Below are 115343 nucleotides of genomic sequence, written 5' to 3' on the forward strand. Positions count from 1 at the left end.
GCGGCTACTCATCGAGGGCCGAGCGCTGTTGCCACAGCGCTCACCATGAGCCCGGATACATTAGCGCAAGCCAGCTTTACCGAAAACAGCCAAAGAGGTTGCAGGAGATGGGCTGACCATACATTTTTTATACGTCACCGCCAGCCTTCATTGAAACAGCGCCGGGACTATTTGAAGACCAGCGCCCCAGGCACATCAACATCCCAAAGCACTCCAGGGTCCTCCACCGTCACCTCCACCACCTTCGCCGAGGCAAACAACGACTTGGCTCCACGATCCCCGGACAACGCCATCAACGCCTTGCCGAACGTCCGCCCGAATCCCACGGGATGCCCAAACTCGCCCCCCTGCACCGGCACACTGATGGTGTCGACTGCAACGCCGTCAACAATCCGCTCGATGCTCGATGGCAAGATAAACGGCATATCCCCCAACACCACCAGCCAGCCCTCAAGCGCCGGACAAACAGCCACGGCCGCCGCCAGGCTGTCCCCCATTCCGGTCGACGCCAGCAGCAGTACTTCACAGCCATACGCTCGCGCCAGTCGCGCCACCTCAGGGCGATCCGGGGTAGTCACCAGCACCCGCCTTCCGACACGTGCAGGCACATTGCGCAGCGCTTGCTCGATCACCGGCCGGACAACACCGTCGCGCCCCTGGCACAGCGCCAACAGCTTGTCCTGATCGGCACCCGCCACCTGACGGTAACGACTGCCCTGTCCGGCCGCGAGAATGATTGCGCCCACCATCAGGCTTCAGCCTGCCGTCGGCCAAACCGGGGACCACTGCATCCGGACGCGTCACGGATTGCCCAGAGCAACGACACCTCCTCGACGACATCCTGTTGAGGATCTTGACCATTGAGCTTCAGGGTAATCATGGGCACGCCTGCCTATCGGAAGGGTTATGGGATAGAGCAATCCACCGCAGCACTGCAACGGTTCGGTACGCGCAGATTGACTCTGGCTAACGGGCACTCTTGCGAAGCCGTGGCTTCGCCAGCAGGCCAGGTTAGCCCGACATCAGCCAAAAAAGCCCCGCTTTGGCATGCGTATGTAGGAGCGAGCGTGCTCGCGATGGACGCTAACGATAACGCGTACCTTCTGATTGAACGCGTTGCTCTTGAATACATCGCGAGCGTGCTCGCTCCTACATAGGTCGGCGTTCGGCTTGAAGCTTGAAGCCTGCCTCAATACTGATTGGGTTCCATTTCCAGTTCGACGTTGAAGCGCTCGGCGATGTCTTTCTGAATGCGTCGGGCCAGGCCGAGCAATTCAAGCCCGGTGGCGGTGCCATAGTTGACCAGCACCAGCGACTGCAAGCGATGCACACCCGCATCCCCCTCGCGAAAGCCCTTCCAGCCCGCTTGCTCGATCAGCCAGCCGGCCGCCAGTTTGACCCGACCGTCGGCTTGCGGATAACCGATCAGGCCCGGATGGGCGAGTCGAAGCTCGGCGGCAAGCGCGGCCGGGACCAACGGGTTCTTGAAGAAGCTGCCGGCATTGCCCAATACCGCGGGATCAGGCAGCTTTTCATTGCGAATGCTGCAGATCGCCTGGCTGACATCCGTCGCGGTCGGGTGTTCGATCCCTTGCTCGGTCAGCCGCTGACGCACCGGACCGTATTCCAGGTGCAAATGCTCGACGCGATCCAGGGCAAAGCGCACCCGCAAAATCAGCCAGCGGCCAACCTGCTGCTTGAACAGGCTGTCCCGGTAGGCAAAGTTGCAGTCGGCCAGGGTGAAATCCCGCAACTCGCCAGTCTGGCGATCCAGTGCGGTCAAACCGGCAAACACGTCCTTGATCTCCACACCGTAGGCGCCAATGTTCTGCATCGGCGCCGCACCGACCGTCCCGGGAATCAGGCTGAGATTCTCAAGGCCCGACAACCCCTGTGCCAGGGTCCACTGCACGAATGGGTGCCAGGTTTCACCCGCCTCGGCCTCGATCACTACCCGACGGCCATCGTCGCTCACTTGACGAATGCCCCGGGTGGCCATGCGCAGCACCAACGCCGGGATATCCGCCGTCAGCAACAGGTTACTGCCACCGCCGATGACCAACAGCGGTATCGCCTGCGCGTGCGAATACGCCAGCGCTTCGCGCACATCGGCATCGCTGTGCGCTTGCGCGAACAGCTGCGCACGAACATCCACGCCAAAGCTGTTGAACGGCTTGAGCGAAACCTGCGGCTGCAGGTGCAAAGTCATAAGCGTCCCTTCAATTCAATCACCAGCAAATCGCAGGCTTGCTCGATCAGGTCCAGCACCTGCTCGAAGCCTTGCTCGCCGTCGTAATAAGGATCCGGCACGTCGTCCACGCTCGACTCATAACGGCGCAGGAACAGATCCAGCTCCGCCCTGCCCTTTGCCGGCTGCAAGGCCTTGAGGTTGCGCAGGTTGCTGCTGTCCATGGCCAGGATCAGGTCGTAGCTGGAGAAATCCGCGCGCGTCACCAGCCGGGCGCGCTGCACGGACAGGTCATAGCCACGGCGCAAGGCTGCTGCCTGGCTTCGCTTGTCCGGCGCCTTGCCGACATGCCAGTCACCCGTGCCCGCGGAAGCCACTTCGACCTGATCGGCCAGCCCCGTTGCACGCAGTTTGTGCCGCAGCACACCCTCGGCCGTGGGCGAACGACAGATGTTGCCCAGGCAGACAAACAAAACCCGCATCAGGCCTCCAGCAGGCGACGAACGCGCTCGAGGTCTTCAAGCGTGTCGACCCCCGGCGGTGGGGCAATCAATGCATCGGCGACATGGATCCGCACGCCGTGCCACAGGGCGCGCAACTGCTCCAGGCACTCGGTGTCTTCCAGCCAGCACGGACCCCAACTGACGAAGTCGTGCAGGAAACCGGCGCGGTAGGCATAGATACCGATATGACGGCGGTACGGTACACCGGCCGGCAAGTGGTCCTGGCTCTTGGCAAAGGCGTCACGCGCCCATGGCAAGGTCGCACGACTGAACGTCAGCGCCAGGCCGTCCAGGTCGCTGACGACCTTGACCACGTTAGGGTTGAACAGGGTTTCGGCGTCTTCAATCGGTTCGGCGAGGGTGGCCATGCGGGCCTCGGTGTGGGCCGCCAGATTGGCGGCGACCTGATCGATCACACTCGGCGGAATCAGCGGCTCGTCACCCTGCACGTTGACCACAATGGCGTCCGGCGCAAGCCCCAACAGGGTGGCGACTTCGGCCAGGCGATCGGTGCCGGAGTTGTGATCGACCCGGGTCATCACCACTTCGGCGCCAAAGGCCTTGCAGGCCTCTTCGATGCGCACATCATCAGTGGCCACCACGACACGCTCGGCACCGCTTTTGCTGGCCTGTTCCCAGACATGCTGGACCATCGGCTTGCCGGCGATCATTTGCAGCGGCTTGCCCGGCAAGCGGGTGGACGCAAAACGCGACGGAATCACCACAGTGAAAGCCGTACTCATTTGTCCAGGCGCTCTTCGGTCGTCAGGGTACGGGCTTCGCTTTCGAGCATCACCGGGATGCCATCACGGATCGGGAAAGCCAGGCCGGCACCTTTGCTGATCAGCTCGGTTTTGTCGGCGCTGAGCTTGAGCGGGCCTTTGCAGACCGGGCAAGCAAGGATATCGAGCAGTTTGGTGTCCATGAAAACTCCCTGGATAAAGCGTGTTAAGGCAAAAGACGTGCGGGTAATAGCCGCATCAGCTGCGTATCGAACCAGGCCACGAAAGCCGGTGATGGCACCGCATCCACCGCCAGGTACCACCAGTCTTGTGCCGCGAAGGACCGGCATTTCACCGCATCCTTTTCAGTCATGACCAATGGCAGCGGCGGCATGAAATTCAACGTCGCCGCGCTGTACTCGGCGTGGTCGGCAAAAGCATGCGCTACAGGCTGCCAGTGTAGCGTTTCAAGGGTATTGAAGAAACGTTGCGGATTACCGATACCCGCCACGGCGTGCAATGCCTGCCCCGCCGGAAAATGCTCAAGGCCGCGACGTTCGCCCGTCAGCAGGTTGACCAGCGCAGTCGGTTGCAGGCGGAAGGCAAAACCCTCGTCGCGATCCGTCTCGGCACCATTGAACAGCACCGCATCGACGCTTTGCAGGCGCTCGATCGGCTCGCGCAGTGGTCCTGCCGGCAGGCAACGCTTGTTGCCCAGCCCACGCGCCGCATCAATCAGCACCAGCTCAAGGTCACGCGCCAGGCGGTAATGCTGCATCCCGTCATCCGACAGGATCAGGTCCAACGGTTCGGCCGCCAGCAACGCCTGAACGGCTCGACTGCGATCGGGGTCGATCATCAAGGGAACGCCGGTGCGCTGAACGATCAACAGGGGTTCATCACCCGCCACCGCCGCGCTCTGCTCTGGCTCGACCCGCCACGGCAGTTGCGGCGGCGTGGCCCCGTAACCGCGACTGACCACGCCCACCCGCAGGCCGGCCCGTTGGCAGTGCTCGATCATCCACAGAATCAAGGGCGTCTTGCCCGTGCCGCCAACGGTAATGTTGCCGACCACGATCAAGGGAATCGGTGGCTGGTAAATCTCACCCTCACCCGCCAGGAACCGCTCACGCTTGGCTGTAACCACGCGCCGGTACAGCCACTCCAGTGGCGCCAAGAGCTTGAGTGCCGGATGGCCGGCGTACCACGCCGCGAGCAAACGATCGGAGATGGCCATCAGGGAGTCGGCGCCGCCTCAACGGTGGTCATGCGCAAATGCGTGAACCCCAGCTTGCCGGCGGCATCCATGGCGGTGATGACCGCCTGGTGCTGCGCCTTGCCATCGGCGCTGATGGACAGCGGCAGCGTGGTGTCGCCATTGGATTCTTTCTTCAAGGCGTCGATCAGACTGGCCAGATCATTCTTGGGCAACAACTGATTGTTGACCGAGAACGCACCTTCGGCGCTGATGGCGACATCCAGCTGCTTGGCCTGCTGGTCTTCGGCGGGGGAACCACTGACCGCTTCCGGCAAGTCGACACGCAACTGGGTTTCCCGGGTAAAGGTGGTGGTCACGACGAAAAACAGCAGCAGGATAAACACCACATCGATCAGCGACGCGAGGTTGATGTCGACATTTTCCCGTGGCTTGCGACGGAATTTCACGCTTTGCCCTCGGCCAGGTCGACATCCCGATCACCCTGCAGCACTTCCACCAGTTTGATGGCTTCCTGCTCCATGCCGACGACGAGCTCATCGATGCGCCGTTGCAGGAAACGGTGGAAGAACACCGCCGGGATACCCACCATCAGGCCCGCGGCCGTGGTGATCAAGGCCTTGGAAATACCACCGGCCAGCACCGAGGCATTGGCAGTCATGCCACCGCCCATGAACGAGCTGAAAATGTCGATCATGCCCAGCACCGTACCCAGCAACCCCAGCAACGGCGCCATGGCGGCGATGGTGCCCAAGGCGTTGATGTAGCGCTCCAGCTCGTGGATCACCCGGGCGGCGGCTTCCTCGATGCATTCCTTCATGATCTCGCGACCATGACGGGAGTTGGCCAGGCCCGCCGCGAGGATCTCTCCCAGCGGCGAGTTGGCGCGCAATTCCTTGAGTTTGTCCTTGTTGAGTTTCTTGTCCTTGATCCAGACCCAGACCTGCCCGAGCAGATGCTCCGGGGTCACACGGCTGGCACGCAGGGTCCACAGGCGCTCGGCGACGATGCCCAATGCCGCGATGGAGCTCAAAATGATCGGCAGCATCATCCAGCCGCCGGATTTGACCAATTCCCACACAGTGACAGTCCCCTCGAAAAAGTGCGCCACTTTACCATACACACTCGACATAGAGGCTCGGCTCACCGACGACCGTGATATCCCCGCCTCCTTCAAGGCGAATGGCTGACGGGCGGCGCCGCGCGCCAGAAGCGTGGTTGCTGGCGCATGGATTCAGCCGGCCCGAACGTCCCGAGACGCACACGCACGGCCCCTTGCTCCACACTGTCGAGGACCTGCACCCCCAACCTGCGGTAACGCGCCACCACTTGGGGATGGGGGTGACCAAAATTGTTGTTGTGACCGCGGGAAATCAGCGCGGCCTTGGGGGCCAGCGCCTCCACAAAGGCTTGCGAAGACGAACTGCGGCTGCCGTGATGGGGGGCCAGCAGCCAATCAGTGGAGACGGCCAACGGGCTCTTGAGCAAGGCCCGTTCGGCATGGGCATCAATGTCGCCCGTCAGCAGAAAACGTTCGCCACCGGCCTCGACCAGCAAGACACAGGAGCGTTGATTGCTGTCACCGGCCCGGTCCCATTGCCACAGCACAAAGCGCACGCCATCCCACTCCCAGTGCTCGCCACTGACGCAAGCCCTGGCCCGCAGCACTTTCGGCAAGCCCTGGAGCTCTCCGCCGATAACCTGTGTTACCGGCAGCCCCCTGTAGACCGAACGCGCGCCCCCAGCGTGATCGGCATGGGCGTGGCTGATCAACATCAGGTCCAGCCGGCGAACCCCCAGCTTGCGCAAGGCCGGCAGGACCACCTGCTCACCCAGATCGAGGTCGCCGAAACCTGGACCTGCGTCATAGAGCAATGTGTGATGACGGGTGCGCACCACCATGGCCAAACCCTGACCGACATCCAGTTGCCAGATTTCAGCCATGCCTTCCGGCACCGTGCTTCGCGGCGGGAACACCAGCACCAGCAGCATCGGCCAGCCCAGCCACCGCAGCGGCACGCCACTGGGCAACAACAGCAAAACGGCGCCAAGGGCCCCCACGCCCCAGGCCCAGGGTGAAATGGCCGGAGCCTGCCATGCCGGCACCTTCCCCGCCGCCAAGGCCAGGCCCTTGAACAATACGTCCAGCAGGCCACCCGCCAGCCATAACAAGCCTTCGCCAACATAAGGCAACGGCAACAGCAGTGTTCCCAGCAACGCCGGGGGCAACACCAGCAGACTGATCCAGGGCACGGCCAGCAGATTGATCAGCGGTCCGGTCAGGCTGACGGGAAGCCCCAGTATCAACAACGCCGGGAACAGGCCGATGGCTATCAACCACTGCGCTCGCGTCCAGGTCTGCCACCAACGCCACGCACCTAGTCGACCGCCAAAGGTGAAGATCAACACCGCCACGGCCACAAACGACAGCCAGAATCCCGGCCGCAAGCTCGCCAGCGGATCCAGCAACAGCACCGCGTTCAGCGCCAGCAGCAACGGCCACCAGGCCCCCAGATGACGAAAACGCAGGCGCCACAACAACACCAGCCCGATCATCACACACGCCCTGCGCACCGGCACCTGGAACCCGGCCAGCACCCCGTAGCCCAGCGCCGCCGTAAACGCCAGACCGCACGCCCACGGCAGCCACGCCAGGCGTCGGGGCCACAGCCCGTAACGCGCCAGCCCGGCAACCAGCAGGTACACCATGCCAGCCAACAAGCCGATATGCTGCCCGGAGATCACCAGCAAGTGCACGGTGCCGGTGTCCTGCAATACGCGCCAGTCATCGCGACTCAATCCGGATCCATCGCCCAGCACCAGCGCCGTCAGCGCAGCCGCGCGCCCCTGGGCGTCCACCGCCAGCAGGCGCTGGCGAATGGCATCACGCCAGGCCCCTTGCGCCGGCCTGAGCAATTGCCCGTCCTTGACCGTTCCCGTGGCACCGATGCGTTGCGCCAACAACCAGGCCTCGTAATCAAAGGCATGGGGATTGAGCAGACCTGCCGGGCGCTTCAACTTCACCGCCAGGCGCCAGCGCTCGCCACTGTTGACCGGCGGGCCGCCGTACCAGGCCAGTCGCATCAGGCTGGGCAACGGCGTACGTCGCGCCTGGCCATCGGCCAATTCGAAACGCACTACGCCCGGGGTTTCTTGCGGCAAGCCGACCACCCGCCCCTCGACCCAGCGGGTTTGACCGTCAAGGTCGGGTGTCAGGCGGTCAGTCAGTGCCCAATGGGCGCTGGCGCATGCCCAGGTGAAACCCAGCAGAAAAAACGCCAGTGCATAGGTGCGAAACGGCAGCAGCATCAGGGCCAGCACCGGTAACGACAGCAACAGCCCGACCGGCGGTAGCACCGGTAAAAAAACCAGGGTCAACAGACCCATCGCGAGCGCCAACATCCCTGTGCGCATAAGCCCGTCCTTGAGAGTTCCCTCTCTTGGATTAGCCGAGTCACAGAGGCCCGCGTTTATTAATTGTCACAAAGTCTGAATTGGCGCTCAGTAGAATCCGGGCATACTTGCCGCTTGATCTGACCGAGAAGCCCTATGCCCCGGCGCTTATTCAAACGCTACATGCCAGACCCGACCAGCATCAAGGAACACAAATCCTTACGCTTTCTCGGCACACTGCTGCATGATCCCAACCTCTGGCACCTCAATCGGCATTCGGTTGCCCGGGCCATGGCCGTGGGTCTGTTCGCCGCCTTTTTGCCGATTCCCATGCAGATGCTAGTGGCGGCCGCCCTTGCGATCTCGGTGCGCGGCAATATTCCGATTGCGGTGAGCCTGGTCTGGCTGACCAATCCGATCACCATGCCCGTGGTGTTTTTCTGCACCTATCAGACCGGCGCCTGGCTGATGAATGTACCGGCGCGCAGCCTGCCGGACGAACTGACCTGGGAATGGATCAGCGGCGAACTGGCGAGCCTTTGGCAGCCGTTCCTGCTGGGATCGGTGGTGGCGGGCCTGGTGCTGGGTGCCCTGGCCTACTGCATGACCATGACCTACTGGCGCTGGTGGGTCAGCCGGCAATGGACGCGGCGTAAGAAAAGTCGGCTGTAGCAGCTGCAAGCTGCAAGCTGCAAGCTGCAAGCTGCAAGCCAAATCAACAGCTTGAGGCTTGTAGCTTGCAACTTGAAGCTTACGTCCTCATCCCCCGCCCGCTGACCAGCAGCCGCGCACAGCCGACGTACAGCACCACGGTGGCAACCAGCATGAAGGTGATGGCGATGCTGATCCTGATGTCCGAGACGCCCAGGATACCGTAGCGGAAAGCGTTGACCATGTGCAGCACCGGGTTGGCCAACGACACCGTCTGCCAGAACGGCGGCAACAGGCTGATCGAGTAGAACACCCCGCCCAGGTAAGTCAGCGGCGTCAACACGAAGGTCGGGATAATCGAGATATCGTCGAAGTTGCGCGCAAAGACCGCGTTGATAAACCCCAGCAACGAGAAGATCGTCGCCGTCAGCACCACCACCAGGATAGTCACCCCCAGGTGATGCACCTGAAGGTCAGTGAAGAACAGCGACAGCAAGGTCACGATGATCCCGACCATCAACCCGCGCAGCACACCGCCCAGGGTGTAGCCGATCAGGATGGTGTGGGGCGAAACCGGTGACACCATCAGTTCTTCGATGGAGCGCTGGAACTTGCTGCCGAAGAAACTCGACACCACGTTGCCGTAGGAGTTGGTGATCACCGACATCATGATCAGGCCCGGCACGATGTACTCCATATAGGTGAAGCCACCCATATCGCCGATCTGCCGACCAATGAGGTTACCGAAGATCACGAAGTACAAGACCATGGTAATAGCCGGCGGCAGCAGCGTCTGCGGCCAGATCCGGGTAAAGCGCCGGACCTCGCGGTAAACGATGGTGTTGAGTGCGACGAGGTTGGGTTGCAGTTCGGAACTCATACGGCCACCTTCGCCAGGTTTTTCTCCACCAGGGACACGAACAGCTCCTCGAGGCGATTGGTTTTGTTACGCAGGCTCAGCACTTCGATGTTCTGCGTGGCCAGTTGACCGAACAGCGCCGTGATGCCAGCGGCCTTATCGACCTGGACTTCCAGGGTATGGCTGTCCAGCAGGCGGCTCGGGTAGCCGATCAGCTGCGGCGCGACCTTCATGTCGTGCTTGAGGTCCAGCAGGAAGGTTTCGACATGCAGTTGGCCGAGCAGGTTACGCATGCTGGTGTTTTCGACGATCGTGCCGTGGTCGATGATGCCGATGTTGCGGCACAGCTGTTCAGCCTCCTCCAGATAATGGGTGGTGAGGATGATGGTGATGCCTTTCTGGTTCAGCTCGGTCAGGAAGCTCCACATCGAGCGACGCAATTCGATGTCCACGCCGGCGGTCGGTTCGTCGAGGATCAGCAGGCGTGGCTCGTGTACCAGCGCCCGGGCAATCATCAGGCGACGCTTCATGCCGCCCGACAGCGAGCGCGACGGCACATCGCGCTTGTCCCACAGACCGAGTTGGGTCAGGTACTGCTCGGCACGTTCCTTGGCAACCCTGGACGGAATGCCGTAGTAACCCGCCTGGGTCACCACGATATCGAAGGTCTTTTCGAACTGGTTGAAGTTGAATTCCTGTGGCACCACCCCGATGCTGCGCTTGAGCGCGGCCGGGTTGCGGTCCAGGTCGTGGCCAAAGATATTCACCGTGCCGCTGGTCTTGTTCACCAGGGTTGAAAGAATGCCGATGGTCGTGGATTTGCCGGCGCCATTGGGGCCGAGCAAGGCGAAAAAGTCACCTTCGACGACATCCAGATCGATACCACTCAGGGCCTGGAAACCGTTGCCGTAGGTTTTGGTTAGCTGCCGGATGGACAGAGCAGAACTCATATCGGATTTACGCACCAAGAAGGGGAAGTAAGGAACAAGTAAGGGCGGCGGCGAGCAAGACAACCGCGACGCATGAGCGCAATGGTGCTTGGCGGCGCCGCACAAGTACAGTCACCTGTGTTGATAGTCAGTATTAAGTCAACGCAGTCATGACCGCTTTTTGATAGGCCGGGCGCGGCTTCAAACGCTGGTACCAGGCGTGCAGGTGCGGTTGCGGTGCACGCTCGATCGGCATTTCGAACCAGGCATAAATGAAGCTGCCCAAGGGAATGTCGCCCATGCCGATGTCATCACCGGACAGATAAGGCTGGTCGGCCAGTGCCCGGTCGGCCATCGACAGCAAGCCATCGCAGGTAGCGATGGCGGCCTTGATCGCGATCCAGTCCTGTTGTTCGGCCGGCGTGCGCAACACGCCCCAGAACACCGTGCGAAACGGGTCGGCAAAGCTGGACGTGGTCCAGTCCATCCACTTTTCCGCTGTCGCGCGGGCCTGCAGGTCGGCCGGATACCAGGACGAACCACTGGCATGACGGGCCATGAGGTAGCGTACGATGGTGTTCGACTCCCACAACACGAAGCCGTCATCCTCAATGACCGGTATGCGACCATTGGGGTTCATCGCCCGATATTCCGGGGTATCGACCACACCGAAGGCGCCGCCTGCGTCCACGGCCTGATAATTCAGGCCAAGCTCCTCGGCCGCCCACAACGCCTTCCTGACATTCGATGAATTCTTCCGTCCCCAGATCTTCAGCATGACCGCCCCTCAATGGATGAATGCCGAGGGAGTCTACGCCGGATCAGGCCCGGCTCAAATCGCTCTGCATATCACCCAGCAAGGCTGGCGACTGATCGCCGAACAAATGCGGATAGCACTGCTCAAGGTGCTTGAAAAAGAAATCCTCGGGCACATCGACAAACTGGCCATGGTCGACCAGGTACTCCATCGACTGCAGTCCCTGGCGATTGAAGGGGTGAAACACGCTATCGTTGCGCCCATCGAACTCCAGCGGTGGCACATCGAACAATTCGCAGAGCCTGGCATTGAACGCCGGCGTAGCCTTGACCCAGCGCCCCTGCAGATACAGTTCGGTATAACCGTGCATGGCGAACACATCGCTCCTGAGTAGCTCGATCAGGCGCGGCGTCGACAAGTGATTGCGGACGTCCGCCAGGCCGATGCGTGCGGGGATGCCGCAATGCCGGGCACAGCCTGCCAATAGCGTGGCCTTGGGCACGCAGTAGCTTTCGCCGGTCGCCAGCGCATAGCTGCCACGCAAGGTCGCCGGATCACGACTGAAGGTATAGGGGTTGTAGCGCACCGCCTCGCGCACCGCGCCATACAGGTTGATTGCCTGCTCGATCGGGTCACGGCTGCTGCCACGGTGTTTTTCGGCGAACTCCACCACCGCAGGGTGGTCACTATCGATGAAGCGGCCGGGACTCAGATACTCGTGCATGAGAACAATCTCCTGGAGAAGCCCCGAGTCTAGCGACACCTTCAGCACAGAGATAACGACATTTCGGCCAAACATCAGCGTTTGTTGCGTGCTCTTCCAAGGTTTTCGTCGGCCCCGGCAACGCTGCCACCCACCCTGTTTCCTGCCTGTTCAAACACACCGCGCGCACTGCCCCCTTTTACAGATGCCGTCTACGCTCTGGAGGTGGTTTTGCCCTTGGTTTCACGGAGGATTGACTATGTTGCTGTTGTGGATACTGGTACTGGTGTTCGGGATTGCCTGGCTGGCTCACCGCCGCACCGCGCCCCTGCCCGCCCTGGGCATCATTGCGGTCTACCTGGTGGCGATGAGCGTCTTGAGTCGCGCACCCGGCTGGTTGCTATTGATATTCTGGATCATGCTCGCGGTCGTGGCCGCTCCCCTGCTGCTGCCAGACCTGCGCCGCAAGTTGTTCAGTGCGCCGCTGTTCAGCTGGTTCCAGAAAACCCTGCCACCGATGTCACAAACCGAACGCGACGCGATCGATGCCGGCACGGTCTGGTGGGATGGTGAGCTGTTCAGCGGTCGCCCGGACTGGAACAAACTGCTGGCCTACCCCAAGGCGCAGTTGAGCGAAGAAGAGCAAGCCTTCATCGATGGTCCGACTGAAGCGTTGTGCGCGATGGTCAGCGACTGGCGCATCGGCCAGACCATGGACCTGCCGACCGAGGCCTGGGCGCACATCAAGCAGAACGGTTTTTTTGCCCTGATCATTCCCAAAGAGTATGGCGGCAAGGGATTTTCGGCCTTCGCCAACTCGCAAGTGGCGATGAAGCTGGCCACCCGCAGTGGCGACCTGGCGTCCACCGTGATGGTCCCCAACTCCCTTGGCCCGGCCGAACTGCTCCTGCACTACGGCACCGAAGCACAACGAAACCACTACCTGCCCCGACTGGCGCGCGGCGATGACATCCCCTGTTTCGCGCTGACCGGCCCCCTGGCTGGCTCCGACGCAGGCTCGATGCCCGACACCGGGGTGGTCTGCAAAGGCCAATGGCAAGGCCAGGAAACCCTGGGCCTGCGGTTGAACTGGGAAAAGCGCTACATCACCCTGGGACCGGTCGCCACCCTGCTCGGCCTGGCATTCAAGGCCTATGACCCGGACCATCTGCTGGGCGACCAGGAAGACCTGGGCATCAGCCTCGCGCTGGTCCCCACCGATATCGCCGGCGTGGAAATCGGCCGCCGTCATCTGCCCCTCGGCGCCTCCTTCATGAACGGCCCGAACTCAGGCAAGGACGTGTTCGTACCGCTGGATTTCATCATCGGCGGCCAGGAAATGCTCGGCAAGGGCTGGATGATGCTGATGAACTGCCTGTCGGTCGGGCGTTCGATTTCGCTGCCGGCCGTCGGCACCGGTGCCGCCAAGTTCACCAGCCTGGTGACGGGCCAGTACGCGCAGGTCCGCGAGCAGTTCAACGTCCCGCTCGCGGCCTTCGAAGGCATTCAGGAAGCCATGGCGCGTATCGGTGGTAACGCCTGGATGATGGACGCGGCGCGCATGCTCACGGCCACCGCGCTGGACCTTGGAGAAAAGCCATCGGTGCTGTCGGCAGTCCTCAAGTACCACCTCACCGAGCGCGGGCGCGAATGCATCAGCCATGCGATGGATGTCCACGGTGGCAAGGCGATCATCATGGGCCCCAACAACTACCTGGGTCGCAGCTGGAACGGCGCGCCAATCTTCATCACTGTCGAAGGCGCGAACATTCTATCGCGCAACCTGATGATCTTCGGCCAAGGCGCGATCCGCAGCCATCCATTCGTACTCCAGGAAATGGCCCTCGCCAGCCGCGAAGACAAGGACCAGGCGCTCAAGGAGTTCGATGGCCTGTTGCTCAGGCACATCGGATTTGCCTTGGGTAACGCCGCCAGCACCCTGATGCTCAACCTCGGTGTTGGCCACTTCGAACGCGCTCCGGGAGACAGGCTCAGCCAGCGCTACTGCCGAGCCCTCAACCGTCAGGCCGCGGCCTTCGCCCTGCTGGCCGACCTGAGCATGATGCTGCTGGGGGGTGAACTGAAACGTCGCGAACGCCTGTCGGCCCGCCTGGGCGATGTACTGAGCAACCTGTACCTGGCCTCCGCTGCGCTCAAGCGTTATCACGACCTCGATTCGCCGCAGCACATGACGCCCCTGTTTACCTGGGCCATGGAGGAAAGCCTGGGACAGTCCGAGCGCGCGCTCGATGAATTGCTGAGCAACTTCCCGAGCAAGGTATTGGGCTGCCTGCTACGGGTCATCGTGTTTCCGTTCGGGCGGCGCCACAAGGGCCCGTCGGACACTCTCGCGGCCGAGGTGGCGGCGGTGATCGGTCGCGCCAAAGGCGATCCGACCCTCGAAGAACTGCTGGGCGGTTGCTACCGTCCACAATCGCTCGAGGACCCGGTCGGCGCCCTGCAACAGGCCTGCGACCTGTTGAGCGCTGTACAGCCGCTGCAGAAAAAGCTGCACAACGCACTCAGGAGCGGGCAGTTCAAACCGGCTGCCGGAGAGCCCCTCATCGATGCCGCGCTGGAAGCCGGCGTGCTGCAACTGATAGAGGCGCAAAGCCTGCGCGAGGCCGAAGTGGCGCGGCGTAAAGTGATCGATGTCGATGACTTTTCCAAGGAGCAGCTGGAGCTGGCAGAGGGCAAGATCCGATAAAGCAACGGCACGCCCAGCGGTTCAATGATGAAATGCGGGCGTCGGAGCTATATACTCCGGCGCCCGTTTTGCTTTAGTTCTAGAGGACTCCCGTTATGCTCGACCAAACTCTCGTCCAGCTCGACCTCCTGCGCAGTATTCTGGTCGCTGTCGGTGAAGCCGAGCAGGTTCCGGAAGAAAGCCACGCGCTGTTTCTGGAGCGCTTCGACGAACTGCGCGCCTCGTTGCCGATCGATCCGATCGAAAGCCAGTACCTGGGCCAGGACCTGCTGTGCCAGGTGATCCAACGCTACCCGCAAATTGCCCACCTGGTACCACGGGACCTGCTGTGGTACTTCGCCGGCGACTGCCTGCACTACATGCCAGACGATGAAATCGACCTGTACCAGGCCCTCGAAGAACGTCGTTATGAAGCCGAGCAGAACGATGAGCCGTTTGACTGGAACCAGGAAAAGCAACTGCTGGCCCTGTCGAACCAGGACAGCAAGCACTGATCTGCGCTCAGTGACGCAACAGGCCCGTACGGTTCGACCGGCGGGCCTTTTTTGTGGGCATGAATCCTGGCCGTCAGTACAGCCCGTCACTCTCAGGCAACTCGTACTGCGCCTCGAGTTTGCCTGAACCACCGGACTTGCCCGGGTTGCTCAGGGTCGGCTCCTTCTCCAGGCATTCCACCAGATAGTCGATCAATACCCGCAGCTTGGGCGGCAGGTAGCGCGTCGGCGAATGCAGCAACCAGGCGCCGCCATGATAGGAGGCCAGAAAGGTCCAGTCCGGCAGTACCTGCACGATCAAGCCCTGTTCCAGGGCATGGCGCGCCGTGAAATACGGCAGGCTGCCAATGCCGATGTGCTGCAGCACGGCCCCCAGGCGCACGCCGGTGTGATTGGCCGCATATCGGCCACGCACGCCGACGGTAACGGCTTTGCTGCCCTTCTTGAACTTCCACCGCGCATCGCTTGGGGTTTCGCCCAAGTAAACGCAACTGTGATTGAGCAAGTCATGGGGATGGGTGGGCGTGCCGTGCTCCGCCAGGTACTGCGGTGTCGCGCACAGCATGTGGTCGATGGTCAGCAGTTGCCGCCCCACCAGCCCCGCGGGCGGGCGATCGGTAATGCGAATGGCCAGGTCGACATGATCGTCGATCAGGTCAACCTGGCGATCCTCCAGCAGCAGTTCTACATCGACCTTGGGGTAACGGCGAAGAAATTCCGGCATGTGGGGATGAATCACGAATCGTCCCACCGCCTTCGGCACGCTGACCCGCACCAGCCCTTCGGCCTCCTGGGTGAACTGACCACTGATTTCCATCACCGAACGGGCGGCGCTGACCATCTCCTGACACCGCTTGAACACTTCTTCACCGCCATCGCTCAGGCGCAATTTGCGCGTGGTGCGTTGAAGCAACCGGGTGGCCAGGGCCTTCTCCAGACGCGAGATACTGCGGCTTACCGCTGACGGTGACGAGCCCATCTGCCGAGCGGCCTCGGAGAAGCTGCCGGTCTCGACGACCTTGACGAAAGTCGCCATTTCACCCAGCAACGGCAGCGGTAGATTTATGCTCACAGCGCAACAGTCCTTTGATGTTTAAACGGATTATCACGCAATTCAGCGGTACATATAATAAAAAATAGAAATTTTAGTAAGGCCGTGGAATATGACGCTTCGCCTCTTTTTCCATAGTGATGACCTCAAGGCCAATGTGGAAGTCCTGGAATGTACGCCCTGCGAAAACGAGTTTGCCGTCGTGCTGCAGGCGACGCTGTTTCATCCCCAGGGTGGCGGCCAACCCTGTGATACCGGCTGGATTGGTGACAGTCAGGTCGTGCGCGTGACCCAGGAAGTAGATCGGATTGTGCATTACGTCGACCAGCCGGTTGCCCCGGGAATGACCCGGATACAGGTCGACGAACAGCGTCGACAACTCAATACCCGCCTGCATTCGGCCGGGCACTTGATTGGTCACTGCGCCGAATCCCTGGGCTGGATTCCCGTCAAGGCCCACCACTGGCCTGGCGAGGGTCGCGTGACGTTCATGCCGGGCCAGACGCCACAGGAGCTCAACGTCGAGACGCTCCAGAACACCCTGGCCCAGTGGATTGCCAATGATCTGCCGCGCTTGACCTCGCTACGCGAAGGCGCGCGGGAAATCGGCTTCGGTGAACTGCCCGCCTACGGCTGTGGCGGTACCCATGTACGGCGCCTGCGGGAATTAGGCACGGTCACTATCGACTCCCTTTCGCAAAAGAAAGGCGCGCTTTCAGTTCGCTACGACGTGAGCTGAGTCATTCGGCGATGACGCTGCGCTCAAGCCAGCGTCATTGCCTGAAGCTGGTGGGCCTGCACTCGCAGGCTTGATGACTCTCTGCTAGATGGACCTAAGACATGATGCTTGACGTCGGATGTCTCGATGAGACCTGCCTACAAAAACTGGTCAACGAAGAAGTGCTCGCCATCCGGCTCAAGCATTTTCTCCCCGGACCGCTCGCCCGCAAGATCGGCAACAAGATTCTCGCGCCCGGTTTCGAGGGCTACATCAATGCTCCCAGTATCGGACGCATCGGCATGGCGTTCTACGAAGCGCAAAACCAGCCACCACTGATCGAAGACTATTTCGAGCGTGCCAGTGCCAACACCGCCGAACTGCGTGCCCGTTGCGCGCCCTACTCCTCCCCCGTCGACACCCTGCGCTGCCTGCTCGACGAGGCATGGCCAGCCGGGGCGCACCTGGAAACCCTGTACGGTCGCAAGATGTACGCCGGCCTGTCCCGAGTGGTCAAGCCCGGGGTGTGCTTCCTGGCTCACCACGACATTTTCGCCAAGGACGCACCCGATAGTTTTCAGGCCCGCAGCCTGGAGGCGCAATTTGCCTGCAACCTCTACCTGAATATGCCCACCGAAGGTGGCGCCCTGCAGATCTGGGACCACGACATCTCACCCGAGCGGTTCGATGAAATGCGCGGCGACAGCTATGGCATCGACCCGGCCCTGCTCGGCCCGCCCACCCTGGAGATCGTTCCGCAGCCCGGCGACTTCATCATGTTCAATTCACGCCGCATGCACGCGGTGACACCGGGACTGGCCGATCCACGATTGAGCCTGTCGTTTTTTGTCGGCTATCGCGGCAATGCCTCCCCCCTTACTTTCTGGAGTTGAAATGTTTTCGAATTATCTAGGCGAATTCCTGGCGCTGGCGACCATTCATTTTCTGGCCGTCGTCGCACCGGGACCTGATTTTGCGGTCACTATCCGCCAGAGTGTGCGGTTCGGGCGCGTGGTCGGGATCTGCACGGCGTTGGGTATTGGCGCCGGCATTTCGGTGCATGTGCTGTACACCTTGCTGGGAGTGGGCGCATTGATGCACACCACGCCCTGGTTACTGACAGTGGCCAAGGTGGTGGGGGGCGCCTACATTCTGTACCTCGGCGTGAGCCTGCTGCGCAGCAAACCCAAGTCGACGATCGAAGGCGAGAACACGCAAGAGCCATCGCTGGAACAGCAGACCCTGTTCAAGGCTTTCACCACAGGCTTTCTGACCAACGCCACCAACCCCAAGGCAACGCTGTTCTTCCTGGCGATATTCACTACCCTCATCAGCGCCACGACCCCCTTGCAGGTGCAGGCGCTTTACGGGCTGTGGATGTGCTTCGTCAACGCCCTGTGGTTCGTGATTGTGGCGTTGTTCTTTTCAAGCAGCCGGGTGCGGGAGTTGTTCATGCGCATGGGCCACTGGTTCGAACGGACCATGGGCGTGATCCTGATCCTGTTTGCCGGGCGCTTGATGCTCTCGCTGTGAATCCACGGGCCGGAGAGCAACGGGCAGTTGCTCTCCGGCCTGACAGCGCGGCCTGTTACTTGAGGTTACCGCTGAGGAACTGCTGCAGACGCTCGCTCTTCGGATTGCCCAGCACCTCTTCTGGCGCGCCCTGTTCCTCGACCCGCCCCTGATGCAGGAACAGCACCTGGTTGGACACTTTGCGCGCGAAGCTCATTTCGTGGGTAACCATGATCATCGTCCGGCCTTCTTCGGCCAGCCCCTGAATCACTTTGAGCACTTCGCCGACCAGTTCCGGGTCCAGGGCCGAGGTCGGCTCGTCAAACAGCATGATTTCCGGCTCCATGGCCAGCGCACGGGCAATGGCCACGCGCTGCTGCTGGCCACCAGAGAGGAACGCAGGGTACTGGTCCGCTACCCGGGCGGGCAGGCCGACCTTGTCCAGATAACGGCGAGCACGCTCTTCAGCGTCCTTTTTACTCACGCCCAGCACCCGGCGCGGGGCCATGGTGATGTTTTCCAGCACGGTCATGTGTCCCCACAGATTGAAATGCTGGAACACCATCGCCAGGCGCGTACGCAGTCGTTGCAACTCGGCATCGTCCGCCACGCGCATGCCGTGGTGATCCTTGACCATGCGAATCGACTTGCCGTCCATGCTCATGGCGCCGTCGTTGGGGGTTTCGAGAAAATTGATGCAGCGCAGGAAGGTACTCTTGCCCGAACCGCTGGCGCCGATCAGGCTGATCACATCACCGGTATTGGCCTTCAGCGAAACGCCTTTGAGTACTTCGTGGCTGCCGTAACTCTTGTGCAGGTCTTCAATCGTCAATTTGTACATGTGCGCAAGCATCCTCAACGGGAAGTCTTAGTGAGCCGGGCCGAGAAAGGCCAGCCAGCGGCGTTCAGCCAGTCGGAACAGGCCGACGAGCGCAAAGGTGACCGCCAGGTAAATCAACGCGGCGATGCCGAACGACTGGAAGGTCAGGAAGGTCGCGGAGTTGGCGTCGCGGGCGACTTTCAGAATGTCCGGGATGGTCGCGGTAAAGGCCACGGTGGTCGAGTGCAACATCAGGATCACTTCGTTGCTGTAGTACGGCAGCGAACGACGCAGGGCAGATGGCATGATCACGTAGGCATACAGCTTCCAGCCGGTCAGGCCATAGGCCTTGGCGGCTTCGACTTCGCCGTGGGCCATGCTGCGGATCGCCCCGGCGAAAATCTCCGTGGTGTAGGCACAGGTGTTCAAGGCAAACGCCAGGATGGTGCAGTTCATCGCATCGCGAAAGAACGCATCCAGCAGCGGCTGCTCACGGATCGCGGCCAGGCTGTAGATCCCGGTGTAGCAGATCAGCAGCTGGATATAGAGCGGCGTACCCCGGAACAGGTAGGTGTAGAACTGCACCGGCAGACGCACGTAGAACCTGGAGGAAACCCGGGCGATAGACAGCGGGATCGACACCAGGAAACCGATCAGGATCGAGGCGCTGAGCAGCCACAGGGTCATGGCCAGGCCGGTGATGTGGTAACCGTCGCTATAGAAGAACGGCTTCCAGTATTCCTGCATGAGTTCAATCATCGTACAGCCTCCCGGGAGCCTGCCGCGTAGTGCCGTTCAAGCCAGCGCAGGACAACGTTCGACGCGCTGGTGATCACCAGGTAGATCAGCGCCGCCAACACCAGAAAAAAGAACAGCTGATAGGTGCTTTTACCGGCGTCCTGGGCCGCCTTGACCAGATCGGCCAGGCCGATGATCGACACCAGCGCGGTGGCCTTGAGGATCACCATCCAGTTGTTGCCGATACCCGGCAGGGCAAAGCGCATCATTTGCGGGAACACCACGAAGCGAAAACGCTGGGCGCGGCTTAAACCATAGGCGGTGGCCGCCTCCATCTGCCCACGGGGTACGGCGAGGATCGCGCCACGAAAGGTCTCGGTGAAATAGGCGCCATAGATGAAGCCCAGGGTGATGATCCCAGCACCAAAGGGATTGATCTCGATGTACTCCCAGTCCATGACCACCGTGAAGCTGGTGAGCCAGGTTTGCAGGCTGTAGAAAATCAGCAGCATCAGCACCAGGTCCGGCACGCCGCGAATCAGCGTGGTGTAGAGCTGGGCCGGAATCCGCAACAACTTGACGCTGGAGAGCTTGGCGCTGGCACCGATCAGGCCGAGCACAACGCTCAGCAACAGCGACAGTATCGATAACTTGACGGTCATCCAGGTGCCTTCCAGCAACAGAGGGCCAAAACCCTGCAAGCTGAATGCGGAAAGCCCGAGTGTCTGTAGCACAGCTTCGAACATAATTGAGGACCTATAGCGATAAAAAAACGCCCGTCCGGGGACGGGCGCGAGGCGTTATTTGCCGCTGTAGAGATTCAGATCACCGAAGTGTTTCTTCTGGATCGAGGCGTAGGTACCGTCATCGTGCAGCGCCTTGATGCCTTTATCGATAAGGGCCTTGAGCTCGGTATTGCCCTTGGCGATACCCACTGCGGTCTTGGCCGGCAACAGTTCGCTGTCGACCGGCGGGCTGACCTCGAAACCCACGCCTTGAGGCGACTTCAAGAAACCCAGTTCGGCTTGCAGCATGTCCTGGATCGAGGCGTCGAGGCGACCGGAAATCAGGTCCGCGTAGACCTGGTCCTGGTTGGCGTAGGCCTGGGTCTTCACCCCGGCCTTGTCCAGTATTTTCTTGGCGTAGGCCTCTTGAATAGTGCCCTGCTCGTAACCGACAGTCTTGCCCTTCAGGGAATCCGGGTCGGTGCTGAGGCTGGCGCCTTTCTTGAACACCAGCGCGGTCGGGCCGGAGAACAGCTCACTGGAGAAGTCGATAACCTTCTCGCGGGCGGGTGTCACGGTCATCGAGGAGATCACACCGTCGAACTTGTTGGCCTTCAGACCCGGAATCGTGCCGTCGAAATCGCTCTCGACCCATTTGCACTTGACCTTCAGCTCGGCGCAGATTGCATTGCCCAGATCGATATCGAAGCCTACCAGGCTGCCATCGGCAGCTTTGGATTCAAACGGCGCGTAGGACGGATCGACACCAAAACGCAGTTCCTTGTATTCCTTGGCCGTTGCCAGGCCTGCAGCCATGCACAACGTCAGCGCAGAGAGGGTCAGCAATGTTTTTTTCATTATTATTCAACTCCTGAAAACCACTAGGGCGCTTGTGCGCGCGGGTACTACTCCCGGAATGCACGCAACGCCTCCGACCCCGAACCCATCTCAAGCACATGCTTTAAGCAGTCCTGTACGTCGATGCCTGCCGGCAACTCCTACGCACAGACACTTACTTGTACGTACAAGCATATGCAATCAATCAGCCAACTCATCAACCATTGGCTGACTCACTCCGCACAAAACAAGATCAGAGGCTCTGGAATAAGGGTCTCAAGCGTCGAAAAGCGGTTTTCGAGAAGCACGGCAGCGCGTTCGCGACTGTTACCTCCATCGTGTTTCGCACCGAGTCAGTGCATTCGGTAACAACCAGAGGCACTGCACGGCGTGTAGAAATACCCCGCAATGGGCTAGCTCCGCGGCTGAAAAAGACTTACGACGCGCCAACCGATTCCGCTCGATGTACGAAATTTTTGAGCAGTGGAATAAAAAAGCGTGCCCGAAAATCCCTGAACTAAGCTGTCCACTTTGCGTAGGAGACCCAGAAACCGTGGCAACACCTCTCCCCAAGTCCCTGCTTTCAGAAGTGTTCCTGATTATTTAACGAAAGCTTTTCTTTGCAATATGGCGGTTTGCCTTGTTTGAACTACTTTCAAACAAGGAGAACGTCTTGCTGGTGCAAGTTGCATACGTTTTGTTCAGTGATCAATTAGCGGATTGGCATAAGGAACTACCACACTATGATCCTGGCCCGTTTGTTCCTGGCTTGCCCCCTGACTGCCGTCGGCTTGACCGGGCGTGCGAACCAGGCCTCCCGGCTCCCGTCTCCAGAAATATTTCTCACTCTCACCCCGTTTACCGAAGTCACTTCACCGGTCGGCCCGACCCGTGTCCGGGGCTCGGCTATGCACAGCACCCAGGAAAATCTACGTATTCAGCGAGGATGCACTTAATGAACTATCGTACCCTGCCCGCTTTCAAGCGAGTTTTCCATGGCCTGCTGTGGGTGGGCCTTAGTGTGGATGCCGCCCAGGCTGCGCCGAGCAATTGTGCGCAACTGGCCAACTTACCCGCCGTGTATGAAGTCGGCCAAGGGCTGCAGAGTGAGCTGCGCATGCCCGTCCCGGTGACGCAATTGGCGGTGGGCGACCCGAAAGTCGCCGACGTGCAAACCAGCAGCAGTAGCGCATTTATCCTCACGGGTATCGCCCCGGGGGCCACCAGCCTGATGGTCTGGACCGCCTGCTCCTCCACACCACGCCAAAGCATGATATTCGTCAAGGGCAAGGCGACCGCCGCACTGACCAGTGTGGCGACGGGACCTACCGACGACTCAATGTTGCCCAGCCAGGTCCAGACCGACATCCGCTTCGTTGAAGTCAGCCGCACCAAACTCAAGGAAGCCTCGGCCTCGATTTTCGGAGAACGCGGCAACTTCCTGTTCGGCTCGCCAAGAACCGTGCCCACCATCAACGGCATCGTCCAGCCCAGGCTGCCATTCAACAACGATTCGTTCAACCTCTCCTATCTCGGTGGCAAAACCCTGGTGATGATCAACGCCCTGGAAGGCAGCGGTTTCGCCTACACCCTGGCGCGGCCCAGCCTGGTCGCCTTGAGCGGACAGAGCGCAAGCTTTCTCGCCGGCGGTGAAGTGCCGATCCCAGTGCCCAGTTCGGGCAGCGACAACGTGTCCATCGAGTACAAGGAGTTCGGTATCCGCCTGACCCTGACCCCCACCATCATCGGGCGTGATCGCATCTCCCTGAAAGTGGCACCGGAAGTCAGTGAACTGGACTTCAGCAACGCCGTGCAGATCGCCGGGACCGCAGTGCCGGCGCTCACCATACGACGCACCGACACCAGCATCTCGCTGGCCGATGGCGAAAGCTTCGTCATCAGCGGCTTGATCAGCAGTCGCAACTCCTCTCAAGTGAACAAGTTTCCAGGACTGGGCGACATTCCGGTGCTCGGCGCGTTCTTCCGTGACAACGCCATCAACCGCGAAGAGCGCGAGCTGCTGATGATCGTTACGCCACACCTGGTCCAGCCGCTGGCCGCCAACGCGAAGCTGCCTTCGTTGCCAGGCGAGCAACTGCGCAACTACGATCCGAATTTCTACCGTATGTTCTTCCTGGAAAACGGCGACTTCGACAAACGCACCGGGTTATCGCAATGAGCCGGTGCCTGAATCGGTCTTTTCTCACCCTTCCCCGTCATGACAGTGACCTTGAGCGCCTGGCCGGCGAGCCGTATTACCGCTGGCCGAGCACTCAAGGGGGCATCGCCAGAGGACACTCGATGAAAGCAGTCATTGCACTAACGGCGAGCTTGATGCTCGCAGGGTGCGCCTCAAACGGCTTCTCTTCGAAACCCGCCAGTTGCGCCAAGCCCACCTCGGACCAGGAGTTGTCGCTGAATCTGGCCGAAGAGATGGCCAACGATGGCCGCCTGTATGCCAGCCTGGCGAACCTGGACGGGTTGCCGGATGACCTGGTCCAGGTTCGCCTGCGCAAGGCGCGGGTACTGCGCATGCTCGGCCGTAGCGAGGCCGGGCCGCTGTATCAGAGCCTGATCGGCACCTGCCTGACTGCTGAAGGAGAACATGGCCTGGGGCAACTGGCGGCTGCCCGCGGTGATTACGCAGTCGCCACAGCGCACCTTGAGCGCGCGGCGAAAATGGCCCCCACCGACGAGAAGATCCGCAATGACCTGGGGGTCGTCTACCTCAACCAACGGCGGATCGAGGAAGCACGCTTCGAGTTCATGACCGCCCTGGAGCTCAAGCAGGAAGATTCACCGGCAGCTTTGAACATGGTCACGCTGCTGATCTATCAGGATAAATGGAAGCAGGCCGCAGAACTCGCGACTCGCGCCAGCCTGACCTCCAGCCAGGTCTCGGAGGCTCACGCTCGCGCGGAAAAGCTCAAGGCCTCGGGTAAATCGACGGAACCCGCGCCCAATCGCGTAGCAGAGGCGGTCGGCGCCTCTACGGCGGCGATCAAGTAGACCCTACGAGGAACTGACATGAAGACCAAACGGTTGGCTCTGATGTGCATCACCTGCCTGTCCACGAGCGCCTGGGCGATTGATCCGGGCCCCTCATCCGTCCCGCAGCAAGGCACGGAACAATGGTTGCAACTGCAGATTCGTGGTGTATTGGCGTCCCCTAAACTGCAAGCCGCCTCGGCCACCGAACGTGACCTGGCCATGCAGCGCTGGCTCGATAGCTACACGTACAAGATTCCGGAGTTCTATGACCAGGATATGGCGGGAGACATTACCAGTGACTGAGTCACGCCAGAGGCACATCAGCCTCTGACGTCAGTCAATACAAGCGTATTCCAATGTTGTCCGGCCAACAGGCCGGGGCAACTTTTTGTGCTGGCTGAGCTTTACACCTTCAAGCTTCTTTCTCAGGAAAGTGCAATGGGAAGGGGTGCAACGCCCGGCCAGCGAGATGACTCGCTGACGTTTGAATTGTTGGTCGTTGATCAGGTCGAAAAAGGCGCGAAGCTCATAACGATAGCGGGTGAAATCCGAACACACCAAACCTCTATCGGCACTCGCAAGCCGCTCTCACTGATGCACGAGCAGCGCTAAAGACAAGAGTGCTCAGACCTGGATCCTTTGTTCGAGGTCTTGCGTGAGCACCGTGGCGAGTTCGCAGGAAGCGGGCCTGCCACCCGTGCTTGCGCCAGCCATCATCGCTTTCGCTGTCACCCCAACCAGCTGAAGACAAGCCTGCGGCAAGTGATCGCGACAGGCCCGGAGAATGCTGCGAGAGGCAATCACCCTTTACAACCTGGAGCGACCGCGCACGCCCTCAGCATACAAAACGCCCGATGCGGTGCATCGGGCGTCAAGGTGCAATGGCCGTAAGCTTGTTTCAGGACTGAAAGGGTAATGTGGGTCAGGTGCAGGGCCACAACGGCGACGGAATTGAATGCTCCCCTCGCCTGCTCCACCCCATGTTCCGATAGCACACCCCTCAAACAGCCACCAACGCCTGCCTCACATTTTCCCGAACGCCCTGAACACTCCGATCATGGCCGGCCCGATGGCGACCAGAAAGAAGCTTGGCCACAAGCAGAAGATCAGTGGGAAGATCAGCTTGGTGCCGATTTTCGCGCCCATCTCTTCGGCCGCCTGTGTACGACGGTCACGGAACTCGTCGGCATAGATGCGCAGAGTGTCAGCCACACTGGTACCAAAGCGAATACTCTGTGCCAACAGACTGACCAGGCCCTGGACATCCTCGAGCCCGGTACGCTCGGCCAGTTGTTTCAGCGCCTCGGTACTGGTCACCCCGGCACGGATTTGCGCGTTGACCAACGCCAGTTCCTCCGCCAGCTCAATCTGACTGACCGCCATCTCCTCGGCCACCCGTTCAATGGTTGTAGGCAGGGCCAGGCCCGATTCCACACACACCACCATCAGGTCCAGGGCATCCGGAAACGCAGCCCGCAAACGGGCTTGTCGCATCTGTTTGCGCTTGTTGACATAAAATGCCGGCACCAGCCATCCAATACCCGCCACCAAGAGCACCAGCAGCATACCCAGGGCCAGGGAGAGCCCGCTGATCAGCGGTAACACCAGCAGCGCAACACCGATCAGCACCAACGGCAGCAGCAAGCGCGCCGCCCAGTACATCTGCACCGCCGAAGTCGAGCGGTAGCCGGCATGTATCAACAGCATCTGGGTCGCGGAGGCCTTGGTCGATTCGGCCGAGCCAAAGCGTTGCCCCACCCGCTCCAGCAACAGTTGCAGGTTGCCCGGTGCCTCCTGCCCGGACACCACACCACCACGCTTGATCAGCGCCAGACGACGCTGCACCGGGTCTTGCAGACCGAGCAACAACAACGCCACGGTGACCACCGCCAGAATCGTACTGGCACCGATGGCACCAACGAACAACAGGCGCGCCAACTCCTCGTTACCCGTCACCCGACTGAACAACCCGAGCAAATAATCCATGATCTGTACCTCCCGGTAGCGACCGGCGCCTAAACCTGAATCCGGATGATTTTGCGTATCCAGAAAATCCCGATCAACATGGCGCAGAACGCGCCCATGATCAGCTTGTGGCCTATGGGGTCATTGAACAGCACCGGCATGTAGCTGGGACTTGTGAGCACAATCGCGATCGCCAGCACGAAGGGAATGGCCACCAGCACCCAGGCCGACATGCGCCCTTCGGCCGACAAGGTCTTGACCTTGCGCTGGAAGCGGAATCGCCCGCGGATCAGCCGGCTCAAACGCTCCAGCACTTCCGTCAGATTGCCGCCGGTTTCGCGATGGATGAGTATCGAGGTCACCAACATCATCACCGTCATGCTCGGCATACGCTCCAGCAGGCCGAGCATGGCCCGGCGCACATCATTGCCATAGTTGATGTCGGAAAAGGTCAGGCCGAACTCATGCGCCACCGGCCCCTTGTGTTCATCACCCACCAGCCGCAAGGTTTCATTGAACGGGTGCCCGGCGCGCAAGGCCCGGCACATGGCGTCCAGGGCATCGGGCAGGCCCTCCTCGAACGCCGCGAAACGCTTGCCACGGTCACGGGAAATCTTCAGCAGGGGCAGCCAGAACACCCCGAAGCAGACTGCCAATGCCATCCACCAGACCGAAGAGATCATCCACACCAGAATACCTGCGCCCCCCCCCAGCAACAGCCCGAACAGCAGCACCCGATAGGCCCGGTACTCGTGCCCGGACTGCTCGATCATCTGGGTGATGGACTCCATGAAGGGCAACTGCTCGAGCCAGGCCTCCATGGGCGACAAGCGTGTGAGGTACTTTTGCCGCAGCACCGTCTGCATGTTCGGCAGCTGGTTGACCTTCTCCAGTTCATGCAAACGGCCACGGATGCGCTTGCGCATCTTGCCGGCCTCGCCGAACACCGGCACCACCACCCCCTGGGACAGGAGGAACACGGCAATAAACACCATGCCGAGAAAGACCAGAATGAATTCACCGGGAATCTGGTTCATGACTGCCGTTCCTCCATCCATTCAGGCCTGAACATCGTCAGTGGCAGTTCGATACCGCGCTTGGCCAAGACATCGCGAAATGACGGGATCATGCCGCTGGGCCGGTACTCGCCAAGCACTTCGCCGTTTTCGCCCATGCCCTGACGGGCAAAGGAGAATATTTCGGTCATGGTAATGATCTCGCCTTCCATGCCGTTGATCTCTTGCACACTGACCAGCCGCCGCTTGCCGTCCTCCTGGCGCTCCAACTGGATCACCACATCAATGGCCGACGCAATCTGCTGACGCATGGCCTTGATCGGGAACGTGGCCCCCGTCATCGACACCATGTTCTCGATACGCCCCAATGCATCGCGCGCGGTATTGGCGTGGATCGTGGTCAACGAGCCATCGTGACCGGTGTTCATCGCCGTCAGCATGTCCAGCGCCTCGGCTCCCCGCACCTCGCCGATGACAATGCGGTCCGGGCGCATCCGCAGACTGTTGCGCACCAGTTCCCGTTGGCTCACCTCGCCCCGCCCTTCGATGTTCGAGGGACGGGTTTCCAGGCGTACCACGTGGGGCTGTTGCAGTTGCAGTTCGGCCGAGTCCTCGATCGTGACAATGCGCTCGTTCAGTGGAATGAAACTGGAGAGCACGTTGAGCATCGTGGTCTTGCCGCTGCCGGTCCCTCCGGAGATCAGCACGTTCAAGCGCCCACGGACAATCGCCTTGAGCAGCAAGGCAATGGCCGGGGTCAAAGTCCCGACCTGGATCAGGCTGTCCGTATTGAGCAGGTCCACGGCAAAGCGGCGAATCGACATGCTCGGACCGTCGATGGCCAGCGGCGGGATGATCGCGTTGACCCGCGAACCGTCCTTGAGCCGGGCGTCCACCAACGGCGAGGACTCATCGATACGCCGGCCCAGGCTGGAAACGATCCGGTCGATGATATTCAGCAAATGCTGATCGTCGCGAAAACGCACGTCAGTGCGCTGCAGCTTGCCGAAGCGTTCGACATAGACCGAGGCATGGCCATTGACCAGGATGTCCGACACACTGTGATCGGCCAGCAACGGCTCCAGCGGGCCAAGTCCCAGCACCTCGTCGGTGATCTGCTTGATGATCAACTGGCGGCTGGCGGAGCTTACCGGCGCGGAATGTTCATCGAGCAGGCGCTGGCAAATCTCGCGGATCTGGCGTGCGGCATCGGCCTGTTCAAGAGTATCCAGTAACGACAGGTCCATGACCTTGAGCAGTTGCTGATAGATCTTTTCCCGCCACTCGGCCTCCACCGTGGTGACCTGGCTTCGGGTCTCATAAACAATGTCCGGAGCTGCACGCTCCCACGCCATCAGTTCTGCAGCCGGGTCTTCCAGGTTTTCGTCCTGTTGCCCATGCAGCGAGGTGACCGGTTTGCCGGACTGTTTGCGCAAGCGATTACGAATGTCGTTGAGCATGATTCATCCCCTGAAAAGACGGTGGAAGGCGCGATTGAGCAAGCCCCGCTTGTTGCTTATCTGGACACCGACCAACTCGTCTGTCATCTGATTCAGCGCAACAGTGATCGGTGACCGTGGTGCACACAAACCCAATGGCACGCCAGTGTTCTGGCTCTGGCTGACCGCGTTGAAATCGTTAGGCAGTTTCAACAGATTCGCGCAGCGCAGCGCCTCGCCAATGTCCTTGACGCTGACGGCGGCGGACTTGTCAAAGCGATTGACCACCACCTGCAGGTTTTCGCCTCGTACCCCCAGGTCATCGCGCAGTATCCGCACCAGGGAACTGGCATCGCGCAAGTGGCTGACACTCTGCTGTGCCACCACAAACACACGATCCGCCTGCTCCAGTACTGAGCTGGTGAGGTGATCAATTTGCCGTGGCAGGTCGACCACCACCCAGTCATAACTGGTGCGCGCCAACTGCAACAGCGCATCGAGCTGGTCGGTATGGGCATCCTGCGGCAGGCATAGCTCGCCCGCCCGGCCACCCAGCACATGCAGGGTCGGGCTGAAGTGACTGCAGAACCCGCGAAGCGCCACCGCATCCAGGCCCTTGATCTGCTGCAACACCTCCAGGTGACTGTGCGACTGCTGCACATCCAGATAATGGGTCACGCTGCCAAATTGCAGGTCCAGGTCCAGCAGCAAGGTAGTGCCACCCCTGGTGCTGAGTTGCTGGGCCAGGTTGCAGGCCAGCAAGGTTGTGCCGGACCCGCCTTTGGCGCCCATTATCGCGACCAGTTTGCCCTCGCCCTCGTTGCCATCCCGAATCTCCATCACCAAGCGGTTCAGGGCCGCGACCAGTTCAGTCTCGACCAGCGGCTCCGGCAACACATCACGGGCGCCGGCCTGCATCGCCAAGCGCATTCCATCCTGCTCACTCAATGAGCCACACACCAGCATCGGCGGACGCTCATGGGCCGGGCGCTGTAGCAGCGCCGACAATTCCTCACGCCACAAATGGCTGACACGCACCAGCAACAGGTCGGGTAGGCGCTCCAGGCCATAGAGCGGGTCGACGTGGCCGTTGCTCACCAGCCGCGTGCTCACCTCAAGGCCGGGCAGACGCTGGCAGACGCTTTGCAGGTCACGCAACGACACGGCATCACGACTGCTGATCAGCAGGCGCAGCCCGGATTTGCCGGTCGCAGTGGAGAGCGGGATGTCCTTGGTACTCAGCATGGTGTGATCTCCCCTGAATCGGAGTGACGCCCGAGACTTTCGCGTGGCAAGGTCGCCCGGACCACGGGCAAGGTAATGGGCACGCCAAACCCGGGAATGAACAGATTGAACACGTAATTCTGCAAGCTCACCTGGACATAGCGAATGGCGCGAAAACCATTGACGCCGGTGGTATCGGAGGGATTGGCCACTTGAGCACCGTTCGCGTCCAGGTAGCTCAGGGTCAGGTTGGTGGTGTTCAGATTGCCGATCAGCTGGCTCGTGCCACTGTCGCTCGCCGCATTGAAGATCGCCCGCCGCAAGATGATCTCCTGCTGCTCAGGGGTAACAGCACACACCGCCGCCAGGCGCGTACCACGGCGCACGGCTTCATCGAGCGCATTGACCGTGAAGTACAGGCGACCCATTTCCACCACCGCGAACAGCAGCGTGAAGACCAGCAGGCCAACGAAAGCGAACTCAACGACATAGGTACCGCGCATCTGTTTGCGGTTCATCACAGTGCCCTCATGACGGTCGTGGCGACCAGCGGGATGCTCAGCGAAAACGCGTTGCCAAAGAAACCAGGCATCGACCCGACACAATTGCCAGCACCAATCACCGGACAAAAGTTGTAGGTGATGGTGACCCGCACATGGTCGGTACCCACGGCTGCGACAACCACATTGGCTGTCGTCAGCCCTGACAAGACCGCGGTCCCGGTCTGAACGGGCACGCCATACACCGCGACATTTTTCGTCTGGGTCGTCAGCGTACCGCCCAGCACCACGGCTCCGGCGGTCGAATTCCAGGCCTGGCCGGCAACAAAGCGGTCGGCATCACGGCTGGCCTGCAGCAGTACGTTGTACTGGTAGAGCATGCGACCGAACTCGCCGAGGGCCAGCAACAACAGCAGCAACAAAGGCAGGACTAGGGTGAACTCCACCAAGGCCAGGCCTTGCTGGTTCTGCGGTCGCTTGAAAGCGTGAAGTGCCATGACGCCTCCTAGGAATCAGTGCTCGGAGTACCGCTGCCGTTGAGGTAGGTTTTATACAGCTGGATGATCTGCGGACCGGAATCGGTCGACGGGTTAGGGCCAGCAACGTTGTCACCTTCACACTCTTGTACGAACTGTCCGAAGATCTCCGAGTCCTTCCCGCCGGCATCGAGTGGCTGCACCACGAAATAGCAGCCAAAGCCCAGGACGGGAATCGAGCTGGATCCCCCGTCTTTCCCGGTGCAGTTGCCAATCACGATTTTCAGCATTCGGCGCTCGAAGACCCCGCCGCTCTGACAGCCGCTGCCGCTGCCTGCCACACAGGCAGCAGTACTTGCGCGCCAGTCGTTGTAGTCCAGTATCCCGTTGCCGCCGGCGGAGAGGCTGCCATTGCTTGAGGTGACCGGTTGCCCCTGGTACTCCACCCTCGGCGGAGTGACGGCGTCGTTGTACTTCATTCCGGGTGTGCTGGAGCTGGTCACCAGGTCCGGTGGATAGTCCGAAGCGCTGACCGGTCCGTTGTAGATGCCAAAGCGGGTATTCATGCCCTGGGAGGTAGGGCCGACCTTGTTGCCCGGTGCCGTCTGGACATTGTCCCCGACATCGCGGCATATCGAGCCGCCTCCGGCCAGGTCCTCCCTGACCGTGCTGCCACCGGAACCGAAATCGAGCAGTTGGAAGTTGCCTGGGCCAATGGGTGAGCTATTGCCCGCAGCCGTCTTCAACACTTCCAGATCACCAAAGCGGTAACCCCAGAACATCCCCGCACTCGGGTCGTATTGCGTCGAGTCGCCGCACACCATCAATGGAGCGAGATCACAGGGGCTGGTAGGACTGGGGCCGGCGGTAGCAATCGCCGCTACGGCTTTATCTCCCACCCCCCCAGCACCCAATGCCTGGACAGCGCCCCAGAAAAAGCCTGTCAGCTGATAGTTCGGTACCGATACCCGAACATACTTGGCATCCGTCGGCCCTGGATAGGTAAACGGCCCATAGACACTGGCGGCCAATTCCACCACCGCAAAGGCGCCAGGATCACCGTCGACCGCCGCCTCCAACTCGTCGTTACCCACCGCAATGGCATTTTGCGTCAGCGTATTGAGCGCGGCGGTACGGGTCGTACTGGCGACATTGGTCCCGCCCGTCACTTGACTCAGGGTTTTGGCACCACTCAATGCAGCCGCATCCACGGCGTTCTGCAGGCGGGTCTTGTTCAGCAGCATGTGACCACCATCCAGCGCCAGGGCGGCCATCATGGTAATTGCCACCAGCGAAATCGCCATCAAGACGCTCACCGCGCCTTTCTGGCGCCTTGCCGTCGCCGTAAGCGACCGCTGAGTCTGGAGATTCATCATCAAGCCCTCGTTTACCGGTAGTGATCCGCCTCGGTGCGCCCTTAGTCAGATGCCCGGGCGCGCCCTGCGCTGTATCAACGTACGATGACGACCTTGGATTCAATTCCGCGGATAATGGTGACGTCTACTGGATGACTACGGCGCGTCACGGCTTTTGGCGCCGCCGCAACAGGAGGAGTGACCTGGGCCACGGCCGGCAACGGCGGAGTTGTAGCGGCGACTTTTTTATCGAGGTTCAGCGGGTTGCGCAGTGCCAGTTGCAACTTCCCTCCGGTCTGCGCCGTGACCAGAGTCTCGGCCTCGGTAGCCGACATCTCGAGCGTGACCGCACGCACCACGACCGGCTGGGTCTTGTCAGTCCCCGCGGTCTGATCCACCGCCAGCACCCGCAGGTTTTCGAGGATGGTCTTGGCAGGTGTGGTGCCGCCCGCATCCGCGTTTTTGGTCGCCAGCACATCGACCCGGTTACCCGGCAACAGGAACCCGCCCACCCCCACCACATCGTCCACCCGTACCGACACGGCACGCTTGTCAGGGGCAATCAACGACGCCAGGGTGCTGCCGCCCAAGTGCTCACTGACCCGTGCACCGCGCACGATGTCGCCGCGCAGGATGTCGAACGTGGCAATCTTGCCCAGCACCTTGTCGGTGGAGTCGAAGGCATCATCCGGTACCGTATCTATCGGCATGCGTACGGTCGAAATGTGCTGGGCTTCGACCAACTGCCCAAAAGGTATCTCCACCGTGGCGACCACCACACTTCGCAGATGATCGTCCGGGCTGGCATTGAGGCGCTTGCTCAGCCAGCTGTCGGCCATCCATGCGGCACCGAGGCCCAAGACCAGGGAAACGCCAATCAGGCTAAGAGTACGAGAGCTCATGTCTGTATCTCCTTATCAAAGAAAGTCGAGCTGGACGAAGTAGTTGTGCCAGGCCCACTCCAACTCTTGCGGGGACAGTGCTCCGGAACCGCCCATGTAGCGCTGGCGATCGAGCGCCATGTTCAGGAGGTCGCGGGGATGGCAAGGCACCAGGGGCATGCCTTCGCTTGCATACAGCCGCTGCAGCACATAGCGCAGCAGCAATGGATCATGACGAATGCCTAGGCGCTCGCTTTCCTGCTGCCAGATCCGTTCGTATTCCTCAGGCTTCAGGTAACCGAACTGCAGCTTGTAGCCAATGCGCCGCAGGAACGCCTCGTCGGCCAGCTCCAGGGGATTGAGGTTGGTGGAAAACACCAGGATCAGGTCAAAGGGCAGCTCGCAATGGCGCCCGCCGCCGAGGTTGATGAAATCGCGTTTTTCCTCCATCGGTACGATCCAGCGATTGAGCAGTTCGGCCGGCGCCATGCGCTGGCGTCCCATGTCGTCGATGATGAACAGGCCGTTACTGGCCTTGAGTTGCAAGGCGGCCTGATACTGGCGAGTGAAGGGGTCATAGCGCACATCCAGCTGCTCCATGCTCAACTCACCGCCAGTGATGACAATCGGACGCTTGCAGCACAGCAGTCGGCGATCGATGCCTTCGTTGAGCATCAGGTTGCCCTGTTGGCCTTTGTCATCCAGGCGTTGATGCACCTGGGGGTCATAGATCTCGATCACCGCCTCATTGATCGCAATGGCGTGAGGCACCCAGATCGCCTCGGCGAACAGGCGAATCAAGCGACTGCTGACATAGGTCTTGCCGGTACCTGCGGGACCATAAATCATGATCGCCCGCCCGGAGTTCATGGCCACGCCCAACTGATCGAGCATCCGGTCCGTGAGCACTACCCCCGCGAGGGCGGCGCGCATATCGTCGGCATTGATGCGACCGTGGTGAATGGTCTGCAACTTCAGTAGCGAGCGGTAGGAACTGACCGGGAAAGGAGCGGCACCGATGTAACCGCTACGGGACAAGGCATCGCGAGCGGCGCTGCGACCACGGTCGGTCAAGCCATAACGCAGCGATTGCCCACCCGTCTGGCCCAGCACCTCGACACGGCCGTCCTTGCGCAGAAAACCCAGGATCTCCTCCATGACGGCGCCGGTCAGCGCCAGGCGCTCCACCAACCGGGACATGTCCAGCACACCGGCGTCATACAAGTGCTTGCACACCAGTTCACCGAGAAAACTCTCTGCCAGGCCCGTGTCACGGATTGTGCAAGGCTGAGGTGCCAGGCGCTGTACCGCATCCCGTTCGCTGGGGTAGGCATCACTATCGACGATGACGTGCATGACTAAACTCCCAGTCCGCTGGCAAAGAGTTGCCAGTGAACGCTGTTCAAGGTTCCGAGCAAAATGGCGACGGAATAAGGAAAAGGTCTGCCCGCCACTTCATTCGAGGCCGGCGCCATATAGGCCTGTGCTTTGAGCATCAACCAGTAGCGGCCCAGGGTCTGTAACAACTGACCGCGAACCAGCACAATCAGGAAACCACAGACTCCGCCGGCTATCAGGCTGAACAAGGCAGCCCACAAGGCGTAGTGGACCGGTAAAAAGCTGCCGACCATGGCCATCAACTTGACGTCGCCGGCGGCCATGCCGCCCAGGGCGTACATGGGTAGAAACAGTGCAAAACAGATCAGCATACTCAACAGGCTGTAGCCCAATCCGCTTACACCGCCTGAATAGGTCTGACCGGCCAACCCCAGGGCAAGCCCCACCAGAATCAGCAGGTTGGGAATACGGTGGCGACGCAGGTCGCTCACCACCGCGATGCCCAGCAGCCCGATCAGCAACACAGTAGAAACCAGCAGTTCTGTGGACATCTCGTCTCTCCCGACCGGGAAGTTTCGTTAGCACGCTAAGTTGCTATTCATGACCTGCATACTGCCCGCCGCCGCGTACTCCACAGATCAGGCCATCCGCACCTTTGGTGAACTTCAGCAATAAAGCGCTAACGGTTTGCGGCATCATTTTGCATTCCTCGGACTCGTGGCTATACCAAGTCCGTAGGAAGAGAAAGTGCGAAGTCCATTGGGTTATCCGGCGGTGCTATTAGCGAAACGTTGCACCGGTTACTCCATGGACTTCGTCTTGCAGCCCCAACGTGCGAGATAGTTATTAGCACGCAACGTTGCCATTAGCGGCTTGACACAGCTCCGTGATCTGGGTTTCAACCGCTTCGCCTAAAAGAACGAACGCCGCGGCAACCAATACCGTAATCAACCCACCCGCCACCGCGTATTCCACAATGGTCAGGCCGTCCTCGTCCTTGGCAAACTTCAGAGCTGACATTTTCATTGTTTGCAGAGTCATGTTGTATTCCTCGGATTCGTAACTACATCGCTCAGAAAATCCATGGGCAGAGGTCGCGCGAAGTCCAGTGAGTTATTCAGTTGTGGACTTCGCAGCGCCTTCCCCCAACATGCGTGGTTGTTATTAGCACGCAACGTTACCGTTAACAGCCTGGCACAGCGCCGTGATCTGTGTTTCCACCGCTTCGCCCAAAAGAACGAACGCAGCGGCAACCAATACCGTAATCAACCCACCCGCCACCGCGTATTCCACAATGGTCAGACCATCTTCGTCTTTGGCGAATTTCAGTACCGAAGCCTTGATTGTTTGCAGAGTCATTTTGCCCACCTCATTTTCTCGAATGTTGTTCTTTCGGGGGACAGCACGTTTTGCACTGCCTGTTGCTACCCTAGTCAGGTCCCAGCCAAGCCGTTAGGAGTCTTTTGCACTTCGTTAGGACTTTTTTGCAGGCACTGCCAAATGCCGTGCACGCCGCTTACGAACGGACAGGGAGAATGGAAAAGGAGGAAAAGAATGGTTCGCGAATGTCACTGCCACTGATTCGCAAGCGACCAGCGGCGGATGCCGGGCGCAGCCAAAGTACGTAGCATCCGCCACCCGGCACTGGCGTTACGCCAACACACCGACACATAGCACCCATAGAACTAAATACTGATTCTCTTATCAGGATTTAGTCTGCGAAGTGATAACACATTGTCAATACTACTGAGCGTAGGGAGACGAACCTCAGAGCGAGAAATATGACGTCCAACGCGAGCAAGCGACCATCTCTGTTATGGTTCGATCTGACCCATGATCGGTCCACCCATGAACTCATCAACCAGTTCGTGGGGACTTGCGACTGCCGGCCGGCCAAAGACTCGATGTTTTCCATCGGGGAACAGGCCGACATGATCTGCATGCACTTCGATCGCCCCGATACGGCTGGCCTGCGGTTGTTGCTGGAAATCAAGCACACCCAGCCCAAGATTCCGATCACCATGTTCACCGTGCAGCACTCCGAAGAGCTGGCCGTATGGGCCATGCGCTCCAGTGTCTGGGAATACATGGTGCTGCCCCTCACCAGTACCGAGAAGAACCGTTACCTGAAGGCCCTGCTGCAGCTCTGTGAGTTGCGTCGCAACGGCCAGGGCAAGACGTCGCAGATTGACCATGCTCCGACGTTGCCTGGCAGCATCCGGCTGACGTCAGAACACCAGAAACACCAGGCACTGAACAACATACTGCTGTACATCGACCAGCATTTTACCGAGAACATAGACCAGAGGGACTTGGCAAAGCGCTTCGGCATGACCGCATTCCGCTTCAGCCGCCTGTTCAAGGAGGCCAACGGGCTTGGCTTCATGGATTATGTCTTGAACAAGCGCATGAACTACGCCAAGGATTTGCTCGACAACAGCCAGATGCCCATCACCACCATCGGCTATGAAGCCGGGTTCAAGGACCCATCCTACTTCGCGCGCGCCTTCAAGCAGTTCGCCAACTGCACACCCAGCGAATACCGCCAGGCACACCAGCTTAAGGTGCCGTGTGCAATAGAACCGACGCTCGATGCTGAAACCGCTCAAATACTCGACCAACTGATACACAGCCTTGGCAGCTGAACCGCCGCCAGCCTTCTGGCCACACAAAAAACGCGCACACAAAAACGCCGCTCAATGAGCGGCGTTTTTGTTGAATATGGAGCGGGAAACGAGACTCGAACTCGCGACCCCGACCTTGGCAAGGTCGTGCTCTACCAACTGAGCTATTCCCGCAATGGCGTCCCCTAGGGGACTCGAACCCCTGTTACCGCCGTGAAAGGGCGGTGTCCTAGGCCACTAGACGAAGGGGACAACGCTAACCGGAACATGGTTCCGGTGTCCAACAAAAACGCCGCTCAGGCAGCGGCGTTTTCGTTAAATATGGAGCGGGAAACGAGACTCGAACTCGCGACCCCGACCTTGGCAAGGTCGTGCTCTACCAACTGAGCTATTCCCGCAATGGCGTCCCCTAGGGGACTCGAACCCCTGTTACCGCCGTGAAAGGGCGGTGTCCTAGGCCACTAGACGAAGGGGACACGCTACCCGGAACACATGGTGTGTGTTCCAGTGTCCAGATCCGCATCCGAAGATTTGGCCCTGGTTTCACTCAGCACCGCCCGAAAGCACTGCTGTTTAAAATTGGAGCGGGAAACGAGACTCGAACTCGCGACCCCGACCTTGGCAAGGTCGTGCTCTACCAACTGAGCTATTCCCGCAATGGCGTCCCCTAGGGGACTCGAACCCCTGTTACCGCCGTGAAAGGGCGGTGTCCTAGGCCACTAGACGAAGGGGACACAGCTACAACTTCACTCCCTACCGCGTTGCGTTGTTCGCTTTCCGCTGTAAGTGGCGCGCATTCTATGGATGGATTGAGGGGTCGTCAACCCCCCGATATAAATTTATTTAAATCAATGACTTCGCGGCCCTTTCAGGGGCGATTCGGGCTTTTCGTCCGACCGGGCTTTGACGCCTATATTCTGTCACCCGCCAAGGCGCTATAGTCCTTTCCATAACGATACTGGCGATATGCATCCATCCTTGCGTTGCCTTTGCACGTAGCGCGATCGGCCGTTCCAGCCCGTCGCGGTGCCCTATCCGCCCCCAGGCTTAGCCACTACACTCGTACGCAAACCCAATAAAGAGGTCTTCACGGTGACACCACTCATGATCACCCTGCTAGTAATAGTCGGGATCGCACTATTGATCGCCATTGGCTACATGAACCATGTGGTGGAAAACAATAAACTGGAAAAGGCCCGCACCAAGGTCGAACTCAACGACCGCCTGCGCCGTTGTGGCGAAATTACCGAGACCTTCCCCGGGCAACTGATGACCCCGGCGCTCAAACTGCTGTTGACCCGGCTGGAGCTCAATGTCTGCCAGCGCATGCTGAACCTGGATAAATCCAGCACCAGCCTGAAAGCCCGTATCGATGAATTGACGGCCTTGGTCGCACAAGGCGAATCCATCCCGGTCAATAACCCGCCAGCGCCGATCCAGACCGAAGCCAAGGCCAAGGACGTACGCTTTCTGCTCGAGGCCCTGCATGGCCAGGTGACGCGGGCGGCCCACGATGGCTTCCTGCCGACCAACGAAGCCAAAGGCTGGATCCGCGAAATTCGCCATATTCTGGTGCTGCTGCACATCGAGTTCTTCAATAACCTCGGCCAGCACGCCTTGCAACAGGAACAACCCGGCCAGGCCCGCCTTGCGTTCGAGCGCGGCGTACAGTACTTGCGCAAACAACCGGATCCTCAGGTTTACAGCGAACAGCTGCAGTACCTGGAGAAGCTCCTGGCCCGCGCCAACTCCATGGTGCTGACCAACATCGCACCGGTTGAAGGCGAGGTGAACGAATTGACCGAGGGCCTCAAGGAAGTCGAGGCCGATGCGGACTGGAAGAAGAAGGCCATTTACGACTGATTGCGCCGCACCGCGAACAACCCCCTGCATTACCTGCGCCTGAAGGGATTCACCGACAGGCGCATGGGATCTTGAGCCTCTCCCCCCGCGCTATAACCTGAAATGCCCCACCATCCCCTTCAGCTCACCCCCCAACTGCGCCAGTTCGATGCTTGACGCGGCATTGCCTTGCATGGCCACCGAGGACTGATCGGCACTGGCCCGAATGCTGGTCACGCTGCGGTTGATCTCTTCAGCCACCGAACTCTGTTGCTCGGCGGCCGCCGCAATCTGCTGGTTCATCTGCTGGATCAGCGATACCGCCGCGGCGATGCTGCCCAGCGCGCTTTCGGTCTGCAACGCATCACTGACCGCGAGCTTGACCAGCTCGCCGCTACTCTGGATCTGCAGCACCGACGCCTGCGCGGCCGCGCGCAAGGCACTCACCAGTTGCTCGATTTCCTCGGTCGATTGCTGGGTGCGCTTGGCCAATGCCCGAACTTCATCCGCCACCACGGCAAAGCCCCTGCCCTGCTCCCCCGCCCGCGCCGCTTCGATCGCTGCGTTGAGCGCCAGCAGGTTGGTTTGCTCGGCGACGCTCTTGATGACACCGAGCACGGTGCCAATGTTCTGGATTTGTGCACTGAGGCTCTCGATGCTGGCGCTGGCCGAACCCGCCGAGTCGGCCAGCTGTTCGATCCGCTGCATGCTCTGGCGGACCACCTGCTGACCGGTTTCGACCTTGCCATCGGCCGTTTGCGCCGCCAGTGCCGCCTCCTCGGCGTTACGCGCCACGTCGTGTACGGTGGCCGTCATCTGGTTCATCGCGGTGGCGACTTGATCGGTCTCTTCCTTCTGGCTGCTGACTTCAAGATTGGTCTGCTCGGTCACGGCTGACAACGACTGCGCGGAGCTCGCCAGTTGCTCGATGCCCGCCTGCAACCCGCTGACGATCTGGCTCAACCCGGCCCCCATGGTCTGCATCGCCTGCATCAACTGGCCGATTTCATCACGACGCGTCACCTGCACCGTGGCGCTCAGGTCGCCCGCGGCGATTTGCTCGGCCACGCGAATCACGCTGCGCAGAGGCGCAACGATCAGTCGGGTAATGAACCACGCGGCAATCACCCCAACCAACAATGCCAATGCCGAAGACGCAATGATCAGCAGCGCGTTGTTCTTGAGCTCCACCTGCATCGCCTGGTCCTGCCCGCGATAGGCTTGATCGACCCGCTGCACGACTTCATCCGCGCGCTGATGCAACCGCTGATACACCTGCCTCTCCTGGGCCAGCAAGCCGGTGTACTCGGTGAGCTTCTCGCTGAAACTGGCGATATGTCCGGCCACTTCACTGAGCACCGTCTGATAACCCCCATCCTTGACCGCGCCCTTCAGCGTTTGCGCCTGGGCCAGCGCCTGGTCGGCCTGCTCGATCCTGCCCTGCCCGGCACCGTCCTCGCTGGCCTTGCGACTCTGGTCGAGGCGTAGCCGCGCTTCGTTCATCGCCTGCAGCATCAGCTTCGACACCTGGCTGACCTGATTGGCCTGCTCGATAAACCCGGCGCCGTCCTTACCCGCGGTCTCCTTGAGTGTATAGGCGCCATCATCGGCAAGCCCTGCCTGCAACACATCAAGGTTATTGGCCACGCTGGAGACCGACCAACTGGCCATTTCCAGCGCCAGGTCCTTGGCCGAGGCCAGCTCGACAAATTCGTCGAAAGCCTTGCGGTAGGCACCCAGGGATTGCTCGACCTCATTCATCAGCGCCGTATTGGCCGCTGACTGAGCCTTGAGCTGGCCTGCAAGAACGATCAGCGCATCGACACCTTCATGCAAGGCATCGACAGTTTTCGAGTCGCCGTGCAAGGCGTACTCCTGCTCCAGCAGACGGACCTGGAGCAAGCCGCTGTTGAGCGACGACATCTGCTTGAGGCCATCGAAGCGTTGACTGATGGTGTGCAAGGACCAGACACCGATGGCAGCCACCAGCGTCGTCAACAGCAAAACCTGCATAAACCCCAGACCCAGTTTCTTTGCCATACCCAGGTTGGCAAAACGTCCTTGCACGCCCGAAATCATTGCTCGCAACCCCCGTCAGTGGCCAATGGCGACGCGGCCATTGTCTGTTGACGCAGAGTCGCAACGGCCCCCCCCCAAGCACAAGTCTCTGGCGCCGCAATAATGGCAAAAAGCTACGTACTGGTCGCTTTCAGAACGCTTGAGGTCGATCTGGTAATGCGCAGGCCCGAAAGAAAGCCAGTGCCCGTGAGTCGCCGGCATAGGCCACATTGATGCGCAACCAATCACTGGCCCGGCCAGCCGGGCTGTACGCGGTCGTGGACGACAGCGAGACCCCCAAACGCTCGGCGAGCGTACGTACCCGGGCCGGGTCACACGCCTTGGGTCGTGCCCAGAGGTACAGGCCGCCGGCGGGTTTGCCGAAGACCTCCCACTCGACCTCTTCCAGCGCCTGCAACGCGGCGCTCATGTCGCGTTTCAGGCGCTGACGCTGACGCTGCACCAGCTTGCGGTAAGCGCCATTAGCCAGCAGACAAGCCAGCACCGACTCACAAAACCGCGAAACACCCAGGCTGCTGATCATCTTGACCTGTGCCAGGCGCGCGATCCTTTCAGCGCTGGCCACCACGTAACCAACCCGCAACGAACTGCTGAGTGTTTTCGAAAAACTACCGACGTACACCACTCGCCCACCGGTATCCAGCGCGGCAAGACAGGTGCCCGTGCGCTCCTGAAAGTCAGCATAAACGTCGTCCTCGACAATGATCAGCCCATGACGCCCGGCCATTTCCAGCACCCGCTGCGCCACGTCGCGAGTCAGGCAACTGCCCGTCGGGTTGTGAAACTGACTGTTGATGAACAGGGCCCGTGGCGCGTGCCCATCCAGCAACCGTTCCAGCACTTGGGTATCAGGCCCGCACGGGGTTCGCGGAACCTCCAGCAAGCGAACACCCCATAACCTGAGTTGCTCGAACAGATTCGAATAACCGGGACTTTCCACCACGACACAATCACCGGGCTTGAGCAGGACCCGGATAATCAGATCGAGCCCTTGGGTAGCGCCTGCGGTCGTCAGCACCTGTTGCTCCTCGACAGCGATTGCCTGCTGCTTCAGACGTTTGACGATCTGTTGGCGCAAGGCTGGCAAGCCATGGGAGGTGCTGTAATTGAACAGTCCGGCCATGTCGGTGCCGGCCACCTGGCGAATGGCATAACGGAGGTCATCGCTCTCCCGCCAGCTTTCGGGCATGCCACCGCGCCCGAGCGGCAAGCTGTCCAAGGGGCCCTCACCTGCCGTACCACTGCCTGCGAGGCCCAACTCGGCAGCGCTACCGTGGGACACGGGCCGAGGCGCCGCGACAAAAAATGCCGAACCTTGACGCGAGGCGAGCACGCCCTGGGCAACCATGCGCTCATACGCCTCAACAACACTGGACTGGCTGAGCAGGTTATCCCGGGCCAGCTTCCGGATAGACGGCAAACGCGTTCCAGGTTCAACGCGACTATGGCGAATCCAGCCCACGAGGGCGTCAACGATTTGCTGTACCACGGGCACCAGCGCCTGGCGATCGATTCTCAACTCCATGAGAGCCCCACTCCAACTGTTTGATGGCATGTCCGAAAAACAGTTAAGCACAGGGCCCCTCACGTCGATGTGCGACAACGCCGCCAACACATGAGCTTCTAACTCTTTGAAACACAAACCGCAGCCACATTGCGAACACCGCCCCTTGTAGGAGCGAGCATGCTCGCGATGAACTCAAGAGCAATGCGTTTAATCAGAAAGTACGCATTATCGTTAACGTCCATCGCGAGCTTGCTCGCTCCTACAAGGGACGGTGATCTCGTCCAACCCTCAGAACGCCGTTACACCACCATCGACCGCCAGTGAATGGCCGGTGGTAAACGCTGCACCGTCGCTGCACAGGTACAACACTGCACTGGCGATTTCCTCCACCGTGCCAATGCGCCCTACCGGGTGCATGGCGGCGGCGAAGTCAGCCTTCTTCGGATCGGCTTCATAGGCGCGGCGGAACATATCAGTGTCGATCACCGCGGGGCACACCGCGTTCACCCGGATTTTTTTCTTCGCGTACTCGATGGCGGCTGATTTGGTCAGGCCGATCACCGCATGCTTGGAAGCCGCGTAGATACTCATTTTCGGCGCAGCCCCAAGACCAGCCACCGAAGCAGTGTTGACGATGCCCCCGCCCCCTTGGGCGAGCATCAGTGGCAGTTGGTACTTCATGCACAACCAGACGCCCTTGACGTTGACGCCCATGATTGCATCGAACTCATCGAGGGTGCCCTCCGCCAGCCTGCCCTTTTCGATCTCGATCCCGGCATTGTTGAAGGCATAATCGAGGCGGCCATAAGTGTTCACTGCCTGGGCCATCAGGTTTTGCACGTCACTTTCCAGGGTCACGTTGCAGCGCACGAACACCGCCTCACCACCGGCCGCACGGATCAGCTCGACGGTGCCTTCACCGCCCGCCACATCGAGGTCCGCGACGACTACTTTCAATCCCTCGGCGGCAAATGCCTGGGCGGTCGCACGGCCAATACCGGCCGCCGCACCTGTCACCAACGCTACCTGGCCGGAAAATCTCATGCTCATTGTTATGTCCTCGAAAGATGGGCGTGATCGCGCGGCCCCAGTCTAGCCACCCCGCCCCGTAACGCGGCACCACTATCAGAAGGCCGGTTGATTGCTCATGAGTGACAGTGATGAACCTCCGCGCCTGACTATCACTCCACTGGATCGACCTGTATTCGCTGCGTCGGCAAACCTTGCGACAACGGCCACGAGGGTCTATCAATCAGACTTCATCCACCCTTGAGTGCCCGCCATGACTGCCCAGACCAACCGTCAATTCCTGCTCGCCAAACGCCCGGTGGGGGCCGCGACCCGCGAGACCTTTACCTATCAGCAAGTTCCGGTCGGGGAACCGGCGGCCGGTCAGATCCTGGTCAAGAACGAATACCTGTCGCTGGACCCGGCCATGCGTGGCTGGATGAACGAAGGCAAATCCTACATCCCGCCCGTGGGCATCGGCGAGGTCATGCGTGCCTTGGGTGTGGGCCAGGTCATCGCCTCCAACCACCCGGGCTTTGCCGTGGGTGACTATGTGAACGGCGCGCTGGGTGTGCAGGACTACTTCGTCGGCGAGCCCCGTGGTTTCTACAAGGTCGATCCGAAACTGGCGCCCTTGCCGCGCTATTTGTCGGCGTTGGGCATGACCGGCATGACGGCCTACTTCGCCCTGCTGGACGTTGGCGCACCGAGGGCCGGGGATACCGTGGTGCTGTCGGGTGCCGCCGGTGCCGTTGGCAGCATTGCCGGGCAGATTGCCAAGCTCAAAGGCTGCCGCGTGGTGGGTATCGCCGGTGGTGCGGACAAGTGTAAGTTCCTGATCGACGAACTGGGCTTTGACGGTGCCATCGACTACAAGAACGAAGACGTGCTCGCCGGCCTCAAGCGCGAATGCCCGAAAGGCGTGGACGTGTATTTCGACAACGTTGGCGGCGACATCCTCGACGCGGTACTCAGCCGCTTGAACCTCAAGGCCCGCGTAGTGATCTGTGGCGCCATCAGTCAGTACAACAACAAAGAAGCGGTCAAGGGCCCGGCCAACTACCTGTCGCTGTTGGTCAACCGTGCGCGCATGGAAGGCTTCGTGGTGATGGACTACGCCGCGCAGTTCGCGGCCGCCGGGCAGGAAATGGCCGGCTGGATGACCAAGGGGCAGCTCAAGAGCAAGGAAGATATCGTCGACGGGCTGGAGACGTTCCCGGAAACGCTGATGAAATTGTTCAGCGGAGAGAACTTTGGCAAGTTGGTGCTGAAGGTTTAACGCGCTACCTGGCGACGGCAAGATCCTGTGGGAAGGCGCGTGCTCACTCCCACAGGATCTTCAGTGCTTGATCAGGCCAGTTCGGCGACGACCGCCGCCAATGCCTTGGCCGGATCGGCCGCCTGGCTGATCGGACGGCCGATCACCAGATAATCGGAACCGGCGTCCAGCGCCTGACGCGGGGTCAGGATGCGGCGCTGGTCGTCCTGGGCGCTGCCCGCCGGACGAATCCCCGGGGTCACCAGTTGCAGCGACGGGTGAGCCGACTTCAGGGCCTGGGCTTCCAGCGCCGAGCACACCAGGCCGTCCATCCCGGCCTTTTCCGCCAAAGCGGCCAGGCGCAGCACCTGCTCTTGTGGCTCGATGTCCAGGCCGATCCCGGCCAGGTCTTCACGCTCCATGCTGGTCAGCACGGTCACACCGATCAGCAACGGCTTTGGACCGCTGCGCTGGTCCAGCACTTCACGGCAGGCCGCCATCATGCGCAGGCCGCCGGAGCAGTGGACGTTGACCATCCACACGCCCATTTCCGCAGCCGCCTTGACGGCCATGGCCGTGGTGTTGGGAATGTCGTGGAACTTGAGGTCCAGAAACACTTCAAAACCCTTGTCGCGCAGGGTCCCGACGATTTCCGAAGCACAGCTGGTAAACAGCTCTTTACCGACTTTGACCCGGCACAGTTTCGGGTCCAACTGGTCGGCCAGCTTCAGTGCGGCGTCACGGGTAGGGAAATCCAGGGCGACGATGATAGGAGTCTGGCAGGCGGACATGAGTGGGCTCTCAGGCAAGTCGAAATCGGCGCGCATTGTAGCGGAACACGAGCCCGTCCGGGACCCGATGATCAGTAAATCATCATCAACGGCGTCATTGGGTGGATAAAAACCCGGCATACACGCCATTTGCGTCGGGCCCGGCATGGGGGGCCCGACAGCAAAAATCGGTTATTCGCGCTTTTCTTCAACCCGCCCCTGACTCTTGCTCCAGTCGATCAACAGACTGTAGGCCACCGCCAACAGGGTCGGGCCGACAAACAGGCCGATAAAACCGAAGGCTATCAAGCCGCCGAACACCCCGAGCAGAACGATCACCAGCGGCAGGTTGCCACCACGGCTGATCAGGTACGGTTTGAGCACATTGTCGACACCGCTGATGATGAACGTGCCCCAGATACCGAGGAACACCGCCATACCATAATCGCCCTTCCACACCAGCCAGGCCGTGGCGGGAATCCACACCAACGGCGGCCCCATGGGAATCAGGCTGAGCAGGAACGTGACGATGCCCAGCACCAGCGCCCCCGGCACACCGGCAATCAGGAAGCCGATCAAGGCCAGGACGGCTTGGGCGGCGGCCGTGCCGATGACCCCGTTGACCACCCGCTGCACGGTACCGGCCACCAGCGAGATGTAGTAGCCGGCACGATCACCGATCAGGCGTTCCAGCAGGCGATGGACGAACATCGCCAGGCGTGGACCATCCCGATAGAAAAAGAACACGAAGACGATGCTCAAGGCCAGTTCAAGGATACCGCCACCGATCTGCGCACTGCGCGCCAGCAACCAGTTGCCGACCTGCCCCAGGTAGGGCTTGACCGACAGCATCAGCGCCGCACCCTGCTGGTCGATGCTGTTCCAGATCCCCACCAGCCGTTCGCCGACCAGGGGCACACCGCCCAGCCACGCCGGCGCTTCGGGCAAGCCATCGACCTGCACATCCTTGAACAGCGCGGTTGCGTCGCGCACATGGTCCACCAGGTTGAACCCCAGCCACACCAGCGGCACCGCCACCAGCACCATCCAGCCCAGCGTCAGCACGCCCGCCGCGAGGGATTCACGACCATTGAGCCAGCGGGTCAGAAGACGCATCAGCGGCCAACTGGCGAACGCCAGCACCGCGCCCCAGAACAGCGCCGACCAGAAGGGCGCCATCACCCAGAAGCTGGCACCGAACAACACCAAAAGCAGGATCTGCACCAATAGCCGATCATTATTGAGCATGAAGAATCTCGAACAGGGTCAATCGACAAGGAGGCAGGCGAACGGCCGACAGCGCGCTCGCCTGCCACAAGCTTAACGCAGAAGCTCAAGCCGCAGGCCTGGCGTTTCCACTGTGCCAAGTTCCAGGCGCGCGGTACGCACGCCCTGATCGACCAGCGCCTGGCGCCAGGCTTCGGCATTAGCCCCGGACAAGCTGATGCGTAACGTGGTGTCCAGATTCAGCCCACGGGACAACAAGGTCAACCAGGCCGTTTGTGGGTCGCCGTTCAGGCGTGGCAGATCCAGCACTCCCGTGTCCTTGAGTTGACGCAACAAGGTGGCGGAGGTCGGCAACAGGTCGCCCAATGGCGCACTGGCTTCGAACTGCTCGACATGCAGGTACGCCCGGCGATTGCCACGGGTGATGCTGTAGAGTGCCACCAGCGAATTGTCCTGGGGCGGCGCCAGACGCAACAGCAGGTAAGCCTGTGCGTTATCGACGCCGTAGAGCTTGGCGTTGCCAAAGACCTCATTGGCCCACAGGCTGCTTTCGCCACAATCACGGGCCTGGCACCAGAACAACAACTCGGCGCCCTGCTTCTGCAAGGCTTCGCGGGCTGCGGTAAAGGCCGAGAGGGACGAATGCTCCGGCGGCAGTTCGTAGGTCACCGAGGTCATGTGCCCACGGGCATTGACCTGCCCGTCGAAACGCAACTGGCCACTGATTTTGCGGATCGAACCCATTGGGTAAATCCGCTCGAGCTCAGCCGCCGGTCGGTAGTCGACAATCTGCGCATCCACCATCCGGGGCACCCCTGGTAGATCCTGGCTGCCGGGAACATCGGCGGCGACCACCAGCGCACTGAAACACCCTGCCGCAAGCCAGCAGGCAACACTCATGCTTTTCAAACTGGAAGGCACTCTCATCGGATCAGCATGGCCTGGGCGCCCTTGATGACGCTGGCGTCGTCAACGCGTTGCGGCACCAGCAAACCACGCTGCACGGCCGGGCGTTGCGCCATCGCCGCCATCCAGCGCTGCAGGGCGGACAAGCCTTCGACCGGGACCCCGGACCATTCATGGCCACGGACCCACGGGTAGGTCGCGATATCGGCAATGCTGTAGGCGTCGGCCAGGAATTCGACGGACTCCAGGCGGGTGTCGAGCACTTCATACAAGCGCCGGGTTTCATGCTGATAGCGGTCGATGGCGCCCTGCAGTTTTTCCGGAAAGTAGCGAAAAAACACATTGGCCTGGCCCTGCATCGGACCGATGCCGCCCATTTGAAACATCAGCCACTGGATCACCACCGAGCGCCCTTTCGGGTCCTTGGGCAGCAGTTGCCCACTCAGTTCAGCCAGATAGATGAGAATCGCGCCGGATTCGAACACGGCGAAATCCCCATTGGCGCGGTCGACAATCGCCGGAATCCGGCCATTGGGATTGATCTTGAGAAACTCGGGTGCCTTTTGTTCCTTCTTGTCGAAACTCAAGGCATGCACCGTGTAGGGCATGTCGAGTTCTTCGAGCACGATAGAGACCTTGTGGCCATTAGGGGTCGCAGCGGTGTAGAGATCTATCATGGTTGTCTCCCATTTCAACCCGCCCAGCCTCGACAGTTGCCCCGCGCAAGTCAAGGAATGGCGAAAAACCGATTGAAACAGTCTGCAACAAGGGTGGCGCCGGCCTCGTCATTCAGGTGCAAATGATGGCCACCCGGCAGCTGTTCTCGGCTAAAGGGTAGACGTTCCAGCAACGGAGCATGCCTGGCCAGCATCCCGTCAGCCGCCACCACCAGGTGCGCGGGGCATTGGATGCGTTGAACGAAGGACATGGCCTGTTCATCCGACAGGCGCAGCGGGGACGCCAGCGTCAGGCGGCTGTCGGTGCGCCAGGTGTAACCGCCGGGAACGGGCATCAACCCCCGTTGCGCCAGCAGTTCGGCCGCTTCGCGACTGACCGCCACCAGGCCTTTCATGCGCACTTCCACGGCCCGCTCCAGGGTGCTGTAGACCGGTTTGCTCTTGTGTTGCAGGTCCAGTTGCGCCTGCAGCGCCATGCCCATGCGTTCGGCGGCATTGTCGTGGGGGGTGGTGGGTGGAATCACCCCATCGATCAACGCCAGGTGCGTCACGCGCTCAGGCAACGCACCGGCCAGCACCACCGAGACTATCGCCCCCAGGGAGTGACCCAGCAGCGCAAAACGCTTCCAGCCCAGTTGTTCGGCAACCTGCAGCACATCGTGCGCGTAATCCCACAGGGCATAACCGGCGCCCAATGGCCGATGCCCGGAATGCCCATGACCGGCCATGTCCAGGGCAACAATCCGCAAGCCCTCAAGCTTGGGCGCCAGCCGTGCAAAGCTGTTGGCGTTGTCCAGCCAGCCGTGCAGGGCAATCACCGGCAGACCGTCTTCGGGCCCGAACAGATGGGCCGCCAACTCGATATGCGGCAGGCTCAGGCGAACCTCTTCGACGCTGCTCACGCGCAGCTCCGCTCGCTGCGGCCTTCCCAGCGGGTGAACAGGTCCTTGAGCAGCGCGGCCGTGTCCTGTGGGCGCTCCAGCGGAAACATATGACCACCGGGCATGGTCAGCGACTCACCTTGAGGCAGGCGTCCGACGGAGCTTGCGTGATGGCGCATGACCACCTTGCTCTGGCGGCCACGCACCACGGCCAGCGGCACTTTCAACTGGCGGGTGCGCCCCGGGCTGGTATGCGGCACGCCACGGTAGATACTGATCTCGGTGGCCGGATCAAAGCGCAACCGCAGACGATCACCGACCTTGTGCAGGCCGTGCTGCAGATAGGCGTCAAAGCATTCCGGGTCAAAGCCGCGAAACAGGGTCTTGCCAGCGAAGTAGCGACGCGCCGACTCCAGGTCGGCAAACTCTTCGCGGCGCCCCAGGGTACGCCCCGCCGGGGTCAGTCGATCGATAAAGCCAAAGCGCTTGGCCGCGCGAATGACCCACTGATCCGTGCGGGTCAGCACAGGGGAATCGAGCATCACCACGCCGCGATACAACTGCGGGCAACGCAGGGCGGCGTGCAGGTGCAGCACCCCGCCGAAGGAGTGCCCGACACCCCACACAGGCCCGGCTTGCTGTTCCAGGTGATGAATCAGCTCATCCACCAGGTTGTACCAGTTGTCGTCCGCCGGAAACCTGGGGTCATGGGCATGCTGCTGCAGATGCGCGACCTGATACTCCGGCGCCAGCGCGGCAAACAACTTGCCGTAAGTGCCTGAAGGAAAGCCATTGGCATGGGTGAAAAAAATCTGCTGCGGCATAACGGCGTGTCCATAAACAAAATCAGGTGTTGATTGTCCGCAAGACGCGATCCTGCGGCAATGACTGTAACTGCCATGAATGATGACAGTCAGGCCAATTGCACGGTGGACTCTGTGGCGAGGGAGCTTGCTCCCTCGTCACATGGAATGCTGATGTATCTCAACGAGCTGGTGGCGCCTCACCCAGCGGCACCACCGCCATGGTCAGGCGCGACACGCAACTGACCTTGCCTTCATCGCCGCTCAAGCGAATGTCCCAGACATGGGTGGTACGGCCGATGTGGATCGCCCTGGCGACCGCCGTCACCCTTCCGCTGCGCAGGCCGCGCAAGTGGTTGGCGTTGATTTCCAGGCCCACGCAGTAGTACTTGCTGGGGTCCAGGCACAGGAAACTGGCCATCGAGCCCACGGTTTCAGCCAGGACCACCGAGGCGCCGCCGTGCAACAAGCCAAAGGGCTGATGGGTACGGTGATCGACGGCCATGCTGGCGGTCAGTGACTCGTCATCAAAGGCTTCGAAGCGTATATCCAGCACTTCGCCAATGGTGTTCTTCTGAGTCTCGTTCAAGTGTTCAATGTTGGGAAGGGTCCGCCACAGGCTCATCACTACGTCCTTTGTTGTTGGTGTTGTCGCGGTCAATCCTGCCACAGGACCGCCTCGCTGCGCGCACTCCACTCTTCAAACCGGGCGCCATAAGCCGCTTCGATCACGTTGCGCTTGATCTTCAGGGTCGGGGTCAGGAAGCCGTTTTCCACCGCCCAGTTATCCTTGACCACCACCAGCTGGCGCAGGCGCTCATGCTTATCGAGGGCACCATTGACCTCCTGCAACAAGCTTTCCAGGCTTGACTGCAACGCCGCACGCGCGGCACTGGCGGCGTCCTGCAAGCCCACCGCCGACAGCACGCACAACCCCAGTGGCGCACTCAGTCCATCACCGACCACACAGACCTGCTCGATGCGCGAATGCACCGCCAGGCGGTTTTCGATCGGTGCCGGCGCCACGTACTTGCCCTTGCTGGTCTTGAAGATCTCCTTGAGCCGCCCGGTCAGGCGCAGATAGCCCTCGGCGTCCTGCTCGCCCTTGTCGCCGGTGCGCAGGAAGCCGTCCTCCGTGAGGGTCTCGGCGGTCTTCTGCGGCTCCTTGAAATAACCCAGCATGGTCGCGCCGCTGCGCACCAGTACCTCGCCGGATTCATCGATGCGAACGTCCACCTCCGGGCAAGGCTTGCCGATCCAGCCGGGTCGGTTCTGGCCCGGCAGGGAAATATGGGAGTACCCGCAGCTTTCGGTCATGCCGTAGACCTCCAGCACGTCCAGCCCAAGGCGCTTGTACCAGTGCAGCAAGGCCAGCGGCACCGGCGCGGCACCCGACAGGGCAATGCGCAAGGCATCCAGGCCAAGTCCGGCGAGCACCTTGTGCCCGATCCGCTTGCCGATGATTGGCAGGCCCAGGAGAAAATCCAGGCGCTTGGCCGGTATCTTGCTGTACACCCCCATCTGGAACCGGGTCCAGATGCGCGGCACACCAAACAATGCGGTGGGCCGTGCGCGCTGCAAGTCGGCAAGGAAGGTGTCGAGGCTTTCGGCAAAGAACACCGTTTGCCCGGTATAGATGGACGCCAGCTCGACAAACATCCGCTCGGCGACATGGCACAGGGGCAAGTACGACAACAATCGGTCCGACTCATTCAGGTTGAACAGCTGCGTGCCATGAGTGGTCGCAAACCCCAGGGTGCCAAAGCTGTGCATCACCCCCTTGGGCAGGCCGGTGGTGCCGGAGGTATAGATGATAGTCGCCAGCTCATCGGCACCTGGCGTCGGGTTGTCCTGGATCGGTGAGCTGCGCTGCAGATCCGCCCAACTGTAGTCGAACGCCCCCGCGGGACACAGCGGCAGGCTGATGGTGGGAAGCTCGGCCTTGACGCCCCTGGACATGCCCGGCCAGTCGTCGAGCTTGCCAATGAACGCCAGTGCCGCTTCCGAGTGCTCGAGCACCTGGGCCACCGAGTCGGCCGTCAGGTTGGGGTACAGCGGAACGGAAACATGCCCGGCCATCCAGATCGCCAGGTCGGCAATGATCCAGTGCGCGCAGTTTTTCGAAATCAGGGCAATGTGACTGCCCCTGGGCAATTCGCGGGCGCGTAGCCAGTGGGCGGCACACCGCGCCTGGTGCCCGACGTCAGCCCAGGTCAGGGTTTCCACCTGTCCGCCGCCCACGGGCTGCACCAGGAAGCGCTGATGAGGATGGCGAGCTTCACGCTCGTAGAACACTTGCAGCGGCAAACGAAAAGCGGCGGACATAGAAGACGCTCCTTTTTGTTCGAGATGGCGGCAAGCGTAGACCAACCAAGCGGTTGCTTGGTTATCTATTTGCAAAAAAGATCAATGCGAAATCTGCCCTGCCTGTCGATACCGTTTTGCCCGCGAAACAGATACGACAAGACATCAGGCTCACCACAGCGAAGCGTTCGCGGGCAAGTCTTGCTCGAACAAAAGCAGACTTACGGGTAATGCCAGTCAGTCAAGGAGACGAGGCGCATGTGTAGGAGCGAGCTAGCTCGCGATGGACGTTAACGATAACGCGTGCTTTCTGATTGAACGCGTTGCTCTTGAGTTCATCGCGAGCGCTCGAGCGTCGACCGGCTGCTCCTACAAGGGGCGGCTCTCGCTTAACTGGCCAGCAGGCTTACGGGTGCTTGACGCTGTTGAGCGTCATCGCCCCCGCCAGTGGGTAATCGGCTTCAAGCTCGGCCAGGCTGGCGGTGTGCATCGGTTGCGGTGCACGCAAGTGGCCGTGCTGCAACAAGCCGATCAGGTTGCCCACCAACGGCTGATGGCTGACCAGCAGGATGTTGTCCGCATAGTCGAGGTGGCCGGCGACCGCCAACGGATTATTGTCCGACGTCAGCCAGGGCACGGTGAGAATCTGCGGCTCGAACCCCAATGCCTCGCGCACCAGTTGCGCCGTCTGCTGGGCGCGGACATAGGGGCTGGCGATGATGGCGTGCAGCGGCTGGCCGATCAGGTGCGCGGCACTACGCAGCACCTCTTCGCGACCCAGCGCAGTCAGCTCCCGTTCGGCATCGCTGCGGGCGTAGGGCTCGGCCTGGCCGTGACGCAACACCCAGAGCTTCATAGCTTCGGCTCCTCGTCCCGGGTCGGGTGCGGCGCCGGAGCCACAGCATGCGGGGCCTCGCCTTCAGGCGTGCGCGGGGTTGGCCAATCGGCGAACGGCCAGGGTTTCTGGTCGCTATGGAAGCTGCCGAAGCGGCCGATCTGCGCCAGGAACTGGCTGAGGCTGTCACCGAAGTTCATCAGGCTGGCACTCGGGGCACCGTAGATCAGCCGATAGATCAACTGCACCAGCACCACGGCGCCGAGGATAAACTGCGCCACCTGCCAGACCAGCACATAGACCAGCATCCACAGCACACGCAACAGGATGGATTCGTACTTGGCTTCTGCTTTTGGATCGCTCATGTCTTGCTCCCAGTCCCTGTAAATTGAGTGCTCAGTTGAAACCGCTGGTGGAGATAAAGTCGACATCGGTTTTCGGTTCGCCGCGCATCAGCAGTTCAATCACCTGCTCCAGCGTGCGCCCTTCAAATAGAATGGCATGCAGCCCCGCGACCAACGGCATATAGACCCCTACTTCCTGGGCCTTGGCCTTGAGCACCTTGAGGGTATTGACGCCCTCGGCGACTTCACCCAGGCGGGTCACCGCCTCTTCCAGGCTCAAGCCCTGACCGAGGGCAAAACCGACCTGATAGTTACGGCTCTTGGGCGACGAACAGGTCACGATCAGATCGCCCACCCCGGCCAGCCCCAGGAAGGTCATCGGGTTGGCACCCTGGTTCACGGCAAAGCGCGTCATTTCCGCCAGCGCGCGCGTGATCAGCATGCTCTTGGTATTTTCGCCCATGCCCAGCGCGACCGCCATGCCGGCAATGATGGCGTAAACGTTTTTCAGCGCCCCGCCCAGTTCGACACCAAAGCGGTCGGCGCTGGCGTAGACGCGGAAGGTACGACCGTGCAGCGCCGCCTGTACACGCTGGCAAAGCGCTTCGTCTTCACTGGCAACCACCGTGGCCGTCAGCGCATGCTCGGCCACTTCACGTGCCAGGTTAGGCCCGGACAACACGCCAATCCGCGCTTGTGGAGCGATCTCCTGAAGGATCTCGCTCATCAGCTTGAAGGTGTGGGCTTCGATGCCCTTGGTCAGGCTCACCAGCAGCTTGCCACTCAGTCGCTCGGCATGAGGGGCGAGCACCGCGCGCAGGGCACTGGACGGCAGCGCGACGAAGCACAGGTCGCACTCGGTCAGGGTGGCCAGCAAATCGGTGACCGGCTCCACGGCCGGATGCACCTTGATACCCTTGAGGTAGCGAGGGTTTTCGCGATTGACACGAATGGCCTCCGCCTGCTCGGGATCTCGCATCCATTGCCGCACCTGGTGACCGTTTTCGGCCAGCAGATTAGCCACAGCGGTACCAAAACTTCCGCCTCCCAGGACCGCAATCGGGCGCTGTTCAGTCATATTCAATCCATTCATCCAAACCAGTGGCGATGTCCGCATTATACGGAGCGGTCCACCATCGGCCAGCCCCTGCGACAATTACCAGCATTTGTAGGAAGGTTGAGAATAAAACCCAGGAAAACGCCAGCATCGTGACTGGAAAACCCAACCGGCTCGGTTAACATGCGCGACATCTAAACGCTATCAAGGCTGCACCGTGTCTGTTGGCCCCACTCACCTACGCCCCTCGCTGGCACTGGCACTGATCTTCAGCGACGTGCTGCTGGCCGATGACCTGTTCCTCGACAATGCGCAGCTGCCGCAAGTGCTGACCGCCACTCGCCTCAAACAGTCGCCGGCCGCCGTACCGGGCAGCATGACCGTGCTCGACAGCGAACTGATCAAGACCAGCGGGGCCCGGGACATCAGCGAACTGCTCAGGCTGGTACCGGGGATGATGGTCGGCAATATCAGCGGCAACCAGGCGGTGGTGAACTACCACGGTAGCAATGCCGATGGCGCACGACGCATGCAAGTGCTGATCGACGGCCGCTCGGTGTACCGCGCAGGCCTGGCGACGGTGGACTGGAGCGACATTCCGGTAGCCATGGAGGACATCGAGCGCATCGAAGTCTTCCGTGGGCCGAACACGGTCAGCTACGGTGCCAATGCGCTGATGGCGGTGGTCAACATCATCACCCGCGCCCCATCGGCCAGTCATGGCACGCGACTGAAGGTCACCCGGGGTGAGCGCGGCATCGACGACTGGTACGCCAGCCAGGGCACCGGCTGGGAAACCGGCGACCTGCGCCTGTCGCTGTCCGGCCAGCAGGATGACGGTTTCGATTCGGACCGCCAGGGTGACGATTACCGCGACAGTCGACGCCTGAACCGCTTCAACCTGGCCGTCAGTCAAACCCTCGACGAGCAACAGAGCATTGACTGGCAGCTCAACGCCAAAGATGGCAGCAACCAGCGGCCCTATACCTACCGCCCGGTATTTTCCGGGATTACCGCTGCCGGCAATAACTCCGACGTAACCGCCAAGGACTACGCCGGCTCATTGCGCTGGAATTTGGACATCAACCCCGATCACAGCCTGTATATTCAGGGCTCGGCACAGCACTGGGATCGCCAGCAAACCTGGCGAGCCTGCGACGCCGAGGTGTCGTTCAGTCCGCAGCTCACTGCCCTCTGGCAGCTCAACCCCAACTACGCCGAACAACTGGCGCGGCACATGCAAAGCTATACCGGTCCAGGCGCACCCAGCGGCACGCCAGCGGAACAGGCACTGGGCAATCAAGTGCTTGAGCAGTGGAAAGCGGGCGCCAGTCAGACCGTCTGCGGCGACATAGACCAAAGCTCCCGGGAATCGCGTTACGACCTTGAGCTGCAGGACACCCTGAGCCTGTCCGATAGCCTGCGACTGGTCAGCGGCATGAACTATCGTTACGACCGGGCCGACTCCGAGACGTACTTCAATGGCACCCTCGATGACACGACCTGGCGAGGGTTCGGCCAGCTGGAGTGGCGTGCCACTGAACACTGGCTGCTTCAGGGCGGCGCCATGTACGAAAACTCCCGGCTGATCGGTGACTCCCTGACCCCTCGGGTGGCGATCAATTACCTGATCAATCCACGCCATGGCCTGCGCGCGGTGTACTCCGAAGCCGTCCGCTCCCCGGACATGTTCGAGAACAACGTCAACTGGAGCTATCAGGTGACCGCGCTCAACCCCGGAGCCTATGGCCGGAGCAGCGCCCGATACTTCGTCAAGACCCGCGGCCCCGGCGACCTCGAACAGGAACACATGCGCTCACGAGAACTGGGCTATAACGGCTTTTTCGTGGACTGGGGACTGAACGCCGATATAAAGCTGTTCCACGATGAAATCACCGGCATGATCAGTGAACCGCTGCGCAACAACCAATACATCGCCAGCAACGCCAACTCCGCACGCTTCAGCGGCACGGAGGCCCAGCTGGACTGGCACCTGGGCGTTGCCGACCGGTTGCGCCTGACGTATGCCTATGTCGACGCCCAGGCCAGCAACCCCCAGGATGAACAACTGACTGCGCGCAACAGTGGTTCGGCCGGCTGGCTGCGCAACTGGGGCAACGACTGGAACAGCGCACTGTTCTACTACGGTGATGACGCGCTCAACGGCTACCGCTTCGAGCGCGTCGACACACGGATTGCCAAACGCCTCAGCCTGGGCAAGGCCAGCCTGGAACTGGCCGGTGTCCTCCAGCAACGCCTCGACAATCAACCGACCACTGTTGCCGACAACAACTATGACTCACGCCAGGTGCTCTATTTCAGCGCCGAGCTGGTGTTCTGACATGGCCGACATTCGCAACCGGTTCCGTCTCTTGAGCAGCCTTCGCCCCTGGGCCATCCTGCTGTTTTCCTGCCTGATAGCCCTGCCCGTGCGGGCGGCCGATGTGCTGTTGACCGCCGCCGACGACACGCCTGGCATGCAAGCCTTCACCCATGCCCTGGCCGGGCAGCGGCCCAAGGACCAGGTGCGCTTTGTCCCGCTGAGCGAACTGCCCCCACCGTCGCGCATCCCCAGCAGTACACGCCTTATTCTGCTGGACCTGGCCGCCCTGGACTGGCGCCTGCAAGACAGCCAGGGACCGCCGACACTGGTGTTGCGCGTCAGCCGCCTGCAGGCCAATCAACGTGTGGGCGACACCCGACCGCTGCACCTGAGCCTGCTCTGGAGCGACCCACCCTTGAGCCGACAGCTGCGCCTGACCCGTAACCTGTTGCCGCAAGCCAGGCGCGTGGGCGTGCTGTATGGAAAAAACAGCGAATTCCTGCTCAAGGAACTGCATCAGGCAGCCCACCAACTGTCGCTGGAAATCGTCAGCGAGCGCTGGGACAACACCAATGACAGCAGGCCCCTGCAGACATTGCTCAGCAACAGCGATGTATTGCTGGGGCTCGACGACCCGGACCTGTATAACCCGAAAACGGCCAAGAACCTGCTGCTCAGCAGCTATGGCCAACAGCTTGCCCTGATCGGCCCCAACGCCGGCTTCGTCAAGGCCGGCAGCCTGGCCAGCACCTACAGCGACCAGAGCGACTGGCTGGCGGTCCTTGGCGACTTGCTTGACCGGGCACCGGTCAGTTGGCCGCGCAGCCTCTACCCGAATCGCTTCAAGGTCGCCAACAATCCGCAAGTCACACGCTCCCTGGGGATCGGACAGATAGACCCCACTGAGGTTGCAACGCAGCTGGCCGAAGGAGAACACCTTCCATGACGTTCCGTCGCCATTGGGGCATCAATACCCGCACCCAGGTCATCAGCCTTGGCCCGGCGCTGCTGCTGACCCTGCTGCTGATCAGCTTCTTTACCTTCGTACGGATCCAGGACCTGCGCCAGGAGCTCAACCACACCGGGCAACTGATCGCCAACCAACTGGCCCCGGCCACCGAGTACGGGGTGATTTCCGGCAACCGGGAAGTACTCGAAAGCCTGATGAAAGCGACCCTGGCCACCCCTCACGTACGCTTTTTGCAAGTACAGGACAGCGCCAACAATGTGCTGGTGTACGTCGAGCAACCCGATGCCAGCAAAGGGCGCCCACAACAGGTCGAGGTGTTCCAGGCCCCGGTGCGTTTGCAACGGATCCGGCTCAACAATGACTTCCTGCAAGGCTCGCCCCCCACCCCGGGCACTTCCGAAGATTATCTGGGGCGGGTGATTGTCGGCATGTCCAACGATGCCTTCAGCCAGCGGCAAAAGGAGATCGTGTTCAAGGCCGGGATCCTGGCGCTGTTTGCCCTGCTCTTCACTTTTCTACTGGCACGCCGTCTGGCCGCCAGCCTATCGGAGCCAATCAGCGCCATGGGCAACGCCGTCAAGGCGATCCAGCAAGGCGACTACCAGAGGCCACTGCCGATCGTCGACGACGCCGAACTGGGCAGCCTGTCACGCCATATCAACAACCTTGCCGATGGCCTGGAGCAGGCCAGCCGCGAACAGCATCAGGCCATGGCGCAACTGATCCAGACGCGCGAAGAAGCGGAAAAGGCCAACAGCGCCAAGTCCGACTTCCTGGCAATGATGAGCCATGAGTTGCGCACCCCCATGAACGGCGTGCTGGGCATGTTGCAGCTGCTGGAGACCACCGAGATGACGGCAGAGCAAACCGAGTACGCCGCACTGGCATCGGAGTCCACCGAACACCTGCTCAAGGTCATCAACGACATCCTCGACTTCTCACGCATCGAGCGCTCGGCACTGGAGCTGGAACACATCCCGTTCAACCTCGCCGAGCTGATCGGCAGCTGCGCCCAGGCCTTCGCCCACAGCGCCGCTCAGCGCGGCTTGAGCCTTGAACTGAAGTTTCCCGACGGCATGCAGGCCTTGCAGGTCGCAGGCGATCCGACCCGAATTCGGCAAATTCTGGTCAATCTGATCGGCAATGCGCTGAAGTTCACCGAACAAGGGCAGATCACCATCGAACCCCAATGGCAATCGCTGGACCACGAACTGCTGTGGTTCACCTGCTCGGTACGTGACAGCGGGATTGGTATCGCGGCCGAGAGTCTGGAACTGATGTTCAACGCCTTCCAGCAGGCCGACAGTTCCATCTCCCGGCGATACGGCGGAACCGGCCTGGGCTTGCCGATCGCTCGTACGCTGGCCGAGCGGATGGGCGGCACATTGCGCGCGCAAAGCGAGGAAGGACAAGGTTCGGTGTTTACCCTGGAAGTGCCGCTGGCCCTGTCCCGCCAGACATTACCGGTGCCGGTGCCACGCACGCCTGCGGGCAACCATCACGGTGAGGGGCGCAATGTGCTGCTGGTGGAGGACAACCCGGTCAACCTCACCGTCATCGAAGCCATGCTGCGCAGCCTGGGGTTTACCGTCAGTATCGCCACCGACGGCGCGCAGGCCGTACACAGCGCCGAAAACCAGGCGTTCGAGGCCATCCTGATGGATTGTCGGCTGCCAACGCTCGACGGTTACGAAGCCACCCGGCAAATCCGCCAACTGCCCGGCTGCGGCGAGCTACCGATCATCGCCTTGACCGCCAATGCCTTGCAGGGTGACCGTGAAGCCTGCTTGTCGGCGGGAATGAACGATTACCTGGCCAAGCCGTTCAAACGCACTGATCTGCAACAAATTCTGCAGCGTTGGGTACAGTAGTGCAGTGCTTTCGACCATCTGCGACTGGCGTGAAAGGCGAAAGTGCGGCAGTCTTAGGCACCTGCACAGGCTCGATTTTGGGCTTGAATAATAATTTCAGTGCACAAGTGTACATTCATGTCCCTTGTGCTGTGACTTTCACTACAACGCAATAGTCTATGAGTAGGCTGCCAGCTCAAGGCACGATTGCTTTGACTGGCCGGGAAGATTTGCCCCACCTGCCACATGGGACTATTGAGGAGCTCGCATGACCAAACAACACGCCTTTACCCGGGAAGACCTGCTGCGCTGCAGTCGCGGTGAGCTGTTCGGCCCAGGTAACGCGCAACTGCCCGCCCCGAACATGCTGATGGTAGATCGCATCACCCTGATCAGTGAAGAAGGCGGCAAGTACGGCAAAGGTGAATTGGTCGCCGAGCTGGATATCACTCCGGACCTGTGGTTCTTCGGCTGCCACTTCGAAGGTGACCCGGTGATGCCAGGCTGCCTGGGCCTCGATGCCATGTGGCAACTGGTCGGCTTCTTCCTCGGCTGGCAAGGCCTGCCTGGCCGTGGCCGGGCCCTGGGTTCGGGCGAAGTGAAATTCTTTGGCCAGGTACTGCCGACGGCCAAGAAAGTCACCTATAACATTCATATCAAGCGCGTCCTCAAAGGCAAGCTGAACCTGGCCATCGCCGACGGTTCGGTGACTGTCGACGGTCGCGAAATCTACACCGCCGAAGGCCTCCGGGTCGGCGTGTTCACCTCCACTGACAACTTCTAAGGGTTATTCGCATGCGCCGCGTCGTTATCACTGGTCTGGGCATTGTTTCGTGCCTGGGCAATGACAAAGAGACCGTCTCCGCTAACCTGCGTGCAAGCCGCCCTGGCATCCGGTTCAACCCGGAATATGCCGAAATGGGTCTGCGTAGCCAGGTTTCCGGCTCCATTGACCTGCCACTCGAAGAGCTGATCGATCGCAAGATCTATCGCTTCGTCGGCCACGCGGCGGCTTACGCCTACCTGGCCATGAAAGACGCCATCGCTGACTCCGGCCTGACCGAAGAGCAAGTGTCCAACCCGCGTACCGGCCTGATCGCCGGCTCCGGTGGCGCATCGACCCTGAACCAGATGGAAGCGCTGGATATCCTGCGCGAAAAAGGCGTCAAGCGCGTCGGCCCATACCGCGTTACGCGGACCATGAGCAGCACGGTTTCCGCTTGCCTGGCCACTCCATTCAAGATCAAGGGCCTGAACTACTCCATCGCTTCTGCCTGCGCCACCAGTGCTCACTGCATCGGTACCGCCATGGAACAGATCCAGATGGGCAAGCAGGACATCGTGTTCGCCGGCGGCGGTGAAGAAGAACACTGGAGCCAGTCGTTCCTGTTCGACGCCATGGGCGCACTGTCCAGCCAGTACAACGAGACCCCGGAGAAGGCCTCCCGTGCCTACGACGCCAAGCGTGATGGTTTCGTCATCGCCGGCGGTGGCGGCATGGTCGTGGTCGAGGAGCTGGAGCACGCTCTGGCCCGTGGCGCGAAGATCTACGCGGAAATCGTCGGCTACGGCGCGACGTCCGATGGCTACGACATGGTCGCGCCAAGCGGCGAAGGCGCCATCCGCTGCATGCAGATGGCCATGTCCACCGTCGACGCTCCGATCGACTACCTGAACACCCACGGCACCTCGACTCCGGTCGGCGACGTCATGGAAATGAAAGGTGTGCGTGAAGTGTTCGGCGACAAGGCCCCGGCCATCAGCTCCACCAAGAGCCTGTCGGGTCACTCCCTGGGCGCCGCCGGCGTTCACGAAGCGATCTACTGCATGCTGATGATGGAAGGCAACTTCATGGCAGGTTCGGCCAACATCGACGAACTGGATCCGGAAGTGGCAGACATGCCAATCCTGACCAAGACCCGTGAAGACGTGGCCTTCAACACCGTGATGAGCAACAGCTTCGGCTTCGGTGGCACCAATGCCACCCTGGTACTGAAGCGCTGGCAGGGCAAGTAATACCCCGCCACAACGCCGCACATGAAAACGCCCCGACTGGTTCGGGGCGTTTTTTATTGTCTTGGATTTATCACTGACACCCTGACGGCGCTGAATTACCCCTCATGGAGGCAGGCTACGGTCGAACCGGATATCGACTTCAGCGAACCGTGAAGCGCTGCTGGGTCAACAGGCGGTCCCCCTGAAACACCATGAAGCGCCACTCTCCAGGCACGACTTCGTGGTTTTCCGTGAACTCGTAGGCCATCACGTCCTGTGGCGCGCCAGGCACCAGTTTTTGCGTCACTTCGAATTTGTCGTGGCGCGCACCGTCCGCCGTCCGAATGCCCGGGGTGAAGTACAGCAGGGTCAGCGGCTGCCCTTCGGCCACTTTGCCCACCAACTGATAACGCATACCGAACTTGGTGCCGAGTTTGGCTGGCACGGTTTCGGTCTGCCGGATCGACTCATTGCTGCGACGCAGTACGCGCTCACCCGATTGCAGTTCGGCCGAAGGCCCTTCAAACACGCCATATTCCACCGGACCTTCAACGCGGACTTCAGCGCTGGCCAAGCCACTGATCAACATCAGCGCCGCCAATGCGCTTAAACGGGTGAGGGACATATCACGCTCCTTGATTGAGATGAGCGCGAGGGTATGACGCCGGGGTGACAGACTGATGACAAAGTGCGGCACACCTCCCCCCGGCTAACGCCCCTGGGCCCTGGCCGCCAGGAAAGTGGAACGCCTCGGTCGCTGGATGCTCTATAACTGCAAGGTCTTTTCCCCCCCCCACTGATCAAGAGGCTAGCCATGACCGTTATCGTCAACACTGAATCCAGCGAAGGTTTTCGTCACAGCGTCCAGATCGATGACCATCAACTCTTTGCCGATGTCCCCGTGTCCGCGGGGGGCGAAGGCTCGGCGCCCGAGCCACACGATTACTTCGACGCCGCCCTGGGAGCCTGCAAGGCCCTGACCCTCAAGCTGTACGCCCAGAAGAAAGGCATCCCGCTGACCGGCGTCACGGTCGAGGTCAAACACGACAACAGCCAGGAACAGGCAGGGCAATATGCCCTGCACGTCAAACTCACCCTCAAGGGCGTACTCACCGACGCCCAGCGCAACGAACTGCATCGGGTTGCCGACCGCTGCCCGATCCACAAGCTGATGACCACCAGCGAAGTGAGCATCGAAACCCACCTGTCCGAAGGTCCATTCAGCCAATAGCGGCACACCCGGGCTGTGCGGGTTATGCTCAGCGGCATCATTCGTACAGCCTGGAATGCCATATGAACGCTCCACTCGTCATCCGCCCGCGCGCCGAAGACGTCGAAGGCCAGCCGATCCTGCGCCCGCTGCCTTCGGCCAGATGCCGAAGCGTCGGGCCTTTCGTATTCTTCGATCACATGCTCGAAACGACCTATCCGACCGGCCGCGGCATGAACATCCGCCAGCACCCGCACATCGGCCTGTCCACCCTCACCTACCTGTTCGAAGGCGAACTGCTGCACAAGGACAGCCTGGGATCGGAGCAGCTCGTCAAACCGGGTGACGTCAGCTGGATGACCGCCGGCAGCGGGATCGCCCATGTCGAGCGCACGCCCGAAGCACTATGGGGGACCGATTTCACACTGCACGGCCTGCAAATCTGGCTGGCATCGCCCAAGGAACACGAACAAGGCCCCGGCCACTACAGCCACCACCCCGCCGCGAGCCTGCCCATGAGCGACAACCTCGGGGTGAAGATCCGGATGATTGCCGGAACGGGCTTTTGCCTGGAGTCACCGGTGCCAGTACTCTCGCCGACACTGTACGCCGAGCTTGAACTGCAAACCGCAACAACCCTGCTGATCCCCACCAAACATGAAGAACGCGCGCTCTACGTACTCTCTGGTGACGCACAGCTCAATGGCGAACCCGTTCAGCCACTCTCGTTGGTGGTGCTGCCAGCGGGCGAAGAAATGAGCCTGTTCGCCGAAAGCGACTGCCACGCCGTATTGCTAGGCGGAGCGCCACTGGACGGGCCACGGCGGATCAACTGGAACTTCGTCGCCAGCAACCCGGCGGCGATCGATGAAGCACGTCGACGCTGGGCAGCCGGGGACTGGCCAACCGTCCCGGGCGAGAATGAACGGATCGAACTGCCAAGTGGCCGAGGCTGAAATCACCACCGGCAAACCCGAGCGCAATGGTCGTCGGACGGACAAATCCACAACCACCAGAAAGCCCCACCCCTCTCCGAAAGTTCAGGCTTTTGGCTTTGCTTTGCTCTCCAACCACTCAACAGGCCGAGCGTTAGCTCGCCTGCCGCTCTTGATCTTGCTTTGGCTTTGGCTTTGGCTTTGGCTTTTGATCTTGACCCACCCGCCCCATCGGCAGGCCGAGCGCAGGCGTTCATCAGGGGAATGGCGCGCAGCGCCCCTCGACGAAGTCGAGGACATCACATGGAGGTCGAGCGAAGCCGACCGGAGGGCGATGCCCCCTGAGGAATGCCGAAGCGAGGGAACCCCGAGCCTCGGCGAGGGGCCGAACGCTCGGGGCGAAGCCTTTTGGTTACTTTTTGGCGTCTGAAAAAGTGACCCGCCGTAAGGGCGGAACCATCAGTAGCCGCTACCGCAGCAACGGATATGTACACCACCAAAAGATAGACCACCTCCACCGACAAGCCAGCTCAAAAAGCCGGCCTGCCAGCGAAGAATCAGTCACCCCTTGAACACTTCGTCCAACAGGTTATGCATCGAAGTAAACGCACGACCGGCGACCTTCGCGTCATACATCATCATCCCCGGCACATTCGCATGGGGATCCGTAAAGGAATGCACCGCCCCACCATAACTCAACAACTGCCAATCCACGCCTGCAGCATTCATCTCAGCCTCGAATGCCGGCAACTGCTCCTTGGGCACCAATGGATCGGCGGCTCCATGCAACACCAGCACCGACCCCTTGATGTTTTTCGCATCGTTGACGTTCGGCGTATCGAGGGTACCGTGGAACGACACAGCCGCCTTCACTGGCGCGCCGGTACGAGCGAACTCCAATGCGCAGCAACCGCCAAAGCAGAAGCCGAACGTGGCCAGCTTCGACGTATCGACCGCCGCCTCGCCCTGGCTCTGCAGCTGTTCGAATGCCGCTTGCATCCGCTTGCGCAGCAATGGGCGGTCATTCTTCAGCGGCATCATCGCCGCGCCAGCTTCATCGTTGTTCTGCGGGCGAACCGCTTGGCCGTAGAGGTCCGCGATCAACACCACGTAGCCCTTGGACGCGACGGATTTGGCGATCTCCTCGGCACCGGCGCCGACCCCCATCCAGTTCGGCGCCATCAACAGGCCCGGACGCGGACCCGAATGACTGGCATCGAACGCCAGACGACTTTCATAAGACTTGCCATCAATCTGATAGACCACGGAACGCACAGTGATTTGACTCATGACTCACTCCCGTAAAGAAACGCCAGAATGAAAAAACCCGCCGAAGCAGCAATGCTGTTCAGTTAAGCGAACGCCAACCTTTGTAGGAGCGAGCGCGCTCGCGATGAACTCAAGAACTACGTGGTTACTCAAAAAGTACGCGTAATCGTTAACGTCCATCGCGAGCTAGCTCGCTCCTACAATTGCGACCTCATCACCTTAACTGAACAGCATTGCGCCGAAGCGGGTTTTTCTACAACGCGGTTAAACCGACAGTTCAACCAGCAACTTGTTCAGCCGGCGCACATAGGCGGCCGGGTCTTTCAAGCTGTCGCCGGCAGCCAGGGCCGCCTGATCGAAGAGGATGTGCGACAGGTCGCCAAAACGCTCTTCGCTCTGCTCACCGTCGAGCTTCTCGATCAGCGGGTGAGCCGGGTTGAATTCGAAGATCGGCTTGGAGTCCGGCACTTTCTGACCGCTGGCTTCCAGGATCTGACGCATCTGCAAGCCCAGGTCCTGCTCACCGATGGCCAGAATCGCCGGGGAGTCGGTCAGACGGTGGGAAACCCGCACTTCGGCAACGTTGTCACCCAGCGCTGTCTTGATCCGCTCAACCAGACCTTCCTTGGACTTGGCGACTTCTTCCGCGGCTTTCTTGTCCTCTTCCGAGTCCAGGTTGCCCAGATCCAGGTCACCGCGTGCCACGTCGACAAAGCTCTTGCCGTCGAAGTCGCTGAGGTAGCTCATCAGCCACTCGTCGATACGGTCGGTCAGCAGCAGCACTTCGATGCCTTTCTTGCGGAAGACTTCCAGGTGCGGGCTGTTCTTGACCTGTGCGTAGGTTTCACCGGTGAGGTAGTAGATCTTGTCCTGACCTTCCTTGGCGCGAGCCAGGTAGTCAGCCAGGCCTACAACCTGCTCGCCGTCGGTGCCCTGAGTGGAGGCAAAACGCAGCAGGCCAGCGATTTTTTCCTTGTTGGCGAAATCTTCAGCCGGGCCTTCTTTCATGACCTGACCGAAGTTTTTCCAGAAGCCCTTGTATTGCTCAGGCTCGTTCTTCGCCAGTTTTTCCAGCATGTCCAGCACGCGCTTGGTCAGCGCCGACTTCATCGAATCGATGATCGGGTCTTTCTGCAGGATTTCCCGCGACACGTTCAACGACAGGTCGTTGGAGTCGACCACGCCCTTGATGAAGCGCAGATACAGCGGCAGGAACGACTCAGCCTGGTCCATGACGAACACACGTTGCACGTACAGCTTCAGGCCTTTCGGCGCTTCGCGCTGGTACAGATCGAACGGCGCACGGGCCGGCACGTAGAGCAACGAGCTGTATTCCAGCTTGCCTTCGACCTTGTTATGGCTCCAGCTCAGCGGGTTCTCGAAATCGTGGGCGATGTGCTTGTAGAACTCCTGGTATTCCGAATCCGCAATCTCGGTACGCGGACGGGTCCACAGGGCGCTGGCACGGTTGACGGTTTCCCATTCAACGGCAGGCGTCTCTTCACCTTCGGCCGCCGTGACTTCTTTCGGCAGCTCGATCGGCAGTGCGATGTGGTCGGAGTACTTCTTGATGATGTTGCGCAGGCGCCAGCCATCGGCGAACTCGTCTTCGCCGGATTTCAGGTGCAGGACGATGCGGGTACCGCGATCGGCTTTTTCAATGGTCGCGACTTCAAAATCGCCTTCGCCCTTGGACGACCAGTGCACGCCTTCGCTCGCGGCGAGGCCGGCACGGCGGCTGAACACTTCAACCTGGTCGGCAACAATGAACGCGGAGTAGAAACCCACGCCGAATTGACCGATCAGGTGCGAATCTTTCTTCTGGTCGCCCGTCAGGTGTTTCATGAAATCGGCGGTGCCGGACTTGGCGATGGTGCCGAGGTGCGTGATCGCATCTTCACGGCTCATACCGATACCGTTGTCTTCGAGGGTGACGGTTTTCGCGTCCTTGTCGAAGCTCACACGGATTTTCAGTTCAGCGCCACCTTCCAGCAACTCAGGCTTGGACAGGGCTTCGAAACGTAATTTGTCGACAGCGTCAGAGGCGTTGGAGATCAGTTCGCGAAGGAAAATTTCCTTGTTGGAATACAGCGAATGAATCATCAGGTGCAGCAGTTGCTTCACCTCGGTCTGGAAGCCCAGGGTTTCCTTTTGAGTTTCCACGCTCATGGTCATCAAACTCCGATTGGATGGCAGTGGCCGCTCCCTGAAGGGGTGGCGGCGGGATGTCATCAGAGTTGGGGGCACAGAGTGAGATTTCAAGGGCCTGAGTGTTCTTCAATCTTGAAATGTCCGCGCGCCGTGGCAATCGGCTCGGCTTCGGTGCTCTGCCACGCAGTTATTGCCACATTGGCCACGCGTCGCCCCTGTCGGCACACCTGGCATTTGGCATAGGTATCGCGAAACTGCCCGGCACGCAGGTAATCGAGGGAGAAATCGATAATTTTCGGCACCCCCGGGGAGCCGGTGAACACCAGCAAATGCAAGGCCGCCGCCAACTCCATGAAGCCTGCAATCACGCCGCCGTGAATCGCCGGCAATAGCGGGTTGCCAATATTGTCCTTGTTGGCCGGCAGGCGAAAAAGCAGTTCATCCCCGACCCTAGAACACTCGATGCCAATCAGCTTGGCGTAGGGAATCAGGTGCAGCACCGAAGCGTAATCGCCGCGCTCATGGGCCTGCTGCAATTGTGCCTTGAAGTTATCGCTCATTTCGTCTCACCACTGATCACACCACCAAAGCCCTTGGCGCCTTTGACGCCCTTGCCCATGCGCATGAAGGTTCCAACCACGTGGGCGATCGGTTGTTCGGGCTCGCCCTGATAAGCAAAACCACGTGTAAAAATAACGTCGGTCGTCACCCGGTAGCACTGGGCAAAGCCATGCACATCTTTATGGGGCTCGGCCGGGTACATGTAGTCGATGCGCAAATCCAGGGTCGGGCACACCTCGAACTCCGGCAGCACGCACAGCGTTGCCATGCCGCAAGCAGTGTCCATCAACGAGGTGATCGCGCCGCCATGAATCACTCCCGTCTGTGGATTTCCGACGATCTGTGGGCTATAGGGCAAGGTAATGGTCAGCCCTTCGTGAGTGGCGCTGTGTACGCGCAAACCCAATACCTGGCAATGACGCAGTGCCGATAAAAACCGCATTGCACGCTCAAAAACGGGGTTTTCTGTCATTCGAGAAAGACTCTTTGCAGTGACGTGGCACAGCCATTGAGGGTGTAAGAAAAAGTTCCCGCAACAACAAACTTATATATCTGAACGAAACATTGAACTTAACCCATGACGCCGCGTTCGAAAGGCCAACTAGATATTTTCCACAAGGAGAAACACCCCATGCGTAAGACTTTAGCTATTGCCTTGATGTTGACCGCTTCCCTCGGTCTCGCTGCCTGCGATAAAAAATCCGAGGACAAAGCTCAAGCGCCTAACCAACCTGCTGAGCAAGCCCAGCAAAAAATGAACGAAGCTCAGGATAAAGTGAACGAAGCGGCAAAAGAAAACGCCGAAGCCGCCAAAGATCAGGCTGAATCGAGCGTAGAAGCAGCAAAAGAAGCCGCTCCGGAAGCACCTAAGAACTGATTCGGTTTTTAGCGTGACAAAAGAAAACCCGCCTTGCGCGGGTTTTCTTTTGTCCACAATACAGGCTTGGAGCAGTACCGCTCTAAATGCCGCACTCATCTTTGGCAATAACCAACAGGCAGGCCATCCATCAACCTGCCGCTAGTAGAGTGTGCGCCATCAAGCCGCCTCTTTGCCCGCCTCAGGCAATGGCGCCTCGGTCGGGGTATAGACCATGACCTCCAGCACATCGGAATGGAACTCCCGACGATACAACACCAGCACCACGCCGGCGCTCATCAACATGAACAACCAGGGGCTGACAAACCAGGCGAGCATGGTCATGCCGAAGTAATAGGAGCGCAAACCGAAGTTGAACTGGTTGGCCGCCATCGAGATCACTCGCGCCGCCCGTGCGGCGAACGCCTTGCGCTCCTGCTCGGAAACATGGCGCTCCCCCACCATGGGTGCCGACCCCACCAGGATCGCGGCAAAGTTGTACTGGCGCATGCACCAACTGAACGTGAAGAAGGCATAGACGAACACCAGCGCCAGGCACAGGAGCTTGATCTCCGACATCCCCTGGGAGGCCTGCTGGACCATCGGAATGTCCGCCAGCAGCGACACCGCCCGCTCGGAGGCCCCCAGCACCGTGAGAATACCGGCGAGGATAATCAGCGTACTGGAAGCGAAAAACGAGGCATTGCGCTCCAGGTTGCCGATCACACTGGCGTCGGCGATGCGGTTGTCACGCAACAGCATGCGACGCATCCAGTCTTCGCGGTACAAGTGCAGTACGCTGGCCAGGCACGCGGTGTCACGGCCCTTCCACGATGCATAGCGGGTGTAGCCGCCCCAGCAGATGGCAAACCAGAGCGCGGCGATAAGGTGAATCAGGTTGGCGTGGATGAACGACATGCATGTCCTTGTGAAGTAGGTGCTGACAAGCGCAAACCCGTGGGAGCGAGCACACTCATGCCCACATCAAGTCTACTCAGTGCTTCGACGCTAGCCCACGGAAAAAGACACTGCCACGCGCCCATAAAAAATGCCCCGTATCGATTGATACGGGGCATTTCGGTCTCTAGCGCACCCCCGCTTGTGGCGGGTGTCGCAGATTACGCCAGGGCTTCGCTGCGCTTGCCCAGCATACGATCACAAGCGACCGCGACCACCAGGGTGAAGACGCACGGTACCAGCCACGCCAAACCTTGCTCAGCCAGCGGCAGATGCGCCAGCTGGGTCGGCATCCAGTCAGCCAGGCCAGCACCCTTGAGTGCGTCGATCAAGCCGAAGATGAACGACACCAGCATCACCGGCCCGACAATGCGGCCCTGCTCCAGCCAGAAGTCTTTGCAGAAGCTCAAGGCCACCAGCACGATGCACGGCGGGTAGATGGCAGTCAGTACCGGGATCGAGAACGCGATCAGCTTGGTCAGGCCCAGGTTGGATACCACCAGCGAGAACGCCGCCAGGATCACCACCAGTGTCTTATAGGACAGCGGCAGCACTCGGCTGAAGTACTCCGCGCAGGCACAGGTCAGGCCGACCGCGGTGACCAGGCACGCCAGGGAGATCAGCACAGCCAGGAAACCACTGCCCAGGGAGCCGAAGGTATGTTGCACATAAGCGTGCAGTACCGCCGCGCCATTGGTCGCGCCGGCTGCCACTTCATGGCTGCCCGAGCCGAGGCGGAACAGGCTCACATACACCAGCACCAGACCAACGCCGGCAATCAACCCGGCGATGATCGCGTATCGGGTAATCAAGGCCGGGGACTCGACACCACGGGAACGAATGGCATTGACGATGACGATACCGAACACCAGTGCGCCCAGGGTATCCATGGTCAGGTAACCATTGATGAACCCCTGGGAGAACGGCGCAGCAATGTATTCGGGGGTTGCCTGACCAACGTCACCTGCCGGCAACATGAATGCCGCGATACCGAGGACGGCCAGCGCGATGATCTTCAGCGGCGCCAGGAAACGGCCGACCGTATCCAGCAGGCGACCCGGGTACAGCGAGATGAAGAACACCACCAGGAAATACATCGCACTGTAGAGGAACAGCGCCAGCGGACTTTCACCGGTCAGCGGTGCCAGGCCCACTTCGAAGGACACCGTAGCAGTACGCGGCGTGGCGAACAGTGGCCCCACGGCCAGGTAGCAAGCGGCAGCCAGCACACCACCGGCGATTTTGCCGATCGGGCTGCTCAGAGCGTCCATGGCACCACCGACCTTGGCCAGTGCGATCACGGTGATCACCGGCAAACCCACCGCGGTGATCAGAAAGCCCAGCGCCGCCATCCAGACATGAGGCCCGGACTGCAAACCGACGATAGGCGGGAAGATGATGTTGCCAGCCCCGACGAACAGGGCAAACGTCATAAAACCAAGTGCCAGAATGTCCTGGCCTTTCAACACTTTCATTAAGGAAATACCACACTACTGAATCGGAATTTAGAGAGGGATTTCCCTGAAGGGTGAGGGAAATGCTGCCGGTCCGTTTGGGACTGACCCGTTTAGCGCGCAGCAACCTTGTGGGCCGCAATCGCAAAATGGCGGCTAGCCTAACGAATTTGTCCGACAAACGCACTGTTTGAGGGCGAACTATCCGATATGCGACATTATTCTGTCGCGTTTACATATCTATATTTCACCTCTGCCCCCCGTGGCGAGGGCGCTGGATATGTTCCTGAATGCCAGAAACGACAAAGGCCACCCGAAGGTGGCCTTTGCCTGGTAAAGCGTCAGTTAAGCGCGAGGCTTACTTGACAGCCCAACCGGTCAGCTCGGCCAGGGCCTTGCCGATGTCTGCCAGCGAACGCACGGTTTTAACGCCTGCGTCTTGCAGAGCAGCGAATTTCTCGTCTGCAGTGCCTTTGCCGCCAGAGATGATTGCGCCAGCATGGCCCATGCGCTTGCCCGGAGGAGCAGTCACACCAGCGATGTAGGAAACAACCGGCTTGGTCACGTGTGCCTTGATGTAGGCAGCCGCTTCTTCTTCAGCCGAACCGCCGATCTCACCGATCATCACGATCGCTTCGGTCTTCGGGTCTTCCTGGAACAGTTTCAGGATGTCGATGAAGTTCGAACCCGGGATCGGGTCACCACCGATGCCAACGCAAGTCGACTGGCCGAAACCGGCGTCAGTGGTCTGCTTAACAGCTTCGTAGGTCAGGGTGCCGGAACGGGAAACGATACCGACCTTGCCTGGCAAGTGAATGTGACCTGGCATGATGCCGATCTTGCATTCGCCTGGAGTGATCACGCCTGGGCAGTTAGGGCCGATCAGGATCACGCCCAGTTCGTCGCACTTGACCTTGGCATCCAGCATGTCCAGGGTAGGAATGCCTTCGGTGATGCACACGATCAGCTTGATGCCGCCGAAGGCAGCTTCCAGGATCGAGTCTTTGCAGAAAGGAGCCGGAACGTAGATCACGCTGGCGGTGGCGCCAGTGGCAGCTACGGCGTCTTTCACGGTGTTGAACACTGGCAGGCCCAGGTGCTCGGTGCCGCCTTTGCCTGGAGTTACACCACCAACCATCTTGGTGCCGTACTCGATGGCTTGCTGGGTGTGGAAACTACCTTGCGAACCGGTAATACCCTGGCAGATAACTTTGGTGTCTTTATTGATCAGGACGCTCATTATTTGCCCTCCGCAGCTTTGACAACTTGTTGAGCAGCGTCGGTCAGGCTGGTAGCAGCGATGATGTTCAAACCGCTTTCTGCCAGTACTTTAGCGCCCAGCTCAGCGTTGTTGCCTTCAAGGCGAACAACAACCGGGATTTTCACGCCGACTTCTTTCACAGCGCCGATGATGCCTTCGGCAATCATGTCGCAACGAACGATGCCGCCGAAGATGTTGACCAGTACTGCAGCGACGTTAGTGTCGGACAGGATGATCTTGAACGCTTCGGTAACGCGTTCCTTGGTAGCACCGCCGCCCACGTCGAGGAAGTTGGCTGGCTTGCCGCCATGCAGGTTGACGATGTCCATGGTACCCATGGCCAGGCCAGCACCGTTGACCATGCAACCGATGTTGCCTTCCAGTGCTACGTAGTTCAGTTCGAACTTGGCAGCGTGCGCTTCGCGCGGATCGTCTTGCGACGGATCGTGGAAAGTCTTCAGCTTAGGCTGACGGTACATGGCGTTGGCGTCGATGTTGATCTTGGCGTCCAGGCAGTGCAGATCGCCGTCAGCCTTGATCACCAGCGGGTTCACTTCCAGCAGAGCCAGGTCGTGATCCTTGAACAGCTTGGCCAGACCTACGAAGATCTTGGCGAACTGAGCAACTTGCTTGCCTTCCAGGCCCAGCTGGAATGCCAGCTCGCGACCCTGGAATGGCTGAGCGCCAACCAGTGGATCGATAGTAGCCTTGAGGATTTTCTCAGGGGTGTCGTGAGCGATTTTCTCGATGTCCACGCCACCTTCGGTGGAAGCCATGAACACGATGCGACGGCTCGAACGGTCAACGACAGCGCCCAGGTACAGCTCTTTAGCGATATCAGTGCACGATTCAACCAGGATCTTGGTGACTGGCTGACCATTGGCATCAGTCTGGTAAGTCACCAGACGCTTGCCCAACCACTGTTGAGCGAATGCCTTAGCGTCTTCTTTGCTGCGAACCAGCTTGACGCCGCCCGCTTTACCGCGACCACCGGCGTGGACCTGGGCTTTGACAACCCACTCGCTGCCGCCGATTTTGTCGCAAGCTTCTGCTGCTGCTTCCGGGGTGTCTACCGCGTAACCGGTGGATACTGGCAGGCCGTATTCAGCGAACAGCTGCTTACCCTGATACTCGTGAAGATTCATGCTTATTACCGTCTTCGTTAGGTACTGCGCATTCGGTGCTGCACTTGTTCAAGTGCCGCACCACCTTTGACTGCTGCTTGCGTAGCCTAAGCTACGCAAGACTGCGTCCAGCGGATATTCCGCGGTGAGTCTTGCATGCAAGGCTCACGACGGGCCATTCCGCCGTGGTTTCTTATTGTCTTAACGCTTCTTGCGGTTGGCGATGTGAATGGCGCCGCCATTCACTGCCAAAGCTGCTTCGTGCAAGGCTTCGGACAGGGTCGGATGGGAGAAGACCATCATGCCCAGGTCTTCGGCGCTGGTGCCGAATTCCATGCCGATTGCGCCCTGCTGGACCAGTTCTGCTGCGCTCGGGCCAATCACGTGGACGCCCAATACGCGATCAGTCTTGGCGTCGGCGATGACTTTAACGAAACCGCCGGTATCGTTGGCTGCCATGGCACGGCCAGAGGCTGCAAACGGGAAAGTGCCGACGTTAACTTCAACGCCTTCAGCTTTCAAGGCCTGCTCGGTTTTACCGACCCATGCAATTTCCGGGTGAGTATAAATAACCGAAGGGATCAGGTCATAGTTCATCTGGGCTTTGTGGCCCTTGATGCGCTCGACAACCATGATGCCCTCTTCCGAGGCCTTGTGAGCCAGCATCATGCCGCGAACCACGTCGCCGATCGCGTAAACGCCCGGTACGGTGGTCGCGCAGTGATCGTCAACGTGCACGAAACCGCGCTCGTCGAGGGTCACGCCGCAGTCAGCGGCCAGCAGATCGGTGGTCACCGGACGGCGACCAACGGCTACGATCAGCTTGTCGAAGGTGATGGTCTGTTCGCCGTTGGCGTCGGTGTAAGTCACGACAACTTCTTCGCCGTTGACTTTGGAACCGGTGACGCGAGCGCCCAGCTTGATGTCCAGACCTTGTTTGGTCAGGGTTTTCAGTGCTTCTTTGGAAACGGCGGTATCGGCAGCCATCAGGAAGGTGTCCAGGGCTTCCAGGACAGTCACTTCAGCGCCCAGACGGGACCATACCGAACCCAGTTCCAGACCGATCACGCCAGCGCCGATCACGCCCAGACGTTTTGGAACCGATTGGAATTCCAGGGCGCCGGTGGAGTCGACGATCACATTCTGGTCAACCGGAGCTGGCGGAATGTCGATCGGACGCGAGCCCGGAGCGAGGATGACGTTTTCGGCTTCGATGACTTCAACCGAGCCGTCTGGCTTGGTGACTTCGACTTTCTTGCCGGCCAGCAGCTTGCCGTGACCCTGGATGGAGGTCACACCGTTGGCTTTGAACAGGGTCGCAACGCCAGAGGTCAGGCCTTTGACGATGTTGGCTTTACGGCCGACCATCGCTGGCACGTCCATGGTCACGCCAGCGTGATTGATACCGTGGATCGCGAAACCGTCCTGGGCTTCGTGGAATTTCCACGAGCTGTCCAGCAGAGCCTTGGATGGAATGCAGCCGACGTTCAGGCAAGTACCGCCCAGAGCCAGTTTGCCTTCCTTGTCGGTGTACTTCTCGATGCAGGCAGTCGAAAGACCAAGCTGAGCGGCCTTGATGGCAGCCACGTAACCGCCAGGGCCCGCGCCGATCACTACTACGTCAAATTTCTGCGACATGTAAAAGAATCCTCTATTAGCTTCAAGCTACAAGCTACAAGCCAAGCTGCGTTACCTTGCAACCTGCGCTTGCAGCTCATCGCTGTATGTGACGCGGCACCCCCCAAACCAAACTGCTTGTACTTGCAGCTTGTCGCTTGAAGCTTGCCGCTGCTTCTCTATCAGATATCCAGCAACAGACGAGCCGGATCTTCCAGCAGGTTCTTGATGGTCACCAGGAAGGTCACAGCTTCTTTGCCATCGATCAGACGGTGATCATAGGACAGTGCCAGGTACATCATCGGACGGATAACGACCTGACCGTTGATGGCCATAGGACGCTGGATGATGTTGTGCATGCCCAGGATGGCTGCTTGTGGCGGGTTGACGATCGGGGTCGACATCATCGAACCGAAAGTACCACCGTTGGTGATGGTGAAAGTGCCACCGGTCATTTCGTCCATCGACAGTTTGCCGTCGCGGGCTTTCTTGCCGAAGGTGGCGATGCCGCCTTCGATTTCAGCCAGGCTCATCAGTTCGGCGTTACGCAGAACCGGAACCACCAGGCCGCGGTCGCTGGAAACAGCAACACCGACGTCGGCGTAGCCGTGGTAAACGATGTCTGCGCCGTCGATCGAAGCGTTGACAGCCGGGAAGCGTTTCAGCGCTTCGGTAGCCGCTTTCACGAAGAAGGACATGAAGCCCAGGCGTACGCCGTTGTGGGACTTCTCGAACAGGTCCTTGTACTTCGAACGCAGGGCCATGACTTCAGTCATGTCGACTTCGTTGAACGTGGTCAGCATCGCCATGTTCGACTGAGCTTCAACCAGACGCTTGGCAACGGTAGCGCGAACGCGGGTCATCGGGACACGCTTCTCGATGCGGTCGCCAGCAGCGAACACAGGAGCGGCGGCGGCAGGTGCAGCAGCCTTGGCAGGCGCGGCAGCCGGTGCGGCTTTCTTGGCAGCAACAGCAGCGACTACGTCTTCCTTGGTCACGCGACCGCCTTTGCCGGTACCGGCAACGGAAGCGATGTTAATGCCGTTTTCTTCAGCCAGCTTGCGAGCAGCCGGTGCAGCAACAGGATCGTCTTCGCCAGCAGCGGCCGGAGCGGCAGCCTGTGCGGCGGCAGCTGGAGCAGCGGCTGGTGCGGCAGCAACGCCGCCCGCTTCGATGGAGCCCAGGACTTCGTCGGACAGAACGGTTTCGCCTTCGTTCTTGACGATAGCGCCCAACACGCCGTCGGCGGTCGCCAACACTTCCAGTACGACTTTATCGGTTTCGATGTCGACGATCAGCTCGTCGCGCTTGACCGCGTCGCCCGGTTGCTTGTGCCAGGTGGCAACGGTGCCATCGGCAACCGATTCCGGGAAAGTGGGGGCTTTGATCTCGATAGCCATTGTCTGTAGTTCCTTAAATTCGGTTTCAGGTGCGCGAAGGCGTTAAACAGTAAAGGCGTCTTGCAGCAGTTGTTCCTGCTGCTCAGCGTGCATCGATGCATAACCACAAGCCGGTGCAGCAGAAGCCTCACGGCCCGCGTACTCAAGTACGAGAGACTTGTCGTGAGCGCTGATGATGCGGCGCATGTGGTGCTGGCTGCAGTACCAGGCACCCTGGTTCATCGGCTCTTCCTGACACCAAGCGACGTGCTTGAGGTTGGTGTAAGGCGCCAGGACTTCATTCAAGTCGTCCTCAGGGAATGGGTACAGCTGCTCGAGACGCACGATCGCGATGTCATCACGACCTTCGGCACGGCGTTTTTCCAACAGGTCGTAGTAAACCTTGCCGCTACACAGAACAATGCGCTCGACCTTTTTCGGATCCTGAGCATCGATTTCCGGGATAACGGTCTGGAACGAACCTTGGGCCAGATCTTCAAGAGTCGAGATGGCCAGCTTGTGACGCAGCAGCGACTTCGGTGTCAGGACGACCAGTGGCTTACGCAGCGGGCGAATCACCTGACGGCGCAGCAAGTGGTAGATCTGAGCCGGGGTGGTCGGCATGCACACCTGAATGTTGTGCTCGGCGCACAGCTGCAGGTAACGCTCCAGACGAGCCGAGGAGTGCTCCGGACCCTGACCTTCATAACCGTGCGGCAGCAGCATGGTCAGACCGCACAGACGGCCCCACTTGTGCTCGCCACTGGTGATGAACTGGTCGATAACGACCTGGGCACCGTTGGCGAAGTCGCCGAACTGGGCTTCCCAGATCACCAGCGCGTTAGGCGTGGTGGTCGAGTAGCCGTATTCGAACGCCAGTACGGCCTCTTCGGACAGGAACGAATCGTACAGATCGAAACGTGGCTGACCTTCGTACAGGTTTTGCAGCGGGATGTAGGTCCCCGCGTCTTTCTGGTTGTGCAAGACCGCGTGACGGTGCGAGAACGTACCGCGGCCGATATCCTGGCCGGTCATGCGAATCGGGTGACCTTCGAACGCCAGGGTCGCGTACGCCATGGTTTCGGCGTAACCCCAGTTGATCGGCAGGCCGCCGGCTTGCATCTTCTGACGGTCTTCGTAGATCTTGGCAACCTGACGCTGAACCACGAAGCCTTCCGGAATCTCCAGCAGCTTGGCGGACAGTTCTTGCAGGGTCTTGAGATCGAAGGTGGTGTCGTGACGCGCAGTCCAGGCGTGGCCCAGATACGGACGCCAGTCCACGAACAACTCTTTGTTCGGCTCTTTGACCAGGCTTTTCACTACGTGCAGACCGTTGTCCAGCGCGTTGCGGTATTCGTCGACTTTCGCCTGAACACGCTCGGCGTCCAGAACGCTGGACTGGATCAGACGATCGGCATACAGCTCACGGGTGGTGCGCTGTTTGGTGATCTGCTGATACATCAGCGGCTGGGTGCCGCTTGGCTCGTCGGCCTCGTTGTGGCCGCGACGACGGTAGCAGACCAGGTCGATCACCACGTCACGCTTGAACTGCATGCGGTAGTCGATGGCCAGCTGAGTCACGAACAATACGGCTTCCGGATCATCACCATTCACATGGAGGATCGGCGCCTGGATCATTTTCGCAACGTCGGTAGCGTACTCGGTGGAACGCGAGTCCAGCGGATTGCTGATGGTGAAACCGACCTGGTTGTTGATCACGATGTGCACGGTGCCGCCGGTTTTGAAACCGCGGGTCTGGGACATCTGGAAGGTTTCCATGACCACGCCTTGACCTGCGAATGCAGCGTCACCGTGGATGGAGATCGGCAGAACCTTCTCACCGGTTGGGTCGTTGCGACGATCCTGACGGGCGCGAACCGAACCCTCGACCACCGGGGAAACGATTTCCAGGTGGGACGGGTTGAACGCCATGGCCAGGTGAACTTCACCGCCGCTGGTCATCACGTTGGACGAGAAGCCCTGGTGGTATTTAACGTCACCGGAACCCAGCTCGACCTTCTTCTTGCCTTCGAACTCGTCGAACAGCTCGCGCGGGTTCTTGCCGAAGGTGTTGACCAGCACGTTCAGACGGCCACGGTGGGCCATGCCGATAACGATTTCCTTGGTGCCGTAGGAGCCGGAACGCTGGATCAGCTCGTCGAGCATCGGAATCAGGCTTTCGCCGCCTTCCAGACCGAAACGCTTGGTGCCCGGGTATTTGGTACCCAGGTATTTTTCCAGGCCTTCGCCAGCGGTCACGCGCTCGAGCAAGTGGCTCTTGATGTCCGCCGAGTAGGTCGGACGGCCACGCACGCTTTCCAGACGCTGCTGGAACCACTGGCGCTGCTCGGAATCGGTGATATGCGTAAATTCAGCGCCGATGGTGCGGCAATATGTCTGCTGCAACGCTTCGTGAATTTCGCGTAGGCTCGCTTCCTCTTTGCCGATGAACAGGTCGCCGGCACGGAAGGTCGTATCAAGATCGGCATTGGTCAAGCCGTAATGATTGATCGACAGGTCTGCAGGTGCAGGACGCTGCCACAGCCCCAGCGGGTCAAGCTGGGCTGCCTGGTGGCCACGCATACGGTAGGCCTGGATCAATCGCAGCACTTCAACTTGCTTCTTCTCGTGCTCACTGCTCACGCTGCCGGCGGAAACCGGTTGGGCGCGGCGCTGGTTCTTTGCCAGTAGTACGAAATGGTCGCGAATTGTCGAGTGCGAAACATCGATGGCAGAGCTGCCGTCTGTCGGCAACTTCTGAAAGTAGGTGCGCCACTCTTCTGGCACAGCGTTAGGGTCGTGCAGGTAGAGCTCGTAGAGCTCTTCCACATAGGCAGCGTTACTACCGGATAGGTAGGCGCTGTTCCACATGCGCTGCATCACGCTTTCTTGCATGCTTGGTCACCCTCGGTTAGGGGAACACCACCGGCGAAGACACCGAGCAAACTTGCAGAAGTCCGAGTGCAGCGACCAAAACAAGCCACTTAGGATCACGCTGATAGTCCGGGTACCAGCCCGGATGCCCCTGCTTGTCTCATTTCTTCAAAATAAGAGCCGCAGCCTTATAAGCTGCTGCTCTGGTTATAGCTACGACGCGGGTTGAAGCCCGCGCCTTAGCCTCTACGGGTACAGCGGTCCTACGGGTACAACAGCTGAATCACACGCCGCTTTGCAGAAGCATGTTACGGATGTGACCGATGGCCTTAGTCGGGTTCAGGCCTTTCGGGCATACGTTGACGCAGTTCATGATCCCGCGGCAGCGGAATACGCTGAACGGGTCATCCAGCGAAGCCAGACGCTCGGACGTCTTGGTGTCGCGGCTGTCTGCCAGGAAGCGGTAGGCTTGCAGCAGGGCAGCTGGACCCAGGAACTTGTCCGGGTTCCACCAGAAGGACGGGCACGAGGTCGAGCAGCAAGCGCACAGGATGCACTCGTACAGACCGTCGAGCTTTTCACGCTCTTCAGGGGACTGCAGACGCTCGATGGCCGGAGCCGGCGTATCGTTCTGCAGGTAAGGCTTAACCTTCTCGTATTGCTTGTAGAAGATGCTCATATCGACGACCAGGTCACGGATAACCGGCAAACCTGGCAGAGGACGAACGATCAACTTGTTACCTTTTACGACAGCAGACAGCGGCGTGACGCAGGCCAGGCCGTTTTTGCCGTTGATGTTCATGCCGTCGGAACCGCAAACACCTTCACGGCAAGAACGACGATAGGAGAAACCCTCGTCCTGCTCTTTGATCAGGGCCAGCACGTCCAGCACCATCAGGTCTTTACCACCGGTATCGACCTGGAATTCCTGCATGAACGGCGCGGCGTCCTGATCAGGGTTGTAACGATAAACGCTGACTTTCAACATGGCGGCCACCCTTAATAAGTCCGAATCTTAGGTTCAAAAGTCGGAACAGTCTTCGGCGAGAAGTTCACAGCACGCTTGGTCACGCGCTTGTCACCCGGGAAGTAGAGGGTGTGGCACAGCCAGTTTTCGTCGTCACGGTCTTCGAAGTCTTCACGGGCGTGAGCACCGCGGGACTCTTTACGTACTTCAGCTGCGATGGCGGTGGCTTCGGCCACTTCCAGCAGGTTCTGCAACTCAAGCGCTTCGATACGTGCAGTGTTGAACGCCTGCGACTTGTCGTTGATCTTGACGTTGGCGATGCGCACGCGCAGGTCAGCCAGTTGGGCAATACCCTTCTGCATGTATTCGCCGGTACGGAATACACCGAAGTAGTTCTGCATGCAGTTTTGCAGCTCGCGACGCAGGGTTGCCACGTCCTCACCTTCGGTACGCTCGTTCAGAGCGGACAGACGGGCCAGGGCCGCATTGATGTCGGCGTCGGTGGCCTCGTCGTATTCGATACCGTCGGTCAGCGCCTTTTCCAGGTGCAGGCCGGCAGCGCGGCCGAATACCACCAGGTCGAGCAGCGAGTTGCCGCCCAGACGGTTGGCACCGTGAACCGATACGCAAGCCACTTCACCCACTGCGAACAGGCCAGGGATGATTTCGTCGACGCCTTCGCCGTTCTGGGTGATCGCCTGGCCGTGAATGTTGGTGGCAACGCCGCCCATCATATAGTGGCAGGTCGGAACAACCGGAACCGGAGCAACAACCGGGTCAACGTGTGCGAAAGTCTTCGACAGTTCGCAGATGCCTGGCAGACGGCTGTGCAGCACTTCCTCGCCCAGGTGGTCGAGTTTAAGCATTACGTGGTCGCCATTCGGACCGCAACCGTTGCCGGCGATGATTTCTTTAACCATCGAACGGGCAACAACGTCACGACCAGCAAGGTCTTTGGCGTTCGGAGCATAACGCTCCATGAAACGCTCGCCGTGCTTGTTGATCAGGTATCCACCTTCACCACGGCAACCTTCTGTAACCAGTACACCGGCACCGGCGATACCGGTCGGGTGGAACTGCCACATTTCAATGTCTTGTACCGGCACGCCGGCACGCAGCGCCATGCCAACGCCGTCACCGGTGTTGATCAGGGCGTTGGTGGTCGAAGCGTAGATACGACCTGCACCGCCGGTAGCCAGTACGGTGGCCTTGGCACGGATGTAGGTGGTTTCGCCGGTTTCGATGCAGATGGCGATCACGCCGACGAACTCGCCTTCGCCGTTCTTCACCAGATCGACAGCGTAGTACTCGTTCAGGAACACGGTACCGGCTTTCAAGTTGCCCTGATAAAGGGTGTGCAGCAGAGCATGACCGGTACGGTCGGACGCAGCGCAAGTACGCGCAGCCTGGCCGCCTTTACCGTAGTCCTTGGACTGACCGCCGAACGGACGCTGGTAGATACGACCTTGCTCGGTACGCGAGAATGGCATACCCATGTGGTCCAGCTCGTAAACGGCAGCCGGGCCTTCCTGACACATGTATTCGATAGCGTCCTGGTCACCGATGTAGTCGGAACCCTTGACGGTATCGTACATGTGCCAGCGCCAGTCATCGTTCGGGTCCGCGGAGGCGATAGCGCAGGTGATGCCACCCTGAGCCGATACGGTGTGCGAACGCGTCGGGAAAACCTTGGTGATCACGGCAGTCTTGTGACCACCTTGTGCCAGTTGCAGCGCTGCGCGCATGCCGGCACCGCCACCACCAATGATGATGGCGTCGAAAGAAATCGTTGGAATGTTAGCCATGAATCAGATACCCCAGAGAATCTGCACACCCCAGACGAAGTAAGCGAACATCGCAACGCCGCATACTGCCTGGAAAAGGAAACGTACTGCAGTCGCGGACTTGCCCAGCGCCATCGGCGTCAGGTAGTCGGTCGCGATGGTCCACATGCCGACCCAGGCGTGAGCGCCCAGGGCAACGAGGGCCAGCAGACTGAAGATACGCATCCCGTTGTGGGCGAACAGGCCATGCCACTGCTCGTAGCCAATGCCCGGATTCGCTGCGAGGTATCCGATCAGGAAAATGAAATAAGCCGCGAGAACAACCGCAGACACACGCTGTGCCATCCAATCATAGAGGCCCGAACGCGAAAGGTTCGTAACGCTGGTTACCATATCCAAACTCCTGCCAGAACGATCAACACCACGGAAACGGCGATGATAATTTTCGAGCCCAGGCGGCCGCCTTCCAGCGTCTCACCGATGCCCATGTCCATGATCAAATGGCGCACACCGGCTACCAGGTGATACAGCAGAGCGGACAGGAGGCCCCATGCTACGAACTTGGCCAGCGGACTGGTCAAGCATGCCTTCACGTCGGCAAAACCTTCCTCGGAACCCAGGGATTTGCCCAATGCATACAGCATGAAGCCAAGGCCCAGGAAGAGGATGATGCCGGAAACACGGTGAAGAAACGACGTAACGCCGGTGATGGGGAGTTTGATGGTCCTTAGGTCTAGGTTTACAGGTCGTTGGCTTTTCACGGCTTTTTTTTCACACTGAAGAGCCCCTAACAATCAGGGCAAAGTTGTTGGGGAGTGCACTGGTCAGGTAACCACCACCCAGGGATGCGACCCCCAATAAAGCAGGCCCAAAAGCCCCTGGCGGTCGGTGGCCGAGTATAGACAGTTAGGCTACTAATGACAACGCGTTCACCTTCCCCTAATAGCTGATTGCACAAGCGCAATAAAAGGCGTAAACGGCAGGCAATTTCGAGGAAAAAGTCCGGTTAAAGCCTTCTGGAGCAAGACTTTAGGCAAATTGACATTCGAATTTATCTCACTATAGTGGTGCGGGCCCTGCGTGGGGGGTCTGTCTGATGATTTCAAGCATAAATAGGAGGCCACATGGCTGACAAAAAAGCGCAGTTGATCATCGAGGGCGCAGCCCCCGTCGAGCTGCCCATTTTAACCGGCACCGTTGGTCCCGATGTTATCGACGTTCGGGGCCTGACGGCCACGGGCCGCTTCACCTTTGACCCGGGTTTCATGTCGACCGCTTCCTGCGAGTCGAAGATTACCTATATTGACGGCGATAACGGCATTCTGCTGCACCGCGGCTACCCGATCGAGCAACTGGCCGAGAAGTCGGACTACCTGGAAACCTGCTACCTGCTGCTCAACGGCGAACTGCCGACAGCAGAGCAAAAGGCCCAGTTCGTCAGCACCGTGAAGAACCACACCATGGTTCACGAGCAGCTGAAGACTTTCTTCAACGGCTTCCGTCGCGACGCTCACCCAATGGCCGTGATGTGCGGCGTAGTCGGCGCCCTGTCGGCCTTCTACCACGACTCCCTGGACATCAATAACCCGCAGCATCGCGAAATCTCCGCGATCCGCCTGGTTGCCAAGATGCCGACCCTGGCAGCGATGGTTTACAAGTACTCCATGGGCCAACCCATGATGTACCCGCGCAACGACCTGTCGTACGCGGAAAACTTCCTGCACATGATGTTCAACACTCCGTGCGAGATCAAACCGATCAGCCCGGTACTCGCCAAGGCCATGGACCGGATCTTCATCCTCCATGCCGACCACGAGCAGAACGCATCGACCTCCACCGTACGCCTGGCAGGCTCCTCGGGCGCCAACCCGTTCGCCTGTATCGCTGCCGGCATCGCGGCACTGTGGGGCCCGGCTCACGGCGGCGCCAACGAAGCCGTACTGACCATGCTCGATGAAATTGGCGATGTCTCGAACATCGACAAGTTCATCGCCAAGGCCAAGGACAAGAACGATCCGTTCAAACTGATGGGCTTCGGTCACCGGGTTTACAAAAACCGCGACCCACGCGCTACCGTCATGAAAAAGACCTGCGACGAAGTGCTCAAGGAGCTCGGCATCCAGAACGATCCGCAACTCGAACTGGCCATGCGCCTGGAAGAGATCGCCCTGACCGACCCGTACTTCATCGAGCGCTCGCTGTACCCGAACGTCGACTTCTACTCGGGGATCATCCTCAAGGCGATCGGCATTCCAACCAGCATGTTCACCGTGATCTTCGCCCTGGCGCGGACCGTCGGCTGGATCTCCCACTGGAAAGAAATGCTCTCCAGCCCGTACAAGATCGGCCGCCCGCGCCAGCTGTACACCGGCTACGAGTCGCGTGACATTACCAAGCTGGAAGACCGCAAGTAAGCGCTGTCTTGCTGTAGCTTGTTGAGTTGCACCGGAAACGGCCTCTATTTATATAGGGGCCGTTTTTGTTTCCAGGGCCTACTGACTCTTTTTGAGTGCGTACATATTCGTTGTTTAGGTAACGGCCACTTAAGGCTCCGCCCTTACGGCGGGTCACTTTCGAAAAGCGCGAAAGTAACCAAAGCGCTCTTGCCCCTTTCGTTCGGCCCTTCGCCTAGGCTCAGGGTGCCTTCGCTCCGGCCCTGCTCCGTGGGCCCGCCGCCATCGGCCATCCATGGCCGGGGGCGGCTAACCCGGCATCCATGCCGGGTTGCCCACTGCGCAGAACCTCCACTCAGCCTCTCGAGGGGGCATGCACCGCAACAGCAACGCGAGGCGGCCTACCGGCCGGCCTGGTCACTGTGTAGTGGTCAACTGATCGTTCCCGCATGGGAACGATCAGTGTGGAGCATCACCACTCAACAGGCCGAGCGTTAGCTCGCCTGCAGCTCTTGATCTTGATCCACCCGCCCCTTCGGGAGGCTGAGTGGAGGTATTCATCCGGGGATTGGCGCGCAGCGCCGTTCGACGCAGTCGAACTCATTGCCTGGAGGTCGTCGCGAAGCAGACCGGAGGGCAATGCCCCCGGATGGATGCCGGAGCGAAGGAACGCCGAGCCTTAGCGAGGGGCCGGACGCTCGGGGCGAAGCGTTTTTTTGCTTACTTTTTTTAGGCGCTTGTAAAAAAAGTGAGTCGCCGTAAGGGCGAAACCATAAGTCGCCGTTACCGCAGGAATGGATATGTACTCGGTCAATAAAATATAGGTCGGCTGTCCGGTCACCTTCAGGACAAGTCGGATCGCCACATCGCTCGCTCCTACGGAATTATCAGCGCCGAATAAAAATGCCCCGATCTCTCGACCGAGGCATTTCATACAACGTCGCTACTTATATAGAAACATCAAACCTTAGTGCGAAACCGCCCCACTCGCCCCCAACCCAGTCTGCGAACGAACGAACTGCGGGAAGAACAGCGCCCGCTCATTGTCCGCCGCCGTCGACTTGTCAGTGATCGAGAAGAACCAGATCCCGATAAACGCAATCATCATCGAGAACAGCGCCGGGTACTCATACGGGAAGATCGCCTTCTCGTGATGCAGGATCTGCACCCAGATGGTCGGACCCAGCACCATCAAGCCCACCGCACTGACCAGACCCAGCCAGCCACCAATCATCGCCCCACGGGTGGTCAGCTTCTTCCAGTACATGGAAAGCAGCAGCACCGGGAAGTTACAGCTCGCGGCAATGGAGAACGCCAGGCCTACCATGAACGCGATGTTCTGGCTTTCGAACAGGATCCCCAGACCGATCGCCAGCACCGCCAAGGCAATGGTAGTGATTTTCGAGACACGGATTTCATCCTTCTCGTTGGCCTTGCCCTTCTTGATCACACTGGCATACAGGTCATGCGACACCGCCGATGCACCGGCCAGGGTCAGGCCGGCAACCACCGCCAGAATGGTGGCGAACGCTACCGCCGAGATAAAGCCCAGGAAAATACTGCCACCCACCGCGTTGGCCAGGTGCACCGCCGCCATGTTGTTACCGCCCAACAGGGCGCCCGCCGCATCCTTGAATTCCGGATTGGTGCTGACCAGCAGAATCGCGCCGAAGCCGATGATGAAGGTCAGGATGTAGAAGTAGCCGATGAAGCCAGTTGCATAGAGCACGCTCTTGCGAGCTTCCTTTGCATCACTCACGGTGAAGAAGCGCATCAGGATGTGCGGCAGGCCAGCGGTACCGAACATTAGCGCCAGACCGAGGGAGAACGCCGAGATCGGATCTTTCACCAGGCCGCCCGGGCTCATGATCGCTTCAGCTTTCGGGTGAACCTTGATCGCCTCGGAGAACAGCATGTTGAAGTCGAAGTTGACGTGCTTCATCACCATCAGCGCCATGAACGAGGCACCGGACAGCAGCAGCACGGCCTTGATGATCTGCACCCAGGTGGTTGCCAGCATGCCGCCGAACAGCACGTACATGCACATCAGGATGCCTACCAGGATCACCGCAACATGGTAGTCCAGGCCGAACAGCAGCTGGATCAGCTTGCCGGCACCGACCATTTGCGCGATCAGGTAGAACGCCACCACCACCAGCGAACCGCAGGCAGACAGGGTGCGGATCTGGGTCTGCCCAAGGCGGTAGGACGCCACGTCGGCAAAGGTGTATTTACCCAGGTTACGCAGACGCTCGGCGATCAGGAACAGAATGATCGGCCAGCCCACCAGGAAGCCGATCGAGTAGATCAGGCCGTCATAGCCGGACGTGAACACCAGCGCGGAAATCCCCAGGAAGGACGCCGCCGACATGTAGTCACCGGCAATCGCCAGACCGTTCTGGAAACCGGTGATCTTGCCGCCCGCCGCATAGTAGTCAGCAGCCGAATTGTTACGCTTGGAGGCCCAGTAGGTGATGCACAGCGTCGCGCCGACAAAGGCCACGAACATCAGGATTGCCGAAATATTGAGCGGTTGCTTGTGCACTTCGCCAGTGAGTGCCTCGGCCGCCCAAACGGCGGGGGCGAAGGCGGCGAGGCCCAGGACTGCAAATAGGCGCCGGATCATTGCTTGGCCTCCTTCAGAATCGCATTGTTGAGATCGTCGAACTCGCCGTTGGCGCGTCGTACATAGATGCCGGTCAGAATGAAGGCCGAAACAATCAGCCCCACACCAATCGGAATGCCCCAGGTAATCGACGACTCAGGGCTGATCTTCGCCCCCAGTACGTGCGGCCCGTAAGCGATCAGAAGAATGAATCCGGAGTACAGCCCAAGCATGATCGCCGATAGTATCCAGGCGAACTTTTCCCTTTTACGAACCAGCTCCTTGAAGCGCGGGCTGTTTTGAATCGAGAGGTAAATGCTGTCGTTCATTGTTTTTATCCTCGCAGCACAGATATGTGTTGGAACGTTATCCACTCTATGCGGCTCAAGGAGAGGTTCCAGACGACCTTAGTCTTAGAACGCAAAGTGTCGGTTTCACCCATTGAACGCGGACAAAAACAAAGGCCCGCGAGGCAAAAATGCCAAGCGGGCCTGGAAGGTGCTGACTAGACGCGTCGAATTAAATTACTGGACCCACTCGGCCACTCGTTCCGGGTGTTTGGCCACCCAATCCCGGGCCGCGACATCCGGCTTGGCGCCATCCTGAATCGCCAACATGACTTCGCCGATTTCGTCTTTCGAGGCCCACTGGAAGTTATGCAAGAACTTGGCGACTTCCGGCGCCTTCTTCTCCAGCCCCTTGCTGCCGATGCTATTGACGGTTTCCGCTGCGCCGTAAACGCCTTTGGAATCGTCAAGGAAGCGCAGCTTCCACTTGGCGAACATCCAGTGCGGTACCCAGCCGGTCACGGCAATGGACTCTTTCTTCTCTTCCGCGCGGGTCAGCTCGGCAATCATCCCGGCACCGGAACTGGCCTGCAGTTTGTAGTCCAGGCCGTAGTCCTTGATGGCCTGGTCGGTCTTGAGCATCACGCCTGAACCGGCATCGATGCCGACGATCTTGTTCTTGAAGGTGGTGTCATCCTTCAAGTCAGCGATGGAGATGGCCTTGACGTACTCCGGCACGATCAAGCCGATTTTTGCGTCCTTGAAGTTGGGACCGTAGTCGACCACCTTGTCCTTGTTCTTCGTCCAGTACTCACCGTGGGTCACCGGAAGCCAGGCCGAGAGCATGGCATCGAGTTTGCCCGTGGCCACGCCCTGCCACATGATCCCGGTCGCCACGGCTTGCAGCTTCACGTCATAGCCGAGCTTCTGCTTGATCACCTCCGCTGCCACGTGAGTGGTCGCCACGCTGTCGGACCAACCGTCGACATAGCCGATGCTCAGGGTTTTGCTGTCGGCAAATGCCTGCGTGGAGCCGATCGCCAGTGCCAGAGCGGCACCGGCGCCTAAGAGTCGTCGCATCTTCATCGTTACTTCCCCGAAAGTGCTGCGCCCGACGAATGCCGAGCAGCGTCAACGTATGTGCACAGCGCCTCCATCACGCCTCACCGCAAACTCGTTCGAACATCAGCGGAGTACTGATACCTCGATCATCAACCTCGCGACCTCGGCGACCTGCTCTACGAGCGACCTCAAGGCAGCGAGAAACGACATCAGAAAGCCAGTAACGACACCCCGACGAATTACCCTGGCAACTCCCGCCCGAACTTTGCATATCAAAATCATGCAGCCCACCAAGCCTCTGGCAAATGCAGGTAAGATGCGCGGCTTTGTTCCCGGATGGCTTGACCATGCCCGCCAGCTCGCGCTTCCCTTTTTTCGCTTATCTGTTTGCCTGCCTGCTCGGCCTTTTTGCCTTATGTGGCTACTGGTACGGCCTCGGCCAACCGGTGGTATTACCGGATGCTGCCAGCGCCACGCACAAACTGCAGTGCGCCTCCTACACCCCGTTCGATAAAGACCAGTCGCCGTTCGATGTGCCATTCAACCTGCGTCCCGAGCGCATGGACGCCGACCTTGCGCTGCTGGCGACCCGTTTTGAATGCATCCGCACTTACTCGATGACCGGCCTCGAAGCCCTGCCGGACCTGGCGCGCAAGCACGGTCTGAAAATGATGATCGGCGCCTGGGTCAACAGCAACCCGGTGGACACCGCCAAGGAAGTCGAGCTGCTGATCGCCGAAGCCAACGCCAACCCGGACGTGGTCACTGCGGTGATCGTCGGCAACGAAGCCCTACTGCGCAAGGAAATCACTGGCGCGCAACTGGCCAAGCTGATCAGTCACGTCAAAAGCCAGGTCAAACAACCGGTGACCTACGCCGACGTCTGGGAATTCTGGCTCAAACATCCTGAAATCGCCCCGACAGTGGATTTCCTCACCATCCACTTGCTGCCGTACTGGGAAGACGATCCGTCGAACATCGACGCCGCCCTGCAACACGTCGCCGAGGTACGCCAGGTGTTCGGCAATCGCTTCGCCCCCAAAGACGTGATGATTGGCGAGACCGGCTGGCCGAGCGAAGGCCGCCAGCGGGAAACCGCCGTGCCCAGCCGGGTCAACGAAGCCCGCTTCATTCGCGGCTTTGTCGCCATGGCCGAACAGCAAGGCTGGCACTACAACCTGATCGAAGCGTTCGACCAACCCTGGAAACGCGGCAGCGAAGGCGCGGTCGGTGGTTACTGGGGGTTGTTCGACGCCGACCGCCAGGACAAGGGCGTTCTCGCAGGCCCGGTCAGCAACCTGCCGTACTGGCCGCAATGGCTGGCCGTGGGCGGGCTGATATTCCTCGGCGCGTTGATGCTGGGAGGCCGCGTGCGCAGCACCCGTTCAGCATTGATATTGCCGCTGCTGGGCGCTGTCGCGGCCTGCTCTATCGGAAGCTTTGCCGAGTTGGCGCGCGTCACCAGCCGCTCTGCCGATGAATGGATCTGGGCCGTTGTGCTCGTCACCCTGAACCTGCTGGTTCTGACCCATGCAGCATTGACCCTGAGTACCCGAACCGGCTGGCGTGAACGCGCCTTCAATGCGTTGGAGCGTCGCGCCGGCTGGCTGCTGGCCGCGGCAGGCTTTGCCGGTGCGGTGATGATGCTGGGACTGGTGTTCGAGCCACGTTATCGCAGCTTCCCAAGCGCCGCCCTGCTGCTACCAGCACTGGTTTACCTGATTCGCCCGGTCAGTGTTCCTCGCCGTGAAATCGCCCTGCTGACCTTTATCATCGGCGCCGGCATCGCCCCGCAACTGTATCGCGAAGGCTTGCTCAATCAGCAAGCCTGGGGCTGGGCACTGGTCAGTGGGTTGATGGTTGCCGCGTTGTGGCGCAGTTTGCGAGTGCGCAAAGGCTGACGGCCATTCGCCTGCCGATGGGTTATCGCGGGCAAGCAGCCGGTGCCCGCACCAACCGCAACCCCGCAATCACCACCGCAAACACCGCCAGGCTGGTGTTGTACAGGGCCAGTGCAGGGAAACCGAACATCAGCGCCAGCAGCGCCAGCCACCAGCCCGCCCGCTCCGGTGCGAAAAAACCGGCCAGCGCCGCGGCCAACGCGGCCCAGCCCATGACCTTGAAGTGAATCATCAACCCCAGCCCGGAGCGCAACTGGCATTCCCAGCGACTGGCCTGATCCACGCAAATGCCGACCCACTGGGCATCTTCCATAAAGCCATAACGCGCACCATAACTGGCGACCAGCCATAGCGGCAGTACGATGCACAGCAATATCACGGGTAAACGGCGGGACATGAAACTCTCCGAGAGGCAAAACGGCGCCCAGCTTAATCGCACGAGGCCGCGAAACAAACGCATTCAACAGATAACTGGTCATCAAATGCCTGCAAAGTGTATCGTCCGGCTACTATTGACCACCACTCAGCCACTTTGGTGCCGATGCATGGCACTTTGGCGCGAAACCTGTGGTCATAGCCTGCGAACTTCATTAGGCACCTTCCTCTAAGGGATTTAGTCATGCTCCGTTCCTTGCGCTTCGCTGCCCTTTTCGGCGGCCTTATCCTGAGTGCGTCCGCACTGGCGATAGATATAGATGCCGCCAGTTATGGCTACCCGCTTACCAACCCGTTTGAAGCGACGATTGCCACGACACCGCCAGAACTGAGGCCAGAGCTGCCACTGGACGAAGATATCAATCAGGGCGATTACAGCCTGGCGCTGCGCCCCGAGCGCGCCTTCGAATTGCCGGACAACTTCTGGGCGGTGAAAAAACTCACCTACCGCATGGCCACCCAGGACCACGCCGCACCGCTGATTTTCCTGATCGCCGGCACCGGCGCACGCTACGACAGCAGCCTCAACGAATACCTCAAGCGCCTCTACTACAAGGCCGGCTATCACGTCGTCCAGCTGTCCTCGCCCACCAGCTACGACTTCATTGCCTCCGCGTCCCGCTTCGCCACCCCGGGCGTGAGCAAGGAAGATGCCGAGGACATGTACCGCGTGATGCAAGCCGTGCGCGCGCACAACCCGAATCTGCCGGTCACCGACTACTACCTCACCGGTTATAGCCTGGGCGCACTGGATGCTGCCTTCGTCGCCCATCTGGACGAAACCCGGCGCAGCTTCAACTTCAAGAAAGTGCTGCTGCTCAATCCGCCGGTGAACCTCTATACCTCCGTGACCAACCTCGACAAGATGGTGCAAACCGAGGTCAAGGGCATCAACAACAGCACCACGTTTTATGAACTGGTCCTCAACAAGCTGACCCGCTACTTCCAGGAAAAAGGCTACATCGACCTCAACGATGCGCTGGTCTATGACTTCCAGCAGTCAAAAGAGCATCTGACCAACGAACAGATGGCCATGCTGATCGGTACCTCGTTCCGTTTCTCGGCCGCCGACATCGCCTACACCTCGGACCTGGTCAACCGCCGCGGCCTGATCACCCCGCCCAAGTACCCGATCGCCGAAGGCACCAGCCTGACGCCGTTCTTCAAGCGCGCCCTGCAATGCGACTTCGATTGCTACCTCACCGAGCAGGTGATTCCCATGTGGCGTGCGCGCACCGACGGCGGCAGCCTGCTGCAACTGATCGACCAGGTCAGCCTGTACGCACTGAAGGACTACCTGCACGACAGCCCGAAAATCGCCGTCATGCACAACGCTGACGATGTGATCCTTGGCCCTGGCGACCTGGGCTTCCTGCGCAAGACTTTCGGCGACCGCTTGACGGTCTACCCTCACGGCGGCCATTGCGGCAACCTCAACTATCGCGTCAACGCCGACGACATGCTGGAGTTCTTCCGTGGCTAAACCTCTCCTGTTTCTCGCTGCGTTGCTCTGCGCAAGTTATGCCAATGCCGACAACAGCAAGGCCAACACCCCGACCGTGGTAGATCCGGACGGCTTCACCGAACCCTTGACCAAACTCAAGTTCAACCCGGGGCTGGACCAGCGCGAATTCGAGCGCTCGACCCTCAGCGCCCTGAACGTCTATGACCCGCTAGAGTCGTGGAACCGTCGGGTCTACCACTTCAACTACCGCTTCGACCAGTGGGTGTTCCTGCCGGTGGTCGACGGTTACCGCTATATCACCCCGAGCTTTCTGCGCACCGGTGTCAGCAACTTCTTCAACAACCTGGGTGACGTGCCCAATCTGGTGAACAGCCTGTTGCAACTCAAGGGCCAGCGCTCACTGGAAACCACCGGGCGCCTGCTGCTCAACACCACGGTCGGCATCGCCGGCCTGTGGGATCCGGCGACCTCCATGGGCCTGCCACGCCAAAGCGAAGACTTCGGGCAGACCCTGGGGTTCTACGGCGTTCCGGGCGGCGCCTACCTCATGCTGCCGATCCTCGGCCCCTCGAACCTGCGCGACACCGGCGGGCTGGTGGTCGACTACACGGCAGAGTCAGCGATCAACTTCCTGAACGTGTCGGAAGTCAGCGAGAACCATCCGGAAATCTTGATCCTGCGTGGCATCGACAAGCGTTACCAGACCCGCTTCCGCTACGGCCAGACAAACTCGCCGTTCGAGTACGAGAAGGTACGCTACGTCTACAGCGAAGCCCGCAAGCTGCAGATCGCCGAGTAATCACGCTGGCAACAAAAAGGCCATTCGACTCGCATCGAATGGCCTTTTTCATGCACCTGTCATCCCCTATCCTTTGTGGGAGCGAGCGTACATTGCTTGCTCAGCCTTTGACCGCGCGCCAGCCCCTGCTCACCATCATCACACCGGCCAGCACCACCGCCCCCGCCACAATCCCGGCCACGGCGTTCATCAAGCTCGGCACGATCCACGAGAAGCCGCCAACGCTCTGGCTCACACCTTCAATCCAGTGATGTACCGCGGGCACGCCATGGGTGAGAATCCCGCCACCGACCAGGAACATCGCGGCCGTACCGATCACCGACAGGCTTTTCATCAAGTACGGTGCAGCCCGCAGGATCGCGCCCCCGATGCTTTTGGCCACCTGCGCCGGTTTCTGCGTGAGCCACAAGCCGAGATCGTCGAGCTTGACGATGCCCGCCACCAGACCGTAAACACCGACGGTCATGACGATGGCAATCCCCGACAGCACAATCACCTGTTGCGTCAGCGGCGCGTCGGCCACGGTGCCCAGGGTGATGGCGATGATTTCCGCCGAGAGGATGAAGTCGGTGCGCACCGCGCCCTTGATCTTGTCCTTCTCGAAGGCCACCAGATCGACGGCCGGGTCAGCCACGGCTTCGACCAACTGCGCATGCTCGGCCTGATCTTCGGCCTTGCTGTGGAGGAACTTGTGCGCCAGCTTTTCAAACCCTTCAAAACACAGGTAGGCCCCCCCCAGCATCAGCAGTGGCGTGACCAGCCAGGGAATGAACGCGCTGATGGCCAGCGCCGATGGCACCAGGATCAGTTTGTTGATGAACGAGCCCTTGGCCACCGCCCAGACCACCGGAATTTCCCGCTCGGCGCGCACGCCAGACACCTGCTGGGCATTGAGCGCCAGATCGTCACCCAGGACGCCGGCGGTCTTTTTCGCGGCCAACTTGGTCATCAACGCAACATCGTCGAGCACCGCGGCAATGTCATCGATCAACAACAGCAAACTGCTTCCTGCCATGGCTCAGGGTGTCCTTCGTGAATAAGTGATGTGCAGCATAGCCTGCCACACTGCGTAAGGGCATTCTTGAGCGTCGCGCGAGGCCGGTGCTACCATGCGCAACCGCCAGTACAGGCAAGGAATCACCTGTTTTATGAGCACTATCCGCGAGCGCAATAAAGAACTGATCCTGCGTGCCGCCAGTGAAGAATTTGCCGACAAGGGCTTCGCTGCGACCAAAACCAGCGATATCGCGGCCAAGGCGGGGTTACCAAAGCCCAACGTCTATTACTACTTCAAGTCCAAGGAAAACCTCTACCGCGAGGTCCTGGAAAGCATCATCGAGCCGATCCTGCAGGCCTCGACGCCGTTCAACGCCGACGGCGAGCCCAGCGAAGTGCTCGGCGGCTACATTCGCTCGAAGATCCACATCTCCCGCGACCTGCCATTTGCCTCCAAAGTGTTTGCCAGCGAAATCATGCACGGCGCCCCACACCTGAGCGCCGACCTGGTGGAGCAGCTCAACGGCCAGGCCAGGCACAACATCGACTGCATCCAGACCTGGATCGATCGCGGCCAGATCGCCCCCATCGACCCCCATCACCTGATGTTCAGCATCTGGGCCGCGACCCAGACCTACGCCGACTTCGACTGGCAGATCACCGCCATCACCGGCAAGGCCAAGCTGGATGACGAGGATTACGAAGCGGCGGCGCAGACAATTATCCGCTTGGTGCTCAAGGGCTGCGAGCCGGATCGCAGGGCCGAGTGACCCGCCATCGCGGGCCTGCTTGATCCATGCAGTACCGCCCGCCGAATGGGGGCGGCCTGCGAATTCCAATCAACCGCTGCACGGATGCCTGTCAGCCAGGAACGCCAACAAGGCCTCAGTGACAAACCGCGGATTTTCCAGATTGGAGATATGTCCGGCTTCAGGTACCAGTCGATAGGGACAGCCAATCAACTCTGCCATTTCCATGGTTTCCGAAGGCGGTCTTGGAGTGTCCTGGTCACCGCACATCACCAGCGTGGCTTGCGGGTTCAACTGACTCAGACACGCCAACACATCCTCTCGACCAAACGTGATCCGCCCCAGCGGTACGATGCTCTCGCGCAAACGCTCAGGCGGTAAGGCTGCCAGTGATGCGCGAAACTGCTGATAAAGCGGTGACTGCGGGTCGATTCCCGGCCGGAAGAAAATCGGTACCACGATATCGAGAATCTGCGGCGTAATCGCACCCGCCTCCTCGATCTGCTTGAGCAACGAAAAATAGTACTGCCGGGTGGCCTCGGGTTCGGCGCCGAGGTAGGTGTCCATCAGCACCAGGCCGTTGATGCGCTGCGGGTGGGACAGGGCCAGGCGCGCCCCCCACATGCCGCCGACCGAAAGGCCGACCAGCGTCACATGCTCAAGGTCCAGGTGATCGAGCAGCGCCAGGGCCTGGCGCGCCAGGTCATCCAGGGAGGCCGTGCCCTGGGGCAGCGACCCGGACTCACCGTGTCCCCACAGGTCCAGGGCAATCACCCGATACTGTTGCGACAAGGCCGCAATCTGTGGCGCCCACATAGCCTGGTCCCACAAGTAACTACCGGCCAACAGCACCGCAGGGCCCACACCTTGGTCAATATAGTGAAGGGGTTGTCCATCAATCGTAACGAAGGGCATCCGTTGTCTCCTTTGCACAGTGTGCTTGTCAGAAATGGTCCGGCAGACTGTCCCGCGCAGGTATGAGCGTCAATTCCGGCTTCAATAGCGCATGTGACAAGGCCACCGCGCACAAGCGCTACCGACCACCCACCTCTACGCGGTCGTTGTCGCGGGCAAGCCCGCTCCCACACGACGCCTGCGACACCGATGCCGTGAGAGAGCAAGCCCGGTCCGGGCGGCGCTCCGGACAAGTGGCACTTACAAGCGCTGCAAAACTACAGCCCTTCCAGCTCTGCTATCAGGTCATTCAATCGGTCCACCTTCTCCTCGGTGATGTCCGTCGCGGACAGCCCTTCGATGTACATCGCCAACGCCTGCACCGTGCTGCACTCGAACATCGCACGCAGCGGCACATCCCGCTGCAAGGCGTTTTGTACCCGCGAGGCGATTTGCGTGGCCAGCAGTGAATGACCGCCCAGTTCGAAGAAATTGTCGCGAACCCCGACCTGCTCGACTTTCAGCACCTGCGCCCAGATGTCCGCCAGGGTTTGCTCAAGCTCCGTTCCCGGCGCCTGGTAGTCCTGGCTTTGCAACTGCCCGATCGCAAGCGCCGGCAGCTGCTTGCGATCGAGCTTGCCGTTGGCATTGAGCGGCATGCGCGACAGCCACAACCAGTGCAGCGGTACCATGTAGTCGGGTAGCACGGCGCGCAGGCGTTGCTTGATCCCCTCCAGTTGTTCACCTTGATCCTGAGTCGAATCGCTGGCCACCAGATAGCCGACCAGGTGCTTGCCGTTGACACCTTCCTGCACGCAGACCGCCGCTTCGCGGACCTCTGGCTGTTCATGCAGGCGCGCCTCGATTTCCCCCAACTCGATGCGGTAGCCGCGGATCTTCACCTGATGGTCGACGCGGCCGACGTACTCAAGCACACCGTCGGGACGCCGCCTTGCCAGGTCGCCGCTGCGATACAGGCGCTCGCCCGGGGCACCAAACGGATTGGGCACAAACACCGGGGCGGTACGCAGCGGGTCGCTGACATAACCGCGCCCCACCCCCGTGCCAGCCACGCACAATTCGCCCACGGCCCCCAGCGGCACCAGCTCCAGTGCACCATCAAGCAGGTACAAACGGTTGTTGTCGGTCGGCGTACCAATCGGCAAGTAACTGCCGCGAGTCGAGGCCTGGTCGACGCGAAAGAACGCGACGTCATCCGAGCATTCCGCCGGGCCATAGGCATTGACCAGCCCGATATCCGGGTAACGCAGCAACCATTGGTACGCCAGTTCAGGTGGCATCGCCTCGCCCGTCGGCAACATCCAGCGCAAGCCGTCCAATGACATCCGCTCCTGGGCAAGCATGCCCTGAATCAGTGAAGGCACACTCTCCAGCACGGTGATGCCCTGGGCCTGCACGTGGGCCAGCAGTCCCTGCGGATCATGGGCGATGGCGTTCGGCACGATGTCCACCCGTGCACCGAACAACGGTGCGGCAAGGAACTGCCAGACCGAGATATCAAAGCTTTGCGAAGCGGTCTGCGCGATTACGTCGATTTTGCTCAGTTGCAGGTAGGGCACCTTGCTCAACTGGTTATTGAGCATGCCGCGTTGCTCGACCATCACCCCCTTGGGCAGACCGGTGGAACCGGAGGTGTAGATCACATAGGCCAGGTTATCCGGGCCGCTGTAGATCCCCGGGTTATGCACCGGGGCCTGACCCGCCTGCACCTCCTCCCAGACCAGCAAGCGAGGTCGATTGGCACAACCGAACTCATCCAGCAATGCCACTGCCTGTTCACGGCACGCCGCACTGCACACCAGCAACGGCGTATGGCTCAGCTCGATGATCCGGCTCAGGCGCTGACTCGGCAGGTCCGGGTCCAGCGGCAGGTAACCGGCACCGGCCTTGAAGCTGCCGATGATCATCCCCAGCAGGTCTGGAGTGCGTTCCGCGAGCAACGCCACTGGCTGATCCATCCGCACCCCCGCTGCCACCAGGGCATGACCCAGGCGGTTGCTTCGCTGGTTGAGCTCGCTGTAGCTGTGGCACTGGTCCAGGCAACTGACGGCAATGCGCTGTGGATACGCGGCGACCTGGGCTTCGAACAGTTCGACATAGCTCTGCTGCAGCGGGTAGTGATGCTCGCTCTGGTTGCAGCCGTTGATCAGGAAGTCCCGCTCTTGCTCGCCCAGCAAGGGCAAGTCCGCCATGTCGCCGTGGAAACCATCGATCAGGGCAATCAACAGTCGCTTGAACTCGCCAAGCATGCGTTCGACCGTGGAGGCGTCGAAGTAACGCTGGTCGTAGGACAGGTGCAGCCCCAGGTCATCCCCCGGATAGCACACCGCCGTCAGCGGGAAGTTGGTGTGGGTTCGGCCCGAGTCCGAGGTGGCGTTGAGGCTTTGCGCACGGTCCAGCACCGAGACTTCCACCGGGGCATTCTCGAACACGAACAGGCTGTCGAACAGGGGTTGGCCCTTGGGCAGTTCGCTCTGTTCCTGGATGTTCACCAACGGCAGGTACTCGTACTCGCGCAGTTGCATGTTGCTGTCCAGCAGATCGCTCAGCCATTGGCGCACACTGCAGGGTTGATCGTCTTCGGGCAGCTTGACGCGCAAGGCGATGCTGTTGATGAACAGCCCCACCGTGCGTTGCATCTCGGGCATCTCCACCGGACGCCCGGCCACGGTGACGCCGAACAGCACGTCGCGATCACCGCTCACGCGTCGCAGGACCAGGGCCCACGCCGCCTGGGCAAAGGTGTTGACGGTCAATTGATAGGCCTGGGCCAGCTCCCGCAGTCGCGCGCCGGCGCGGGCGTCCAGCCGGGTGTAGCAGTCACCGACGATCATGCCGCCACTGTCACCCGCGTGTTCACGCAGGAACGGACGGTCACCCGGTATCGACGTGGTCCGTTCAAAGCCTTGCAGATTGTGCTTCCACCACTGGCGTGCCTCGGCCATGTCCTGGCGTTGCAGCCAGCCAATGTAGTCGCGATAGCGCGGTGCCACGGCCAGTTGCGCCTCCCGCCCCTCGCCCATTGCCGTGTAGATCTCGAAGAAGTCATTCATCAACAAGGATCGGCACCAGGCATCGATGAGGATGTGGTGGTTGCTCATCATGAACCAGTAGCGTGCCGCGCCGACGCGGATCAGCCGCAGGTGGAACGGCGCCTGGTGGAGCAGGTCGAAGCCGGCCTCGCGTTCGGCCTTGAGCAAGGCTTGCAGCTTGGGCTCCTGCTCATCTTCGGCCACCGAGCTCCAGTCCAGGAACTCGATCGGGGTGCTGCCCGGCGTGTGGATAACCTGCAGCATCTGCGCGCCGATGTCCCAGCAGAACGAGGCCCGCAAGGCTTCGTGCCGAGCGATCACCGCCTGCCACGCCTGAGCGAATCGCTGCGGGTCAAGTTCACTGTGGATACGGTAACGGTCCTGCATGTAGTACAGGCCAGTGCCCGGTTCCAGCAAGGTGTGCAGCAACATGCCTTCCTGCATCGGCGTGAGCGGGTACAGGTCCTCAATCTGCGAGGCGGGAACCGGCAGCTCGTCGAGCTGCACCTGGGTCAGTTGCGCCAGCGAGAAATCTGACGGTGTCAGGCCTCCGGCATTGTCGTTCAGGCAGTGGGCGATCAGGCCCTGCAATTCGTCGAGGTAGGCCTGCGCCAATTCGCGGATGGTCTGCCCATCATGGCGCTGCGCGCTGAAGGTCCAGCGCAACAACAGCTCACCGCCATACACCTGGCTGTCGATGCTCAGTTCATTGGGCAACGGTGCATCCGGGTCATGAGCGGCACCGACGGGTTGATCCAATGGCTGGAACAGCGCGTCGTTGCCAAAGCTCTGATCGAACTGACCCAGGTAGTTGAAGGTGATTGACGCTTGCGGCAGTGCCGCCATCTGCTGCCGGCACGCGTCATCGGCCAGGTAGCGCAGCACACCATACCCCACCCCCTTGTGCGGCACTGCACGCAGTTGTTCCTTGATGGCCTTGATCGAAGCGCCCTGCCCGGTCGCGTCTTCGATGCGTTCGGGTGTCAGGCGCAAGGGGTAGGCGCTGGTAAACCAGCCGACGGTGCGCGTCAGGTCAATCTCGTCGAACAGGCTCTCACGGCCGTGGCCTTCGAGCTGAATCAGCGCCGAGTCATTGCCGCTCCAGCGGCACAGCACGCGGGCCAGGGCGGTGAGCAGCAAGTCGTTGACCTGGGTCCGGTAAGCACTGGGCGCCTGTTGCAGCAATTGCCGAGTCTGCTCGGCGCTCAACCGTACGCTGACAGTTTGTGCGTGACGCTGCTGCCGGCCACCTTCAGGGTGATCGCAGGGTAGCCCGGACCGGGCCGTGGCCAGTTGCTCTTGCCACCAGAGCAGCTCTTCGCGCAGGGATTCGCTGCTGGCATAGGCCTGCAAGCGTGCGCTCCAGTCACGTAGCGCGCTGGTTTTCGCCGGCAGGCGCACGGCCTGTTGCGCCTCGAGTTGACGGTAGACAGTCTGCAGATCGTCCAGCAACACCCGCCACGACACCCCGTCGACCACCAGGTGGTGAATGGCAATGAACAGACGTTGCCCACCCTCGGCCCCATCGACCAACACCACTCGCATCAGCGGACCCTGCTCAAGATCCAGGTTGCGCTGGGCATCGGCGAACAGCGCTTCACAGTGGTCCAGGTCCGGTACCCGGACTTGCCACAGCAAGGCGGCATCCGTCAGCGCCTGATGCTCGGCTCGCCATTGCCCGGCCATTGGCGTGAAGCGTAGGCGCAAGGCGTCATGCTGCTCGACCACCGCTAGCAACGCTTGCTCCAGTCGATGAGGTTCAAGGTTCACCGTAGGCTCCAGCAACAGCGCCTGGTTCCAGTGCTGACGCGCCGCCATATCGGTCTCGAAGAACCAATGCTGAATCGGCGTCAGTGCCGACTCACCCGTGAGCAGGCCTTGCTCGGCCATGACCTGTTCGGTACGCGTGGCCACTGCCGCCAGCGCCTGCACCGTTTGATGCTGGAACAGGTCCCGTGGGCTGAAGTGAATACCCTGCTGACGTGCCCGACTGACGACCTGGATCGACAGGATCGAATCGCCGCCCAGTTCAAAGAAGTTATCGTTGAGGCCGACCTGCTCGACGTTCAACACGTCGCACCAGATACCGGCCAGCGTCTGCTCCAGCGCGTTGCTCGGGGCGACGTACGCTTGGCGATTGAGATCCAGGTCCGGTGTGGGCAGCGCACGGCGGTCAAGCTTGCCGTTGGCCGTCAGCGGCCAGCGAGCCAACAGCATCAGGTGCGTTGGCACCATGTAATCCGGCAATTGGGTTTTCAGGTGCGCCTTGAGCGAGTCGCGCAGCGTTGCCTGCTGCGCCAGGTCCTGTTCGGCCACCTCACTGACCAGGTAGCCGGCCAGCTGTTTGCCGCTTGGGGTATCGAGCGCCAACACCACCGCTTCACGTACCGCCGGATGTTCCAGCAGGCGGGTTTCGATTTCACCGAGTTCAATGCGGAAACCGCGAACCTTCACTTGATGGTCGATGCGCCCCAGGTACTCCACCAGGCCATCGATGTGCTGGCGCACCAGGTCGCCGGTGCGGTACAGCCGCCCGCCATGAGCGGCAAACGGGTCGGCGACAAAGCGTTCGGCAGTCATCCCCGAACGCTGGTGATAGCCCTGGGCCAGACCGGCCCCGCCAATGTATAACTCACCGGTCGAGCCTTGCGGCACCAGCGCCAGGTCAGCGTCGAGAATGTAGGCCACGCGGTCACCGATCACACGGCCGATCGGTACGCTGCCGGCGCCCTCCTCCAGGTTTTGCGGGGCCAGACTGGCCAATGGCATGACCACGGTTTCGGTCGGGCCATAGGCATTGAAAAACAGACTCGGCTGGAAGGCTGCGCGGATTCGCTGCAGGTGCTCCCCGGTCAAGGCTTCGCCACCGGTGATGCACATGCGCACCGGCAGGGTTTCCCCCTGGGTGGCCAGCCATTGCGCCAACTGGCTGCCGTAACTGGGGGTGAAGCCGAGAACAGTGATGCGGTGCTGACGAATCAGCTGGCAGATCGCTTGCGCGTCCCATTGCCCCTGAGCCCGCAACACCACCTGTGCACCGCAGAGCAATGGCACCAACAGACGCTCGGTGGCGGCATCGAAGTTGATCGAATAGAAATGCAGTTCGCAGTCATCGGCACGCATGCCGAAGCGCTCGATCACCGCGCGGCAATGCATGGCGATTTCGCCGTGGGCTACCACCACGCCCTTGGGCTTGCCGGTGGAGCCGGAGGTATAGATCAGGTAGGCCGGATCCAGCGGCGAACTGATCAGGGGCAACTCGCAGTCCGGGTAATTCACCAGTCGCACGGCATCCCTATCCAGGCACCAACGCGCCACACCGGGCGGCAGTTCACCCAGCGCCTCGAACATCGCCGCGTCGCTGAGCAACAGGCCAAGGCCACTGTCTTCGATCATGTAGTGCAGGCGATCCAGCGGGTACTCCGGGTCCAGCGGCACATAGGCACCGCCCGCCTTGAGAATCGCCAGCAGCCCGATGACCATTTCCAGCGAGCGCTCCAGCGCCAGGCCGACCCGCACCTGCGGGCCGACGCCCAGCTCACGGAGCCCCCAGGCCAGACGATTGGCGCGACGATCCAGCTCGGCATAACTCAAGGTCTGAGCGGCGAAGGTCAAGGCCGGCGCGTCGGGGCGCGCCAACACCTGCTCGCTGAACAGGTGATGAATGCACTGGTCCAGGCGATGTTCGCCCGGCGCTTGCGCAAGGCTGGCCAACAGCTGTTGCTGCTCGGTGGCGTCCAGTAACGGCAGTTCACTGAGTCGCTGTTCAGGGTCGCTGATCAAGGTACGCAGCAGGTTGCGCCAATGCCCGGCCATGCGGGCGATGCGCGGCTCATCGAACAGATCGGTGCTGTAGGTGAAACAGCAACCCAACCGATGATCGAGTTCGGTGACTTCCAGGTTCAGGTCGAACTTGGTCGCCCGTGCATCGTTGGCCAGATACTCGACCGTCATGCCGGCCAGCGAACGGCTCTGCTGGAACTCCCAGCGCTGAACGTTGCACATCACTTGGAACAGCGGGTTGTAGGCCGTGCTGCGCGGTGGCTGCAAGGCTTCTACCAAGTGATCGAACGGCAGGTCCTGGTGGGACTGACCTTCGATGACTCGCTGGCGAACCTGCTCGAACAACTCGGTCACCGTCATCTGCCCGTCGAGCTGACAACGCAGGACCTGGGTGTTGAGAAACGCACCGATCAGCCCTTCGCTTTCCGGGCGAATGCGGTTGGCCACCGGAGCACCGATACGCAAGTCGGTCTGGCCACTGTAGCGGTAGAGCAATACGGCCAGGGCGGCGGTCATGGTCATGAACAGGGTCAGGCCCTGTTGTGCATTGAAGGTGCGCACCCGTGTGGCGAGGTCGTCACTCAGATCAAAGCGAAACAGCTCGCCCCGATGACTTTGCACCGCAGGTCTTGGGCGGTCACCCGGCAGCTCCAGCAGCGGATGCTCATGGCCCAGCTGTGCAGTCCAGTAGTCGAGCTGACGCTGACGCTCGCCGGACTCCAGCCATTGACGCTGCCAGACACTGTAATCCAGGTACTGCACCGGCAACGGTTCCAGCGGCGACCCCCGATCATCGAGGAAGGCTTCGTACAAGGCCGCCAACTCACGGGCAAAGATATCCATCGCCCAGCCTTCGGTGACGATGTGGTGCAAGGTCAGTACCAGGTAGTGCTCGTGCTCGGCGGTCTTGACCAGGCAGGCCCGAAGCAACGGCCCGGTTTCCAGATTGAACGCGGTGTGCGCTTCACGGTCGGCCAGTTGCTGGACTCGCTCCTCGCGCAGGTCAGCGTCCAGCGTCGAAAAGTCCTGCCAGTCCATGCGCAGGCCGGTTTGCGGATGAACCCGCTGCCAGGCCACACCGTTAACGCTGGGGAAGGTGGTGCGCAGGGTTTCGTGACGCATGACCAGCGCTTGCAACGCCGCCTCGAAACGCCCGACATCCAGCAGCCCGCGCAAACGCGCCATGCCGCCAACGTTATAGGCCGGGCTGTCCGGCTCCATCTGCCAGAGGAACCACATGCGCTGCTGGGAATAGGACAACGGCACCGGTGCTCTGCGGTCGACTTTCTCGATCGGCGGCTGTTGGTTGCGCTGACCCGACGCTTGAATCAAGCGCACCTGCTCGGCGAAGTCACCCAGCTCGCTGGCCTCGAACAACACCCGCAGCGGCAACTCGACGTCGCAGGCCTGCCGGGTCCGGGAGATGATCTGGGTGGCCAGCAACGAGTGGCCGCCGAGGGCGAAGAAGTCATCGCGCAGACCGACCTGGGCCTGGCCCAGCACTTCACGCCAGATCGCGGCGATCTGCTGCTCCAGCGCCGTGACCGGTTCAATCTGCTCACGCACCTGCCACTGGGGCTGCGGCAACGCACGACGGTCGACCTTGCCACTCGGGCTCAAGGGCATTGTGTCCAGGCGCACCAACTGTGCCGGGACCATGTACTCCGGCAGCTCGGCAGCCAGTGCGTGTTTCAGGCGCTGACTTTGCGCCTCTGGCGCTTCAACGCTATCGACCACCGTGTAGTAGCCGATCAACTGCGCGCCGGCAACGGTGTCACGCACCAGCACCACGGCCTGTACGACGTTGTCCTGTGCCAGCAGGCGTGCTTCGATTTCTTGCGGCTCGACCCGGAAGCCACGCAGTTTGATCTGCTGATCGAGACGTCCGAGGTATTCCAGAGCACCCTCCGCGCTCCAGCGCACGCGGTCACCGGTGCGGTACAAACGCGCCCCTTGTTCACTCAGCGGATCGGCGACAAAGCGTTCGGCGGTCAACCCGGGTCGTCCCAGATACCCCCGAGCCAGGCCGGTACCACCGATGCACAGCTCGCCGGGGACTCCGGCCGGCAGCGGATTGAAATCACTGTCCAGCACCCGGCACACCACATTGCCCAGCGGCCGGCCAATCGGCGAGCGTTCGCCATCGCTCGTGTGGCAGTGCCAATGGGTGACGTTGATCGCCGTTTCAGTCGGGCCGTAGCGGTTGTGCAGTTGTACCGCCGGCAATTGCTCCAGCACGCGGTTGCGCAACTCGGCAGGCAAGGCTTCGCCACCGGAGAACAGGCGGCGCAGGCGGGTGCATGCGGCCGTCGTGGGCTCGTCGATGAACAGCTGCAACAACGCTGGTACAAAGTGCAGCGTGGTCACGCCGAAAGCTTGCACCAGGTGGGCAATGCGCTGGGGGTCGCGATGCTCCCCAGGGCCTGCCAGCAGCAAACGACAGCCAGTGATCAACGGCCAGAAACACTCCCACACCGACACGTCGAAACTGATCGGCGCCTTTTGCATCAGCACATCGCTTTCATCGAGGCGGTAGGTGGCCTGCATCCACTGCAGCCGTTCGCTGAGTGCCCCATGGGTGTTGCCGACACCCTTGGGCTGGCCGGTGGAGCCGGAGGTGTAAATCACGTAGGCCAGGTTGTCGCCCTGCAGGTGCAGCCCCGGTGCATGACTCGACCAACTGTCAAGGTTGAGGGTGTCCATGGCGATGACACTGACACCCACCGCTGTCGGCAGGCGTTGCAGCAGCTGACTCTGGGTCAGCAGCAGCGTCACGCCGCTGTCTTCGAGCATGTAGGCCAAGCGCTCGGCCGGGTAATCCGGGTCCAGTGGTACATAGGCGCCACCGGCCTTGATGATCGCCAGCACGCCGATCAACAGCTGCGGCGATCGCTCGGCGGCAATCGCCACACAGACGTCCGGCCCCACACCTTTGTCGCGCAGGTAATGGGCCAGGCGGTTGGCCTGGGCGTGCAGCTCGGCGTAGTCCAGTTGCCCGCCCTCCCACATCAGGGCAATGCGTTGCGGGGTCAGGCGCGCTTGCTCGTTGAGCAACTCCGGTAGCCATTGGTTCGCCGTGGTGCGGGGTGCAACACTCCACTGTGCTTGCTCGGCGTGTTCGCTGGGCTCAAGCAGAGACAGGTCGCCAATGGCCAGTTGCGGCTGCTCGCAAACACCGCGCAACAGGTTGACCAAGTGCCGGGCCAGACGCTGGACCGTCGCTTCATCGAATAGCTCATCGGCGTAGTCGAAGGACAGGCTCAAGCGGCCATTGCGGTCCTCTTCACTGTGCAGTTGCAGGTCGAACTTGGCCTCGCGGCTGTGCCACGACAGCTCCTCGGCGAGCAGCCCCGGCAAGCGGCGCAGGGCACCGAGGTCACGCTGTTGATGGTTGAACATCACCTGGAACAGACCCTGCTCGCGGGCTTGCGGGAACGCCTCGAGCAGTTGCTCGAACGGCAGGTCCTGATGGGCCTGGGCATCCAGTGCGCGGGCGCGGGTTTGCGCCAGCAGTTCGACAAATGGCAGACGCGAATCCACTTCGGCGCGCAGCACCTGGGGGTTGATGAAGAAGCCGATCAGCCCCTGGGTTTCCAGGCGCGGACGGTTGGCATTGGGGACGCCAATCCGGATATCGCGCTGGCCGCTATAGCGATGCAACAGGCTCTGGAACCCTGCCAGCAACAGCATGAAGGTCGTCGCATCAAGAGCCTGGGCGGTCTGGCGAATCGCCTCGCTCAAGCCAGCGTCCAGTCGCTGGGTGTAGCGTGCTGCGCTGCGCAACGCCTGGGCAGAGCGTGGATGATCGGTCGCCAGGTTCAGGGCCGGGTGCTCGTCGCCCAACTGCTGCTTCCAGTAAGCCAGTTGCCGCTCGCCCTCCCCCTGCGCCAGCCATTGGCGTTGCCAACTGCCGTAATCCGCATACTGCAACGGCAAGGCGGCAAGGGCAGCGGTCTGGCCCTGGACAGCGGCGGCATACAGGTGCGAGAACTCGTCGATCAGCACGTTCAGCGACCAGCCATCGGCAATGATGTGATGCAGGGTCACCAGCAATTGGTGCTCTTCATCGTCCAGGCGTACCAGGGTGACCCAGAATAACGGGCCGTTCTCCAGATCGAACTGGGTGCGGGCCTCGTCTTCACGAATCTGCCGGGCACGGGCTTCACGCTCGGCCAGCGGCAGGTCGCTGATATCGATCAATTGCAGGTTGAACTCACAGGCGGGGTCGACCTGCTGCAGCGCCTGGCCGTCCCGTTCGAAAAACCGCGTGCGCAGGGATTCGTGGCGCTCGATCAACTGTTGGAAACTGCCGCGCAAGGCGTCTTCATCCAGCTCGCCACGCAGCTGCAAGGCACCGGGAATGGTGTAGGCGCTGCTCTGCGGTTCCAGTTGCCAGGTAATCCACAAACGGTTTTGCGCCAGCGATTGCGGCAATGCTGCGTTGCGCGCCAAGGGCTTGATGGTGCCCAAGGCCTGCCCGCCGTCCTGTTGTTGTCGTGCCACTGCCGTGGCAAATGCCGCGAGGGTCGGGGCCTCGAACAGCAGGCGCAGATTCAACTCCAGACCCAACGCCTGGCGCAGGCACGCCACCACCTGCGTGGCGGCGATGGAGTTGCCACCCAACAGAAAGAAATGATCGTCGGCGCCCACGTGCTCGACGTGCAGATGGTCGCACCAGATCTGGCCGATCAGGCTTTCAAGTTCCGACACCGACCGAGGCTCGCCAGCGGCGGGCTCATCATCGTCGGGGAACTGCGCGTAGGCGTCGAGGCTGCCATCGACCTGCCGGCTGCGACACGCCGAGCGCTGTAGCTTGCCGCTCGAGGTCTTCGGCAGCGCACCGGGATTGAGTAACACCACGACGCTGGGGACCTCCTGAAAGGCCTCGGCCACCGCCTGGCGAATGGCTTTGATCAGCGTCTCGGGCGCCAGGATTTTCTGCACGCTGCGGCTGATTTCCGCAGCGATGCCGATACCGTCCTGGCCCTGATGATTCACGGCGAAGGCCGCGACCCGACCTTTGCGCACCACCTCCACTTCGCGCTCGATGGCCTGTTCGATGTCCTGTGGATACAGGTTGTGGCCGCGCACAATCAGCATGTCTTTCAAGCGCCCGGTGATGAACAGTTCGCCATCGCGCAGGAAGCCCAGGTCGCCGGTGCGCAACCAGGTGCGCCCTGCATGCTGGACAAAGGTCTGCGCCGTGGCTTCGGGGTTACGCCAGTACCCATGGGCGATACTCGGCCCGGCCGCCCAGACTTCGCCGACCTGTTGGTCAGCCAGTTCCGTCAGCGCCTGGGGGTCGACGATCAGCACCGCGTGTTCAGGCTGGCTGTGGCCGCAACTCATGATGGCGCCACCCTCGCCCGGTTCGGCACGGTTCTGCGCCAACGCCTGCTCATCCAGACGCAGCGCCGGGATACCCTGGCCGCGCGCACCGCCTGCTACGAACAGCGTGGCCTCGGCCAACCCGTATGACGCCATGAAACTGTCCGGGGTAAACCCGCTGACGGAAAACTTCTCGGCGAAACGCTCCAGGGTGTCGAGACGAATCGGTTCAGAGCCGGAATAGGCCACGCGCCAGCCACTGAGGTCCAGACGCTCCAGCGCCGACTCGCTGACCCGCTCGCTGCACAGCCGATAGGCAAAGTCCGGACCGCCGCTGATGGTGCCGCCGTACTCACTGATCGCTTCCAGCCAGCGCAGCGGTCGCGCGAGGAAATACGCCGGCGACATCAATACGCAGGGCACACCACTGAAGATCGGTTGCAGCAGGCCACCAATCAGCCCCATGTCGTGGTACAGCGGCAACCAGCTGACGATCACGTCATCCGGGTTCAGGTCGATGCCAAACCCCCGGCGGATCAGCAGTTCGTTGGCGACCAGGTTACCGTGGCTGACCTGCACGCCTTTAGGCAACGCCGTGGAGCCCGAGGTGTATTGCAGGAAGGCGATGTCATCAGCCTGCAGGCACGGTACCTGCCAACGCTCGGCCAGCGAACGGTCCAACTCGTCGATGCACAGCCATTGCGGCGCGTGCACGGTGCTCAGCTCACTCATTTGCTGCAACGAATCACGCAGGTCGGTACTGGTCAGCAACAGGCGCGGCTCGGCATCGTGAATGATCGAGAGCAGGCGCTCCTGATGATGACGGCGCGCCGATTCCGGTGGATAAGCCGGCACCGCGATAACGCCGGCGTACAGACAACCGAAAAACGCCGCGACGTAATCCGGACCGCTGGGGAACAACAGCACCGCGCGATCGCCGGGTTGTGCCTGCGCCTGCAGGGCCGCCGCCAGGGTTCGCGCGCGAAGGTCCAGCTCGCGGTAACTCAAGACGACGCCCTGCTCCGGCGTTTCGCCAAGAAAGCGCAAGGCCATCCGGTCCGGCGTCAGGGCCGCGCGGCGCTGGAGGGCTTGGACCAGTGTGCTGGGGAGTTCGAACGCGTCGCTCATGAGGGTTCCTGCCTGAATTCGGCTTGCAAATGGAGTCGATTTTTTCTTGCGCCACGTCCACTGAAGAACGTGCAGGACGCGGTCTTTGCCGACCGCGCAAGGCTTGGTAAAGCGGCAAAACCGGGGCCATCGCCCGGAGCCATTCACCAATGAGAACGGATGGAGAATCGAAATAATTAGTCCGTGCTTGAGGCTCAGCGCAGCGGTTCACGGCCTCTCAGCGTGAGGCGGTTCGCAAAACGCCTTGCCCAATAGAATTAATTATCCCTCTCAATTGACAATAATTATCATTAAGCCTAGCTTGTCGCTCGATGCGTTGGACGGCTCCAAATCCCTTGTCGTCCCACTAACTTTTTGCAGCAAGGTGACTTCCATGACGGAACCAGTGTTCACAAGCAGGTGTGACTCACCCTTACTCCAGGCATTCGTTGATAACAGACTGACTTTGGTGAAGATCGCCGCTCGTATTACCGGTTGCCGATCCCGCGCTGAAGACGTGGTCCAGGACGCCTTCTTCCGGTTGCAGTCGGCGCCGCAGATCACGTCCTCGTTCAAGGCACAGCTCAGCTACCTGTTCCAGATCGTGCGCAACCTGGCGATCGACCACTACCGTAAACAGGCGTTGGAGCAGAAGTATTCAGGGACTGAAGAAGAAGGCTTGAACGTGGTCATTCACGGTGCTTCACCAGAAACGTCACACATCAACTTCTCGACCCTGGAACATATCGCCGACGCCCTCGGTGAACTGCCGAGCCGCACTCGCTACGCCTTCGAGATGTATCGCCTGCACGGCGTGCCCCAGAAGGACATCGCCAAGGAGCTGGGCGTGTCGCCGACCCTGGTGAACTTCATGATCCGCGATGCGCTGGTGCATTGCCGCAAGGTCTCGGGCACTCGCAGCGATACCTTCGCCCGTCGCTGACCCCGAACACCCCTTGTGGCGAGGGATCTGGCTCCCTCGCTACAAAAAACCTTCCTGGCCAACCAATCACGCCAACGCACAACGATCAAAAAACCGTTCACGCCCCAGAATCATCAGCGCCGCGCGCTTGTGAGGAAAGTCGAATTCCTTTTCGCAGTGGAAGCACTGGTTGTGCAGGTGCCCGATCATCTTCGCGTTGTCGGCGCGCGGTTCGGCCACCACCCGTTGCGTGCGCGCATCATCCAGGAACAGGTAGTGCACCAGTGCCGAGAGCCAGCTCGCCACCTTGTGTGGGCCCCGGTGCTGTTCTTCGCCGACCAGCATGTGAATTCCACGATCATAGTCACCGGCCTCATAGAACGGAGCGATGCGGTCTTCCTTGGCCCAATAGGCTTCGAAGTAGGCAAACGGCTGATCGTCGAAACAGCCGATCAAGGTCAGCGTGTGAGGGTCGGTTTCCAGCTTGGTCAGGTACTCGCGATGCTGTTCCAGGCTGCCACTCTCCTGCCAGAAACTCGCGACTCGCGGACTGTTCTGCCAGCGATTGAAGCGCGCCAGATCGTTGTCGATTTCAACCGTGCGCAAGGATATCCAGGCCCCCAGCCGGGCATCGAAGCGGCGGTAGACCTCACCCCGGGGCTTCACGGAACGCTTGGGATGGCGCTTGCCGGCACTGATCAACATCTGTTGTGGATAACTGCCGTTGCATGACTCGCCCAGCCAGGGTTGGGGCAATTGCCAGAACAGGCTGCGCTCGCAGCGGTACTGCGCGGCGTGTTCAGTGGTGATCAGCAAGCCACTGAACAAAGCTTGCGTGGGAGGCTCATCCAGATGCCAGGTCAGGGACTGACATCCCGGGTCACGGGCAAACAACCAGTAACAGGCCGCCCACAAGGCCTCGCCTACAGGACGGCCAAACAGCGCCTGCACACGCAGGTGCAACCCGGGCTCACGGCTCAGGCTCAACTGAATCAGCGGTTGTCCTTGCAGAGACAGGCTCAGCCGGCTCTCGCTTTCATCACCAGCAAGACGGTGCCCCAGCGGTAGTGCAAGGGCCGTCAGATCGTTCAGATTGGACATGGGTCGGGCTCACGGTAATCATCGACTGTTCGTTGATGTGACGTGAGCGGCGCAGGGAAATTTAGGGCTGGCCGGCAAATCGGCGCGGGCGCACCGGGCTTCAGCCCTTGGGCACCGGGACGATAGCGATCTTGTACGGCTCAAAAATCTTCAGCATCTGCCCGTTGTCCCGCAGGCCTTGCAGCAACTTGCCGAATGCCTCGCCGCTGATCGGCGCCGTCGGGCGAATCAGCGCGTAATGGTGATAGACCTGATCGATGCGTTCGGACGCCAGCAACTGTTGCGCGACCGCCTCGTTACGCAAGAAATAATCGAACAGGTACGAACGGGTGACCAGCGCGATATCGGCGCGATCACGCAGGACCATCAGCAGGTTGCTGTCGTGGGAGTAGGTCAGCGTGGCGTTATATTCGTCTGCGAGAAACTTTGGGGTCGCGTTGAAATTGGCAAAGGCATAGTGATATCCACTGAACAATGCCAGCCGTTTACCTTGCAGGTCGGAAAAATACGTTTGCTCGCGACCGGGACGTCGTTGGGCGACGAAGATTTCCGCATCTTCCAGCCCCATGTCGACGGTCGTGTGGGGAATGTCCTGCCAGCCCCAGGCCGGGTTCTCGAAGATCGCCATGTCGACCCGCCCCTGCGTGAAGTCACCAAAGCGACGCGGAATCGAGGTCGGTACCAGGATAAATTGATAGTCGGTTTGCAGTTGGTTCAGGGCTACTACCAATTGCGGCAACAACCCGGTGTCGGCACCGCTTTCCGGGCGGACGGTGTAAGGCGGAAAGTGCGCCGCACCGACTCGCACCAACTGTGCAGCCAAAGTCGGCTGTACGAACAGCACAGCCAGCGCCATCAGTAAAATCCGCGAAGCCGTCCACATTGGCGAAGCCATCAAAAACACCACCCCTGAAAATACTGTCTCCTTCATCACGCTAGGCGGTTTCACCCACTTAGACAATGTACGGAGGACTATTTAATGGTTTTTACCAAACCGTCATTTTTCATCCAGCACCAGAATCAACGCTTCATCAGCCAATTGATCAAGGCTCATGCTGCCGTCCGGGCGAAACCAGGTGGTGGTCCAGGACAAGGCCCCCGTCAGGAAACGCCGGGTGATGAACACGTCGCCGCGTATGAATCCGGCGTCCTTGGCCTCCCCCAGCACCTGCAACCAGATCTGCTCATAGATGTCGCGCAATGCCAGCACCTGGGCTTGCCCGTCCTCGGACAACGAGCGCCATTCATAGACCAGTACCGCCATGGCCTCACCGCTACCGCCCATGATCGACTGCAGTTCGCAGCGGATCAGCGCCAGCAGCCTTTCACGCACCGTGGGGGCCTGAGCCAGCGACGCGCGCATCAAGGCGGTGTTGTAGCGAATGGTTTCTTCCATCACCGCCCGCAGGATTTCATCCTTGCTCTTGAAGTGATGAAAGATGCTTCCCGACTGAATCCCCACCGCACTGGCCAGGTCACGCACCGTGGTGCGCTCGTAGCCCTTGTTGCGAAACAGGTGAGCGGCCATCTGCAGCAGTTTGCCGCGAGCGCTGTCAGGGTCGGTCAGTTGCCCGTTGTCGACCAACTCGCGCATTACCAGCAGGGCTTTTTGCTCGTCCACCCGTTCTCTCCTACAGTCGCTCAATCTAATGTGCGGCCACACCGCCAACGCAGTGGGTTGCGCGGGCAATTTAAGCTGGCCGGGGAAACCAAGCAAGCGCTTGGGCAGAAGTTGTAACCGGCATTTACAAACCAAGCGCTTGCTTGGTAGTCTCAAACCACTTCTGTCGGAGGCTCGCAATGAACAAAACCGTTCGTATCGGCTGTGCCAGTGCCTTTTGGGGCGACACCTCGACCGCCGCGGCGCAATTGGTCGAAGGCGCCCAGCTGGACTACCTGGTGTTCGACTATTTGGCGGAAATCACCATGTCGCTGCTGGCCGGTGCCCGCCTGAAAGATCCCCAGGCCGGTTACGCCACCGACTTCGTCGAGGTGCTCGGTCCGCTCCTGGGCCGCATCAGCCAACAGAGCATCCGCGTGATCAGTAACGCCGGCGGGGTCAATCCACTGGCCTGCGCCGCCGCGTTGCAAAGCGCATGCGATGCGGCCGGTGTGCCCCTGAAAATCGCCGTGTTGCTGGGCGATGACCTGCAGCCGCAATTCAAGCAACTGGCGACCCGCGGCGTGCAGGAAATGTTCAGCGGCGCGCCCCTGCCCCCGATGTGCGTCTCGACCAATGCCTACCTGGGCGCTCCCGGCATCGTCGAAGCCCTGCGCCAGGGTGCGGACATCGTGATTACCGGGCGCGTGGTCGACAGCGCCGTGGTCAGCGCCGCCCTGGTGCATGAGTTCGGCTGGTCATGGCAGGACTACGACAAACTGGCCCAGGCCGCACTGGCCGGGCACATCATTGAATGCGGGGCGCAGTGCACCGGCGGGAACTTCACCGATTGGCGAGCAGTGCCAGACTACGAACACATCGGCTTTCCCGTCGTCGAAGTCGGCGCCGATGGCCAGTTCACAGTCGGCAAACCCGAAGGCTCCGGCGGGCTGGTCACCCCGCTGACGGTGGGCGAGCAACTGCTGTATGAAATCGGCAACCCGCGCGCCTACCTGCTACCCGACGTGGTCTGTGATTTCAGCCAGGTCAAACTCCAGCAGCACGGCCACAACTGTGTTCAGGTGCACGGCGCCAAGGGCTTGCCCCCTTCGGCGCAGTACAAGGTCAGCGCCACGTATCCGGATGGCTTTCGCTGCACCGCCAGCTGCCTGATCGCCGGCATCGATGCCGTGGCCAAGGCACGCCGTGTCAGCGATGCAATCATCGCCAGGACTTCGGAGATGTTCAGCCAGCGCGGCTGGGCGCCCTACAGTGAAGTCAACATCGAACTGCTCGGCAGCGAAGCGACCTACGGTCCCCACGGCCAGCGCCAGGACAGCCGCGAGGTGGTGATCAAACTCGCGGTGCGGCACCCGAACAAGCAGGCATTGATCCTGTTTTCCCGCGAGATCGCCCAGGCGGCCACCGGCATGGCACCGGGCTTGACCGGCATCGTCGGTGGCCGGCCGACGGTGTACCCGCTGATCCGTCTGTATTCGTTCCTGATCGACAAAACGGCCTGCGCGCTGGAAGTCGATCTACAAGGTCAGCGTTACGCCTGCCCCCTGCCCGCCCTCGATCATCTTGATACTGCCACCCTGCCGGTGCCCTTTGCCCCGCCCAAACCCCAGGGCCGGGCCGACGCCAGTGTGGCGCTGGTGAAACTGGCGGTGGCGCGCTCCGGCGACAAGGGCAATCACAGCAACATCGGTGTCATGGCCCGCTCGCCCGATTACCTGCCGTGGATTGCCGAAGCGCTGACGCCCGAGGTGATGGTCGACTGGATGAGTCACGTACTCGACCCGGTCCACGGGCGAGTCGAGCGCTGGTACCTGCCCGGCACCCACAGCCTGAACTTTCTCTTGGAAAACGCCCTCGGTGGCGGGGGCGTGGCCAGCCTGCGGATCGACCCGCAAGGCAAGGCATTCGCTCAGCAGCTGTTGGAAATCCAGATCCCGGTGCCGCAAAGCATCGCTGACCAAGTCAACTAGAGGACTGTCACCGTGGCCTTCGATTCAATATTCAAACCCGATCTGTTTGCTGGCCAGAACATCCTCGTCACGGGCGGTGGCAGTGGCATTGGCCGTTGCACCGCCCATGAGCTGGCGGCCCTCGGCGCCCATGTGCTGCTGGTGGGGCGCAAGCCGGAGAAGCTGCAGCAGGTTGCCGCTGAAATCACCGAAGACGGCGGCAAGGCCAGTTGGCAGGCCTGCGACATTCGCGATGAAGAAGCGGTCAAGCAGCTGGTGGCGCAATTGATCGAGGCACACGGTCCGATCCAGGGGTTGGTGAACAATGCTGGCGGCCAATACCCGGCGCCCCTGGCCTCGATCAATCAGAAGGGCTTCGAAACCGTGCTGCGCACCAACCTGGTGGGCGGTTTCCTGATGGCCCGGGAAGTGTTCAACCAGTCCATGAGCAAGACCGGCGGCGCGATCGTCAACATGCTCGCCGACATGTGGGGTGGCATGCCTGGCATGGGTCACTCGGGGGCCG

General features: G+C 60.6%; 100 protein-coding genes, 6 tRNA genes and 2 pseudogenes (1 of these 108 running past the window's edge). 29 read left to right on the forward strand and 79 right to left on the reverse strand.

The features are described from left to right. Positions 1-167 precede the first annotated feature (167 nt). The 10 genes and pseudogenes from CKW29_RS15065 to CKW29_RS15110 all read right to left on the reverse strand — a co-directional run bounded on the left by CKW29_RS15065 (position 168) and on the right by CKW29_RS15110 (position 8043). On the reverse strand, positions 168-749 hold the full coding sequence (locus CKW29_RS15065) for an NTP transferase domain-containing protein (RefSeq protein WP_095148785.1): 582 nt from the start codon (positions 747-749) through the stop codon (positions 168-170). 20 nt (positions 750-769) lie between these two features. Beyond that, positions 770-880: pseudogene (locus CKW29_RS26075) on the reverse strand ((2Fe-2S)-binding protein); the annotation flags it as partial. 309 nt (positions 881-1189) lie between these two features. Then, positions 1190-2209: a UDP-N-acetylmuramate dehydrogenase gene (gene murB, locus CKW29_RS15075; protein WP_095148786.1), complete on the reverse strand. Its 1020-nt coding sequence runs from the start codon at positions 2207-2209 to the stop codon at positions 1190-1192. Beyond that, a complete protein-coding gene (locus CKW29_RS15080; protein WP_095143746.1) occupies positions 2206-2670 on the reverse strand; it encodes a low molecular weight protein-tyrosine-phosphatase in 465 nt (154 codons plus the stop codon). Before CKW29_RS15080 ends, murB begins: the two co-directional genes overlap by 4 nt. Beyond that, on the reverse strand, positions 2670-3434 hold the full coding sequence (gene kdsB, locus CKW29_RS15085; protein WP_095143747.1) for a 3-deoxy-manno-octulosonate cytidylyltransferase: 765 nt from the start codon (positions 3432-3434) through the stop codon (positions 2670-2672). The genes CKW29_RS15080 and kdsB overlap by 1 nt, the downstream gene beginning before the upstream one ends. Further along, positions 3431-3616: a Trm112 family protein gene (locus CKW29_RS15090; protein ID WP_095078806.1), complete on the reverse strand. Its 186-nt coding sequence runs from the start codon at positions 3614-3616 to the stop codon at positions 3431-3433. The genes kdsB and CKW29_RS15090 overlap by 4 nt, the downstream gene beginning before the upstream one ends. A 23-nt stretch (positions 3617-3639) precedes the next feature. Further along, positions 3640-4650 (reverse strand): tetraacyldisaccharide 4'-kinase, encoded by a 1011-nt coding sequence (lpxK, locus tag CKW29_RS15095; RefSeq protein ID WP_095143748.1) that lies wholly within the window; start codon positions 4648-4650, stop codon positions 3640-3642. Then, positions 4650-5078, reverse strand: coding sequence for a biopolymer transporter ExbD (locus CKW29_RS15100; protein ID WP_095078804.1), 429 nt, complete (start codon positions 5076-5078; stop codon positions 4650-4652). The genes lpxK and CKW29_RS15100 overlap by 1 nt, the downstream gene beginning before the upstream one ends. Next, entirely contained in the window at positions 5075-5710 is a 636-nt protein-coding gene (locus tag CKW29_RS15105) for a MotA/TolQ/ExbB proton channel family protein (RefSeq protein WP_172736474.1), read from the reverse strand. Before CKW29_RS15105 ends, CKW29_RS15100 begins: the two co-directional genes overlap by 4 nt. A 92-nt stretch (positions 5711-5802) precedes the next feature. Further along, positions 5803-8043 (reverse strand): DNA internalization-related competence protein ComEC/Rec2, encoded by a 2241-nt coding sequence (locus CKW29_RS15110; protein ID WP_095143749.1) that lies wholly within the window; start codon positions 8041-8043, stop codon positions 5803-5805. A 135-nt stretch (positions 8044-8178) separates the two neighbouring features. Between CKW29_RS15110 and CKW29_RS15115 the strand changes: the two genes are divergently transcribed. Next, on the forward strand, positions 8179-8694 hold the full coding sequence (locus CKW29_RS15115) for a DUF2062 domain-containing protein (RefSeq protein WP_095143750.1): 516 nt from the start codon (positions 8179-8181) through the stop codon (positions 8692-8694). Between the two features lie 79 nt (positions 8695-8773). Here the strand turns inward: CKW29_RS15115 and CKW29_RS15120 are convergent, their stop codons facing one another. The 4 genes from CKW29_RS15120 to CKW29_RS15135 all read right to left on the reverse strand — a co-directional run bounded on the left by CKW29_RS15120 (position 8774) and on the right by CKW29_RS15135 (position 11942). Beyond that, the gene (locus CKW29_RS15120) at positions 8774-9553 is read right to left on the reverse strand and encodes an ABC transporter permease (RefSeq protein ID WP_095143751.1); all 780 of its coding nucleotides are present in this window, start codon (positions 9551-9553) and stop codon (positions 8774-8776) included. Further along, the gene (locus tag CKW29_RS15125) at positions 9550-10482 is read right to left on the reverse strand and encodes an ABC transporter ATP-binding protein (protein ID WP_095143752.1); all 933 of its coding nucleotides are present in this window, start codon (positions 10480-10482) and stop codon (positions 9550-9552) included. The genes CKW29_RS15120 and CKW29_RS15125 overlap by 4 nt, the downstream gene beginning before the upstream one ends. 133 nt (positions 10483-10615) lie before the next feature. Continuing rightward, the gene (locus CKW29_RS15130; protein WP_095143753.1) at positions 10616-11239 is read right to left on the reverse strand and encodes a glutathione S-transferase family protein; all 624 of its coding nucleotides are present in this window, start codon (positions 11237-11239) and stop codon (positions 10616-10618) included. Between the two features lie 43 nt (positions 11240-11282). Beyond that, positions 11283-11942 carry a transglutaminase family protein gene (locus CKW29_RS15135; RefSeq protein ID WP_095143754.1) on the reverse strand — a complete coding sequence of 220 codons (660 nt, stop codon included), beginning with the start codon at positions 11940-11942 and terminating at the stop codon, positions 11283-11285. A gap of 238 nt (positions 11943-12180) precedes the next feature. Here CKW29_RS15135 and CKW29_RS15140 point away from each other — a divergent pair, with 238 nt between their 5' ends. After that, positions 12181-14628 (forward strand): acyl-CoA dehydrogenase, encoded by a 2448-nt coding sequence (locus CKW29_RS15140; RefSeq protein ID WP_095148787.1) that lies wholly within the window; start codon positions 12181-12183, stop codon positions 14626-14628. Between the two features lie 95 nt (positions 14629-14723). Next, entirely contained in the window at positions 14724-15122 is a 399-nt protein-coding gene (locus CKW29_RS15145) for a PA2817 family protein (protein WP_095143756.1), read from the forward strand. A 73-nt stretch (positions 15123-15195) separates the two neighbouring features. Here the strand turns inward: CKW29_RS15145 and CKW29_RS15150 are convergent, their stop codons facing one another. Further along, complete coding sequence (locus tag CKW29_RS15150) at positions 15196-16194, reverse strand: LysR family transcriptional regulator (RefSeq protein WP_095143757.1); 999 nt, start codon at positions 16192-16194, stop codon at positions 15196-15198. Between the two features lie 91 nt (positions 16195-16285). On the opposite strand from CKW29_RS15150, the gene CKW29_RS15155 reads away from it, so the two are divergent. From CKW29_RS15155 to CKW29_RS15165, 3 genes are all read left to right on the forward strand, one after another. Next, positions 16286-16912 (forward strand): hypothetical protein, encoded by a 627-nt coding sequence (locus tag CKW29_RS15155; RefSeq protein ID WP_095143758.1) that lies wholly within the window; start codon positions 16286-16288, stop codon positions 16910-16912. 101 nt (positions 16913-17013) lie between these two features. After that, a complete protein-coding gene (locus CKW29_RS15160; protein WP_095148788.1) occupies positions 17014-17784 on the forward strand; it encodes a 2OG-Fe(II) oxygenase in 771 nt (256 codons plus the stop codon). A 1-nt stretch (position 17785) separates the two neighbouring features. Continuing rightward, complete coding sequence (locus tag CKW29_RS15165) at positions 17786-18424, forward strand: LysE family translocator (protein ID WP_095143760.1); 639 nt, start codon at positions 17786-17788, stop codon at positions 18422-18424. Positions 18425-18479: 55 nt separating this feature from the next. Here the strand turns inward: CKW29_RS15165 and CKW29_RS15170 are convergent, their stop codons facing one another. The 4 genes from CKW29_RS15170 to CKW29_RS15185 are packed head-to-tail and all read right to left on the reverse strand — an operon-like array spanning position 18480 to position 21544. Further along, positions 18480-19244, reverse strand: coding sequence for an ABC transporter ATP-binding protein (locus CKW29_RS15170; protein ID WP_095143761.1), 765 nt, complete (start codon positions 19242-19244; stop codon positions 18480-18482). Between the two features lie 27 nt (positions 19245-19271). Beyond that, entirely contained in the window at positions 19272-19982 is a 711-nt protein-coding gene (locus CKW29_RS15175) for an ABC transporter permease (protein WP_095143762.1), read from the reverse strand. After that, a complete protein-coding gene (locus tag CKW29_RS15180) occupies positions 19979-20707 on the reverse strand; it encodes an ABC transporter permease (RefSeq protein ID WP_095143763.1) in 729 nt (242 codons plus the stop codon). Before CKW29_RS15180 ends, CKW29_RS15175 begins: the two co-directional genes overlap by 4 nt. A gap of 54 nt (positions 20708-20761) precedes the next feature. After that, entirely contained in the window at positions 20762-21544 is a 783-nt protein-coding gene (locus CKW29_RS15185; RefSeq protein WP_095143764.1) for a transporter substrate-binding domain-containing protein, read from the reverse strand. 934 nt (positions 21545-22478) lie between these two features. Between CKW29_RS15185 and CKW29_RS15190 the strand changes: the two genes are divergently transcribed. From CKW29_RS15190 to CKW29_RS25555, 4 genes are all read left to right on the forward strand, one after another. After that, positions 22479-23702: a type II and III secretion system protein family protein gene (locus tag CKW29_RS15190; protein WP_095143765.1), complete on the forward strand. Its 1224-nt coding sequence runs from the start codon at positions 22479-22481 to the stop codon at positions 23700-23702. Between the two features lie 122 nt (positions 23703-23824). Next, on the forward strand, positions 23825-24532 hold the full coding sequence (locus tag CKW29_RS15195; protein ID WP_095143766.1) for a tetratricopeptide repeat protein: 708 nt from the start codon (positions 23825-23827) through the stop codon (positions 24530-24532). An 18-nt stretch (positions 24533-24550) separates the two neighbouring features. After that, a complete protein-coding gene (locus CKW29_RS15200; protein WP_095143767.1) occupies positions 24551-24817 on the forward strand; it encodes a DUF3613 domain-containing protein in 267 nt (88 codons plus the stop codon). A gap of 87 nt (positions 24818-24904) precedes the next feature. Further along, positions 24905-25126: a hypothetical protein gene (locus tag CKW29_RS25555; RefSeq protein WP_141234420.1), complete on the forward strand. Its 222-nt coding sequence runs from the start codon at positions 24905-24907 to the stop codon at positions 25124-25126. A 411-nt stretch (positions 25127-25537) separates the two neighbouring features. Here the strand turns inward: CKW29_RS25555 and CKW29_RS15205 are convergent, their stop codons facing one another. From CKW29_RS15205 to CKW29_RS15260, 12 genes are all read right to left on the reverse strand, one after another. Continuing rightward, positions 25538-26500: a type II secretion system F family protein gene (locus CKW29_RS15205; protein ID WP_095143768.1), complete on the reverse strand. Its 963-nt coding sequence runs from the start codon at positions 26498-26500 to the stop codon at positions 25538-25540. Between the two features lie 29 nt (positions 26501-26529). Then, positions 26530-27516, reverse strand: a complete 987-nt coding sequence (locus tag CKW29_RS15210) for a type II secretion system F family protein (protein WP_095143769.1) — start codon at positions 27514-27516, stop codon at positions 26530-26532. Beyond that, positions 27513-28955 (reverse strand): CpaF family protein, encoded by a 1443-nt coding sequence (locus CKW29_RS15215; protein WP_095143770.1) that lies wholly within the window; start codon positions 28953-28955, stop codon positions 27513-27515. Before CKW29_RS15215 ends, CKW29_RS15210 begins: the two co-directional genes overlap by 4 nt. Before the next feature lie 3 nt (positions 28956-28958). Further along, positions 28959-30179, reverse strand: coding sequence for an AAA family ATPase (locus CKW29_RS15220; protein WP_095148789.1), 1221 nt, complete (start codon positions 30177-30179; stop codon positions 28959-28961). Next, positions 30173-30676: a TadE/TadG family type IV pilus assembly protein gene (locus CKW29_RS15225; RefSeq protein ID WP_095143772.1), complete on the reverse strand. Its 504-nt coding sequence runs from the start codon at positions 30674-30676 to the stop codon at positions 30173-30175. Before CKW29_RS15225 ends, CKW29_RS15220 begins: the two co-directional genes overlap by 7 nt. Next, on the reverse strand, positions 30676-31155 hold the full coding sequence (locus CKW29_RS15230) for a TadE/TadG family type IV pilus assembly protein (protein WP_095143773.1): 480 nt from the start codon (positions 31153-31155) through the stop codon (positions 30676-30678). Before CKW29_RS15230 ends, CKW29_RS15225 begins: the two co-directional genes overlap by 1 nt. A gap of 8 nt (positions 31156-31163) precedes the next feature. Beyond that, positions 31164-32510: a TadE/TadG family type IV pilus assembly protein gene (locus tag CKW29_RS15235; protein ID WP_095143774.1), complete on the reverse strand. Its 1347-nt coding sequence runs from the start codon at positions 32508-32510 to the stop codon at positions 31164-31166. A gap of 74 nt (positions 32511-32584) precedes the next feature. After that, complete coding sequence (gene cpaB / locus CKW29_RS15240) at positions 32585-33391, reverse strand: Flp pilus assembly protein CpaB (RefSeq protein ID WP_095143775.1); 807 nt, start codon at positions 33389-33391, stop codon at positions 32585-32587. Positions 33392-33406: 15 nt separating this feature from the next. Beyond that, on the reverse strand, positions 33407-34726 hold the full coding sequence (locus tag CKW29_RS15245; RefSeq protein WP_095148790.1) for an AAA family ATPase: 1320 nt from the start codon (positions 34724-34726) through the stop codon (positions 33407-33409). 2 nt (positions 34727-34728) lie between these two features. Next, positions 34729-35259 (reverse strand): prepilin peptidase, encoded by a 531-nt coding sequence (locus CKW29_RS15250; protein ID WP_095143777.1) that lies wholly within the window; start codon positions 35257-35259, stop codon positions 34729-34731. Positions 35260-35554: 295 nt separating this feature from the next. Further along, the gene (locus tag CKW29_RS15255) at positions 35555-35749 is read right to left on the reverse strand and encodes a Flp family type IVb pilin (RefSeq protein ID WP_095143778.1); all 195 of its coding nucleotides are present in this window, start codon (positions 35747-35749) and stop codon (positions 35555-35557) included. Positions 35750-35872: 123 nt separating this feature from the next. Next, positions 35873-36067: a Flp family type IVb pilin gene (locus CKW29_RS15260; protein ID WP_095143779.1), complete on the reverse strand. Its 195-nt coding sequence runs from the start codon at positions 36065-36067 to the stop codon at positions 35873-35875. 422 nt (positions 36068-36489) lie between these two features. On the opposite strand from CKW29_RS15260, the gene CKW29_RS15265 reads away from it, so the two are divergent. After that, on the forward strand, positions 36490-37353 hold the full coding sequence (locus CKW29_RS15265) for a helix-turn-helix transcriptional regulator (protein ID WP_095143780.1): 864 nt from the start codon (positions 36490-36492) through the stop codon (positions 37351-37353). Positions 37354-37430: 77 nt separating this feature from the next. On the opposite strand, the gene CKW29_RS15270 is transcribed toward CKW29_RS15265, so the two are convergent. The 6 genes from CKW29_RS15270 to CKW29_RS15295 form a co-directional block, all read right to left on the reverse strand. Next, positions 37431-37506, reverse strand: a tRNA-Gly gene (locus tag CKW29_RS15270). 2 nt (positions 37507-37508) lie between these two features. After that, positions 37509-37584, reverse strand: a tRNA-Glu gene (locus CKW29_RS15275). Positions 37585-37654: 70 nt separating this feature from the next. Next, positions 37655-37730, reverse strand: a tRNA-Gly gene (locus CKW29_RS15280). 2 nt (positions 37731-37732) lie between these two features. Beyond that, a tRNA-Glu gene (locus tag CKW29_RS15285) sits at positions 37733-37808 on the reverse strand. A 104-nt stretch (positions 37809-37912) separates the two neighbouring features. After that, positions 37913-37988: transfer RNA gene (locus CKW29_RS15290), tRNA-Gly, on the reverse strand. A 2-nt stretch (positions 37989-37990) separates the two neighbouring features. Beyond that, a tRNA-Glu gene (locus tag CKW29_RS15295) sits at positions 37991-38066 on the reverse strand. Positions 38067-38436: 370 nt separating this feature from the next. Between CKW29_RS15295 and CKW29_RS15300 the strand changes: the two genes are divergently transcribed. Beyond that, positions 38437-39195: a hypothetical protein gene (locus tag CKW29_RS15300; RefSeq protein ID WP_176465269.1), complete on the forward strand. Its 759-nt coding sequence runs from the start codon at positions 38437-38439 to the stop codon at positions 39193-39195. 90 nt (positions 39196-39285) lie between these two features. Here CKW29_RS15300 and CKW29_RS26310 read toward each other — a convergent pair whose 3' ends face one another. The 4 genes and pseudogenes from CKW29_RS26310 to CKW29_RS15315 all read right to left on the reverse strand — a co-directional run bounded on the left by CKW29_RS26310 (position 39286) and on the right by CKW29_RS15315 (position 43810). After that, positions 39286-40167 carry a methyl-accepting chemotaxis protein gene (locus CKW29_RS26310; protein WP_371850640.1) on the reverse strand — a complete coding sequence of 294 codons (882 nt, stop codon included), beginning with the start codon at positions 40165-40167 and terminating at the stop codon, positions 39286-39288. A 24-nt stretch (positions 40168-40191) separates the two neighbouring features. Further along, a pseudogene (locus CKW29_RS26315) lies at positions 40192-41253 on the reverse strand (HAMP domain-containing protein); the annotation flags it as partial. A gap of 130 nt (positions 41254-41383) precedes the next feature. After that, a complete protein-coding gene (locus CKW29_RS15310; RefSeq protein WP_095148791.1) occupies positions 41384-42778 on the reverse strand; it encodes a PLP-dependent aminotransferase family protein in 1395 nt (464 codons plus the stop codon). 270 nt (positions 42779-43048) lie between these two features. Then, a complete protein-coding gene (locus CKW29_RS15315; protein WP_095148792.1) occupies positions 43049-43810 on the reverse strand; it encodes an SDR family oxidoreductase in 762 nt (253 codons plus the stop codon). Between the two features lie 232 nt (positions 43811-44042). Between CKW29_RS15315 and CKW29_RS15320 the strand changes: the two genes are divergently transcribed. Further along, the gene (locus tag CKW29_RS15320; RefSeq protein ID WP_095148793.1) at positions 44043-45047 is read left to right on the forward strand and encodes an NADP-dependent oxidoreductase; all 1005 of its coding nucleotides are present in this window, start codon (positions 44043-44045) and stop codon (positions 45045-45047) included. A gap of 71 nt (positions 45048-45118) precedes the next feature. Here CKW29_RS15320 and pyrF read toward each other — a convergent pair whose 3' ends face one another. From pyrF to CKW29_RS15375, 11 genes are all read right to left on the reverse strand, one after another. Next, positions 45119-45817, reverse strand: coding sequence for an orotidine-5'-phosphate decarboxylase (gene pyrF, locus CKW29_RS15325; RefSeq protein ID WP_177452440.1), 699 nt, complete (start codon positions 45815-45817; stop codon positions 45119-45121). Between the two features lie 171 nt (positions 45818-45988). After that, positions 45989-47044 (reverse strand): AI-2E family transporter, encoded by a 1056-nt coding sequence (locus tag CKW29_RS15330; RefSeq protein ID WP_095143786.1) that lies wholly within the window; start codon positions 47042-47044, stop codon positions 45989-45991. A 72-nt stretch (positions 47045-47116) separates the two neighbouring features. Beyond that, positions 47117-47923, reverse strand: coding sequence for a DUF4892 domain-containing protein (locus CKW29_RS15335; RefSeq protein WP_371850637.1), 807 nt, complete (start codon positions 47921-47923; stop codon positions 47117-47119). 23 nt (positions 47924-47946) lie between these two features. Further along, positions 47947-48606, reverse strand: a complete 660-nt coding sequence (locus CKW29_RS15340; RefSeq protein WP_095148795.1) for a glutathione S-transferase family protein — start codon at positions 48604-48606, stop codon at positions 47947-47949. Between the two features lie 50 nt (positions 48607-48656). Continuing rightward, positions 48657-49508: an alpha/beta hydrolase gene (locus tag CKW29_RS15345; RefSeq protein WP_095143789.1), complete on the reverse strand. Its 852-nt coding sequence runs from the start codon at positions 49506-49508 to the stop codon at positions 48657-48659. Further along, complete coding sequence (locus CKW29_RS15350; protein ID WP_095148796.1) at positions 49505-50311, reverse strand: alpha/beta fold hydrolase; 807 nt, start codon at positions 50309-50311, stop codon at positions 49505-49507. Before CKW29_RS15350 ends, CKW29_RS15345 begins: the two co-directional genes overlap by 4 nt. A gap of 160 nt (positions 50312-50471) precedes the next feature. After that, positions 50472-50915 (reverse strand): hotdog fold thioesterase, encoded by a 444-nt coding sequence (locus CKW29_RS15355; RefSeq protein WP_095143791.1) that lies wholly within the window; start codon positions 50913-50915, stop codon positions 50472-50474. Between the two features lie 32 nt (positions 50916-50947). Continuing rightward, positions 50948-52615 (reverse strand): AMP-binding protein, encoded by a 1668-nt coding sequence (locus tag CKW29_RS15360; protein ID WP_095148797.1) that lies wholly within the window; start codon positions 52613-52615, stop codon positions 50948-50950. Between the two features lie 385 nt (positions 52616-53000). Then, positions 53001-53450: a phosphohistidine phosphatase SixA gene (gene sixA / locus CKW29_RS15365; RefSeq protein WP_095148798.1), complete on the reverse strand. Its 450-nt coding sequence runs from the start codon at positions 53448-53450 to the stop codon at positions 53001-53003. Beyond that, complete coding sequence (locus CKW29_RS15370; RefSeq protein ID WP_095078757.1) at positions 53447-53794, reverse strand: DUF4389 domain-containing protein; 348 nt, start codon at positions 53792-53794, stop codon at positions 53447-53449. Before CKW29_RS15370 ends, sixA begins: the two co-directional genes overlap by 4 nt. 31 nt (positions 53795-53825) lie before the next feature. Next, positions 53826-54851: an NAD(P)H-dependent glycerol-3-phosphate dehydrogenase gene (locus CKW29_RS15375; RefSeq protein WP_095143794.1), complete on the reverse strand. Its 1026-nt coding sequence runs from the start codon at positions 54849-54851 to the stop codon at positions 53826-53828. Between the two features lie 196 nt (positions 54852-55047). Between CKW29_RS15375 and CKW29_RS15380 the strand changes: the two genes are divergently transcribed. The 5 genes from CKW29_RS15380 to fabB all read left to right on the forward strand — a co-directional run bounded on the left by CKW29_RS15380 (position 55048) and on the right by fabB (position 61989). Continuing rightward, positions 55048-57171: a TonB-dependent siderophore receptor gene (locus CKW29_RS15380; RefSeq protein WP_095148799.1), complete on the forward strand. Its 2124-nt coding sequence runs from the start codon at positions 55048-55050 to the stop codon at positions 57169-57171. Between the two features lies 1 nt (position 57172). Next, positions 57173-58099 (forward strand): ABC transporter substrate-binding protein, encoded by a 927-nt coding sequence (locus CKW29_RS15385; protein ID WP_095143796.1) that lies wholly within the window; start codon positions 57173-57175, stop codon positions 58097-58099. Further along, a complete protein-coding gene (locus CKW29_RS15390) occupies positions 58096-59994 on the forward strand; it encodes an ATP-binding protein (RefSeq protein ID WP_095148800.1) in 1899 nt (632 codons plus the stop codon). Before CKW29_RS15385 ends, CKW29_RS15390 begins: the two co-directional genes overlap by 4 nt. A gap of 247 nt (positions 59995-60241) precedes the next feature. After that, positions 60242-60757, forward strand: coding sequence for a 3-hydroxyacyl-[acyl-carrier-protein] dehydratase FabA (gene fabA / locus CKW29_RS15395; RefSeq protein WP_095143798.1), 516 nt, complete (start codon positions 60242-60244; stop codon positions 60755-60757). 11 nt (positions 60758-60768) lie between these two features. Beyond that, positions 60769-61989, forward strand: a complete 1221-nt coding sequence (gene fabB / locus CKW29_RS15400) for a beta-ketoacyl-ACP synthase I (RefSeq protein WP_095143799.1) — start codon at positions 60769-60771, stop codon at positions 61987-61989. Positions 61990-62128: 139 nt separating this feature from the next. Here fabB and CKW29_RS15405 read toward each other — a convergent pair whose 3' ends face one another. Further along, positions 62129-62593 (reverse strand): DUF3859 domain-containing protein, encoded by a 465-nt coding sequence (locus CKW29_RS15405; protein WP_095143800.1) that lies wholly within the window; start codon positions 62591-62593, stop codon positions 62129-62131. 189 nt (positions 62594-62782) lie between these two features. Between CKW29_RS15405 and CKW29_RS15410 the strand changes: the two genes are divergently transcribed. Both CKW29_RS15410 and CKW29_RS15415 read left to right on the forward strand, forming a co-directional pair. Then, positions 62783-63199: an OsmC family protein gene (locus CKW29_RS15410; RefSeq protein WP_095148801.1), complete on the forward strand. Its 417-nt coding sequence runs from the start codon at positions 62783-62785 to the stop codon at positions 63197-63199. 62 nt (positions 63200-63261) lie between these two features. Next, on the forward strand, positions 63262-64134 hold the full coding sequence (locus tag CKW29_RS15415) for a pirin family protein (RefSeq protein ID WP_095148802.1): 873 nt from the start codon (positions 63262-63264) through the stop codon (positions 64132-64134). Between the two features lie 540 nt (positions 64135-64674). On the opposite strand, the gene CKW29_RS15425 is transcribed toward CKW29_RS15415, so the two are convergent. From CKW29_RS15425 to CKW29_RS15440, 4 genes are all read right to left on the reverse strand, one after another. Further along, entirely contained in the window at positions 64675-65403 is a 729-nt protein-coding gene (locus CKW29_RS15425; protein ID WP_095148803.1) for a dienelactone hydrolase family protein, read from the reverse strand. A gap of 243 nt (positions 65404-65646) precedes the next feature. Beyond that, positions 65647-67551 carry a molecular chaperone HtpG gene (gene htpG, locus CKW29_RS15430; protein WP_095148828.1) on the reverse strand — a complete coding sequence of 635 codons (1905 nt, stop codon included), beginning with the start codon at positions 67549-67551 and terminating at the stop codon, positions 65647-65649. Between the two features lie 89 nt (positions 67552-67640). After that, positions 67641-68093 carry a PaaI family thioesterase gene (locus CKW29_RS15435; RefSeq protein WP_095143804.1) on the reverse strand — a complete coding sequence of 151 codons (453 nt, stop codon included), beginning with the start codon at positions 68091-68093 and terminating at the stop codon, positions 67641-67643. After that, entirely contained in the window at positions 68090-68566 is a 477-nt protein-coding gene (locus CKW29_RS15440) for a PaaI family thioesterase (protein ID WP_095143805.1), read from the reverse strand. Before CKW29_RS15440 ends, CKW29_RS15435 begins: the two co-directional genes overlap by 4 nt. A gap of 159 nt (positions 68567-68725) precedes the next feature. Between CKW29_RS15440 and CKW29_RS15445 the strand changes: the two genes are divergently transcribed. Then, positions 68726-68971: a hypothetical protein gene (locus CKW29_RS15445; RefSeq protein ID WP_095143806.1), complete on the forward strand. Its 246-nt coding sequence runs from the start codon at positions 68726-68728 to the stop codon at positions 68969-68971. Positions 68972-69130: 159 nt separating this feature from the next. On the opposite strand, the gene CKW29_RS15450 is transcribed toward CKW29_RS15445, so the two are convergent. The 11 genes from CKW29_RS15450 to sdhC all read right to left on the reverse strand — a co-directional run bounded on the left by CKW29_RS15450 (position 69131) and on the right by sdhC (position 83128). Beyond that, on the reverse strand, positions 69131-69868 hold the full coding sequence (locus CKW29_RS15450) for a DUF599 domain-containing protein (protein WP_095143807.1): 738 nt from the start codon (positions 69866-69868) through the stop codon (positions 69131-69133). Between the two features lie 200 nt (positions 69869-70068). Next, positions 70069-71382: a branched-chain amino acid transport system II carrier protein gene (gene brnQ / locus CKW29_RS15455; protein WP_095143808.1), complete on the reverse strand. Its 1314-nt coding sequence runs from the start codon at positions 71380-71382 to the stop codon at positions 70069-70071. 337 nt (positions 71383-71719) lie between these two features. Continuing rightward, entirely contained in the window at positions 71720-72601 is an 882-nt protein-coding gene (sucD, locus tag CKW29_RS15460; RefSeq protein ID WP_017127973.1) for a succinate--CoA ligase subunit alpha, read from the reverse strand. Then, on the reverse strand, positions 72601-73767 hold the full coding sequence (sucC, locus tag CKW29_RS15465; RefSeq protein ID WP_007919879.1) for an ADP-forming succinate--CoA ligase subunit beta: 1167 nt from the start codon (positions 73765-73767) through the stop codon (positions 72601-72603). The genes sucD and sucC overlap by 1 nt, the downstream gene beginning before the upstream one ends. Positions 73768-73947: 180 nt before the next feature. After that, positions 73948-75384, reverse strand: a complete 1437-nt coding sequence (lpdA, locus tag CKW29_RS15470) for a dihydrolipoyl dehydrogenase (protein WP_095143809.1) — start codon at positions 75382-75384, stop codon at positions 73948-73950. Positions 75385-75545: 161 nt separating this feature from the next. Further along, complete coding sequence (odhB, locus tag CKW29_RS15475; RefSeq protein WP_095143810.1) at positions 75546-76763, reverse strand: 2-oxoglutarate dehydrogenase complex dihydrolipoyllysine-residue succinyltransferase; 1218 nt, start codon at positions 76761-76763, stop codon at positions 75546-75548. 42 nt (positions 76764-76805) lie between these two features. Continuing rightward, entirely contained in the window at positions 76806-79637 is a 2832-nt protein-coding gene (locus tag CKW29_RS15480) for a 2-oxoglutarate dehydrogenase E1 component (RefSeq protein ID WP_095143811.1), read from the reverse strand. A gap of 262 nt (positions 79638-79899) precedes the next feature. Further along, positions 79900-80604: a succinate dehydrogenase iron-sulfur subunit gene (locus CKW29_RS15485; RefSeq protein WP_095078947.1), complete on the reverse strand. Its 705-nt coding sequence runs from the start codon at positions 80602-80604 to the stop codon at positions 79900-79902. A gap of 11 nt (positions 80605-80615) precedes the next feature. Continuing rightward, positions 80616-82388 carry a succinate dehydrogenase flavoprotein subunit gene (sdhA, locus tag CKW29_RS15490; RefSeq protein WP_095143812.1) on the reverse strand — a complete coding sequence of 591 codons (1773 nt, stop codon included), beginning with the start codon at positions 82386-82388 and terminating at the stop codon, positions 80616-80618. A 3-nt stretch (positions 82389-82391) separates the two neighbouring features. After that, a complete protein-coding gene (sdhD, locus tag CKW29_RS15495; RefSeq protein ID WP_045057756.1) occupies positions 82392-82760 on the reverse strand; it encodes a succinate dehydrogenase, hydrophobic membrane anchor protein in 369 nt (122 codons plus the stop codon). Further along, the gene (gene sdhC, locus CKW29_RS15500) at positions 82754-83128 is read right to left on the reverse strand and encodes a succinate dehydrogenase, cytochrome b556 subunit (RefSeq protein WP_056852964.1); all 375 of its coding nucleotides are present in this window, start codon (positions 83126-83128) and stop codon (positions 82754-82756) included. Before sdhC ends, sdhD begins: the two co-directional genes overlap by 7 nt. Before the next feature lie 363 nt (positions 83129-83491). Here sdhC and gltA point away from each other — a divergent pair, with 363 nt between their 5' ends. After that, on the forward strand, positions 83492-84781 hold the full coding sequence (gene gltA / locus CKW29_RS15505) for a citrate synthase (RefSeq protein WP_090464061.1): 1290 nt from the start codon (positions 83492-83494) through the stop codon (positions 84779-84781). 658 nt (positions 84782-85439) lie between these two features. Here gltA and CKW29_RS25560 read toward each other — a convergent pair. The 4 genes from CKW29_RS25560 to CKW29_RS15520 form a co-directional block, all read right to left on the reverse strand. Beyond that, positions 85440-85694, reverse strand: coding sequence for a hypothetical protein (locus CKW29_RS25560; RefSeq protein WP_141234421.1), 255 nt, complete (start codon positions 85692-85694; stop codon positions 85440-85442). Positions 85695-85727: 33 nt separating this feature from the next. Beyond that, positions 85728-87386, reverse strand: a complete 1659-nt coding sequence (locus tag CKW29_RS15510) for a cation acetate symporter (protein WP_095148804.1) — start codon at positions 87384-87386, stop codon at positions 85728-85730. Next, the gene (locus CKW29_RS15515; protein ID WP_095143815.1) at positions 87383-87694 is read right to left on the reverse strand and encodes a DUF485 domain-containing protein; all 312 of its coding nucleotides are present in this window, start codon (positions 87692-87694) and stop codon (positions 87383-87385) included. The genes CKW29_RS15510 and CKW29_RS15515 overlap by 4 nt, the downstream gene beginning before the upstream one ends. Before the next feature lie 195 nt (positions 87695-87889). After that, positions 87890-88738, reverse strand: coding sequence for a glycine betaine ABC transporter substrate-binding protein (locus CKW29_RS15520; RefSeq protein WP_095143816.1), 849 nt, complete (start codon positions 88736-88738; stop codon positions 87890-87892). 281 nt (positions 88739-89019) lie between these two features. On the opposite strand from CKW29_RS15520, the gene CKW29_RS15530 reads away from it, so the two are divergent. Further along, positions 89020-90615, forward strand: a complete 1596-nt coding sequence (locus CKW29_RS15530; RefSeq protein WP_095143817.1) for a glycosyl hydrolase family 17 protein — start codon at positions 89020-89022, stop codon at positions 90613-90615. 22 nt (positions 90616-90637) lie between these two features. On the opposite strand, the gene CKW29_RS15535 is transcribed toward CKW29_RS15530, so the two are convergent. Continuing rightward, positions 90638-91012, reverse strand: coding sequence for a hypothetical protein (locus tag CKW29_RS15535; protein WP_095143818.1), 375 nt, complete (start codon positions 91010-91012; stop codon positions 90638-90640). A 222-nt stretch (positions 91013-91234) separates the two neighbouring features. Between CKW29_RS15535 and CKW29_RS15540 the strand changes: the two genes are divergently transcribed. Beyond that, on the forward strand, positions 91235-92533 hold the full coding sequence (locus CKW29_RS15540) for a serine/threonine protein kinase (RefSeq protein WP_095143819.1): 1299 nt from the start codon (positions 91235-91237) through the stop codon (positions 92531-92533). Next, positions 92526-93314, forward strand: a complete 789-nt coding sequence (locus CKW29_RS15545; protein WP_095143820.1) for a VacJ family lipoprotein — start codon at positions 92526-92528, stop codon at positions 93312-93314. The genes CKW29_RS15540 and CKW29_RS15545 overlap by 8 nt, the downstream gene beginning before the upstream one ends. Before the next feature lie 100 nt (positions 93315-93414). Here the strand turns inward: CKW29_RS15545 and CKW29_RS15550 are convergent, their stop codons facing one another. Beyond that, positions 93415-94329, reverse strand: a complete 915-nt coding sequence (locus CKW29_RS15550) for a DUF808 domain-containing protein (RefSeq protein ID WP_095143821.1) — start codon at positions 94327-94329, stop codon at positions 93415-93417. 133 nt (positions 94330-94462) lie between these two features. On the opposite strand from CKW29_RS15550, the gene CKW29_RS15555 reads away from it, so the two are divergent. Further along, positions 94463-95080, forward strand: coding sequence for a TetR/AcrR family transcriptional regulator (locus CKW29_RS15555; protein ID WP_095143822.1), 618 nt, complete (start codon positions 94463-94465; stop codon positions 95078-95080). A 69-nt stretch (positions 95081-95149) separates the two neighbouring features. On the opposite strand, the gene CKW29_RS15560 is transcribed toward CKW29_RS15555, so the two are convergent. Beyond that, the gene (locus tag CKW29_RS15560) at positions 95150-95974 is read right to left on the reverse strand and encodes an alpha/beta fold hydrolase (protein WP_095143823.1); all 825 of its coding nucleotides are present in this window, start codon (positions 95972-95974) and stop codon (positions 95150-95152) included. 257 nt (positions 95975-96231) lie between these two features. Then, positions 96232-109245, reverse strand: coding sequence for a non-ribosomal peptide synthetase (locus tag CKW29_RS15565; protein WP_095148805.1), 13014 nt, complete (start codon positions 109243-109245; stop codon positions 96232-96234). A 373-nt stretch (positions 109246-109618) separates the two neighbouring features. Here CKW29_RS15565 and CKW29_RS15570 point away from each other — a divergent pair, with 373 nt between their 5' ends. After that, positions 109619-110167, forward strand: a complete 549-nt coding sequence (locus CKW29_RS15570; RefSeq protein WP_095143825.1) for an RNA polymerase factor sigma-70 — start codon at positions 109619-109621, stop codon at positions 110165-110167. Positions 110168-110233: 66 nt separating this feature from the next. Here CKW29_RS15570 and CKW29_RS15575 read toward each other — a convergent pair whose 3' ends face one another. The 3 genes from CKW29_RS15575 to CKW29_RS15585 all read right to left on the reverse strand — a co-directional run bounded on the left by CKW29_RS15575 (position 110234) and on the right by CKW29_RS15585 (position 112868). Then, positions 110234-111247, reverse strand: coding sequence for a GNAT family N-acetyltransferase (locus CKW29_RS15575; protein ID WP_095148806.1), 1014 nt, complete (start codon positions 111245-111247; stop codon positions 110234-110236). Positions 111248-111347: 100 nt separating this feature from the next. After that, positions 111348-112142 (reverse strand): ABC transporter substrate-binding protein, encoded by a 795-nt coding sequence (locus tag CKW29_RS15580; protein ID WP_095148807.1) that lies wholly within the window; start codon positions 112140-112142, stop codon positions 111348-111350. A 102-nt stretch (positions 112143-112244) separates the two neighbouring features. Beyond that, positions 112245-112868, reverse strand: coding sequence for a TetR/AcrR family transcriptional regulator (locus tag CKW29_RS15585; protein WP_095148808.1), 624 nt, complete (start codon positions 112866-112868; stop codon positions 112245-112247). Positions 112869-113047: 179 nt separating this feature from the next. Here CKW29_RS15585 and CKW29_RS15590 point away from each other — a divergent pair, with 179 nt between their 5' ends. After that, complete coding sequence (locus CKW29_RS15590) at positions 113048-114838, forward strand: acyclic terpene utilization AtuA family protein (protein ID WP_095148809.1); 1791 nt, start codon at positions 113048-113050, stop codon at positions 114836-114838. A 12-nt stretch (positions 114839-114850) separates the two neighbouring features. Next, on the forward strand, positions 114851-115343 hold the 5' portion of the coding sequence (locus CKW29_RS15595) for an SDR family oxidoreductase (RefSeq protein WP_095148810.1). 377 nt of this gene lie beyond the right edge of the window; only the first 493 of its 870 coding nucleotides appear in the window; it begins with the start codon at positions 114851-114853; its stop codon lies off the right edge, out of view.

Source organism: Pseudomonas sp. Irchel s3a18, from assembly GCF_900187535.1.
In the GTDB taxonomy this organism is placed as follows: Bacteria; Pseudomonadota; Gammaproteobacteria; order Pseudomonadales; family Pseudomonadaceae; genus Aquipseudomonas.

Excerpts from the sequence above, each read along its gene's own strand:
- CKW29_RS15065 (WP_095148785.1), bottom strand. The coding sequence starts at position 749 with ATGGTGGGCGCAATCATTCTCGCGGCCGGACAGGGCAGTCGTTACCGT.
- murB (WP_095148786.1), bottom strand. The coding sequence starts at position 2,209 with ATGACTTTGCACCTGCAGCCGCAGGTTTCGCTCAAGCCGTTCAACAGC.
- CKW29_RS15080 (WP_095143746.1), bottom strand. The coding sequence starts at position 2,670 with ATGCGGGTTTTGTTTGTCTGCCTGGGCAACATCTGTCGTTCGCCCACG.
- kdsB (WP_095143747.1), bottom strand. The coding sequence starts at position 3,434 with ATGAGTACGGCTTTCACTGTGGTGATTCCGTCGCGTTTTGCGTCCACC.
- CKW29_RS15090 (WP_095078806.1), bottom strand. The coding sequence starts at position 3,616 with ATGGACACCAAACTGCTCGATATCCTTGCTTGCCCGGTCTGCAAAGGC.
- lpxK (WP_095143748.1), bottom strand. The coding sequence starts at position 4,650 with ATGGCCATCTCCGATCGTTTGCTCGCGGCGTGGTACGCCGGCCATCCG.
- CKW29_RS15110 (WP_095143749.1), bottom strand. The coding sequence starts at position 8,043 with ATGCGCACAGGGATGTTGGCGCTCGCGATGGGTCTGTTGACCCTGGTT.
- CKW29_RS15115 (WP_095143750.1), top strand. The coding sequence starts at position 8,179 with ATGCCCCGGCGCTTATTCAAACGCTACATGCCAGACCCGACCAGCATC.
- CKW29_RS15120 (WP_095143751.1), bottom strand. The coding sequence starts at position 9,553 with ATGAGTTCCGAACTGCAACCCAACCTCGTCGCACTCAACACCATCGTT.
- CKW29_RS15125 (WP_095143752.1), bottom strand. The coding sequence starts at position 10,482 with ATGAGTTCTGCTCTGTCCATCCGGCAGCTAACCAAAACCTACGGCAAC.
- CKW29_RS15130 (WP_095143753.1), bottom strand. The coding sequence starts at position 11,239 with ATGCTGAAGATCTGGGGACGGAAGAATTCATCGAATGTCAGGAAGGCG.
- CKW29_RS15135 (WP_095143754.1), bottom strand. The coding sequence starts at position 11,942 with ATGCACGAGTATCTGAGTCCCGGCCGCTTCATCGATAGTGACCACCCT.
- CKW29_RS15140 (WP_095148787.1), top strand. The coding sequence starts at position 12,181 with ATGTTGCTGTTGTGGATACTGGTACTGGTGTTCGGGATTGCCTGGCTG.
- CKW29_RS15145 (WP_095143756.1), top strand. The coding sequence starts at position 14,724 with ATGCTCGACCAAACTCTCGTCCAGCTCGACCTCCTGCGCAGTATTCTG.
- CKW29_RS15155 (WP_095143758.1), top strand. The coding sequence starts at position 16,286 with ATGACGCTTCGCCTCTTTTTCCATAGTGATGACCTCAAGGCCAATGTG.
- CKW29_RS15160 (WP_095148788.1), top strand. The coding sequence starts at position 17,014 with ATGATGCTTGACGTCGGATGTCTCGATGAGACCTGCCTACAAAAACTG.
- CKW29_RS15165 (WP_095143760.1), top strand. The coding sequence starts at position 17,786 with ATGTTTTCGAATTATCTAGGCGAATTCCTGGCGCTGGCGACCATTCAT.
- CKW29_RS15170 (WP_095143761.1), bottom strand. The coding sequence starts at position 19,244 with ATGTACAAATTGACGATTGAAGACCTGCACAAGAGTTACGGCAGCCAC.
- CKW29_RS15175 (WP_095143762.1), bottom strand. The coding sequence starts at position 19,982 with ATGATTGAACTCATGCAGGAATACTGGAAGCCGTTCTTCTATAGCGAC.
- CKW29_RS15180 (WP_095143763.1), bottom strand. The coding sequence starts at position 20,707 with ATGTTCGAAGCTGTGCTACAGACACTCGGGCTTTCCGCATTCAGCTTG.
- CKW29_RS15185 (WP_095143764.1), bottom strand. The coding sequence starts at position 21,544 with ATGAAAAAAACATTGCTGACCCTCTCTGCGCTGACGTTGTGCATGGCT.
- CKW29_RS15190 (WP_095143765.1), top strand. The coding sequence starts at position 22,479 with ATGAACTATCGTACCCTGCCCGCTTTCAAGCGAGTTTTCCATGGCCTG.
- CKW29_RS15195 (WP_095143766.1), top strand. The coding sequence starts at position 23,825 with ATGAAAGCAGTCATTGCACTAACGGCGAGCTTGATGCTCGCAGGGTGC.
- CKW29_RS15200 (WP_095143767.1), top strand. The coding sequence starts at position 24,551 with ATGAAGACCAAACGGTTGGCTCTGATGTGCATCACCTGCCTGTCCACG.
- CKW29_RS15205 (WP_095143768.1), bottom strand. The coding sequence starts at position 26,500 with ATGGATTATTTGCTCGGGTTGTTCAGTCGGGTGACGGGTAACGAGGAG.
- CKW29_RS15210 (WP_095143769.1), bottom strand. The coding sequence starts at position 27,516 with ATGAACCAGATTCCCGGTGAATTCATTCTGGTCTTTCTCGGCATGGTG.
- CKW29_RS15215 (WP_095143770.1), bottom strand. The coding sequence starts at position 28,955 with ATGCTCAACGACATTCGTAATCGCTTGCGCAAACAGTCCGGCAAACCG.
- CKW29_RS15220 (WP_095148789.1), bottom strand. The coding sequence starts at position 30,179 with ATGCTGAGTACCAAGGACATCCCGCTCTCCACTGCGACCGGCAAATCC.
- CKW29_RS15225 (WP_095143772.1), bottom strand. The coding sequence starts at position 30,676 with ATGAACCGCAAACAGATGCGCGGTACCTATGTCGTTGAGTTCGCTTTC.
- CKW29_RS15230 (WP_095143773.1), bottom strand. The coding sequence starts at position 31,155 with ATGGCACTTCACGCTTTCAAGCGACCGCAGAACCAGCAAGGCCTGGCC.
- CKW29_RS15235 (WP_095143774.1), bottom strand. The coding sequence starts at position 32,510 with ATGATGAATCTCCAGACTCAGCGGTCGCTTACGGCGACGGCAAGGCGC.
- cpaB (WP_095143775.1), bottom strand. The coding sequence starts at position 33,391 with ATGAGCTCTCGTACTCTTAGCCTGATTGGCGTTTCCCTGGTCTTGGGC.
- CKW29_RS15245 (WP_095148790.1), bottom strand. The coding sequence starts at position 34,726 with ATGCACGTCATCGTCGATAGTGATGCCTACCCCAGCGAACGGGATGCG.
- CKW29_RS15250 (WP_095143777.1), bottom strand. The coding sequence starts at position 35,259 with ATGTCCACAGAACTGCTGGTTTCTACTGTGTTGCTGATCGGGCTGCTG.
- CKW29_RS15255 (WP_095143778.1), bottom strand. The coding sequence starts at position 35,749 with ATGACTCTGCAAACAATGAAAATGTCAGCTCTGAAGTTTGCCAAGGAC.
- CKW29_RS15260 (WP_095143779.1), bottom strand. The coding sequence starts at position 36,067 with ATGACTCTGCAAACAATCAAGGCTTCGGTACTGAAATTCGCCAAAGAC.
- CKW29_RS15265 (WP_095143780.1), top strand. The coding sequence starts at position 36,490 with ATGACGTCCAACGCGAGCAAGCGACCATCTCTGTTATGGTTCGATCTG.
- CKW29_RS15300 (WP_176465269.1), top strand. The coding sequence starts at position 38,437 with ATGATCACCCTGCTAGTAATAGTCGGGATCGCACTATTGATCGCCATT.
- CKW29_RS26310 (WP_371850640.1), bottom strand. The coding sequence starts at position 40,167 with ATGCAGGCGATGCAGACCATGGGGGCCGGGTTGAGCCAGATCGTCAGC.
- CKW29_RS15310 (WP_095148791.1), bottom strand. The coding sequence starts at position 42,778 with ATGGAGTTGAGAATCGATCGCCAGGCGCTGGTGCCCGTGGTACAGCAA.
- CKW29_RS15315 (WP_095148792.1), bottom strand. The coding sequence starts at position 43,810 with ATGAGCATGAGATTTTCCGGCCAGGTAGCGTTGGTGACAGGTGCGGCG.
- CKW29_RS15320 (WP_095148793.1), top strand. The coding sequence starts at position 44,043 with ATGACTGCCCAGACCAACCGTCAATTCCTGCTCGCCAAACGCCCGGTG.
- pyrF (WP_177452440.1), bottom strand. The coding sequence starts at position 45,817 with ATGTCCGCCTGCCAGACTCCTATCATCGTCGCCCTGGATTTCCCTACC.
- CKW29_RS15330 (WP_095143786.1), bottom strand. The coding sequence starts at position 47,044 with ATGCTCAATAATGATCGGCTATTGGTGCAGATCCTGCTTTTGGTGTTG.
- CKW29_RS15335 (WP_371850637.1), bottom strand. The coding sequence starts at position 47,923 with ATGAGTGTTGCCTGCTGGCTTGCGGCAGGGTGTTTCAGTGCGCTGGTG.
- CKW29_RS15340 (WP_095148795.1), bottom strand. The coding sequence starts at position 48,606 with ATGATAGATCTCTACACCGCTGCGACCCCTAATGGCCACAAGGTCTCT.
- CKW29_RS15350 (WP_095148796.1), bottom strand. The coding sequence starts at position 50,311 with ATGCCGCAGCAGATTTTTTTCACCCATGCCAATGGCTTTCCTTCAGGC.
- CKW29_RS15355 (WP_095143791.1), bottom strand. The coding sequence starts at position 50,915 with ATGAGCCTGTGGCGGACCCTTCCCAACATTGAACACTTGAACGAGACT.
- CKW29_RS15360 (WP_095148797.1), bottom strand. The coding sequence starts at position 52,615 with ATGTCCGCCGCTTTTCGTTTGCCGCTGCAAGTGTTCTACGAGCGTGAA.
- sixA (WP_095148798.1), bottom strand. The coding sequence starts at position 53,450 with ATGAAGCTCTGGGTGTTGCGTCACGGCCAGGCCGAGCCCTACGCCCGC.
- CKW29_RS15370 (WP_095078757.1), bottom strand. The coding sequence starts at position 53,794 with ATGAGCGATCCAAAAGCAGAAGCCAAGTACGAATCCATCCTGTTGCGT.
- CKW29_RS15375 (WP_095143794.1), bottom strand. The coding sequence starts at position 54,851 with ATGACTGAACAGCGCCCGATTGCGGTCCTGGGAGGCGGAAGTTTTGGT.
- CKW29_RS15385 (WP_095143796.1), top strand. The coding sequence starts at position 57,173 with ATGGCCGACATTCGCAACCGGTTCCGTCTCTTGAGCAGCCTTCGCCCC.
- CKW29_RS15390 (WP_095148800.1), top strand. The coding sequence starts at position 58,096 with ATGACGTTCCGTCGCCATTGGGGCATCAATACCCGCACCCAGGTCATC.
- fabA (WP_095143798.1), top strand. The coding sequence starts at position 60,242 with ATGACCAAACAACACGCCTTTACCCGGGAAGACCTGCTGCGCTGCAGT.
- fabB (WP_095143799.1), top strand. The coding sequence starts at position 60,769 with ATGCGCCGCGTCGTTATCACTGGTCTGGGCATTGTTTCGTGCCTGGGC.
- CKW29_RS15405 (WP_095143800.1), bottom strand. The coding sequence starts at position 62,593 with ATGTCCCTCACCCGTTTAAGCGCATTGGCGGCGCTGATGTTGATCAGT.
- CKW29_RS15410 (WP_095148801.1), top strand. The coding sequence starts at position 62,783 with ATGACCGTTATCGTCAACACTGAATCCAGCGAAGGTTTTCGTCACAGC.
- CKW29_RS15415 (WP_095148802.1), top strand. The coding sequence starts at position 63,262 with ATGAACGCTCCACTCGTCATCCGCCCGCGCGCCGAAGACGTCGAAGGC.
- CKW29_RS15425 (WP_095148803.1), bottom strand. The coding sequence starts at position 65,403 with ATGAGTCAAATCACTGTGCGTTCCGTGGTCTATCAGATTGATGGCAAG.
- htpG (WP_095148828.1), bottom strand. The coding sequence starts at position 67,551 with ATGAGCGTGGAAACTCAAAAGGAAACCCTGGGCTTCCAGACCGAGGTG.
- CKW29_RS15435 (WP_095143804.1), bottom strand. The coding sequence starts at position 68,093 with ATGAGCGATAACTTCAAGGCACAATTGCAGCAGGCCCATGAGCGCGGC.
- CKW29_RS15440 (WP_095143805.1), bottom strand. The coding sequence starts at position 68,566 with ATGACAGAAAACCCCGTTTTTGAGCGTGCAATGCGGTTTTTATCGGCA.
- CKW29_RS15445 (WP_095143806.1), top strand. The coding sequence starts at position 68,726 with ATGCGTAAGACTTTAGCTATTGCCTTGATGTTGACCGCTTCCCTCGGT.
- CKW29_RS15450 (WP_095143807.1), bottom strand. The coding sequence starts at position 69,868 with ATGTCGTTCATCCACGCCAACCTGATTCACCTTATCGCCGCGCTCTGG.
- brnQ (WP_095143808.1), bottom strand. The coding sequence starts at position 71,382 with ATGAAAGTGTTGAAAGGCCAGGACATTCTGGCACTTGGTTTTATGACG.
- sucD (WP_017127973.1), bottom strand. The coding sequence starts at position 72,601 with ATGAGCGTCCTGATCAATAAAGACACCAAAGTTATCTGCCAGGGTATT.
- sucC (WP_007919879.1), bottom strand. The coding sequence starts at position 73,767 with ATGAATCTTCACGAGTATCAGGGTAAGCAGCTGTTCGCTGAATACGGC.
- lpdA (WP_095143809.1), bottom strand. The coding sequence starts at position 75,384 with ATGTCGCAGAAATTTGACGTAGTAGTGATCGGCGCGGGCCCTGGCGGT.
- odhB (WP_095143810.1), bottom strand. The coding sequence starts at position 76,763 with ATGGCTATCGAGATCAAAGCCCCCACTTTCCCGGAATCGGTTGCCGAT.
- CKW29_RS15480 (WP_095143811.1), bottom strand. The coding sequence starts at position 79,637 with ATGCAAGAAAGCGTGATGCAGCGCATGTGGAACAGCGCCTACCTATCC.
- CKW29_RS15485 (WP_095078947.1), bottom strand. The coding sequence starts at position 80,604 with ATGTTGAAAGTCAGCGTTTATCGTTACAACCCTGATCAGGACGCCGCG.
- sdhA (WP_095143812.1), bottom strand. The coding sequence starts at position 82,388 with ATGGCTAACATTCCAACGATTTCTTTCGACGCCATCATCATTGGTGGT.
- sdhD (WP_045057756.1), bottom strand. The coding sequence starts at position 82,760 with ATGGTAACCAGCGTTACGAACCTTTCGCGTTCGGGCCTCTATGATTGG.
- gltA (WP_090464061.1), top strand. The coding sequence starts at position 83,492 with ATGGCTGACAAAAAAGCGCAGTTGATCATCGAGGGCGCAGCCCCCGTC.
- CKW29_RS25560 (WP_141234421.1), bottom strand. The coding sequence starts at position 85,694 with ATGAAATGCCTCGGTCGAGAGATCGGGGCATTTTTATTCGGCGCTGAT.
- CKW29_RS15510 (WP_095148804.1), bottom strand. The coding sequence starts at position 87,386 with ATGATCCGGCGCCTATTTGCAGTCCTGGGCCTCGCCGCCTTCGCCCCC.
- CKW29_RS15515 (WP_095143815.1), bottom strand. The coding sequence starts at position 87,694 with ATGAACGACAGCATTTACCTCTCGATTCAAAACAGCCCGCGCTTCAAG.
- CKW29_RS15520 (WP_095143816.1), bottom strand. The coding sequence starts at position 88,738 with ATGAAGATGCGACGACTCTTAGGCGCCGGTGCCGCTCTGGCACTGGCG.
- CKW29_RS15530 (WP_095143817.1), top strand. The coding sequence starts at position 89,020 with ATGCAGGTAAGATGCGCGGCTTTGTTCCCGGATGGCTTGACCATGCCC.
- CKW29_RS15535 (WP_095143818.1), bottom strand. The coding sequence starts at position 91,012 with ATGTCCCGCCGTTTACCCGTGATATTGCTGTGCATCGTACTGCCGCTA.
- CKW29_RS15540 (WP_095143819.1), top strand. The coding sequence starts at position 91,235 with ATGCTCCGTTCCTTGCGCTTCGCTGCCCTTTTCGGCGGCCTTATCCTG.
- CKW29_RS15550 (WP_095143821.1), bottom strand. The coding sequence starts at position 94,329 with ATGGCAGGAAGCAGTTTGCTGTTGTTGATCGATGACATTGCCGCGGTG.
- CKW29_RS15555 (WP_095143822.1), top strand. The coding sequence starts at position 94,463 with ATGAGCACTATCCGCGAGCGCAATAAAGAACTGATCCTGCGTGCCGCC.
- CKW29_RS15560 (WP_095143823.1), bottom strand. The coding sequence starts at position 95,974 with ATGCCCTTCGTTACGATTGATGGACAACCCCTTCACTATATTGACCAA.
- CKW29_RS15565 (WP_095148805.1), bottom strand. The coding sequence starts at position 109,245 with ATGAGCGACGCGTTCGAACTCCCCAGCACACTGGTCCAAGCCCTCCAG.
- CKW29_RS15570 (WP_095143825.1), top strand. The coding sequence starts at position 109,619 with ATGACGGAACCAGTGTTCACAAGCAGGTGTGACTCACCCTTACTCCAG.
- CKW29_RS15575 (WP_095148806.1), bottom strand. The coding sequence starts at position 111,247 with ATGTCCAATCTGAACGATCTGACGGCCCTTGCACTACCGCTGGGGCAC.
- CKW29_RS15580 (WP_095148807.1), bottom strand. The coding sequence starts at position 112,142 with ATGGCTTCGCCAATGTGGACGGCTTCGCGGATTTTACTGATGGCGCTG.
- CKW29_RS15590 (WP_095148809.1), top strand. The coding sequence starts at position 113,048 with ATGAACAAAACCGTTCGTATCGGCTGTGCCAGTGCCTTTTGGGGCGAC.